This window comes from Pseudoalteromonas sp. J2K-J979, from assembly GCF_058169715.2.
In genome coordinates, this window is record NZ_CM200281.1 from 2,300,685 (window position 1) to 2,416,027 (window position 115,343).

The 115,343-nt window shown below is 41.5% G+C and carries 103 protein-coding genes and 11 tRNA genes (2 of these 114 cut by a window edge); 55 read left to right on the forward strand and 59 right to left on the reverse strand.

Translation table 11 applies throughout. The features are described from left to right. From AC3KVK_RS10620 to AC3KVK_RS10660, 9 genes are all read left to right on the forward strand, one after another. Window positions 1–58: transfer RNA gene (locus AC3KVK_RS10620), tRNA-Leu, on the forward strand; it begins 27 nt to the left of the window's first position. Window positions 59–81: 23 nt separating this feature from the next. Then, a tRNA-Gln gene (locus tag AC3KVK_RS10625) sits at window positions 82–156 on the forward strand. 30 nt (window positions 157–186) lie between these two features. Then, a tRNA-Met gene (locus AC3KVK_RS10630) sits at window positions 187–263 on the forward strand. A 38-nt stretch (window positions 264–301) separates the two neighbouring features. After that, window positions 302–376: transfer RNA gene (locus tag AC3KVK_RS10635), tRNA-Gln, on the forward strand. A 41-nt stretch (window positions 377–417) separates the two neighbouring features. Next, window positions 418–502: transfer RNA gene (locus AC3KVK_RS10640), tRNA-Leu, on the forward strand. A 67-nt stretch (window positions 503–569) separates the two neighbouring features. Next, window positions 570–654, forward strand: a tRNA-Leu gene (locus AC3KVK_RS10645). Between the two features lie 59 nt (window positions 655–713). Continuing rightward, window positions 714–788: transfer RNA gene (locus tag AC3KVK_RS10650), tRNA-Gln, on the forward strand. Window positions 789–829: 41 nt separating this feature from the next. Beyond that, window positions 830–914 (forward strand) — tRNA-Leu (locus tag AC3KVK_RS10655). 42 nt (window positions 915–956) lie between these two features. After that, a tRNA-Gln gene (locus AC3KVK_RS10660) sits at window positions 957–1,031 on the forward strand. Window positions 1,032–1,246: 215 nt separating this feature from the next. On the opposite strand, the gene AC3KVK_RS10665 is transcribed toward AC3KVK_RS10660, so the two are convergent. Beyond that, the gene (locus AC3KVK_RS10665; RefSeq protein WP_490313281.1) at window positions 1,247–2,419 is read right to left on the reverse strand and encodes an FAD-dependent oxidoreductase; all 1,173 of its coding nucleotides are present in this window, start codon (window positions 2,417–2,419) and stop codon (window positions 1,247–1,249) included. A 211-nt stretch (window positions 2,420–2,630) separates the two neighbouring features. Here AC3KVK_RS10665 and miaB point away from each other — a divergent pair, with 211 nt between their 5' ends. From miaB to lnt, 5 genes are all read left to right on the forward strand, one after another. Next, entirely contained in the window at window positions 2,631–4,061 is a 1,431-nt protein-coding gene (miaB, locus tag AC3KVK_RS10670) for a tRNA (N6-isopentenyl adenosine(37)-C2)-methylthiotransferase MiaB (protein WP_490313280.1), read from the forward strand. A 65-nt stretch (window positions 4,062–4,126) separates the two neighbouring features. Beyond that, window positions 4,127–5,155, forward strand: coding sequence for a PhoH family protein (locus AC3KVK_RS10675; RefSeq protein ID WP_490313279.1), 1,029 nt, complete (start codon window positions 4,127–4,129; stop codon window positions 5,153–5,155). Beyond that, complete coding sequence (gene ybeY / locus AC3KVK_RS10680) at window positions 5,152–5,610, forward strand: rRNA maturation RNase YbeY (RefSeq protein WP_490313278.1); 459 nt, start codon at window positions 5,152–5,154, stop codon at window positions 5,608–5,610. Before AC3KVK_RS10675 ends, ybeY begins: the two co-directional genes overlap by 4 nt. A 130-nt stretch (window positions 5,611–5,740) precedes the next feature. Next, the gene (corC, locus tag AC3KVK_RS10685) at window positions 5,741–6,622 is read left to right on the forward strand and encodes a CNNM family magnesium/cobalt transport protein CorC (protein ID WP_490313277.1); all 882 of its coding nucleotides are present in this window, start codon (window positions 5,741–5,743) and stop codon (window positions 6,620–6,622) included. Beyond that, window positions 6,622–8,139, forward strand: coding sequence for an apolipoprotein N-acyltransferase (gene lnt, locus AC3KVK_RS10690; protein ID WP_490313276.1), 1,518 nt, complete (start codon window positions 6,622–6,624; stop codon window positions 8,137–8,139). The genes corC and lnt overlap by 1 nt, the downstream gene beginning before the upstream one ends. A 63-nt stretch (window positions 8,140–8,202) precedes the next feature. Here lnt and AC3KVK_RS10695 read toward each other — a convergent pair whose 3' ends face one another. Both AC3KVK_RS10695 and AC3KVK_RS10700 read right to left on the reverse strand, forming a co-directional pair. Continuing rightward, on the reverse strand, window positions 8,203–10,590 hold the full coding sequence (locus AC3KVK_RS10695; protein WP_490313275.1) for a Lon protease family protein: 2,388 nt from the start codon (window positions 10,588–10,590) through the stop codon (window positions 8,203–8,205). Between the two features lie 146 nt (window positions 10,591–10,736). After that, complete coding sequence (locus tag AC3KVK_RS10700; RefSeq protein ID WP_490313274.1) at window positions 10,737–11,213, reverse strand: zinc ribbon-containing protein; 477 nt, start codon at window positions 11,211–11,213, stop codon at window positions 10,737–10,739. Between the two features lie 276 nt (window positions 11,214–11,489). Here AC3KVK_RS10700 and AC3KVK_RS10705 point away from each other — a divergent pair, with 276 nt between their 5' ends. Then, window positions 11,490–12,137: a DUF1707 SHOCT-like domain-containing protein gene (locus AC3KVK_RS10705; protein WP_490313273.1), complete on the forward strand. Its 648-nt coding sequence runs from the start codon at window positions 11,490–11,492 to the stop codon at window positions 12,135–12,137. A gap of 25 nt (window positions 12,138–12,162) precedes the next feature. Here AC3KVK_RS10705 and AC3KVK_RS10710 read toward each other — a convergent pair whose 3' ends face one another. After that, a complete protein-coding gene (locus AC3KVK_RS10710) occupies window positions 12,163–13,947 on the reverse strand; it encodes a putative bifunctional diguanylate cyclase/phosphodiesterase (protein ID WP_490313272.1) in 1,785 nt (594 codons plus the stop codon). Between the two features lie 411 nt (window positions 13,948–14,358). Here AC3KVK_RS10710 and leuS point away from each other — a divergent pair, with 411 nt between their 5' ends. The 15 genes from leuS to lipA all read left to right on the forward strand — a co-directional run bounded on the left by leuS (window position 14,359) and on the right by lipA (window position 29,792). Beyond that, window positions 14,359–16,947, forward strand: coding sequence for a leucine--tRNA ligase (gene leuS, locus AC3KVK_RS10715; protein ID WP_490313271.1), 2,589 nt, complete (start codon window positions 14,359–14,361; stop codon window positions 16,945–16,947). A 1-nt stretch (window position 16,948) separates the two neighbouring features. Continuing rightward, window positions 16,949–17,443: an LPS-assembly lipoprotein LptE gene (locus AC3KVK_RS10720; RefSeq protein ID WP_490313270.1), complete on the forward strand. Its 495-nt coding sequence runs from the start codon at window positions 16,949–16,951 to the stop codon at window positions 17,441–17,443. Continuing rightward, a complete protein-coding gene (holA, locus tag AC3KVK_RS10725; protein ID WP_490313269.1) occupies window positions 17,443–18,483 on the forward strand; it encodes a DNA polymerase III subunit delta in 1,041 nt (346 codons plus the stop codon). The genes AC3KVK_RS10720 and holA overlap by 1 nt, the downstream gene beginning before the upstream one ends. Continuing rightward, window positions 18,480–19,106 carry a nicotinate-nucleotide adenylyltransferase gene (gene nadD, locus AC3KVK_RS10730; RefSeq protein WP_490313268.1) on the forward strand — a complete coding sequence of 209 codons (627 nt, stop codon included), beginning with the start codon at window positions 18,480–18,482 and terminating at the stop codon, window positions 19,104–19,106. The genes holA and nadD overlap by 4 nt, the downstream gene beginning before the upstream one ends. A gap of 79 nt (window positions 19,107–19,185) precedes the next feature. Further along, entirely contained in the window at window positions 19,186–19,503 is a 318-nt protein-coding gene (rsfS, locus tag AC3KVK_RS10735; protein WP_490313267.1) for a ribosome silencing factor, read from the forward strand. Window positions 19,504–19,509: 6 nt separating this feature from the next. Beyond that, entirely contained in the window at window positions 19,510–19,980 is a 471-nt protein-coding gene (rlmH, locus tag AC3KVK_RS10740; protein ID WP_490313266.1) for a 23S rRNA (pseudouridine(1915)-N(3))-methyltransferase RlmH, read from the forward strand. A gap of 8 nt (window positions 19,981–19,988) precedes the next feature. Then, the gene (gene mrdA, locus AC3KVK_RS10745) at window positions 19,989–21,863 is read left to right on the forward strand and encodes a penicillin-binding protein 2 (RefSeq protein WP_490313265.1); all 1,875 of its coding nucleotides are present in this window, start codon (window positions 19,989–19,991) and stop codon (window positions 21,861–21,863) included. Continuing rightward, the gene (gene rodA / locus AC3KVK_RS10750) at window positions 21,860–22,966 is read left to right on the forward strand and encodes a rod shape-determining protein RodA (RefSeq protein WP_490313264.1); all 1,107 of its coding nucleotides are present in this window, start codon (window positions 21,860–21,862) and stop codon (window positions 22,964–22,966) included. Before mrdA ends, rodA begins: the two co-directional genes overlap by 4 nt. Next, complete coding sequence (locus tag AC3KVK_RS10755; RefSeq protein ID WP_490313263.1) at window positions 22,966–23,727, forward strand: septal ring lytic transglycosylase RlpA family protein; 762 nt, start codon at window positions 22,966–22,968, stop codon at window positions 23,725–23,727. The genes rodA and AC3KVK_RS10755 overlap by 1 nt, the downstream gene beginning before the upstream one ends. A 50-nt stretch (window positions 23,728–23,777) precedes the next feature. Then, window positions 23,778–24,941 carry a serine hydrolase gene (locus tag AC3KVK_RS10760; protein ID WP_490313262.1) on the forward strand — a complete coding sequence of 388 codons (1,164 nt, stop codon included), beginning with the start codon at window positions 23,778–23,780 and terminating at the stop codon, window positions 24,939–24,941. Window positions 24,942–25,069: 128 nt separating this feature from the next. Continuing rightward, window positions 25,070–26,917 (forward strand): IS1/IS1595 family N-terminal zinc-binding domain-containing protein, encoded by a 1,848-nt coding sequence (locus AC3KVK_RS10765; protein ID WP_490313261.1) that lies wholly within the window; start codon window positions 25,070–25,072, stop codon window positions 26,915–26,917. Between the two features lie 12 nt (window positions 26,918–26,929). Next, entirely contained in the window at window positions 26,930–27,550 is a 621-nt protein-coding gene (locus AC3KVK_RS10770; RefSeq protein ID WP_490313260.1) for a hypothetical protein, read from the forward strand. Window positions 27,551–27,861: 311 nt separating this feature from the next. Next, the gene (ybeD, locus tag AC3KVK_RS10775) at window positions 27,862–28,140 is read left to right on the forward strand and encodes a DUF493 family protein YbeD (RefSeq protein WP_490313259.1); all 279 of its coding nucleotides are present in this window, start codon (window positions 27,862–27,864) and stop codon (window positions 28,138–28,140) included. Window positions 28,141–28,176: 36 nt separating this feature from the next. Beyond that, window positions 28,177–28,830, forward strand: a complete 654-nt coding sequence (lipB, locus tag AC3KVK_RS10780) for a lipoyl(octanoyl) transferase LipB (RefSeq protein WP_490313258.1) — start codon at window positions 28,177–28,179, stop codon at window positions 28,828–28,830. Beyond that, on the forward strand, window positions 28,827–29,792 hold the full coding sequence (gene lipA, locus AC3KVK_RS10785; RefSeq protein WP_086742909.1) for a lipoyl synthase: 966 nt from the start codon (window positions 28,827–28,829) through the stop codon (window positions 29,790–29,792). The genes lipB and lipA overlap by 4 nt, the downstream gene beginning before the upstream one ends. 391 nt (window positions 29,793–30,183) lie before the next feature. On the opposite strand, the gene AC3KVK_RS10790 is transcribed toward lipA, so the two are convergent. From AC3KVK_RS10790 to AC3KVK_RS10865, 16 genes are all read right to left on the reverse strand, one after another. After that, complete coding sequence (locus AC3KVK_RS10790) at window positions 30,184–30,519, reverse strand: Na+/H+ antiporter subunit G (protein ID WP_490313257.1); 336 nt, start codon at window positions 30,517–30,519, stop codon at window positions 30,184–30,186. 23 nt (window positions 30,520–30,542) lie between these two features. Then, the gene (locus AC3KVK_RS10795; protein ID WP_086742907.1) at window positions 30,543–30,812 is read right to left on the reverse strand and encodes a K+/H+ antiporter subunit F; all 270 of its coding nucleotides are present in this window, start codon (window positions 30,810–30,812) and stop codon (window positions 30,543–30,545) included. After that, entirely contained in the window at window positions 30,806–31,342 is a 537-nt protein-coding gene (locus AC3KVK_RS10800; protein ID WP_490313256.1) for a Na+/H+ antiporter subunit E, read from the reverse strand. The genes AC3KVK_RS10795 and AC3KVK_RS10800 overlap by 7 nt, the downstream gene beginning before the upstream one ends. After that, window positions 31,339–32,856: a monovalent cation/H+ antiporter subunit D gene (locus AC3KVK_RS10805; protein WP_490313255.1), complete on the reverse strand. Its 1,518-nt coding sequence runs from the start codon at window positions 32,854–32,856 to the stop codon at window positions 31,339–31,341. The genes AC3KVK_RS10800 and AC3KVK_RS10805 overlap by 4 nt, the downstream gene beginning before the upstream one ends. Beyond that, the gene (locus AC3KVK_RS10810; protein WP_490313254.1) at window positions 32,856–33,221 is read right to left on the reverse strand and encodes a Na+/H+ antiporter subunit C; all 366 of its coding nucleotides are present in this window, start codon (window positions 33,219–33,221) and stop codon (window positions 32,856–32,858) included. Before AC3KVK_RS10810 ends, AC3KVK_RS10805 begins: the two co-directional genes overlap by 1 nt. After that, on the reverse strand, window positions 33,221–36,013 hold the full coding sequence (locus tag AC3KVK_RS10815; RefSeq protein WP_490313282.1) for a monovalent cation/H+ antiporter subunit A: 2,793 nt from the start codon (window positions 36,011–36,013) through the stop codon (window positions 33,221–33,223). Before AC3KVK_RS10815 ends, AC3KVK_RS10810 begins: the two co-directional genes overlap by 1 nt. A gap of 223 nt (window positions 36,014–36,236) precedes the next feature. Next, window positions 36,237–37,820 (reverse strand): tetratricopeptide repeat protein, encoded by a 1,584-nt coding sequence (locus AC3KVK_RS10820; protein WP_490313253.1) that lies wholly within the window; start codon window positions 37,818–37,820, stop codon window positions 36,237–36,239. Further along, the gene (gene nlpI, locus AC3KVK_RS10825) at window positions 37,820–38,695 is read right to left on the reverse strand and encodes a lipoprotein NlpI (protein ID WP_490313252.1); all 876 of its coding nucleotides are present in this window, start codon (window positions 38,693–38,695) and stop codon (window positions 37,820–37,822) included. The genes AC3KVK_RS10820 and nlpI overlap by 1 nt, the downstream gene beginning before the upstream one ends. A 157-nt stretch (window positions 38,696–38,852) precedes the next feature. Beyond that, window positions 38,853–40,982 (reverse strand): polyribonucleotide nucleotidyltransferase, encoded by a 2,130-nt coding sequence (gene pnp, locus AC3KVK_RS10830; RefSeq protein WP_490313251.1) that lies wholly within the window; start codon window positions 40,980–40,982, stop codon window positions 38,853–38,855. Between the two features lie 206 nt (window positions 40,983–41,188). Beyond that, entirely contained in the window at window positions 41,189–41,458 is a 270-nt protein-coding gene (gene rpsO / locus AC3KVK_RS10835; protein WP_086742900.1) for a 30S ribosomal protein S15, read from the reverse strand. Between the two features lie 110 nt (window positions 41,459–41,568). Beyond that, window positions 41,569–42,519, reverse strand: coding sequence for a tRNA pseudouridine(55) synthase TruB (gene truB / locus AC3KVK_RS10840; RefSeq protein ID WP_490313250.1), 951 nt, complete (start codon window positions 42,517–42,519; stop codon window positions 41,569–41,571). Beyond that, window positions 42,519–42,935, reverse strand: coding sequence for a 30S ribosome-binding factor RbfA (rbfA, locus tag AC3KVK_RS10845; RefSeq protein ID WP_490313249.1), 417 nt, complete (start codon window positions 42,933–42,935; stop codon window positions 42,519–42,521). Before rbfA ends, truB begins: the two co-directional genes overlap by 1 nt. Before the next feature lie 99 nt (window positions 42,936–43,034). Beyond that, complete coding sequence (infB, locus tag AC3KVK_RS10850; protein WP_490313248.1) at window positions 43,035–45,683, reverse strand: translation initiation factor IF-2; 2,649 nt, start codon at window positions 45,681–45,683, stop codon at window positions 43,035–43,037. 25 nt (window positions 45,684–45,708) lie between these two features. Next, window positions 45,709–47,205 (reverse strand): transcription termination factor NusA, encoded by a 1,497-nt coding sequence (nusA, locus tag AC3KVK_RS10855; protein ID WP_490313247.1) that lies wholly within the window; start codon window positions 47,203–47,205, stop codon window positions 45,709–45,711. A 39-nt stretch (window positions 47,206–47,244) separates the two neighbouring features. Continuing rightward, window positions 47,245–47,700, reverse strand: coding sequence for a ribosome maturation factor RimP (gene rimP, locus AC3KVK_RS10860; protein ID WP_490313246.1), 456 nt, complete (start codon window positions 47,698–47,700; stop codon window positions 47,245–47,247). A 223-nt stretch (window positions 47,701–47,923) separates the two neighbouring features. Further along, a tRNA-Met gene (locus tag AC3KVK_RS10865) sits at window positions 47,924–48,000 on the reverse strand. Window positions 48,001–48,225: 225 nt separating this feature from the next. On the opposite strand from AC3KVK_RS10865, the gene AC3KVK_RS10870 reads away from it, so the two are divergent. Further along, window positions 48,226–49,125, forward strand: a complete 900-nt coding sequence (locus AC3KVK_RS10870; protein WP_490313245.1) for a DMT family transporter — start codon at window positions 48,226–48,228, stop codon at window positions 49,123–49,125. Here AC3KVK_RS10870 and AC3KVK_RS10875 read toward each other — a convergent pair. The 3 genes from AC3KVK_RS10875 to cysS all read right to left on the reverse strand — a co-directional run bounded on the left by AC3KVK_RS10875 (window position 49,122) and on the right by cysS (window position 53,396). After that, the gene (locus AC3KVK_RS10875) at window positions 49,122–51,059 is read right to left on the reverse strand and encodes a RecQ family ATP-dependent DNA helicase (RefSeq protein WP_490313244.1); all 1,938 of its coding nucleotides are present in this window, start codon (window positions 51,057–51,059) and stop codon (window positions 49,122–49,124) included. The two genes, AC3KVK_RS10870 and AC3KVK_RS10875, sit on opposite strands and share 4 nt — an antisense overlap. Before the next feature lie 66 nt (window positions 51,060–51,125). Then, window positions 51,126–51,905, reverse strand: coding sequence for a substrate-binding periplasmic protein (locus AC3KVK_RS10880; RefSeq protein ID WP_490313243.1), 780 nt, complete (start codon window positions 51,903–51,905; stop codon window positions 51,126–51,128). A 111-nt stretch (window positions 51,906–52,016) separates the two neighbouring features. Continuing rightward, window positions 52,017–53,396 carry a cysteine--tRNA ligase gene (gene cysS / locus AC3KVK_RS10885; RefSeq protein ID WP_490313242.1) on the reverse strand — a complete coding sequence of 460 codons (1,380 nt, stop codon included), beginning with the start codon at window positions 53,394–53,396 and terminating at the stop codon, window positions 52,017–52,019. A 136-nt stretch (window positions 53,397–53,532) separates the two neighbouring features. Here cysS and AC3KVK_RS10890 point away from each other — a divergent pair, with 136 nt between their 5' ends. The 3 genes from AC3KVK_RS10890 to AC3KVK_RS10900 all read left to right on the forward strand — a co-directional run bounded on the left by AC3KVK_RS10890 (window position 53,533) and on the right by AC3KVK_RS10900 (window position 55,569). Then, window positions 53,533–54,027, forward strand: coding sequence for a peptidylprolyl isomerase (locus AC3KVK_RS10890; protein WP_490313241.1), 495 nt, complete (start codon window positions 53,533–53,535; stop codon window positions 54,025–54,027). Between the two features lie 53 nt (window positions 54,028–54,080). After that, window positions 54,081–54,812 (forward strand): UDP-2,3-diacylglucosamine diphosphatase, encoded by a 732-nt coding sequence (locus AC3KVK_RS10895; RefSeq protein WP_490313240.1) that lies wholly within the window; start codon window positions 54,081–54,083, stop codon window positions 54,810–54,812. 136 nt (window positions 54,813–54,948) lie between these two features. Next, window positions 54,949–55,569 carry a transporter substrate-binding domain-containing protein gene (locus AC3KVK_RS10900; protein WP_518526907.1) on the forward strand — a complete coding sequence of 207 codons (621 nt, stop codon included), beginning with the start codon at window positions 54,949–54,951 and terminating at the stop codon, window positions 55,567–55,569. Here the strand turns inward: AC3KVK_RS10900 and miaE are convergent. Beyond that, the gene (gene miaE, locus AC3KVK_RS10905; RefSeq protein ID WP_490313238.1) at window positions 55,564–56,349 is read right to left on the reverse strand and encodes a tRNA isopentenyl-2-thiomethyl-A-37 hydroxylase MiaE; all 786 of its coding nucleotides are present in this window, start codon (window positions 56,347–56,349) and stop codon (window positions 55,564–55,566) included. The genes AC3KVK_RS10900 and miaE overlap by 6 nt on opposite strands. A 199-nt stretch (window positions 56,350–56,548) precedes the next feature. On the opposite strand from miaE, the gene AC3KVK_RS10910 reads away from it, so the two are divergent. After that, entirely contained in the window at window positions 56,549–57,145 is a 597-nt protein-coding gene (locus tag AC3KVK_RS10910; RefSeq protein ID WP_490313237.1) for a Yip1 family protein, read from the forward strand. A 43-nt stretch (window positions 57,146–57,188) separates the two neighbouring features. Here the strand turns inward: AC3KVK_RS10910 and AC3KVK_RS10915 are convergent, their stop codons facing one another. The 11 genes from AC3KVK_RS10915 to AC3KVK_RS10965 all read right to left on the reverse strand — a co-directional run bounded on the left by AC3KVK_RS10915 (window position 57,189) and on the right by AC3KVK_RS10965 (window position 73,290). Next, window positions 57,189–58,517 (reverse strand): IS4 family transposase, encoded by a 1,329-nt coding sequence (locus tag AC3KVK_RS10915; protein WP_518526908.1) that lies wholly within the window; start codon window positions 58,515–58,517, stop codon window positions 57,189–57,191. Window positions 58,518–58,649: 132 nt separating this feature from the next. After that, window positions 58,650–60,170, reverse strand: coding sequence for an amidophosphoribosyltransferase (purF, locus tag AC3KVK_RS10920; RefSeq protein ID WP_490312787.1), 1,521 nt, complete (start codon window positions 60,168–60,170; stop codon window positions 58,650–58,652). Between the two features lie 17 nt (window positions 60,171–60,187). Beyond that, window positions 60,188–60,682 carry a CvpA family protein gene (locus AC3KVK_RS10925; protein WP_086742884.1) on the reverse strand — a complete coding sequence of 165 codons (495 nt, stop codon included), beginning with the start codon at window positions 60,680–60,682 and terminating at the stop codon, window positions 60,188–60,190. Window positions 60,683–60,743: 61 nt separating this feature from the next. Continuing rightward, window positions 60,744–61,367 (reverse strand): SPOR domain-containing protein, encoded by a 624-nt coding sequence (locus AC3KVK_RS10930; RefSeq protein WP_490312788.1) that lies wholly within the window; start codon window positions 61,365–61,367, stop codon window positions 60,744–60,746. Beyond that, entirely contained in the window at window positions 61,368–62,639 is a 1,272-nt protein-coding gene (gene folC / locus AC3KVK_RS10935) for a bifunctional tetrahydrofolate synthase/dihydrofolate synthase (protein ID WP_490312789.1), read from the reverse strand. Between the two features lie 23 nt (window positions 62,640–62,662). Next, entirely contained in the window at window positions 62,663–63,535 is an 873-nt protein-coding gene (accD, locus tag AC3KVK_RS10940; RefSeq protein WP_193330958.1) for an acetyl-CoA carboxylase, carboxyltransferase subunit beta, read from the reverse strand. 148 nt (window positions 63,536–63,683) lie between these two features. Beyond that, window positions 63,684–64,472, reverse strand: coding sequence for a tRNA pseudouridine(38-40) synthase TruA (gene truA, locus AC3KVK_RS10945; RefSeq protein WP_490312790.1), 789 nt, complete (start codon window positions 64,470–64,472; stop codon window positions 63,684–63,686). Window positions 64,473–64,681: 209 nt separating this feature from the next. Next, window positions 64,682–67,306 (reverse strand): glycosyl hydrolase family 18 protein, encoded by a 2,625-nt coding sequence (locus AC3KVK_RS10950; RefSeq protein ID WP_490312791.1) that lies wholly within the window; start codon window positions 67,304–67,306, stop codon window positions 64,682–64,684. A 30-nt stretch (window positions 67,307–67,336) separates the two neighbouring features. After that, window positions 67,337–68,914, reverse strand: a complete 1,578-nt coding sequence (locus tag AC3KVK_RS10955; protein WP_490312792.1) for a lytic polysaccharide monooxygenase — start codon at window positions 68,912–68,914, stop codon at window positions 67,337–67,339. Between the two features lie 47 nt (window positions 68,915–68,961). After that, window positions 68,962–72,129, reverse strand: a complete 3,168-nt coding sequence (locus AC3KVK_RS10960; RefSeq protein ID WP_490312793.1) for a glycosyl hydrolase family 18 protein — start codon at window positions 72,127–72,129, stop codon at window positions 68,962–68,964. A gap of 384 nt (window positions 72,130–72,513) precedes the next feature. After that, entirely contained in the window at window positions 72,514–73,290 is a 777-nt protein-coding gene (locus tag AC3KVK_RS10965; protein WP_490312794.1) for a hypothetical protein, read from the reverse strand. Window positions 73,291–73,895: 605 nt separating this feature from the next. Between AC3KVK_RS10965 and AC3KVK_RS10970 the strand changes: the two genes are divergently transcribed. The 3 genes from AC3KVK_RS10970 (at window position 73,896) to AC3KVK_RS10980 (ending at window position 76,004) form a co-directional block, all read left to right on the forward strand. Beyond that, complete coding sequence (locus AC3KVK_RS10970; protein WP_490312795.1) at window positions 73,896–74,222, forward strand: hypothetical protein; 327 nt, start codon at window positions 73,896–73,898, stop codon at window positions 74,220–74,222. A 164-nt stretch (window positions 74,223–74,386) separates the two neighbouring features. Beyond that, on the forward strand, window positions 74,387–75,580 hold the full coding sequence (locus AC3KVK_RS10975) for a porin (protein WP_490312796.1): 1,194 nt from the start codon (window positions 74,387–74,389) through the stop codon (window positions 75,578–75,580). 13 nt (window positions 75,581–75,593) lie between these two features. Continuing rightward, window positions 75,594–76,004: a type 2 periplasmic-binding domain-containing protein gene (locus AC3KVK_RS10980; RefSeq protein ID WP_490312797.1), complete on the forward strand. Its 411-nt coding sequence runs from the start codon at window positions 75,594–75,596 to the stop codon at window positions 76,002–76,004. Between the two features lie 51 nt (window positions 76,005–76,055). Here AC3KVK_RS10980 and AC3KVK_RS10985 read toward each other — a convergent pair. From AC3KVK_RS10985 to rlmE, 7 genes are all read right to left on the reverse strand, one after another. After that, window positions 76,056–76,141, reverse strand: a tRNA-Leu gene (locus AC3KVK_RS10985). Between the two features lie 9 nt (window positions 76,142–76,150). Beyond that, window positions 76,151–76,507 (reverse strand): preprotein translocase subunit SecG, encoded by a 357-nt coding sequence (gene secG, locus AC3KVK_RS10990; RefSeq protein ID WP_490312798.1) that lies wholly within the window; start codon window positions 76,505–76,507, stop codon window positions 76,151–76,153. A 2-nt stretch (window positions 76,508–76,509) separates the two neighbouring features. Next, complete coding sequence (tpiA, locus tag AC3KVK_RS10995) at window positions 76,510–77,259, reverse strand: triose-phosphate isomerase (protein WP_490312799.1); 750 nt, start codon at window positions 77,257–77,259, stop codon at window positions 76,510–76,512. A gap of 71 nt (window positions 77,260–77,330) precedes the next feature. Beyond that, entirely contained in the window at window positions 77,331–78,683 is a 1,353-nt protein-coding gene (glmM, locus tag AC3KVK_RS11000; protein WP_490312800.1) for a phosphoglucosamine mutase, read from the reverse strand. Further along, the gene (gene folP, locus AC3KVK_RS11005) at window positions 78,684–79,523 is read right to left on the reverse strand and encodes a dihydropteroate synthase (protein WP_490312801.1); all 840 of its coding nucleotides are present in this window, start codon (window positions 79,521–79,523) and stop codon (window positions 78,684–78,686) included. A 96-nt stretch (window positions 79,524–79,619) separates the two neighbouring features. After that, on the reverse strand, window positions 79,620–81,575 hold the full coding sequence (gene ftsH / locus AC3KVK_RS11010; RefSeq protein ID WP_490312802.1) for an ATP-dependent zinc metalloprotease FtsH: 1,956 nt from the start codon (window positions 81,573–81,575) through the stop codon (window positions 79,620–79,622). 67 nt (window positions 81,576–81,642) lie between these two features. Next, a complete protein-coding gene (gene rlmE / locus AC3KVK_RS11015) occupies window positions 81,643–82,272 on the reverse strand; it encodes a 23S rRNA (uridine(2552)-2'-O)-methyltransferase RlmE (RefSeq protein WP_490312803.1) in 630 nt (209 codons plus the stop codon). 88 nt (window positions 82,273–82,360) lie between these two features. On the opposite strand from rlmE, the gene yhbY reads away from it, so the two are divergent. Beyond that, the gene (gene yhbY, locus AC3KVK_RS11020) at window positions 82,361–82,657 is read left to right on the forward strand and encodes a ribosome assembly RNA-binding protein YhbY (RefSeq protein ID WP_490312804.1); all 297 of its coding nucleotides are present in this window, start codon (window positions 82,361–82,363) and stop codon (window positions 82,655–82,657) included. Window positions 82,658–82,708: 51 nt separating this feature from the next. On the opposite strand, the gene AC3KVK_RS11025 is transcribed toward yhbY, so the two are convergent. Then, entirely contained in the window at window positions 82,709–83,215 is a 507-nt protein-coding gene (locus AC3KVK_RS11025) for a phosphoglycerate mutase family protein (RefSeq protein WP_490312805.1), read from the reverse strand. Window positions 83,216–83,227: 12 nt separating this feature from the next. Further along, entirely contained in the window at window positions 83,228–84,349 is a 1,122-nt protein-coding gene (locus tag AC3KVK_RS11030) for a serine hydrolase domain-containing protein (RefSeq protein ID WP_490312806.1), read from the reverse strand. A gap of 174 nt (window positions 84,350–84,523) precedes the next feature. Here AC3KVK_RS11030 and AC3KVK_RS11035 point away from each other — a divergent pair, with 174 nt between their 5' ends. From AC3KVK_RS11035 to AC3KVK_RS11060, 6 genes are all read left to right on the forward strand, one after another. Continuing rightward, window positions 84,524–85,336 (forward strand): hypothetical protein, encoded by an 813-nt coding sequence (locus AC3KVK_RS11035; protein WP_490312807.1) that lies wholly within the window; start codon window positions 84,524–84,526, stop codon window positions 85,334–85,336. 89 nt (window positions 85,337–85,425) lie between these two features. Continuing rightward, window positions 85,426–86,271, forward strand: a complete 846-nt coding sequence (locus AC3KVK_RS11040; protein WP_490312808.1) for a MipA/OmpV family protein — start codon at window positions 85,426–85,428, stop codon at window positions 86,269–86,271. Then, window positions 86,261–86,662, forward strand: coding sequence for a DUF3019 domain-containing protein (locus tag AC3KVK_RS11045; protein WP_490312809.1), 402 nt, complete (start codon window positions 86,261–86,263; stop codon window positions 86,660–86,662). The genes AC3KVK_RS11040 and AC3KVK_RS11045 overlap by 11 nt, the downstream gene beginning before the upstream one ends. Continuing rightward, complete coding sequence (locus AC3KVK_RS11050) at window positions 86,662–87,369, forward strand: response regulator (protein ID WP_490312810.1); 708 nt, start codon at window positions 86,662–86,664, stop codon at window positions 87,367–87,369. Before AC3KVK_RS11045 ends, AC3KVK_RS11050 begins: the two co-directional genes overlap by 1 nt. Before the next feature lie 3 nt (window positions 87,370–87,372). Further along, window positions 87,373–88,668 (forward strand): HAMP domain-containing sensor histidine kinase, encoded by a 1,296-nt coding sequence (locus tag AC3KVK_RS11055; RefSeq protein WP_490312811.1) that lies wholly within the window; start codon window positions 87,373–87,375, stop codon window positions 88,666–88,668. A gap of 210 nt (window positions 88,669–88,878) precedes the next feature. Then, on the forward strand, window positions 88,879–90,228 hold the full coding sequence (locus AC3KVK_RS11060; protein WP_490312812.1) for a sodium-dependent transporter: 1,350 nt from the start codon (window positions 88,879–88,881) through the stop codon (window positions 90,226–90,228). Window positions 90,229–90,286: 58 nt separating this feature from the next. Here the strand turns inward: AC3KVK_RS11060 and AC3KVK_RS11065 are convergent, their stop codons facing one another. From AC3KVK_RS11065 to AC3KVK_RS11075, 3 genes are read right to left on the reverse strand one after another with little or no spacing between them, the layout of a single operon-like run. Further along, window positions 90,287–90,742: a GNAT family N-acetyltransferase gene (locus tag AC3KVK_RS11065; RefSeq protein WP_490312813.1), complete on the reverse strand. Its 456-nt coding sequence runs from the start codon at window positions 90,740–90,742 to the stop codon at window positions 90,287–90,289. Further along, window positions 90,742–91,353: a rhomboid family intramembrane serine protease gene (locus AC3KVK_RS11070; protein WP_490312814.1), complete on the reverse strand. Its 612-nt coding sequence runs from the start codon at window positions 91,351–91,353 to the stop codon at window positions 90,742–90,744. The genes AC3KVK_RS11065 and AC3KVK_RS11070 overlap by 1 nt, the downstream gene beginning before the upstream one ends. A 38-nt stretch (window positions 91,354–91,391) precedes the next feature. Continuing rightward, window positions 91,392–92,135: a sporulation protein gene (locus AC3KVK_RS11075; RefSeq protein ID WP_490312815.1), complete on the reverse strand. Its 744-nt coding sequence runs from the start codon at window positions 92,133–92,135 to the stop codon at window positions 91,392–91,394. A gap of 351 nt (window positions 92,136–92,486) precedes the next feature. Here AC3KVK_RS11075 and AC3KVK_RS11080 point away from each other — a divergent pair, with 351 nt between their 5' ends. The 4 genes from AC3KVK_RS11080 to AC3KVK_RS11095 all read left to right on the forward strand — a co-directional run bounded on the left by AC3KVK_RS11080 (window position 92,487) and on the right by AC3KVK_RS11095 (window position 96,486). Further along, window positions 92,487–94,061 carry a cation:proton antiporter domain-containing protein gene (locus AC3KVK_RS11080; protein WP_490312816.1) on the forward strand — a complete coding sequence of 525 codons (1,575 nt, stop codon included), beginning with the start codon at window positions 92,487–92,489 and terminating at the stop codon, window positions 94,059–94,061. Window positions 94,062–94,391: 330 nt separating this feature from the next. After that, window positions 94,392–94,676 carry a hypothetical protein gene (locus tag AC3KVK_RS11085; protein WP_490312817.1) on the forward strand — a complete coding sequence of 95 codons (285 nt, stop codon included), beginning with the start codon at window positions 94,392–94,394 and terminating at the stop codon, window positions 94,674–94,676. A gap of 105 nt (window positions 94,677–94,781) precedes the next feature. Then, window positions 94,782–95,018, forward strand: coding sequence for a DUF3820 family protein (locus tag AC3KVK_RS11090; RefSeq protein ID WP_490312888.1), 237 nt, complete (start codon window positions 94,782–94,784; stop codon window positions 95,016–95,018). Between the two features lie 10 nt (window positions 95,019–95,028). Further along, window positions 95,029–96,486: an aminoacyl-histidine dipeptidase gene (locus tag AC3KVK_RS11095; RefSeq protein WP_490312818.1), complete on the forward strand. Its 1,458-nt coding sequence runs from the start codon at window positions 95,029–95,031 to the stop codon at window positions 96,484–96,486. Window positions 96,487–96,510: 24 nt separating this feature from the next. Here AC3KVK_RS11095 and AC3KVK_RS11100 read toward each other — a convergent pair whose 3' ends face one another. The 9 genes from AC3KVK_RS11100 to ilvY form a co-directional block, all read right to left on the reverse strand. Next, on the reverse strand, window positions 96,511–97,509 hold the full coding sequence (locus AC3KVK_RS11100; protein WP_490312819.1) for a sterol desaturase family protein: 999 nt from the start codon (window positions 97,507–97,509) through the stop codon (window positions 96,511–96,513). A gap of 69 nt (window positions 97,510–97,578) precedes the next feature. After that, entirely contained in the window at window positions 97,579–99,774 is a 2,196-nt protein-coding gene (locus AC3KVK_RS11105) for a TonB-dependent receptor family protein (protein ID WP_490312820.1), read from the reverse strand. A 9-nt stretch (window positions 99,775–99,783) separates the two neighbouring features. Further along, window positions 99,784–101,070, reverse strand: coding sequence for an imelysin family protein (locus tag AC3KVK_RS11110; protein WP_490312821.1), 1,287 nt, complete (start codon window positions 101,068–101,070; stop codon window positions 99,784–99,786). A gap of 87 nt (window positions 101,071–101,157) precedes the next feature. After that, window positions 101,158–102,900 (reverse strand): DUF4856 domain-containing protein, encoded by a 1,743-nt coding sequence (locus tag AC3KVK_RS11115; protein ID WP_490312822.1) that lies wholly within the window; start codon window positions 102,898–102,900, stop codon window positions 101,158–101,160. A gap of 241 nt (window positions 102,901–103,141) precedes the next feature. Then, a complete protein-coding gene (locus AC3KVK_RS11120; protein ID WP_490312823.1) occupies window positions 103,142–104,386 on the reverse strand; it encodes a sensor histidine kinase in 1,245 nt (414 codons plus the stop codon). 3 nt (window positions 104,387–104,389) lie between these two features. After that, on the reverse strand, window positions 104,390–105,076 hold the full coding sequence (locus AC3KVK_RS11125) for a response regulator (protein WP_490312824.1): 687 nt from the start codon (window positions 105,074–105,076) through the stop codon (window positions 104,390–104,392). 17 nt (window positions 105,077–105,093) lie between these two features. Beyond that, entirely contained in the window at window positions 105,094–105,465 is a 372-nt protein-coding gene (locus tag AC3KVK_RS11130; RefSeq protein ID WP_490312825.1) for a DUF3019 domain-containing protein, read from the reverse strand. A gap of 7 nt (window positions 105,466–105,472) precedes the next feature. After that, window positions 105,473–106,276, reverse strand: coding sequence for a MipA/OmpV family protein (locus AC3KVK_RS11135; RefSeq protein WP_490312826.1), 804 nt, complete (start codon window positions 106,274–106,276; stop codon window positions 105,473–105,475). 85 nt (window positions 106,277–106,361) lie between these two features. Further along, window positions 106,362–107,264 (reverse strand): HTH-type transcriptional activator IlvY, encoded by a 903-nt coding sequence (gene ilvY, locus AC3KVK_RS11140; protein ID WP_490312889.1) that lies wholly within the window; start codon window positions 107,262–107,264, stop codon window positions 106,362–106,364. A gap of 145 nt (window positions 107,265–107,409) precedes the next feature. On the opposite strand from ilvY, the gene ilvC reads away from it, so the two are divergent. The 5 genes from ilvC (at window position 107,410) to AC3KVK_RS11165 (ending at window position 114,076) form a co-directional block, all read left to right on the forward strand. Beyond that, on the forward strand, window positions 107,410–108,885 hold the full coding sequence (gene ilvC, locus AC3KVK_RS11145; protein ID WP_490312827.1) for a ketol-acid reductoisomerase: 1,476 nt from the start codon (window positions 107,410–107,412) through the stop codon (window positions 108,883–108,885). Between the two features lie 157 nt (window positions 108,886–109,042). Continuing rightward, window positions 109,043–110,959, forward strand: coding sequence for a methyl-accepting chemotaxis protein (locus AC3KVK_RS11150; RefSeq protein ID WP_490312828.1), 1,917 nt, complete (start codon window positions 109,043–109,045; stop codon window positions 110,957–110,959). Between the two features lie 12 nt (window positions 110,960–110,971). Next, the gene (locus AC3KVK_RS11155; RefSeq protein WP_490312829.1) at window positions 110,972–111,868 is read left to right on the forward strand and encodes a Dyp-type peroxidase; all 897 of its coding nucleotides are present in this window, start codon (window positions 110,972–110,974) and stop codon (window positions 111,866–111,868) included. A 115-nt stretch (window positions 111,869–111,983) separates the two neighbouring features. Then, the gene (locus AC3KVK_RS11160) at window positions 111,984–113,156 is read left to right on the forward strand and encodes a tetratricopeptide repeat protein (protein WP_490312830.1); all 1,173 of its coding nucleotides are present in this window, start codon (window positions 111,984–111,986) and stop codon (window positions 113,154–113,156) included. A 59-nt stretch (window positions 113,157–113,215) separates the two neighbouring features. Next, entirely contained in the window at window positions 113,216–114,076 is an 861-nt protein-coding gene (locus AC3KVK_RS11165) for a M20/M25/M40 family metallo-hydrolase (protein ID WP_490312831.1), read from the forward strand. On the opposite strand, the gene AC3KVK_RS11170 is transcribed toward AC3KVK_RS11165, so the two are convergent. After that, window positions 114,018–114,377, reverse strand: coding sequence for a GIY-YIG nuclease family protein (locus tag AC3KVK_RS11170; protein WP_490312832.1), 360 nt, complete (start codon window positions 114,375–114,377; stop codon window positions 114,018–114,020). The genes AC3KVK_RS11165 and AC3KVK_RS11170 overlap by 59 nt on opposite strands. An 80-nt stretch (window positions 114,378–114,457) precedes the next feature. Between AC3KVK_RS11170 and AC3KVK_RS11175 the strand changes: the two genes are divergently transcribed. Next, window positions 114,458–114,805, forward strand: a complete 348-nt coding sequence (locus tag AC3KVK_RS11175) for an outer membrane protein assembly factor BamE (RefSeq protein ID WP_490312833.1) — start codon at window positions 114,458–114,460, stop codon at window positions 114,803–114,805. 48 nt (window positions 114,806–114,853) lie between these two features. Here AC3KVK_RS11175 and AC3KVK_RS11180 read toward each other — a convergent pair whose 3' ends face one another. Both AC3KVK_RS11180 and AC3KVK_RS11185 read right to left on the reverse strand, forming a co-directional pair. Next, on the reverse strand, window positions 114,854–115,171 hold the full coding sequence (locus AC3KVK_RS11180) for an RnfH family protein (protein ID WP_490312834.1): 318 nt from the start codon (window positions 115,169–115,171) through the stop codon (window positions 114,854–114,856). Then, window positions 115,171–115,343, reverse strand: partial view of a type II toxin-antitoxin system RatA family toxin gene (locus tag AC3KVK_RS11185; protein ID WP_490312835.1) — the 3' portion only. The gene runs 265 nt beyond the window's last position; only the last 173 of its 438 coding nucleotides appear in the window; its start codon lies beyond the right edge, outside the window; it ends in the stop codon at window positions 115,171–115,173. The genes AC3KVK_RS11180 and AC3KVK_RS11185 overlap by 1 nt, the downstream gene beginning before the upstream one ends.

Sequence of the window (115,343 nt, forward strand, 5' to 3'; positions counted from 1 at the left end):
CTGGATTTAGGTTCCAGTATCGCAAGGTGTGAGAGTTCGAGTCTCTCCCTCCGCACCAAAACTTTACAATAGGTTAGTTGTTGGGATATCGCCAAGCGGTAAGGCAGCGGGTTTTGATCTCGCCATTCCCAGGTTCAAATCCTGGTATCCCAGCCAATTCCTTGTGAATTAAAACTATCCGAAAATGGCTAAGTAGCTCAGTTGGTTAGAGCACATCACTCATAATGATGGGGTCACAGGTTCGAATCCCGTCTTAGCCACCATTTTCACGCTTGCATCGTAAACTGCATACTCTTTTTGTTGGGATATCGCCAAGCGGTAAGGCAGCGGGTTTTGATCTCGCCATTCCCAGGTTCAAATCCTGGTATCCCAGCCACTTCTCTTTTCACTCGTTAAGCGAAGTAAAAAAGTCCATCTGCGGGGGTGGCGGAATTGGTAGACGCGCTGGATTTAGGTTCCAGTATCGCAAGGTGTGAGAGTTCGAGTCTCTCCCTCCGCACCATATTCTTTAGCTAGAATAAAAATAGCTAGGTTTGCATAACCTTAAAAGCACTGTACACATTCATGCTGCGGGGGTGGCGGAATTGGTAGACGCGCTGGATTTAGGTTCCAGTATCGCAAGGTGTGAGAGTTCGAGTCTCTCCCTCCGCACCAACATGAATGTTCAAGCTTTGATTGTTGTAAATGCAAGTACATTATTTACATGCTTTTGTTGGGATATCGCCAAGCGGTAAGGCAGCGGGTTTTGATCTCGCCATTCCCAGGTTCAAATCCTGGTATCCCAGCCACTTCTCTTTTCACTCGTTAAGCGAAGTAAAAAAGTCCATCTGCGGGGGTGGCGGAATTGGTAGACGCGCTGGATTTAGGTTCCAGTATCGCAAGGTGTGAGAGTTCGAGTCTCTCCCTCCGCACCAAATTGGCTAACTAGCTTAGTTAATTTAACATGACATTGTTGTTGGGATATCGCCAAGCGGTAAGGCAGCGGGTTTTGATCTCGCCATTCCCAGGTTCAAATCCTGGTATCCCAGCCAATTCATACCTCTATTTATTACCTTACTCTTTTCCATCCATTTTTTGTAAATTAAATTAATTTAATTTTTTAATACGCTATTTATCTTTTTATCTCTTTTCTGTACTGAATTCCTAGCTGATGATTTTGTGTCTTTCTCATTGATAGCCAAATTCTAGCGTTAAAAAATGCTGCTCATTGGCAACATTTTTAGGGTGGTTATATAGGATGACTGTCTTAGCTTATGGTCTCGGTTTCACCCATTGCATATTTTAAGACTTGCTTTTTTATCGGCCCACTGCGATTAGCTAGACCTAACATGCGCTGTCTTATCCATGCCAACCCTGTTACTTGATTTGAAAAACCTAAATAACAGGCATCCATCGCACTCATCATCAGTAAGTTGGCTGACTTTCGCTGTCGTTGATACTCAGATAAACAAGCCCTCGCCCCTACATCAGCTTGGTTATTTAAACATTTAGCCAATTCAACCACATCTTTAAAGCCAAGATTCACACCTTGACCAGCTAACGGGTTAATGGCATGGGCACTGTCACCAATTAATACAACGCGATCAGAAAAGTAGTGATTGGCATGTTGACGTGTCAAAGGAAAAACAGCCTGACGAACAACCTCAAAGTCACCTGCAAGGGCTGGGTAAGTTGCTAAAATTTCTTGCTTTAATTGCTCTGGGGTCAGTTGTTTGAGCTTGTCGAGGGTTTCACCTTGGTGATACCAGATCAAATTAGCGTAAGGTGCTTGCAGCGGCAAAAATGCCACCGGTCCGGTTGATTGAAATTGTTGCCAAGTAATGTCTTGTTGCTCAGCATCGAGCTTGATCAAAATGCCCATACAATACTGTTGATACTGCCAACCTGTGACGCCGATCCCTGCTAAAGCACGGGTTTTTGATTGCGCTCCGTCGGCTCCAATCACTAAATCAGCACTAAGTGACATATTTGCAAACGTTAATGTCACACATTGCTCTGAAGAATCTAAACTTATCAGCTCACCCAAATTGCTGTGCACGGTAATATCGTACTTGGGAAACTGAGTCCAAAGGGCTGCTTGAATCACTTTATTTTCTATGATGTGACCCAAATGCGATTGATTAATCTCACCCGCCGAAAAAGTTAAGGTGTGTGCCTGTGACTCAAAAGCAGCGAGACGGCGATAAACCGCATGACGATGAGATTCAATAACCTGCCACGCCCCTAATTGAGAAAATAACTGTTCAGAAAAACGATTAATGGCCGAAACGCGAATGTCAATTTCAGGATCAGATAATACCTGTTCGGCATCGATGGGTCGTTGCTCAACAATCGTAACGCGAGCACCCTGCTGAGCTAATTTAATTGCCATTGCGGCGCCAACCATGCCACCACCGACAATGATCACTTCATTTTTCATAATCACTCTCTTTTTCTAAAGTCGGATTATTGTATCTTAATTCAATTAAAAATAACCTTCTCCGCTGAAACTTGGGTGGTTTTTTCATAATTTACCGCGATTAATCTTTGTGCAAACCTGATTAGTGTAAATCTATACTTGGCGAGCGGCTGGGATAGTTATAAAATACGCGTCCTTTAAGCGGTCGGTTTATAAACGAGGCAATAGTTAGATGAGTAAAAAGCTGCATATTAAAACCTGGGGTTGTCAGATGAATGAATATGACTCTCAGAAAATGGCTGATTTATTAGATGCCACTAATGGCTATCAATTAACAGAAGAAGCTGAAAATGCGGATGTTATTCTTTTAAATACCTGTTCTATTCGTGAAAAGGCGCAAGAAAAGGTGTTTCACCAACTTGGCCGCTGGAAATTATTGAAAGACGACAATCCAGACTTAGTGATTGGCGTAGGTGGCTGCGTAGCATCTCAAGAAGGTGAAGTCATTCGCCAACGGGCGCCATTTGTTGATATCGTGTTTGGCCCGCAAACATTGCATCGCTTACCTGAGATGATCAAACAAGTACAAGAAAAACAAGGCTCAGTTGTCGATATTTCCTTTCCTGAAATTGAAAAGTTTGATCGCCTGCCAGAACCCAAAGCAGAAGGCCCTACCGCCTTTGTATCGATTATGGAAGGCTGTTCTAAATACTGTACTTTCTGCGTTGTCCCTTATACACGTGGTGAAGAAGTCAGTCGACCGCTCGATGATGTTATTTTAGAAGTGGCGCAACTGGCAGAGCAAGGTGTTCGTGAAGTGAACTTGCTTGGTCAAAATGTGAATGCTTATCGCGGTACTATGCATGACGGTGAAATTTGTTATTTCTCTGATTTATTGCGCTATGTTGCTGCGATTGACGGCATAGACCGTATTCGTTACACCACGTCTCACCCAGTTGAGTTCACCCCAGACATCATTGAAGCCTATGCAGATATTCCTGAGTTAGTCGACCATTTACACTTGCCGGTACAAAGTGGTTCTGATCGTATTTTAGCCTTAATGAAACGGGCTCATACTGCGCTCGAATATAAATCAACCATTCGTAAGTTGAAAAAAATTCGCCCTAATCTGAGCATGTCTTCTGACTTCATTATTGGCTTCCCTGGTGAAACCACAGCTGACTTTGAAGCGACGATGAATTTAATTAATGACATCGGCTTCGACATGAGCTTTAGCTTTATTTACAGTGCGCGCCCTGGTACGCCTGCTGCAGATTTACCTGATGATGTCTCTGAGCAAGAGAAAAAAGAACGTTTGTATATTTTACAAAACCGGATCACGCAGTTTGCGCAACAAATCAGTCGCCAAATGTTTGGTACCGAGCAACGTATTTTAGTTGAAGGCCCGTCTAAAAAGAATCCAATGGAGCTTCGTGGTCGTACAGAAAACAACCGAGTTGTTAATTTTGTCGGTGACCACAAATTAATTGGTCAATTTGTTGATGTGAAAATCACTGAAGCTTTACCAAACTCACTGCGAGGCGATCTTGTGCGTACTGAAGCGCAAATGAACTTGCGTAAAGATGTCGCCCCATCGGCTATTTTGAGTAAAAATACGCCTGCACAAGCCAATGAGATTGGTGTGGCAACATTCACGCCGTAGTTTTACATCTTTAGCCCTATTGTTCACGCCAGCAACTTGCTGGCGTGTTTTTAAAGGAATTAATTTTGAGCAATACCAAAAGCTTAGAAGTCTATTTAGAACCCTCTGATAATAAACGTCTTGCCTCTCTTTGTGGCCCTTTTGATGACAATATCAAACAAGTTGAACGCCGTTTAGGTGTTGAAATAAGCCACCGTGTCAATTGCTTTCGCGTGACCGGCCATATTGTGGCTGCACAAGCCGCACTCGAAGTGTTGAAGAATTTGTACATCGAAACTCAGCCGGTAGCTGGCAAAACCAAGGAAATTGATCCAGATGTGGTTCACATGGCACTAGCCGAGGTAAGCTACCTTGATCAAGACGAAGCAAACAGAGACTTTGCACAAGACGTTAATATCAAAACTCGTCGTGGAGTCGTTAAACCTCGTAACCCAAATCAGGCTCAGTATGTCGCGAACATTCTAAATCATGACATTTGTTTTGGTATTGGCCCTGCTGGTACCGGTAAAACCTATTTAGCGGTTGCAGCCGCAGTAGATGCACTTGAACGTCAAGAGATACGACGTATCTTGCTAACTCGTCCTGCCGTTGAAGCGGGTGAAAAGCTTGGATTCTTGCCGGGTGATTTAACCCAAAAAATTGACCCGTATCTACGCCCTCTTTACGATGCTTTATTTGAGATGCTGGGCTTTGAAAAAGTTGAACGTTTGATTGAAAAAAACGTGATAGAAGTTGCCCCTCTTGCGTATATGCGTGGCCGTACACTCAATGACGCATTTATTATTTTAGATGAAAGCCAAAATACGACGGTTGAGCAAATGAAAATGTTTCTTACCCGGATTGGCTTTAACTCAAAAGCTGTCATTACTGGCGATATTACCCAAGTAGATTTACCTCGTGGCGCACGTTCAGGGCTGCGTCATTCGATTGAGGTGCTCGGTAATGTCGAAGAAATTAGTTTTAACTTTTTTCAAGCGCAAGATGTGGTCCGCCACCCTGTCGTCGCGCGTATTGTTGAAGCTTACGAAAGCTTTGAAGAAGTCGAACGTAAAAAACGCGCAGAAAAACAAGCGGCAATGGAAAACAAACAATGACCGAGCTTGATTTACAGCTGGCGACTGAATTCGATAATCTGCCAAGCGAAGAACAGTTTCATTTATGGGCTGATAGCACCTTAACGTTATTTCGCGATGACAGTGAGTTAACCATACGTTTAGCGGATGAAGCTGAGAGTCAACAGCTTAACTTTGAGTATCGGGGTAAAGACAAACCAACCAATGTGCTTTCTTTTGAATTTGAAGCCCCTCCTGGTATGGACTTACCACTCGTAGGTGATTTATTGATCTGTCCTCAAATCGTATTTCAAGAAGCTATTGAGCAAGAGAAAACATTTCATGACCACTTTGCACATATGGTCGTACACGGATGCTTGCATTTACTTGGGTTTGATCACATTGAGCCTGCTGATGCCAATGAAATGGAAAGTCACGAAAAAGAAATCCTCGCTAAGCTTGGGATCAGTGACCCCTATCGTGATGATGTAGAATAACTTTAAACTTGAGTAAATACACAGTATATTGATCCCGGTTTTCTTAACAAACAATTTCGCCGCTAGTTTTGTCGTAAAATAACCACATAAACTAGATAAGTTAAAGCAATATGGAGCTAAAAAGTAGCGTATGAGCGACGATAACTCGCAGAGTAGCCAGGGTTCGTCTGGTAAAACATGGATAGGGCGTATTGCCCAAATGTTTCAGGGTGAACCCCAAAACAGAGCTGAACTAGTTGAAGTGATATCTGATGCACAAGAGCGTGCTCTGATTGACCCAGAAACAAAAGAAATGATGAAAGGTGTGTTAGGTGTGTCGCAGTTAAAAGTGCGCGACATCATGATCCCTCGGTCACAAATGACCACCCTTGACATCGAGCAATCACTCACTGAGTTACTGCCTATCATGGTGGAATCAACTCACTCACGTTTTCCGGTTGTCTGTGAAGATAAAGATCATATAGAAGGGATTTTACTCGCTAAAGATTTATTGCCGCTAATCTTAACGAATCAGGATGACATGCCAAGCTTAGCGTCGTATTTACGCCCAGCGATGGTTGTCCCTGAAAGTAAACGCGTCGATACGTTACTCAATGAGTTTCGTCAACAACGCTACCACATGGCTATCGTGGTCGATGAATATGGCGGAGTATCAGGCTTAGTTACAATTGAAGACATTCTCGAACTCATCGTCGGTGAAATTGAAGATGAGCATGATAATGAAGAAGAAATCCAAGATATTCGCCAAGTTGCCACGCATGTTTTTTCAGTACAAGCGTTGACACCTTTGGATGAATTTAACGTCTATTTTTCAACTCAATTTGACACTCAAGAAGCCGATACTATTGGTGGAATTTTACTGCATGCTTTCGGTCATATGCCATCTCGTGGCGAGACCATTGAAGTCGGAGGCCTGCAAATTAAAATTACCAATGCGGATAGTCGACGTATTCAGCAGGTTCAAGTCACGATCCCTAAAAATGGCCAAATTGATTCTGAAGACACTGTCTAATGCGTTGGTTTCGCCCTGAAAAAAAAAGCATGCTTGCGCTCGTCGCTGGCATGCTTTTAACATTTAGCTTTTCCCCTTTTTCTATCTGGCCGCTTAGCTTTATTGCATTAGGGATCCTCTGTTATTGCCTCCACCAGCAACCTTGGCGTCAAGCTGCAAAAATTGGCTTTTTATTTGGATTCAGTTGGTTTGCTGTTGGTATAAGCTGGGTTCATGTATCCATTGCGCAATTCGGCGGCTTACCCCTGATTGTATCTTTAGCTTTAATGGCTTTACTGGCCGCATACCTCGCTCTATTCCCAACGCTTGCGTGTGCACTGGCAGCCCAGTTTGCAAAGCGCTACTGGTTAGGCGTATTTACTCCTATCTGGTTAATTAGCGAACACCTAAGAGGTACTTTACTCACCGGCTTTCCTTGGTTATCGTTTGGCTACAGTTTAACGGATAGTCCACTCAGTACATTGGCTCCGGTGATCGGAGAGTTTGGCCTAACTGCACTGGTCATTCTCGGCGGGTTTTGCTTATTTAATCTCTACATCAAACAATGGCGTTCTGCGATACCTTGCCTCATGTTAATTGTGCTTAGTGCAATACTTGCCCCCTTTGTGAGTCATATCCATTACCAAGGTGAGCCAATTAACGTCGCGTTAGTGCAAGGAAATATCAAACAAGAACTTAGGTTTGATCCGGACGAATTTGCACGCACGATGCTCAAATACCAAGACTTAACCCGTCCTAATTGGAATGTTGATTTAGTGGTATGGCCTGAAGCTGCTGTGCCTGAAATTGAAGTGATGGCGCAGGATTATTTACAACGTGTCGACAGTGCCGCTGCGTTAAACGATACAGCAGTCATTACAGGGATTGTTGATTATCAACCCAGTACAAAAGCGATTTTCAATACCTTGATTGTACTGGGTAAACAACACAGTGACGATCTGAAGGGCCAATATCAGTATTTACATGACAATCGCTATCAGAAATATAAACTTTTGCCCGTTGGGGAATTTGTGCCTTTCGAAGAAGTTCTTCGCCCGCTAGCCCCCTTATTTAACTTGGCTTGGTCATCATTTACGCGAGGTGAAAAAGTTCAGCCTAATCTCGTCGCAAATGACTTACGGATTTTACCTGCTATTTGCTTCGAAATCGTCTTTGCCGATTTAGTGAGAAATAATTATAGCGTTGAATCAGATATCTTATTTACTGTGAGTAATGATGCATGGTTTGGTGACTCTCATGGCCCACATCAACATATGCAAATTGCCCGCATGCGCGCATTGGAGCTTGGCCGGCCATTGCTCAGGGTGACCAATAATGGCATCACAGCCACGTTTGATCCAATCAGTGGGGAACAACAAAGCTTAGCGCAATTTGAAGCGGCAGTGCTTAATACCAGCATTCATAAAATCAAAGGGGAAACCTTTTACGCAGAGCATGGTAAAACCCCGTGGTGGTCTCTCGCCTTACTAGTATTGCTCATCAGCGTATGGTTGAACTTTCGCCTTAAAGGCCAATAAAAAAAGGTCGCTCATTGCGACCTTTTTTTAACCTAATATTCAGGCTAACTGATTAAATCGTGTTTATTCCGAGTCACTGCCATTTACAATATCAGCAATCCCGCTTAAGCGTTGTAATGCCACGTCGTTGATGGTGCCTTTAGCATAAGTGCCTTTTTTAGATAAGTCACCCGCCTCTTTGCCCATTAGGATTTCTAACGCTTCATCAACAGTCGCAACAGCATAAACATGGAATTTTTCTTGCTCAACCGCACGGCATACTTCGTCATTGAGTACTAAATTAACTCGGTTTGACTTAGGTATAATCACACCTTGATCGCCCGTTAGTCCTCGCATTTTACATAATTTGAAAAAACCTTCGATTTTTTCATTCACACCACCAATCGCTTGAACTTCACCGTGTTGATTGATTGACCCGGTTAACGCAATACTCTGGTTAATTGGCAAGCGCGTGATTGCCGAAAGCAATGCGCATAACTCTGCCAATGAAGCACTATCCCCGTCGATATACCCATAGCTTTGTTCAATAGCGATATTCGCGCTCAGTGTCAATGCAAACTCTTGTGCGTATTTATTACCTAAATAACCCGTTAATAACATCACGCCTTTGGAATGAATTGCTTTACCCAATTCAGCCTCTCGTTCGATATCCAGTACCCCATCACTGCCAGCGTAAACCGTCGCAGTGATCCGTGCAGGACTACCAAAACTGGTGTCACCAATGTGTAGCACCGTTAAACCATTCACTTTGCCAACGGCTTTGCCTTCGGTATCAATTAAAGTGTGGCCCTCTTTGATTTCATCCAGCATGTTTTCACTGATTTGTCCTGTGCGGTATTCTTTACCTTGTAGGGCTTCATCAATGTGGAATGCTTCAATGAAGTTGCTGGTATCTTGACGGGCGTAATAATGCGCTTCGTTGACCAACTCTAAAATATCAGCAAATCGCGCGGAGAGCTTCGATTGATGTTCAGCTTGGCGATAACTAAAATACATTAGTCTTGCCATTGCCTCAGTACTAAGATCACTCCCAAGATTGCCACTCACGTGCTGTTGAACTCGAGTAATAAATTGATAACGATATTTATCAGAATCTGGAATGAAATACTCAAAGTCAGCCAAAACTCTGAAGAATTCATTAAACTCATCGTCATAATCTTGCATTAAATAATACAAGTCACGTGAGCCTAACAAAATGATTTTCACATCTAATGGTATGAGCTGTGGTCGCAGGGTAAAACTCCCACCTAAACTGCTCTCTTGGGCAGGTAAATCATTTTTGATATGGTGCGCTTTAAGTGATAATTTCAGCCCGTCCCACACTTGTGGATTCGCCATCACTTTTTCCGCGTCCATGATTAAATACCCACCATTGGCTTTATGCAAGGCTCCCGCTTGAATTGAGCGATAGCTCGTGACTACAGAGCCTTGCTGAGACGAATATTCGACTTTGCCAAACACATTACCAAAGGTTGGGTTGGGCTCATATACAACGGGCGCTGGGTCATCTTCTTTATAATCAACAATCAGATTGGGCGCAAAGTAATCTGCCAGCATTGCCTTTTTATCGAGGTCTTCGTTTTTCTCTTCTGATTCATCAGCTAGCCACTCAAGTACAGCATCAATCAGCTCTTTTCTAAGTTCTTTGAAGTATTTTAGAATCCCAATTTGCGTGGCATATTTATGTTCAAGTTCTTTTAAAAGCGGCTTGATTGCTTGCTCTGCTGTTGCACGTTTTAGTTCGCGTAATTTTTCAGATGACTCTCGTTTCCATCTCGGTAATTCTATCAACGCTTCGTTAAGGTCGTCTTCTAATGCAGAAATTCGGGCAAAGATTTCTATTCTCAGCTCTTCTGGTAAAGCCGCAAACTGCGTTTCATCAAGCTGCTTACCATCAACCACAGGAGCAAAACTGATTACGCCATTGTCTTCAAATAAAACGATGCCCTGGGTGATTGCTTTTGCCTCAACCAAATCAATAGCTTGATCGTATTTGGTATTAAAAGCAGCATCGATAGATTTTTTCTTTCGTTGGTAACCTGGATTATCAAACGCAGCAGGAAACGTATCAATGATTTCATCAATTAAAGAATCAATATCCGCGCAAAATAGTTTACTTTCTCCAGCTGCTAAACATATAGCGATGGGCTCGCGATGATCTTCAAAATTATTAACATATAACCATTCTAGAGGTGTCTTACGCGTTTTACTGTGAGCCGTTAGCTTGTCTTTAACTAAAGTAAAGCGGCCTAATGCAGCCTCGCCCATCACATATAAGTTATAGCCTTGTAGCTCCATTCCTAACGAAAAATCAATTGCACTACGAGCACGCTGCTGGCCAATAAAGCTTAAATCATCGGGATAAGGCGCAGCCATACAACTTGAAATTTGCTGAAGATCTATCGAAGGAGTCAGTGTTTGCACTGATAATTGAGTGGTTTTTATCGTCATTGCCTATTCTTATATTGATTTACGACAAACGGAGTCAGCATCACTCATCACAGTGATAAAGAAACGTTTAATATTAATGCTATAAGCTTACCTAAGCACACGGTAAGTTAAAACTAGCAATTGAGGTTTTTAGTAAATAAATCACTTTATGGACTCAAGGCTTGGCGAGTAAAGTAAATCCCCTCGCATTGCGAACACGTATCTATTTTCATTGGATGATAATTATGAGTAGATTGGCCACAATTTTTACAGGTAAGTATCCCAATTCCCACCCATTCACCTTGATGGTAAATGCCATTATGCTGAAAATCCTCGAGTAAAGCATACCACTCAATTTGGGAGCGATCGGCTACTTCTGTCAATTCGTACCAACATGACTCTTTGAGTTCTTCTAACGCTAATTGATGATATTGTTTTTGATGTGCTTGCCAATGAGACAAATCACGGAGGAAGTACTCTTTATACCGGCTTAATTGCTCTGCGCTATAGTGTCCAATGGCTTTCGCTTCATCTTCGCTTTTTTGAATGTACGCTACAAGCTGGCTTAATTCATGCTTTTTAACATCATTGAACCACTGATGAAGGTCTGCTAACCATTGTTGATAGTTATGTTTGTGACTCATACTGTGCTCTCCATGTTAGGCCTCACAGTAAGTATAGACAATAGGGCCTATTTTTCTGTAAAGGCTATCAACAGCTCGTTTTATAATCTGTATTGAACTTTATTAATCTCACGATTAAATTAACTACTTTTTAACAATACTAACTAAAATTTAGTTAGTATTAACTTCTGAGCCGGTGTATAAAAATTAAGTCATTGTTTTATTTAATAAAAATTAATGGTGCAAAACTTGCTTTGTTTGGCTAAATGAATACAAAAAATCAAAAAGGATGAATAAATGACTGTTAAAATCGAAGATCGACCTCTTGAGACATTGCGTCAAGAAACCATTGATCAGCTTATTTTAAACTATAGCCATGGTATTCTTTCAAATGAAGCCTTCGAACGTCGCCTTGACCAAGCGATGGCAACTCAAATTCATCAAGAGCTAGAAGCACTGGTCAGTGATTTAACGCTAAAAACCGACCCTGCTTTCGCCGAACGTAAAGAGCAGCGATTCAACACCCAATACTCTGATCATCCAGCAGCAGAAGAAACAGAAAATATCATTAATGTTTTTGGCGGGACTAAACGCAGTGGATTATGGCAAGTTCCTAAAAATATTAACGTATTTAGCTTGTGTGGTGGCTCAGAAATAGATTTCTCAGATGCGATATTCACCAGTCCAAATGTCACTATTAAAGCAAAAAGCATCTTTGGCGGTGAAGCTATTTATGTGCCAGAAAACGTCAATGTCGTCACTAAAACCTTTTGTATTTTTGGTGGAATAAGTAACAAGGCTCCATCTATTTATAATCGGCAAGCACCCACCATTATCATTGAAGGGTTTGTTTTGTGTGGGGGAATTGATATCAGTATTAAACGGACTGTAAAAGAAAAGTTTGTTGCCTTTGCTAATGAATTAAAAAGTATGTTCCATTCATAAATCGACTAGAAAGAGTAAGTTCCACTTACTCTTTATTATCATTTTGCTGTTTCATTAAATGCTCGAACTGCAATGCATCAACTGGCTTTGAAAACAAATAACCCTGAAACATATCACAGCCTTCTTGTTGCAGTAGCAATTGTTGTTCTCTTGTTTCAACCCCTTCCGCAACCACTTTCATCCCTAGGTTATGCCCCAATTGAATGACCGTGCGCACAACCATATGATCTCGTTTGTTTTCTACACACTTATCAATAAAGCTTTTATCAATTTTTAGTACATCCATCGGTAAATAACTGACTTGGCTTAAAGAAGAGTAGGCCGTGCCAAAATCATCCAATGCCAATTTCACACCTAAAGCCTGTAATGCAAGGAGCACCGCGATATTTTCTTCAGGGTTATCCATAATCCAGCTTTCTGTCTGTTCAAGTTCAAGCTTGTGCGCGGGACAACCCGAAGCAGCTAACACAGCCCTAACATCATTGACAAACTCGGCTTCATTCAACTGCACCGAAGAGACATTCACGGCAATACTGTCTAGCTGATAATGCTGCCAGTTCACCATTTGCCTACAAGCAGTTTCTAGCACCCAATGACCAATTTCAATAATACTATTCGTTTGTTCGGCAAGTGCAATAAACTCAGCGGGGTTGACTAAACCGTATTGTGGGTGCGCCCATCGAATAAGGGCTTCGGCAGATGTTATCCGCCCAGTTTTAAGGTCGACTTTCGGTTGATAAAGTAAATACAGCTGATCTTTTTGAATGGCCTGTTTAAGATCATTTTCTAATTCATATTTTTTTACCATTGAAGCCATCAACTGCGCATCACAAAAAGAAAAGGTATTTTTACCACTTTTCTTTGCACGATACATCGCCATATCAGCATTTGTACAAAGAGGTTCTATTTCACTGGCCTCATCTGGAAACCTGGCTATCCCAATACTGGCCGAAATTAAAAACTTTTTCCCCGATAATTGATACGGCTGGTTACATAACGAGATGATATTCTGCGCAAATACAGATATATCTTGCTCTGGCGCAGCCTGATCACAGACGACAAAAGCAAACTCATCGCCACCGATACGAAAGCCTTGATGTGAAGGAGTAACCAAACTTTGCAATCGATCTGCAACCGTTTTTAGCACTAAATCCCCCATTAAATGCCCGAGCTGATCATTAATTTTTTTAAACCCATCCAGGTCAATGATCAATAATGAAAATTGCTGATGTGATTGCTCAACGAGTACCTTATCTCGTAGCTTATTCAAATGCAGCATAAAAGCCTTACGATTAGGTAAACGGGTTAAATAATCAGTGTAACTTTCTTGGCGAAAATGCTGCATTTGCCGTTGTGATTTTTGCTGGAAATACGTCATCACAGAAGCAAACGCACTGATTACTATAATTTCTAGCGAGTCCTCAATTACATCAACCCAAACATTGTCTCCATAAAAAGACACATAAGCCGTTGTTAAGGAGCCCCCAACGACTACAGGCCAAAATGAGCCTGGGTAGAGAATTAAATACAAAAATGGGATCAATAAGTAAATTTCTTCTATCAACTCAAGATCCAACCGAAACACTAAGCCCACCAATACAATGACTATGCAAGAAGCGATAGTTAAGCAATGTTTGACTCGTTGATTAGTGACAATATAGGCAGTAAAAATGAAACTCAAAAAACACGCATAACCAATTTTAGCGATAAAGGGTTGCGGCAAACCCAATAAAAAGAAACTTAATAAACTTAATAAAGTGAGAAAGAGGATGGTTATAAAGTGAGATTTAATAAGCTGTTTAAATACCATATAGCTTCCTTATAATTAAAGTAAGGCAATAAGATTTTATTTTTTCAAAAATACTGCGACAACAAAGTAAATATAAGCGCACTACAAATAAACTATAGTATTAGAATTAAAAAACAAAGCAATAACAATGTCTATATTTTAGTAGTTAATCAGCGCGACACGGTCTGTATGAACCAGGGACTCTAGAAAGCACCACGCATATTTCAGTTTCAACAACATTTGTTTCACTCTGCGGTATCGAAGTCATCGCCTCTAATATCAATTTTTAGCGGGTAAATAATTGCTGGTTAAATCAGGACCAAAACTGTTTCTAACCATCTCTGATGGCGGTAATCTTCGCTAGCGACCCGCTTGAATTTAAGTTATCCTATCGGCAATTTTTATTAGTTTGCAAGAAGTTTGGAATTGTAAATGCAAGAGCAATATAACCCACAGGGTATAGAATCAGAAGTACAAGCATACTGGGATAAAAACCAAGTATTTAAAGTAACAGAAGACGAAAGCAAAGAGAAATTCTACTGTCTTTCGATGTTTCCTTACCCAAGTGGCCGATTACACATGGGTCACGTACGTAACTATACTATTGGTGATGTTGTCTCTCGCTTCCAACGACTGCAAGGCAAAAATGTCATGCAACCTATGGGTTGGGATGCATTTGGTTTACCCGCTGAAAATGCAGCGATCAAAAATAATACTGCGCCTGCTAAATGGACCTATGAAAATATCGACTACATGCGTACTCAGCTCAAGCAACTTGGCTTTGGCTATGATTGGGACCGCGAAATCGCTACGTGTCACCCAGAGTATTACAAGTGGGAACAATGGTTCTTCACTAAACTGTACGAAAAGGGCCTAGTCTACAAAAAAATGTCAACTGTCAACTGGGATCCCGTTGACCAAACTGTTTTGGCAAACGAACAAGTGATTGACGGCCGCGGTTGGCGCTCTGGCGCATTAGTTGAGCAAAAAGAAATCCCACAATGGTTTATCAAAATTACTGATTACGCTCAAGAATTATTAGATGATTTAGACAAGCTTGAGCATTGGCCTGAGCAAGTTAAAACCATGCAACGTAATTGGATTGGCCGCTCAGAAGGCCTAGAGGTTGAGTTTAAACGCGTTGATAACGACGAAAGTTTCCGTGTGTACACCACCCGCCCTGATACGATTATGGGGGTCACTTATGTCGCTGTCGCAGCCGGTCATCCTATTGCACTTGAAGCCGCGAAAAATAGCCCTGGTGTCGCAACGTTTGTTGAAGAATGTAAAAACAACAAAGTTGCAGAAGCCGATATGGCTACGATGGACAAAAAAGGCATTGCAACCGGCTTCTTCGCCACTCATCCATTAACAGGTCAACAAGTGCCTATCTGGGTCGCCAATTTTGTATTGATGCATTATGGTTCAGGTGCGGTGATGGCGGTGCCTGCGCACGATCAACGTGACTTCGAATTTGCAACAGCATACGGTTTAGATATCAAACAAGTTATCGTTCCTTCAGCAGGGTCTGAGCTAGTTGCTGATATCGATAGCCAAGCATTCACCGAAAAAGGCACGCTTATCAACTCTGAGCAATTTGACGGCTTAGATTTTGACGGCGCCTTCAACGCAATTGCTGATGCGCTTACAGAACAAGGGCTCGGAGAGCGAAAAGTAAACTTCCGTTTACGTGATTGGGGAGTCAGTCGTCAGCGTTATTGGGGTTCTCCGATTCCAATGCTCAATAAAGAAGACGGTTCTGAACTCGCCGCACCTGAAGAAATGCTGCCAGTGCGTTTACCAGAAGATGTGGTTATGAATGGTGTGACTTCACCAATCAAAGCTGATCCACAATGGGCCCAAGCTCAGCTCAATGGTGAAACGGTTTTCCATGAAACGGATACGTTTGATACATTTATGGAATCATCATGGTACTACGCGCGCTACTGTAGTCCACGTTTTGCTGAAGGCATGTTAGAACCAGGGGCAGCAAATTACTGGCTACCGGTCAATCAATACATTGGTGGCATCGAACACGCTATCTTGCATTTATTATACTCTCGTTTTTTCCACAAATTGTTACGTGATTTTGGCCTAGTTAACTCTGATGAGCCTTTTGAACGTTTACTGTGTCAAGGCATGGTATTAGCAGAAACCTATTACCGTAAAGATGAAAAAGGCGGGGATGTATGGATCTCCCCTTCTGATGTTGAAACAGAAAAAGACGATAAGGGCCGCATCACTAAAGCATGGCATAAGACTGATGGCGAGCCAGTATTCTCATCTGGTATGAGCAAAATGTCTAAGTCAAAAAATAACGGGATCGATCCACAGTCGGTGATTGAGCAATATGGTGCTGATACAGTTCGTTTATTTATGATGTTTACTGCCCCACCAGAACAAACCCTTGAGTGGTCTGATTCTGGTGTAGAAGGCGCGCACCGTTTTGTTCGCCGTGTATGGAAATATGCCTTTGATGTCAAAAACGCCGGTTCTGGGACATTAGATGTCAATACGTTATCAAATGATCAAAAAGCATTACGCCGTGAATTACACAAAGCCATTGCAAAAGTGACCGATGATCTTGAGCGTCGTCAAACATTCAACACCGCTATTGCCGCTGTGATGGAACTATTAAACAAACTCACCAAAGCGCCGCTTGATTCTGACCAAGATAAAGCACTTGCACATGAAGCACTCGATGCGTTAATCGTTATGCTTTCTCCAATAATTCCGCATGTGTGTCATCAATTGTGGCAAGAGCTCGGTAAAGAAGGTGATGTGATCAATGCACAATGGCCTTCTTTCGACCCTGCAGCCATGGTCGAAGATGAAAAACTAATCGTGGTGCAAGTCAACGGTAAAGTACGCGCTAAAGTGACCGTAGCAGCCAATGCAGAGCAAGCCCAAGTGGAAGAGATTGCCTATGCTGAAGCAAATGTGAGCCGATTCTTAGATGGTGTCACGATTCGTAAAGTCATTTATGTTCCGGGTAAACTACTAAATGTGGTTGCCAACTAAGATGTTGCGACCGACCACTCTTTTAGGATACATAGCGCTTGCGCTCTGTATCCTAGTTAGCAGCGGCTGTGGGTTTACACTCAAGCAAGCCTCTAATTTACCAGCCGATTTACAACAGTTAACATTTAATGCTATCGATCCTCAATCTGATTTATATCGCTTAATGAAAAAACAATTCTCATTAGCTAAAATCGACTTCAAAGATGAAGTAAGAGCCGATCGCGCTGAATTACTACTTTTAAACGACAAGCTTGATCGTCGTACCTTATCTCTTTTTCCAAATGGGCAAGTCGCCGAATACGAGTTAACTTATAGTGTGCGATATCAAGTCACTCGCCCAGGGGCTGAACCGACAGAACAATATTTTGAAATTTATCGCAATTACCAAGATGATCCCGATAGCGCGCTAGCAAAAGCGAAAGAGCTTGAGCTGATTTTATCTGAAATGCGCTTGCAAGCGAGTCGACGTATAATCCGAGAACTGGCGCAACTTTAATGCGGTGTTATGCCAACCAATTAGCCAGCAAACTTCAGCAACGCCTTGAACTGGTGTATATGGTGCTAGGGGATGAGCCTTTTCAAGTGCAACAATGCTGTCAGGCTATTAAAACAACAGCTAAACAGCACGGGCACGACGAACTGATCCGCTTAACCGTCACGCCACAATTTGACTGGCAAGAAATTGAGCAACACCTTAATAGCTTATCGTTATTCAGCGACAAAAAAATCATTGAATTAGATTTTGGCGATGCAAAAGCCGGACAACAAGGCGCAAAAGTACTAAAAAATATCGTTGAGCGACCCAACCCTGATTGCCTTATTTTAATTAAAGGGAATAAAAATGGCCCGGAGATTCAAAAGACAGCTTGGTTTAAAGCGCTCGATGCGATTGGATTATTCGTACCCTGTTACGAAATAACAGGCCATCACTTACAGACCTGGTTGAATAGCCAATGCCAACAATTACAACTCAATCTTGAGGCGGATGCCAAAGCACTACTATTAGAGTCAACTCAAGGTAACCTTCTAGCTACGTATCAAGAACTCGAAAAGCTGTCGTTATTGTATGGACAAACTCTTGTGAGCTACCAATTACTCGCACCTGTACTATTAAACCAAGCAAAATTCGATATTTTTGATCTCTGCGATGCACTTTTACAAGGTAACAGCAAGCAAACTGTTGCTATCCTTGTTCGCTTACAAAAAGACAACACAGAAATTACCTCGATCGCTTGGGCGATTGCACGTGAAGCCCAGCTACTATTTACAATACAATCCCGTCTTCACCAAGGGCAAAACAAAACACAGATATTCAAGCAATGTAATATTTGGAAGAACCGACAAAGTTACACTGAAAGTGCCCTAAGCCGCTTATCTATTGAACAATTAAAACTGTTGATTAGCCAATTAGCCTTATTTGACCGCCACTTTAAGCAAGGGACTCTCGTTTGCCCTTTTCCAACAATCACCCAAATTGCTCTGGGGTTTTGTCAACCCGTTCACATGGCGTTTCCCGCCTACCACGACCCTGTATGATTGGTATTTTTGGCGGCACGTTTGATCCGATACATCAAGGGCACCTTAATATTGCCACACAGTGCCTCGAGCAATTACCACTGACAACGCTTGCATTTATGCCCTGTGCACAACCCGCACATAAAACGCATTCAGGCGTCAGTGCAGAACATCGGTTAGCCATGGTAAAATTAGCCATTGCGCAACAACCCGCTTTTTCAATTGATGATCGGGAGCTAAAGCGCACAGGCCCTTCCTACTCTTTATTAAGTCTACAAGAGCTAAAACACGAACACCCCAACGACACACTTGCATTTTTGATAGGTATGGATTCGCTTAATAGCTTACATAAGTGGCACAAATGGCAAGAAATCGTCACTTTATGTCATTTGATAGTGTGTCAGCGGCCAGGAGAAACTTTACACCCTGCACCTGAAATTCGTAAATATATAGATCGCAGCAGTACTTCTGACATCCATACCTTAACAACGACTCATGCAGGCCTGTGCTACTTTTTGCCCACAACGCCCACCGCTATTTCTTCCAGTGAGCTGCGCACGCAATTACAAACCTCTTCTGCCCAGCTTGAATACTTACCCGAGGCTGTCGCTAACTACATTAAAAATCAGCATATCTACTGTTAATTTTCATTCGCAGCTTAATAATTACTAACAGCCGTGATAAAATCACCAATTAGCTTTAACTTATTTGTGAGAACACATTTTGGAATCAACCGAACTATTAGAGTTTGCTGTAGATAAAGTCGACGATATGAAAGCCCGCGACATCATCAAATTAGACGTCAGAGAAAAATCAAACATCACTGATTACTTAGTGATCTGCTCTGGAAACTCAAAACGTCACGTACAATCGATTGCTGAAAACGTCAATAAAGAAGCCAAAGCGGTTGGTCTAGAGCCTTTAGGCATCGAAGGTCAAACGGGTGGTGAGTGGGTCTTAGTAGACTTAGGTGATGTGGTTGTTCATGTGATGCAAGATCAATCTCGAGATTTCTATCAGTTAGAGAAACTTTGGGGCTAATCCACGATGAAAATACAACTAATTGCGGTTGGCACTAAGATGCCAAGTTGGGTCGAAACAGGGTATCAAGAATACCAACGTCGCTTCCCAAAAGACATGCCGCTGGAATTAGTTGAAATCAACGCCGGAAAACGTGGCAAAAATGCCGATATTAAGCGCATTTTGCAATTAGAAGGTGAAAAAACCTTAGCCGCCATCCCAAAAGGGAACCGCATAGTTACGCTAGAAGTCACAGGTAAACCTTGGGATACCCATGATTTAGCCAAACAAATGGAAAAATGGCAACATGATGGCCGTGATATCAGTTTACTGATTGGTGGACCTGAAGGTTTAGCACCTGAATGTATCGCGGCTTCTGCACAAAAATGGTCGCTGTCAAATTTGACGCTTCCCCATCCTCTGGTCAGAATTGTGGTTGCAGAAAGCCTCTATCGCGCTTGGAGTTTAAACAATAACCACCCCTATCATCGCGAATAACCTGAATTATGTTCAAGCGACGAAGCCCTATCAGAGATCATTCCGCCGAGGCCAATTTATTTGCTCGGCGTGCCTTTATCGCTTTTGTGTTTGTCCTTATTCTTATCGCGATTCTCTTTGTTAATATTTACCGCCTTCAAGTAACTGCGCACCAAAGTTATCAAACTCGCTCGAATGACAACCGAATTAAACTTGTGCCGATCGCACCTAATCGTGGGCTAATTTACGACAGAAACGGTGTCATCCTTGCTGAAAATCGGCCGATTTTTAATTTAGAAGCGATCCCTGAAGATGTCGGTGATATGGCCGACTCACTGGCTCGACTGAGTGTTATTTTAGATATCAGCGAAGCCGAAAAAAACGACTTTTTAGACGATATCAAACAACAGCGTCGCTTTAAGAGCCAAGTGTTAAAATCTCGCCTGAACGAAGAACAAGTGGCTAAATTTTCAGCACACCAACATAAATTCCCCGGATTTAACATCGAAGCCCGTCTTGCTCGACACTATCCATTTGGTGATACACTCACCCACGCATTAGGCTATGTTGCCAAATTAAATAAAAAAGAACTCACTCAATTGCAACAAGAAGGACTTGAGACCAATTATCGCGCAACCCGCTATTACGGAAAGCTAGGACTTGAGAAATATTATGAACATACACTGCATGGAACGGTGGGTTCTCAAGAAGTCGAAATAAATAACCGTGGGCGAATTCTACGCACGTTAAGCTCTACCCCCCCAATCCCAGGGCAAGATCTTGTTTTAACACTGGATGTCGGATTACAACAAATAGCCCAATATGCGCTAAAAGACAGCCGAGGTGCTGTGGTCGTACTCGATGCAAAAAATGGCGGCGTACTCGCACTCTATTCAAATCCAAGCTATGACCCTAATTTATTTGTTCACGGGATCAGCCGCGCCGATTATCGAGCATTACTTAACGCTGATCGGCCGCTCATTAACCGCGCAACCCAAGGTAGCTATGCACCGGCTTCGACAATAAAACCTTTAATGGCAATATTTGGCCTTGAAGAAGGGTTAATTACTGAAACCACTACCATGTTTGACCCTGGTTTTTTCGAAATTCCTAATGTCGAACACCGATGGCGTGACTGGAAGCGCTGGGGTCACGGTAAGGCGGTCGATGTGTATCAAGCCATCGAGGAGTCATGTGATACATTTTTTTACGATATCGCCTTTCGAGCTGGGGTCGATAAAATCAGTAATTTTATGGCCCAATTTGGCTTTGGTGAGCTATCAGGTGTGGATATTTATGAAGAAACATCTGCAATTTTGCCTTCCAAAGAATGGAAAAAAGAACGATTTAAAGAGTCTTGGTGGCGAGGTGATACGATTTCTGTGGGCATCGGTCAAGGTTACTGGACTGCGACCCCCATGCAAATTGCCAATGCCACCAATATTATGGTCAATAAGGGCGTGAACAACCCTCCTCACTTAGTCTCATTAACTAAGTTGGGCGAGGAGGTAACACTTATCAATAATGAAGAGAAACCACCGATTGCACTGAAAGATCCTCATAATTGGCAAATTGCCATTGATGCGATGCATAACACTGTTTACAAGAAAACAGGCACCGCACATGCTGCTTTTGTCGGCGCTGATTACGACCCATCAGGAAAAACAGGCACCGCACAAGTTGTTAGCATCGCACAAGGTGAGCGATATGACGCCGATAACTTAAAAGAAAAACACCGCGATAACGCCTTATATATTGGCTTTGCTCCCTACAGCGACCCCGAAATAATCGTGATGGTGACCGTTGAGAATACCGGTGGCGGCAGTAGTGTAGGAGCGCCTATTGCGCGTCAGTTAATGGATTACTATTTCTCCTCACAACAATCTCGAGCAGACACACCATGACCTCGTTGCACAGTCAAAAATCGTTTTGGGATAGGATTCATTTAGATTGGCCGCTCTTTTTAGCGTTAATCACTATGCTCAGTGCTAGCACATTTATTATTTACAGTGCCAGCGGCCAAGATATCGGCATGTTGATCCGCCAAAGTAAGCGGATCGGCTTAGCATTAGTGGCCATGATTGTATTAGCGCAGTTTTCGCCTCGTACCTATAAACAATGGGTCTTTTTATTTTATGGGATTGGACTTGCTTTACTCATTGCTGTGTTAGTCATGGGCGTAAGTAGCAAAGGTGCCCAGCGCTGGCTTGATTTAGGTTTTACACGGTTTCAGCCTTCAGAGATTATGAAACTCGCCGTACCGATGATGGTGGCTTGGTATATCGGTAAATACCATCTACCACCACGCTTAATTCATTTAGTCGTAGGTTTTGCGTTAGTCATGGTTCCGACTATTTTGATCAAAGAGCAGCCGGATCTAGGCACATCTATTCTTATTGCCAGTTCAGGGATCTTCGTATTATTTTTAGCCGGAATTAGTTGGCGTTTGATACTTTTTCTGGGCGCCGCTGCGGGCTTAGCTGCACCGGTCTTTTGGACCTATGGTATGCACGCCTATCAAAAACAACGTGTCCTCACCTTTTTAAATCCAGAAAGTGACCCACTTGGTTCGGGTTATCACATTATCCAATCAAAAATTGCGATTGGTTCTGGAGGATTAGAAGGCAAAGGCTGGTTACAAGGTACACAATCTCAATTAGAGTTTTTACCTGAACGCCACACTGATTTTATTTTTTCAGTATTGTCAGAAGAGTTTGGTCTGGTTGGTGTCACCGTGCTCCTCGCTGCATATTTGTTTATTATTGGGCGTGGACTTTATATTTCAGTCAATGCACAAGATGCATTCGGTAAGTTACTGGCTGGTAGCCTCACTCTCACCTTTTTTGTTTATGTATTTGTCAATATTGGTATGGTTTCGGGGCTCTTACCTGTGGTCGGCGTCCCTCTGCCACTCATCAGTTATGGCGGAACATCAATGGTGACCTTGATGGCCGGGTTTGGCATTATAATGTCTATTGCAACTCATAAAAAGGTGGTAATCAATTGATGAAAAATTGGCTTTTCTTTCTGGGTTTATTAGGACTGAGCTTTCTCAGTGGCTGTAGTAGCAGCCGATATGATATGCGCCATGATGCAGCACCCCTTCGTAAACCCACGCAGTTAGAACAACAAGATGCCATCGTGGTTGCGACAAAAAAAAGCATTGCTGCAAGTCGCCCCTACAGCATTGCAGGCAAACGTTATAAGCCGATGTTAGATGAAACCGGATACAAAAAGGAGGGGATTGCCTCTTGGTATGGGCGAAAATTTCATGGTCATAAAACCTCAAATGGTGAAGTTTATAATATGTTTGCCATGACGGCCGCCCATAAAACATTGCCATTACCAAGCTTTGTTAAAGTCACCAATATAGATAATGGTAAATCGGCAATTGTTCGTGTTAATGACCGCGGCCCTTTTCATGATGACCGAATTATCGACTTATCTTACGCTGCGGCTTATAAACTGGATTATTATCGCTCTGGTACAGCGAGGGTTAAGTTAGAGGCCATTACACTCGATGACCAGCCTCATCCCTATATTTATATTCAAGTTGCCGCAGCAAGCAAAACAGACACCATGACGGTGTTAGCTGAACAACTGCGTAACAAATACCAAGTAGAGAATATTATTAATCATAGAGATGGAATTTTTCGCCTGAAGATCGGTCCTATGAAAGACTTAACGCAAGCGAAGACAACGCTAGCAACCATTCAGCGAGATGGCCACAAAGAAGCCTTCTTGCTTTACAGTGAACAGTTGCTTTAGGATAATACCTTAGCAACACACATATTCTATTAACCAATTAAATTATTATAATGAAACGATTAAAAAACACTTTGCTCAAAAACGTTTGCACGATTGTTTGTACTGTTGGCATTTTCAGCGCCAATGCGCAAATTCTTCCTGCACCTCCTCAAATTAATGCTAAAGGGTATTTTTTAGTTGATTACACAACTGGAAAGGTGATTGCCGAAGGCGCGCCAGATGAGCGATTAGCCCCAGCATCACTGACCAAAATGATGACAAGTTATGTGATTGGTCTAGAAATAAAGAATAAAAATATCCTCCCTAGTGATGTTGTCACGATCAGCGAAAAAGCATGGAGTAAGAATTTTCCCGATTCTTCAAAAATGTTTATCGAAGTGGGTAAAAAAGTAACTGTAGAAGACTTAAATCGCGGAATCATTATTCAATCAGGCAATGATGCCTGCGTAGCGATGGCCGAGCATATTGCAGGCAGTGAAAGTGCCTTTGCAGATCTCATGAATGCACATGGGCAGCGCCTCGGCTTAACCAATTCTCACTTTATCAATAGCCATGGCTTAGATACGGATGAGCATTACACTACTCCCCGCGACATGGCTAATTTAGGAATTGCACTCATTCGCGATGTGCCTGAAGAATATGCAATTTATGCCGAAAAATCATTTACATTTAACGGTATCAAACAATATAACCGCAACTCATTGCTTTGGGATGAGAGCCTCGATGTTGATGGTATCAAAACAGGCCATACCTCTGAAGCTGGTTATAGTTTAGTCACCTCGGCTACAAAAGGTGACATGCGCTTGGTGGCTGTTGTAATGGGCACCGATAGTGAACGTGCTCGTAAAGTCGAAAGTAAAAAGTTATTAAATTACGGCTTTCGCTTTTATGAAACAATCACGCCTTATAAAGCGGGCGATACCTTTGCCAGCCAACGCATATGGATGGGCAATAAAGAAGAGGTTTCTTTGGGAATTGTTGAAGATACCCCAATTACCATTCCTCGAGGCCAAGCTAAAAATTTAAAGGCTAACTTTAAATTAGACAAAACCCTTGAAGCTCCTATCGCTAAAGGAACTAACGTAGGCACGTTATTCTTACAACTTGACGGTGAAGACATCGCTCAGTACCCATTAGTAACATTAGAAGAGGTCGAAGAAGGCAGCTTCTTTAGCCAAATTTACGACTACCTTCGTTTACAATTAGCCAACTAATCTGTTAAGCGTTCTTTTAAAATGCAGGCTCTTTAGCCAAGCCGTTTACCTAAAGTGGTGCTAACGGCTTAACTATGCACATAAATGCACTATAATTGAGGTAGTTACCTTAGTTATGGTGTATTTTTTTGAGAAAGAAATCTTGCCAGAAAGATTGGCCTACCTTCCCAGAATCGTTTAATGGAATACAGGTAAATTGTTGTAAATTTACTAGATGTGATAACTTTGGGATCTCGCCTGAGGACAGTACACAACGAGCATCATCAGGGCAAAAATCTAACGCCAATCCTCAGCATCGTCAAGTAGCCAAACACCATCCACTCTATAAAACTTCTGGAAGTGCAAAGTTTGAAGCTTCAATCGTTTGTAAGGCTTGTGAAAAGAAGAAAAAAGCAGGTGATAATGTAACTGTCTCTTCCGATTTAAAAAGTAACTATGCCATTTATCAGGAATACGAGCGCCTATCACATTATTTGATGGAGCCAGCAGTAAAATGCCCTAACACACAATGTCCAACCTACACCGTTGAATTTTTTGAACCTTCTATTAAAAAAAGAGGATATACGAGGGCTGGTACGCCCCGATACGAGTGCAAACACTGCAAAAAGACATTCACTGTAGGAAGGCAATCAAGGCAGCAGAAACGACCTGAAATCAATATAAGGCTATTTGATTTATTGGTGATGCACGCACCGCTTAGAAGAATTGCAAAGCATCTCAATATCTCACCTAAAACACTTTACGATAAAATCGACTTTATCCATCGTCAGTGCTTAAGTTTCGTGAAAGAACGTGAGCTTAGACTTATTGAAGGAAAGTTAAAGCTTGATCGCTTGTATTTATCAACTGATAGACAGGTACAGACTACAAACTGGACTAAAAGAGAAGATAAGCGCACCACTGAAATGTACGGTATTAGCACAGCCTGTTTAAGAACAGGGTATGTCTTCGCGTTCAATTTCAACTTTGATGAAACCATTAATCAGTTTGAAGTTGAAAGTCTTGCGGAAGAATATGGTGACAACGACAAACCTAAACACCATAGAGTCACTGCAAGAATTTGGCTAGAAAGCGAATTATCTAAAGCTATAACAGCGAGTGCTAGCTCAAGCACTGACTCTTTAATATTGCTAGTAGAAGAAATCGAAAACAAAATAGAGCATGAACTATCGTCTTCAAATCCTGAAAGCTCAGAAAACATTGATGGGGATATAAAGTTACCCGCTAAAGGCGTTTTAGTTCACAACGAATACACGATGCTAGCCCATTTTTTATTGCTTAATAAGCTGACGCAACATGTTGGTAAGACTCTATTTTACATGGATCAAGATACTGGTATGAAGACAGCCTACTTAGGTATCTTTAAGGACAAAATTAAACTGGGAAAGAGTGATGGATTTTTAGTTAGAGCATTGAAAAACAACAGTGTCGATGACAAACGTAGAGCTGTAGCAGCCACGAATAAACTCATAAAAAAGATCACTGGTATCGAGCGCAATGAATTATCGAACAAGCAGTTTAGAGATGTCGTAAATCAGCTAATTATTGAGAGACTTGATAAACTAATTACGATCAAAAAATCAACCGAGCAATGGCTAGATTATCCTGTTGCAACTATGCCAGAATCTGAAAAGCTAGTCGCTGCTGTTACAGATATTTCAAAGTATGATATTGAGCATCAAGCCAACTTGTATCGCAAAGCTAGCCTTCATGCTGTAGATAGATTCTTTATGAATGCTAGACGAGCTGTAGGCTTATTAGAGCGTTCATTTTCGTCAGGTTCGAATGCTTCACGAAACTGGAATGGGTACTCAGCGTACAATCCTGCTATGTTGACAAAGATGGCTGACATTTACCGTGTGTATTACAACTACGCAAATAAAAACGATAAAGGCGAAACTCCAGCGATGCGCTTAGGACTCGCTAAAGGGCCTGTTGCTATAGAGAAAATTTTATATTTTGGAAAATACGAATAATTAAGGGAAAAAATGAAATTAAAGGACGTTAAAGTATCAATCACAATTGTTTCTATCGCCTGTCTAATCTTGATATTTTCTAGGGTTTACTACACAAGATACGATTGGGTGCCATTGAATCTAGGCATACATCAAGCTGAGACTTCATATGAAGATACATTCAAAGCCGAATATACAGGACACCATTTCTTGTATTTGGAAATAGACAGGCTTAATGGTGAATCTAAAATTCTTAGCTGCATATTCGGAGTCTCACTACAGAAATCAGAGTGTAATGGTAATCAGGAGCCAGCGAATCTTCTATGGGAGATTACGGAAGGTGGAAACTCTATCGCTTCAGGAGAGGTTGAAAACAACTGGGAAGCTGCATACTGGAGTGCTAGAGGGGATGGAGCATCAATACACAGGTTTAGCGCTACAGAAGGCTCTATTTATCAGCTAAAAGTAAAACTAAATGTCTCTCAAAATATAATAGAGAAAGTAAACCCAAGAATGAAAATTAAGTTACCAGCTCTTTTGCATAAAGATGACGCGATCATTTCTGGGTTATTAGATTTGCTTGCATATCTAATTCTAGGTTTAAGCATCATTGCACTAATGATTGAGGTTTATCGCGCTAAAAAGCGGTCTTAAAACTTTCATATGTAATAAAGCAACTACAAAGAGAGAGGCGTTATCAAACTCTATAGTTGCTTTAATTTAATCTATCTCAAGCTAGATCCACTTTAAGTAAACGGCTTGCTCTTTAGCCTGCATTTTTAATTTATAAAGCTAGTATTTAGATTAGGATTATTAATAAGCGTTTTATTAAAAACGATGTTAAAATGCCTGCCTTTAAAATTTATCTATCCTGTAGTGCTATGAAAGCTGACTTAAACACCACTTTTTAGTATTAAGTGATGGATATCTATCTACCAAACAACCGATTTTGAGGCTCACGCACCGTGGTAAAACTTGTCCAAAACACTAAATTTGACGAATATCTTGAATTTCCTTGTACGTTTAGTTTTCGCGTTATGGGGTTAGCCAACAAGCAACTAACTGAGCAAGTCTTAGTTGTAATGCAACAAGTAGCACCTGGCGATTATGCTCCAACCGTTAAACCCAGTGCAAAAGGCAACTATGAATCTGTGCATTTAGTGGCGCGTGTAGAAAGTAAAGAACACATCGAAAAGATTTATAACGAATTGGGTAAATTAGAAGACGTTCGTCACGTTTTATAGTTACGTTCGCTGAAATAGAGCTGTAAGGATCCCATTTTGAGTAACCCAACTATAATCATCCGCCAACTAGGCCAACAAGCCTATGAGCCAATTTGGCAGGCCATGCAGGATTACACTGATCATCGCGATGAATTCAGTGCAGATGAAATTTGGTTAGTCGAGCACGATCCTGTCTTTACTCAAGGTCAAGCTGGTAAAGAAGAGCACCTTTTAATGCCAGGTGATATTCCTGTTGTTAAAGTCGATCGGGGTGGGCAAGTCACGTATCACGGTCCAGGGCAACAAGTCATGTACGTATTGTTTAATTTACGCCGTTTAAAAATTGGCGTAAGAGAGCTCGTCACATGGTTGGAAGATTGTGTCGTGGCTACTTTAGCCGATTATGGCGTAAACGCCTATGCTAAGCCTGATGCTCCCGGTGTATATGTCGATGATAAAAAAATTGCTTCATTAGGTCTTCGAGTGAGACGTGGCTGCTCTTTTCATGGCTTAGCTTTAAACGTCAACATGGATCTTGCGCCGTTTTTAAGAATAAACCCCTGTGGTTACGCTGGAATGGCCATGGTGCAGTCATCCGATTTAGCAGGTCCAAAAACCATCGAACAAGCACAAGCAGGCTTGATAAAACATATCGTTGAGAAATTAAACGTCACCGACGTCAAACAAAAACTAGGGTTTGATAACGAATGAATAAACCAGTAAAGATCCAACCAGGGGTTAAACTGCGCGATGCCGAAAAAATGGCATTGATCCCAGTAAAAGTGTTACCAACAGAAAAAACTGAAATGTTACGTAAGCCTGAGTGGCTCAAAATCCGTCTTCCAAAATCAACTGAGCGCATTGATGGCATAAAAAGCGCTATGCGCAAACACGGACTGCATTCTGTCTGTGAAGAAGCTTCATGTCCAAACCTTTCAGAATGTTTCAACCACGGCACTGCGACCTTTATGATTTTAGGTGCTATTTGTACCCGTCGTTGCCCATTTTGTGATGTCGCACACGGTCGTCCATTAGCACCCGATGCTGCAGAACCCGAAAAACTGGCGTTAACGATTCGTGATATGAAACTTAGTTATGTTGTAATTACGTCAGTGGATCGCGATGACCTTCGTGATGGCGGTGCACAACATTTTGCTGACTGTATTCGAGAAATCAGAAAATATAACCCAAAGATCACTATTGAAATCTTAGTCCCTGACTTCAGAGGCCGAATGGATCGCGCACTCGAAATCTTAATCGAAACACCACCTGATGTTTTTAACCATAACTTAGAGACTGCACCGCGTTTGTATAAGTTGGCGCGTCCAGGGGCTGACTATAAGTGGTCACTAGAACTACTACGCCGATTCAAAGAAGCCCACCCTAATGTGAAAACTAAATCAGGCTTAATGGTTGGTTTAGGTGAAGAAATCAGCGAAATTGAACAAGTATTACGTGACCTTCGTGAGCACAACGTTGACATGCTAACTGTTGGCCAATATTTACAGCCGTCAAAACACCACCTTCCAGTTAAACGTTACGTACCACCTGTCGAGTTTGATGGCTTAAAAGAATATGCCGATGAGATTGGCTTTGTCCACTCTGCGTGTGGGCCTTTTGTCCGCTCAAGCTACCATGCCGATCAACAAGCTGCAGGTAAAGAAGTGAAATAATGCAAAAAAGGCTTAGTGAGAACTAAGCCTTTTTTATATCAGTTTCGAAATAACTGTCAAACTCCAGTCGCGACCAGATATCCCCTGCTCGCACTTCATCAGAGCAGCTAGTTCACATAATACCTCTTCATATAACTCTATCTAAACTTATTGTTTCTCGATCAAATGATGCAAGTTTACGTGGGAAAAATCAGTGAGCTTAAGCTAGCTGGCGGACTTGTTCATATTCGCACCAAATTCAAAAGTGAGCCCAGAGTAAACAAGATAGACAAAACTCATTTTAGTCTGTTTTATGAGGTTGATTCCTTGTTACAGCAAGTTTAACTAGTTGAAGTAATGAGGAATCACACTCAGAGTCTATCAAAAACATACCTGCGGATTACTAGAGCTCTTAATCTTTTTCGATATTATCTAAGCCTTTAGTTTCTTTTTTAGCTGGCAGCTTATGGTGAATAGCCGCTTTAATTAGCATATAACCGCTGATAGGCGCGGTGATTAATAGAAAAATCGAGATTAAGATTTCTTTGGCGCTAATCCCATTTTTAGTCAAGCTAAAATAGACCATCGCGGCAGTCAACACTCCAGCCATCCCAAGAGTTGTGGCTTTCGTGGGCCCATGTAACCGCATAAAAAAATCAGGCATTTTAAGCAAGCCAATCGAGCCTATCAGAATAAATACTCCACCAACCAAAAGTAAAATAGACACAACCCATTCATAAATTAACATAATAAAACCTTCTAAATCGTTGGCTATTCAATGATATCGCCGCGCAGTAGAAACTTACATACCGCAACTGTACTGACAAACCCTAACATTGCAATTAACAAAGCTGCTTCGAAGTACAAGTTCGTGTCAACACGAATACCGTATAAAATAATTAAAGCTATCGTATTAATATACATTGTATCGAGCGCCAAAATACGGTCAGGGAGCGTAGGACCAAGAATTAAGCGCCATAAATTCATTAACAACGCGATCCCAACCATAGTCAATACAATCAGAATTACCGTGTCTAGCATTGGAAAATCTCCTTCAAAGGGGCCTCATAGCGCTGTTTAATTGTATCGATTAATTGCTGCTCATCATCCAAATCAAGTACATGAATTAATAAATAACGTTGAGCCGGTAATTCGCCTTTGTCCAACTTTTCAGGGATTGGGTAGACTTCTGCACTGACCGTACCTGGAGTGAGCGATACCGTGCTAGCTAAAATAGTAATCGGCATCTCATGGGATAAATCCAGCGGGATCTTTACAAACGCTGGGCGTAAGCGCTTAGTTGGCCCAAGAATCAGAAAAGCCACTTGAACATTTGCTGTGACAATATCGTACAGTACCAGCATAAAATGTTTCAATGCTAATCCCGGCTTCAAGATAAGTGGTTGAGGAGCGCGAAACCGCAAGGTTAATAGCGGGATCACAATCGCAAGAAAAGTCGCTAATATTAAGTGACCCACTGATACGCTATTATTCAGTAGTAACCACACACAAAATAGCATCAAACTTCTAAATGGGGTTGGCAACCAGGTAAATTTTGCTTCTAATCTCATAACGGTACTTGCTCCATTGGCTGCCCTAAAACACTCTGTACATGACCACTAACATCATGTAACTGCGCTGCGGCTGCTAAAGTAAATTCACTAATCGCACCGGCAAAAACCACCATCAATGGCGAGCACACGAGTAAAACAATGATTACTCCAATTTGGATAGGATGGCTGCGCTCGTCACTTGGCTCTGAATTACTTTGTTTCCAAAATAAGTTTGAACCAGCTCGGCTTAATGCAATCATGACCATTAAACTCACGACTAAATAAACGGGCCAAAAAGAAAGGTGAACATCACCTTCAAGTGCAGCATTAAGGAACCATATTTTACCAATAAACCCTGAAAATGGTGGCATGCCTATCACTGCAAGTACCGCGGCAATAAAGCAACAACCAAGTAAAAATGGTTGAGCGACTGCACGCGCAGGCACTAAACGATCTCCCGCTTTTCCACGCTGCTCAGCGATTAATTCGGCTAATAAAAATAGCGCCGCAACCATTAAAGTAGAGTGAATCACATAATATAAAGCGGCTGCGGTTGCAGTGACAGATTGCATTGCCACTGCTGCAACTAACGTCCCCACAGAAACAACCACGAGATGGGCCACCAAGCGACGAAGATCTTGACTTGCAAGTACACCAAAAGCGCCTACGGCGATTGTAATAATTGCGAGCGGCCAAAGCCATTTAGACGCCATAAACGCCAGCTCCCCAGCTTCACGACCAAAAATTGTTGTATAAACACGGAACATTGCATACACACCCACTTTTGTCATAATCGCGAACATAGCGGCCACCACTGGAATGGCAACTGAATAAGTCGCTGGTAACCACATATGTAAAGGCAAAATCGCCGCTTTTAAAGCGAAAACAATCAATAGTAGTAATCCGCCAACCTTCGCTAAAGCTAAGTCATCCCCACTCAGCATTGACACTTTATAGGCCATGTCTGCAATGTTTAATGTCCCTAGCACCCCGTAAAGCACGCCGAGCGCAATCAAAAAGACACTTGAGCCGACCAAGTTGAGGATAACGTAATGCAATGCAGCCTTTGTTTTTTGTTTATCAGCCCCATGCATCAACAATGAATATGATGCAATCAGCAACACTTCAAAAAAAACAAACAAGTTAAACAGATCACCGGTCAAAAATGCACCATTAACACCTAATGTAAGGAAATGAACGAGTGGATGAAAGAAACTTCCCTTTTTGTCATCTCCAGCTAAAGAGTACACAACACAGCACAAAGATAAGAACGAGGTCAAAGTCACTAACAAGGCTGATGTCATATCACCGACTAATACAATTCCAAAAGGCGCAGACCAATCACCTATCGCATACACAAGTGTTTGACCATCTTGGCTTTTAAGTAATAATGCCATACTGGCAATAAAAGTCAGAACAGCAAAAATAACTGATGCAATACGTCGCATCTTTGTATTTTTGCCACATGGAGGCAATAAGAGCACAACTGCCGCAAGCATCGGCAGTAAAATACTTAAACTCACTAAGTGCATTACTTGCTCTCCTTGATTTCTTGCATCACCGAAGTTGTTACTTCTGTTTCTTTACCATCGACATGATCAGTCCCTAAATCAGCCCGCCCTCGAATCGCCAAAATAACCACAAAAGCCGTCATCGCAAACCCAATAACAATCGCGGTGAGTACCAAGGCTTGCGGTAATGGATCGGCATAATCAGTCGAAAAACCAAGCACAGCGGCTTTATTTAAGCTCAAGCGGCCCGATGAAAATAAAAATAAATTAACAGCATAAGAGAGCATAGTCAGCCCTAATACCACAGGAAACGTCCGTGCGCGTAACAATAAAAACACACCGCAAGCCACTAAAATTCCCACGCATGTTGCATATAAGGCTTCCATTACTTGCCCTCCGCTTCAGGCTGTTGGTTTAGTGTGAGTTTTCCTAAACTTGCTAAGATCATTAAGACAGAACCTACCACAGTTAAATACACCCCTAAATCAAATACTAAGGCACTCGCTAGTTCAATTTTTCCAACTAATGGAATATCAAAATACTCAAACCAGCTTGTTAAGAAAGGACGGCCAAATAACCAACTACCAATACCCGTCATAAAAGCAATCGCAATACCAAACGCAATCACCTTACGATAATTGACATCAAAGCGATCATAAATCCACTGAGAGCCATGTGCCATATATTGTAAGATAAAAGCAATAGCCGTGATTAAACCCGCGATAAATCCACCACCTGGCAGGTTGTGGCCACGTAAAAAGATATAAACGGTTACTAATAATGCCAATGGCAATAAACTTTGAGAAATTGACGCCAATAAAATTGGATGGCGCTCACGTGCCCAAGGTCGACCCTCTCCATCTCTTGAAGGCATAAATAAAGGTAAATTCAGCAACATCTTATAAATACCCAGTGCAGCTATTCCTAGCACTGTAATTTCACCTAACGTATCAAAACCTCTAAAATCAACCAAAATTACGTTAACAACATTGGTCCCTCCTCCACCGGTTTTCGCGTTGGCAAGGAAAAAATCAGAAATAGAAGACAAGGGACGAGTCAAAATTGCATAACATAAACTTCCCACTATTACCCCAAGACTTGAAGCAATTGCAAGATCACGCAAAATGCGCAATGAGCTTGATTCTTTTGGTGTTTTTTGTGGCAAGAAGAATAATGCCAACATTAATAAAATGATAGTTACTACTTCAACAGTTAATTGAGTCAGGGCTAGATCAGGAGCAGAGTAACGGGTAAACGCAACGGAGACCATTAAGCCAACAACCGAAATAGTCAGCAATGCAACCATTCTATTTTGGTGCCAAATCAACGTCGCTAGCGCACCCGCAATCAATAAACCCGCACCCACTGCAGCATTCGGTGTCACGGCAGAAAGAGGCTTAGTCCCTGCTAATTGCACCATATCAAATAACGGCATACCAGCTAAAATGATCACACTCATAAGCAAAAATAAAACATAGCGCTGCAACGAGCCATTCTCAAGGCGGTCAATAAACTCGCGACTCCACCTCACTAACTGCTGAACGCGTTGCTCGAAAAACTCTTTTGCATCAAAACTCGGCAAAGAGGCTTGAAAATGAAATAAGTGCTTACGTTGGCTATAAATCAGCAAACCACCGAGTACAGCTAATCCACTCATTAATAAAGGTAAATTAAACCCGTGCCAAATAGCTAAACTGTATTCAGGTAATACAGGACCCAATACAGCTCTCGAAGCGGCACTGAGAATATCATTCACCACAAAATTAGGGAAAATACCGACAACAATACAGAGTGCAACTAATATTTCGACAGGGATTCTCATATATCGCGGCGGCTCATGGGGCGTTTTAGTCAATCCCACAGGCTCACCATTAAAGAAAACATCATGAATAAAACGAATTGAATACGCGACTGAAAACACAGCAGCTATTGTCGCAACAACCGGAATTAGCCATGACATTGAACCTAAAACTTGCTGATGCAAAGTTTCAGCAAAAAACATTTCTTTTGATAAGAAACCATTTAATAAAGGCACTCCCGCCATAGACGCTGCAGCAACCATCGCCAAAGTTGCGGTATATGGCAAAAACTTGAGCATACCATTCAGTTTACGCATGTCTCGAGTTCCACTTTCATGGTCAATAATTCCTGCAGCCATAAATAACGATGCCTTGAAAGTAGCATGGTTAATTATATGAAAAATTGCTGCAACCACTGCAAGCTGTGTATCTAAACCAAGTAATAATGTGATTAAGCCTAAATGACTTACTGTTGAATACGCCAGCAACCCTTTTAAATCATGTTTAAACAGCGCCATATAGGCACCGAATGACAAGGTTGCTAAGCCGGTTAAGCCTACGAACATAAACCAAAACTCAGTGCCAGCTAATGCAGGATGAAAGCGCGCTAACAAGAAAATACCGGCTTTAACCATGGTTGCTGAATGTAAGTAAGCACTTACAGGTGTCGGTGCTGCCATCGCATGCGGCAACCAAAAATGAAATGGAAACTGTGCAGACTTAGTAAAGGCGCCCAATAAAATAAGCCCAAGAGTAACAACATACAAGTCATGCTGTTTAATCAAATCGCCACTTTCTAAAATAACACCTAAATCATAACTACCCACTATATTACCTAGCAGTAGTAAACCAGCCAACAATGCTAATCCACCTGCCCCGGTCACCGTGAGCGCCATTCGGGCACCACGCCGCGCTTCTGATTTTTGCCACCAAAAACTAATCAGTAAGAATGAACTAACACTGGTTAATTCCCAAAAAACCCAAAGCTGAATCACATTATTAGATAGGACAATGCCCAGCATTGCAGTCATAAACAGCATTAAAAAGGCAAAAAACTTTGCCATTGAATCATTTTCACTCAGATAATAGCGGGCATAGAGAATAACGAGTAAACCGATACCTAAGATCATATACACAAATAATAAAGATAAACCATCTAAACGAAATGACAGTTCAATCCCAAGGGCTGGGATCCAATCGAGATGATAAAGTAACGTCTCACCGGCAAAAACAGCAGACGAATAATTGAAGGCAATCATTAAGGCAATAAAAGGGGTTAATGCCGTGAGCCAAGTGCATGTCGTACGACCAAAGCGGCCGCTCAGACCTGCTAGGATACTTCCGAACAATGAAAGTAAGGGGATCCATAATAAAGCTATCACGTTATTTTATTTCCTTAATTCAATGTTTAACATATTAGGTATAGCAATAAATAACAAAACTATTCCTTTTTATAAAGAGTCGATACTCACTTAGAAGCTAAAAAAGCTTCAAGCAGTCTCAAATTTTATCGCTTTGAAATCATATCACTTTTAATATTAATGCCGATAGATATATAGATGAAAATCAATTTTTGTAAGATAAAAGTCGCGATTTGTTTACTTATAACGCGATTTGTACTGACTTTTTAGCTAATGGGTTCCCATTTGATAGTGCCTTTTGAAATAATTGTTTCGCCAAAGTTGCATCCCTCAGCCCCCCTTCCCCCTCAGCGAGCATCTTGGCATAAAAATACTCCCCATAACTGTCTCCTTGCTCAGCAGCCTGCGCATACAAAATTCGTGCTTGAACTTTATCGCCTTGTTGGTAAAGCAATCTTGCTAGAGTTGATTTTGCAAGTGGCCAATCCAAAGCCTGTTTTAAATAGGCGATTGCTTGAGTAATTTTCCCTTTTTCCTCTAATGCCAATGCATACTGCAAGTAACTCCCTTGAAAGCCGAGCTCAAGGCCATAATCGAGCCAGTAAAGTTCATTGGTTCGTTTGAACATAGCACGGCTAAATACCTCTAATTGGCTTCGATGGTGGGTGATATTCAACTGTGCTTTATCTAAATATGATTGTGGTAATGGTTTATCTAAAAACTCCATGATGGTCGCAGATGCAATCGATTTATAAGCAGAAATATGCGTCTGGTCACAGGTCGCAACAGGAAATAAACCATTCTGAGTGATAGTGTTTGCCCGATAGTGTAATTGACTCAGTGAATTACCTAGCCAACAGCGTTTTTTACTACTTTGTTTAGATAAGCGGTATTCATCTTCAAGACCAAGCAAATGCATCCACTCGTGTTTATAAACGGAGAAACTACTTTTTTTACTTAAATATAGGATCCCTTGGTTTACATTTGCTTTACCACTATCACTTATAACTATTAGGTTGCGAATTCTGCGTGGCCAATTTCGGTCATGGCTCAATCCGCTTAATTGGCACTGTATAGCTTGCTGAGGCGTATTAATCGAGCAACCAAGCTGATCTTTACTTCGATATAAAATCTCAGTAAAACACACCGGCAACTGGCTTAATTGGGGATCTTTTCTAAATGCATCATGCAATCGAGCCCAATGTTGCCCGGATGCTAAATCTGACACAACTGGAACGACGGTGATTGGGCAATCTGGTGATGCTTTTAACTCTGAGGTTGAATGAACAATGGGATGCGCAAGCAGCTTTTTCAAACTTGTTTGCACGTCGTTAGGGGCATGGTGCCAATCTTGTCCTAATTCAAACGCACTTCGAAAAGACCAGAGTAAAGGGTCATCGGCTGCGATAAAGTCGGCCAATGCAGACCAAAGACCCTGCCGATGGTAGAATTGTGCCATAGCATGGCGAGCTTCACGATGTTCTCTCGCAGATAAGCGTAATTTAATCAACTGTTTATAATAAGTCTCACTGAACTCTGGTTGCTCGTTTCGTTCATAAAATTCGGCTAAATGATATAAAGCTTCCTGATCATGATGACGCGCCAATACCTGCATTAAAGCAATATCTTGATAAGCTTGTTCTGGGACTTGATGCTGGCTGATTAGCCAAGGCGCATAATCAATCTCACCCTGTAAAAAATGATATTGAGCTAAACTAAAGTCACAATCACTGGCTCGTATCTGGCTTAACACACTGAGAATAAAACACAAAAACCAGACTCTCAAGGCTGGTTTTTGTGACACATAACTAGAAATGTTAATCATTACTCACTGTGTGAATATAAGAGCTCTAGTTCCAATCGGGCATACTTATATTCGACAAATTCGTGGACATTTGTTGATAATGACAGCTTGAAATAGTCTTCTGCATTACGAAGGTTTCCTACTGACAAATGTTTTTTTGCTAAATAAAAATAGGCTTCACATAAACGCTCTGCGAATTCTTGTTGTGAAGAAACCCCGATATCCAAACCAGCTAAAAAAGCGCGCTCAGATAATTCGCCAGAATAAAGCTGAATCAATTGATACGCCCAATTGCTCTGTTCTAGTTGGCTACCCGCACTGATTAATTGCTGTTTAGCAATGACAGGATCCAGCTCTTTTTGAGCTAAATAACGCCAAACAACCCGATAAGGATCACTTGGTGCTAAGGCTAAAAAAGCATTGAAATCTTGTTCTGCGAGCTGCGGTCGTTGCCCATAATATAATGCAATACCACGATTCAGATACGCATATTCATGCTCCGCTTTGAGGTCTAGAACCGCATCAAACATCTCATACGCTTTATCGTATTGCTGCATCAAAGTGTAATGAATCCCTAAAAAATTATACACCTCGGGCAAGTCTGGTTTTAAATTTAACGTGCGATTAAAGTCAATTCGGGCCAATGTAGATAAGCCAAGGCTGTCGTACAAGACACCACGATCATATAAAAGCTGCGCTTTTTGCTCATCTGTTAAATTGGTACGGTAAAGCAATTCTGAATAACGCGCTATTGCTATTTCACTACGAAAATCAGTCGATAATGGTGTGGCAAAAGCGACATCTACCACCCCTGTATCTTGAGAATCTGAAGTCAGACTACAACCCATCATTAAGCCACTAAGTAGTGACAAAACAGCAATTTTTTTTAAGCGCATTGAATTCCTTAACGTATTTAACTTCTATTATTATTGGCAGTTAAAAGTAAAAACTGACCTAAGCCTTAGAATAGATCACAGTAAAATAGTTCTCCATTAGAGCATAAAAAAAGGGGCCTTACAGCCCCTTAATTATTTCTGATGTGAGAATCAGTAATTAAGCCTCTGGTTCACTTGCTGGAGCTGCTTCTTTTGCAGGCGCCATCGCTTCTTTAATGCTTAAGCGAACACGGCCTTGGCGGTCAACTTCAACAACTTTAACTTTCACTTCTTGACCAACAGACAAATGGTCAGCAACGTTATTAACACGCTCTTCACTGATTTGTGAAATGTGCACTAAGCCATCTTTACCTGGAAGTACGTTAACAAATGCACCAAAATCAACAAGACGTACAACTTTACCTTCATAAATTGCACCTACTTCAAGTTCAGCAGTTAATTGCTCAATGCGAGAGATTGCATTTTGAGCGCTGATCCCATCAGTAGCAGCGATTTTAATAGTACCATCATCTTCGATTTCAATCGTAGTGCCTGTTTCTTCAGTTAACTGGCGGATTGTCGCGCCACCTTTACCAATTACTTCAGCAATCTTCTTCGGAGGAATAGACATTGTATAAATGCGCGGAGCGAATTGTGACAATTCTTCAGAAGGTGCAGCAATAGCTTCATCCATAACACCTAAGATGTGGATACGTGCAGCTTTTGCTTGCTTAAGCGCAATTTGCATGATCTCTTGCGTGATGCCTTCGATCTTAATGTCCATTTGAAGTGCAGTAATACCGTTTTGAGTACCCGCTACTTTAAAGTCCATATCACCTAAGTGATCTTCATCACCTAAGATATCTGATAAAACAACAAAGTTTTCATCTTCTTTAACAAGACCCATCGCAATACCTGCAACAGATGCTTTGATTGGTACACCAGCATTCATTAATGCAAGTGAAGTACCACAAACAGAAGCCATTGAAGATGAACCATTTGACTCGGTAATTTCAGATACAACGCGAATTGAATATGGGAATTCAGTTAATGTTGGAAGAACCGCTTGGATACCGCGCTTTGCTAAGTTACCGTGACCAATCTCACGACGCTTAGGTGAACCTACAAAACCAGTTTCACCCACACAGAATGGTGGGAAATTGTAGTTAAGCATAAAGTGGTTTTTGTGAGTACCTGTTAAATCATCGATTAACTGAGAGTCACGTTCAGTACCTAATGTTGCAGTTACCAGTGCTTGAGTCTCACCACGTGTAAAAATAGCAGAACCATGAGTACGAGGTAATACACCAGTCATTACGTCAAGTGCACGGATCATATCTGGTTCACGGCCATCGATACGTTTTTCACCTGCAGTGATGCGACCACGCACAATTTTCTTTTCTAATGAACCGAATACTTTCGACACTTCTTGCGTATCTAATGATTCGTCTTCAGCAAGTTCTGCACTCAATGAGGCGATAACCGCATCTTTTGCAGCTGTTAATGCTTCTTTACGCGCTACTTTATCAGTAATACGGTACGCTTCACCTACTTTATCAGAAGCCAATGCCGCTACTTTCTCTTCTAGCGCAACATTTTTCTCTGGTGCTGACCAATCCCAAGCCGGTTTGCCCGCTTCAGCTTTAAATTCATTAATTGCGTTAATGATTGCTTGTGATTGCTCATGGCCATATACAACCGCACCTAGCATAATTTCTTCAGCTAGTACGTCTGCTTCTGATTCAACCATTAATACTGCATTATCAGTACCCGCAACAACTAAATCTAACTTACTCTCGGTTAATTCAGTAAGGGTTGGGTTAAGCACATACTGGTCATTAATGTAGCCAACACGTGCTGCGCCAATTGGCCCTGAGAACGGGATACCTGAAATAGCAAGTGCAGCAGAAGTACCAATCATCGCCACCATATCTGGTTGTACTTCAGGATCGACTGAAACAACAGTAGCAATCACTTGTACTTCATTCACAAAACCATTTGGGAAAAGTGGACGAATTGGGCGGTCGATAAGACGTGCAATTAACGTTTCGCCATCATTTGGACGACCTTCACGTTTTAAGAAACCACCAGGGATACGACCTGCAGCGTACATGCGCTCTTGATAGTTAACTGTTAATGGAAAAAAGTCTTGACCTGGTTGTGCATCACGCTTACCAACAACAGTGACTAACACAGATGTATCACCAATACTGGCTAATACAGCACCATCTGCTTGACGTGCAATAGCACCTGTTTCGAGTGTAACTTCGTGTTGTCCTAATTGGAATTTTTTAATAATTGCTTGCAATGGAGATTCCTTTACATTTTTCTTAAATTAATCGAAATACCAATTACAGTAGTAAATTGTACTTTTCCTTTATATTTCAAGGTAATGACCGATTTACTACTACAATTGGTACTATTTCGACTGTGAGTATACTTGAACATCGACATTATGGTCGATGCTTAGAATAAAAAAAAGGGGCTAAAAGCCCCTTTTTTTAAATCTTTCTCTTAGCGACGAAGGCCAAGCTCAGCGATTAACGCAGCATAACGTGCTAAATCTTTACCTTTAAGGTAATCAAGCAATTTACGACGTTGGCTAACTTTACGTAATAGACCACGACGAGAGTGGAAATCGTGTTTGTGATCTGCAAAGTGACCTTGTAGCTTGTTGATATCGAAAGTTAAAAGTGCAACTTGAACTTCAGGTGAACCTGTGTCGCCTTCAGCGCGTGCGAATTTTGCTACGATATCTGCTTTATCTTGAGTACTTAGTGACATAATAACTCCAAAAATAATATTTAATAGGTGTCTTAGCCGATCACTAATTCAGCCAAAACGATTAAGCTGGCGAATTCTACCAGAAATATAATAATCTACAACTAAAAACCTTAGTTCGGCTCTTGGTGTGTTGAGAGTCCGCGCTTTGATTTAAGTTGCCCTAACTCATTACGTTCACCTAAACCGATAAATCGCTGCTCAGGCAACACTTCAACACGAAAAATCCCATCCGGTAAACCGTCGATTTCACTGCATTGACCATTCTTAAATGCTTTTTCTTGCTCTTCATTAATAGTCACAATCGGCAAATTCGATAATGCGGTGTCCATCGGCAATAATAAACTGTCCAATAAGGGATGGGCTTCCGGGCCAGACACTTGTGCTTCTTCAAGCAGCGCCTCTAAGGCCGATAATGACATCATTTGCGAAGCAGGATAATGTCCGACTCCACTGCGATGTAACATAATCACATGTGCACCACAGCCTAGCACTTCACCTAAGTCATCAACGATTGTACGAATATAAGTGCCTTTACTAACGTGGGCTGTCATTTGTATTTCGTTATTTTCTTGATCAAATTCGTCTAGAGTCAAACTAAAAACGGTGATCTTTCGGCACTTTCTTGGCACTTCAATGCCTTCACGGGCATATTTATACAAAGGTTGCCCTTGGTATTTCAATGCTGAATACATCGACGGGTATTGATCGGTTGTGCCCAAAAAGCTTTCAATCGCCTGCAGTAATTGGTCACGCACAACCGCAACTGGTTTTTCTGAGACAACTTCGCCATCAGAATCCGATGTCGTCGTTCGAACGCCTAACTTTGCTCGAACCACATAGGTTTTATCTGTATCAAGCAAAAACTGTGAGAATTTGGTCGCTTCACCTAAACAAATAGGTAGCATGCCTGTCGCAAGTGGATCGAGTGCGCCTGTGTGCCCTGCTTTTTGCGCACCATATAAATGCTTCAGTTGCTGTAATGCACGATTCGATGACAGACCAATTGATTTATCTAATAAAAAAATGCCGTCCACAGGACGGCCTTTTAATTTTCTAGCCATTATTTATCGTCTTCTTGGCTTGGCGTATCTTCAATATTCAGATCATCACCACGCTTTTTCTTATCTTCACGGATCACTTGATCAACCAAGTTGGACATTCTCATCCCATCTAGCAATGAACTATCAAGTACAAACTTGAGATCAGGCATAATACGAGCGCGAATTCGTTTTCCTAACAAAGAACGGATATAACCGGTTGCTTCGTTAAGAATTGCAATGCTTTCTTTAGTTTTGTCTTCATCTGCCGTATTCAGAATCGTGACAAACACTTTGGCGTACGCCAAATCTCTTGACACCTCAACAGCCGAAACCGTTGTCATACCTAAACGCGGATCTTTAATTTCTCTTTGTAGGATGACCGCAATTTCTTTTTGAATTTGCTGACCTACGCGATCAGTACGAGAAAAATCTCTCATTTTCACCACTTATATAATCAGGAGTCAAAATGACTCGCTAGTTAAAGCACTAATGGGGGCTAACGCCCCCATTAAATTTACTTGTATTTATTCAGTTACTTAAAGAGTACGCTGAATTTCTACAGTTTCAAATACTTCAATTTGGTCACCCACGCGAACATCATTATAGTTCTTCACGCCGATACCACATTCCATTCCGTTACGGACTTCTTGTACATCGTCTTTGAAGCGACGTAGTGACTCAAGTTCACCTTCGTAGATAACAACGTTATCACGAAGAACGCGAATTGGATTGTTACGTTTGATGTTACCTTCAGTCACCATACAACCAGCAATAGCACCGATCTTCGGCGACTTAAATACATCACGTACTTCAGCAAGACCAATGATTTCTTGTTTGAACTCTGGTGCTAACATACCTGACATCGCTGATTTAACTTCATCGATTAGATGATAGATAACGCTGTAATAGCGTAAATCTAAGTTTTCAGTGTCAATCACTCGACGTGCAGATGCATCGGCACGAACGTTAAAACCAACTACGATTGCATTTGATGCTGCCGCAAGTGTTGCATCAGTTTCAGTGATACCACCAACACCGCTACCAACAATTTTCACTTTCACTTCATCGGTTGATAACTTAAGCAGTGCATCAGCAATCGCTTCAACAGAGCCTTGTACGTCCGCTTTAAGCACCACATTCACTTCAGATACATCACCTTCAGTCATGTTAGTAAACATGTTTTCCAGTTTTGATTTCTGTTGACGGGCTAACTTAACATCACGGAATTTACCTTGACGGTACAAGGCAACTTCACGCGCTTTGCGTTCATCTTTAACTACTGTCGCTTCATCACCTGCTGCAGGCACACCTGATAAACCAAGCACTTCAACTGGGATAGATGGTCCAGCACTTTCAATTGGCTTACCGTTTTCATCGCGCATCGCTCGTACACGACCATATTCTAAGCCACACAAGACGATATCACCTTGCTTAAGTGTACCAGCTTGAACCAAGATCGATGCAACTGGACCACGGCCTTTATCAAGACGAGACTCAATCACAACACCCGATGCCATACCATCGTGATCAGCCGTTAATTCAAGCAATTCTGCTTGCATTAAAATTGCTTCTAGTAAGTCATCAATGTTCTCACCTGTTTTCGCAGAGATATGAACAAACTGCACATCACCACCCCATTCTTCTGGGATAACATCATGCTGTGATAGTTCATTTTTAACGCGGTCTGGATCAGAACCTTCTTTATCGATTTTATTTACCGCAACAATTAAGGGTACTTCAGCTGCTTTAGCATGCTGAACTGCTTCGATTGTTTGTGGCATTACCCCATCGTCTGCTGCAACAACTAGTACAACGATATCAGTTGCTTTTGCACCACGAGCACGCATTGACGTAAACGCCGCGTGTCCTGGAGTGTCAAGGAACGTAATCATTCCTTTACCAATTTCAACATGGTACGCACCAATGTGCTGGGTGATCCCCCCCGCTTCACCTGACGCTACTTTCGCTTTACGAATGTAATCAAGCGTTGATGTTTTACCATGGTCAACGTGACCCATAACTGTGACAACTGGTGCACGAGATTGTTGTTTACCTTCATCACCACGATCAGCAAGTACGTTGAACTCTAATTCGTTTTCTTTGACTAAAACAACTTTATGGCCCATTTCTTCAGCAACAAGTTGTGCTGTTTCCTGGTCAATAACTTGGTTGATAGTAACCATGTCACCCATTTTCATCATTGTTTTAACAACTTCAGCACCTTTCACAGCCATACGTGAAGCCAGTTCGGATACTGTGATTGTCTCACTAATACGAACTTCGCGTGTCACTTCAGCTGTTGGTTTTTGGAAACCATGTTGTAATGACGCCGGTGCTTTTAACTTACCTTTACGCCCTTTACCACGATGGTCAACTGCTGCAGGTGCTGGCTTTTTCTTTTTGCGACGACGTGCAGACTTTTCTTCTTTCATGTCTGACTCATCTTCAGCGGCACGGGCTGTTGATGAGGTCGTTAAATGGAAGTCAGCAGATTCTTCACGCTTTTTGCGCTCTTCTTCTTCTTGCTTCCAACGCGCTGAATTTTGTTCAGCTAAAATGCGCGCTTCTTCAGCAACACGTTTAGCTTCTTCTTCAAGCTTTTTACGGGTGGCTTCTTCTGCTTCACGCTGTAAACGCTCCGCCTCGAGTTTATCTTGGGCCGAACGGCCTTTATCAACTTTTTGGTTTGTCACGTTATTCTTTGCTTTCTCTTGGGCAATACGCTTTGCTTCAGCTGCTTTACGATCCGCTTCTTCTTTTGCTTTTCGTTCTGCTTCGGCTTTAGCTTTACGCTCTGCTTCTTCTTGCTTCAATTTAAGTTCAGCTTCTTTGGCTAAACGCTCCGCTTCTAGCTGTGCTTGCTCTTGTTGCTGCTGCTCTTCAATGGAGCTTTTCTTCACATACGTGCGCTTTTTGCGCACTTCAACTTGCACAGACTTTCCTTTACCCGCACCACCAACACTGAGAGTGCTTTTGCTTTTGCGTTGTAAAGTCATGCGAGCCGGTTCGTTAGAACCTGCTCCACCATGTTGCTTGCTTAGGTGATCCAGTAATTCGGTTTTTTCCGCATCAGTCACTTGCGAAGTGGCTGTTTTACTAATCCCTGCTTCTGAAAACTGTTGGACTAATTTATCAACCGTTGTACCTATGTCACTGGCTAGCTTATCAATGCTTACATCTGCCATCGTATTTGTTACCTCCGTCAATAAATTATTCGTCACCAAACCAGCAAATATTACGTGCAGCCATAATAAGCTCACCGGCTTTCTCTTCTGAAAGCTCTGTAATATCAACTAATTCGTCTACGCCTTGCTCAGCTAAGTCTTCAAGAGTGATAACACCTTTACTCGCTAATACAAATGCTAAATGTCTTTCTAAGCCTTCAAGGCTGAGTAAATCTTCAGCAGGTTCAGCACCTTCTAAAGACTCTTCATTTGCTAAAGCTTGTGTCGTTAACGACGCTTTAGCACGAGCACGAAGCTCTTCAACCGTCTCTTCATCTAGACCATCGATTTCTAAAAACTCAGATGTAGGCACATAAGCGACTTCTTCAAGAGTTGAAAAGCCTTCGTCAATTAATAATTGAGCGAAATCTTCATCAATATCTAAGCCTTCAGTGAATACTTTAAGAACCTTACAGGATTCTTCTTCGTTCTTTTTGTTCATCTCATCAACGGTCATTACGTTGAGTTCCCAGCCAGTTAATTGGCTAGCTAGACGAACATTTTGACCATTACGACCAATGGCTTGTGCAAGGTTATCTGATTCAACAGCAATATCCATTGAACGAGAATCTTCATCCATTACAATCGATGCAACTTCCGCAGGCGCCATTGCATTAATAACAAACTGTGCAGGGTTATCATCATAAAGAACGATATCAATGCGCTCACCACCTAATTCAGTCGAAACAGCTTGAACACGTGCACCACGCATCCCGACACACGCACCTACAGGGTCGATACGTTTGTCGTTTGATTTAACCGCTATTTTAGCGCGAGAACCCGGATCACGAGCTGCACCACGAATTTCAATCATCTCTTCACCAATTTCTGGTACTTCGATTCGAAACAATTCAATGAGCATTTCTGGTTTAGAACGGGTAACAAACAGTTGTGCCCCACGTGCTTCTGGTTTAACCGCATACAATAAACCACGGATACGATCGCCTGGACGGAAATTCTCACGAGGTAACATATCATCACGATAAATCACAGCTTCTGCATTATTACCTAAATCAAGGACAATTGCTTCACGGCTGGCTTTTTTCACCACGCCAGTGACCATTTCACCTTCTTGATCTTGATACGCTTCAACAATAAGTGCACGCTCAGCTTCACGTACTTTTTGTACAATGACTTGTTTTGCTGTTTGCGTTGTGATTCGGTCAAATTTAATTGATTCGATTTGCTCTTCAATAAAATCACCAAGATTAATTTCTGGGTCATCGTATTTAGCTGCTTCAATCGTAATTTCACGATATGGGTTTTCTAAACCACCTTCGCGGTCATCAACCACTTCCCAACGACGGAAAGTATCGTATGCACCAGTTTTACGGTCGATGCACACACGAACGTCGATGTCACCATCGTGTTTTTTCTTTGTCGCTGTTGCTAATGCAAACTCTAATGCTTCAAATATTTTTTCTTTTGGGACTGCTTTCTCATTGGAGACAGCTTCTGCTACCAATAATATCTCTTTTGCCATGTGTAATGCCTCGCTTGCCCTATTCCTTTCGCACTCGAATTAAAATTTAGCGATAATGTTTGCTTTTTCTACATTGCTTAACATGACGAGCACGTCTTTGTTATCAATTTTTAGCGTTAACATATCACCTTCAACTGAAACTAGATCGCCTTTAAAATTACGACGACCATCTTGCGGAAGTTTTGTTCTTAAGCGAATTTCTTCGCCTTGCGCTTTAGTAAAGTGTTCTGGTTTGAATAGTGGACGATCAACACCAGGAGAAGAAACTTCCAAATTATATTCATTTGTAATTGGATCTTCGACATCGAGAATCGCACTCACTTGGCGACTCACCTCTGCACAGTTATCAACATTGATACCATCCGCATGGTCAATATAGATGCGCAATGTCGAGTGACGACCCGCTTGGGCGAGTTCAAGCCCTAGTAATTCAAAGCCTATTGCTTCGATTGTAGGCTCTAACATTGCAATAATATCTTGCTCGAGCTTAGTCACAGAAATCCTCCATACAAACAAAAAAAGGGCTTATAGCCCTAGAATCTTAGTCAGGTTTAGAAACAACAACGCCCCGTACCAAGCGGGGCGTCACACCTAAAACTATAACTGTGTGGCCAATGGCCTACCTGGTAAAAGGTATTATTCTAACTGAACCAAGTCATAAAATGACTTAAGGCTTAAGGCTGAAAATGGAAATTAGCTGTAAACCTTTGAAAATAGCTGGTTGCGGGAGCCGGATTTGAACCGACGACCTTCGGGTTATGAGCCCGACGAGCTACCAGGCTGCTCCATCCCGCGTCAGAATTGCAACGATTATAATTTCACAGCAATTAATAAGCAACCTTTGCGTGTAATTAATTGGTTTAAGCTTTGTACCTTAAAGCGTATACGCTTCTGATAAATAAACCGAGATGATGAACACAAGTGGTTTATCTTACATTTAAAATTGACAAACCAGCGACCAGCCCTTCATTATTGCCAGCAATTTTAAACGCTCTGACTATTCACTTCAATGGAGAATCCATGCCTGTCCCATTGGCTTACCTTGCTGTCGTCCTTATTTGGTCAACAACCCCGCTGGGAATTGTATGGAGTAGCACATCAGTCAGTCCTACCTTAGCCGTTTTTTTACGCATGTTAATTGCACTTGTTTTAGGCTTAAGCATTTTGCTACTCAGTAATATTCGCTTTCCTTGGCATAAAGAAGCTGTGAAGCTTTATACTTACTCCAGCATTGGTATCGTTGGTGGCATGTTGTTGAGTTATTACGCAGCCAGTTTCATTTCTTCAGGAATGATGTCATTGATGTTTGGTTTAGCCCCTATTTTTTCAGGATTATTAGCCCAATACGTGCTCAATGACCCCCCATTTAGCTTTATCCGAAAAATTGCTTTATCCCTTTGTTTCATTGGCCTAGGCATCGTCTGCATCGATAACATTGCTGTACATAGCGATAGCATAATTGGCTTAGTACTGATTTTAATTGCAGTGATTTTTTTTAGCCTCAGTGGCGTATTGGTTAAAAGTGTACAAATAACAATTCACCCTATGGCCACGACAATTGGAGCATTGAGCCTTTCGACACCCGCGTTTTTCTTGATTTGGTGGGGGATTGATGGAGAGCTAAACATAGAGCAATGGCAGGCAAAGTCAATTTGGGCTATCGCATATCTCGGCATTTTTGGTTCATTGCTCGGTTTTTTAGCTTATTTTCATATTTTGCAAAAGCTATCTGCTAGCACTGTGGCTTTAATTACGTTGTTAACACCGATCATTGCTATGTCATTAGGCGCATGGCTTAACGATGAAACGATTAGTATAAAACTAATCGTCGGCGCGTCTTTAATAATGGCTGGATTAGGCACTTATCAGTTTGGTGAGAAGTGGCGTTTGAAAAAATTCAGCACACAAAAGAGTAATTAATGGCAAAGAGTCAACAATTTAACTTCAACTTCTGCAAATCTATGCCGTTCACAGCACCCAAAACCAGCTAATTGCTTCACTTTTAATCGACTAAATAATGGCGTACTCATGCCAATTAAGAACCGCGCTTGAGCTTTAACACTGAGCGAAAGCGATGCCTTGGTTTGACAGTGACGATCTAATTCAAATAGTACAGTGCGTAAATAATCATCTTCAGGCAAAGGCTGCCGATTTGAATAAGTTAGATGGGCGACAAAACCACGACATACTGAACAATGACCACATCGCTCAGGATTCGCAAAATCATCAAAGTAACATGCGAGGTTATGACTCAAGCAGCGATCCAATTCGAAATAACGCACAAGTGCAGCAATTCGATTAATTTCCGACCGCTCTTTATTTTCAAAATAAGTGTGTAATTGTACCGCTAGCGACGCGTCTTGTAACATGGCTAAATCGACTTGGTAAACTTGTGTGATCCGCTTAGTTTCTAGCTCAATCGATCCTTGTTGGTGTAAATACTCAAGCGCAGCCACTACTCGTGCTCTTTCAACGCCTGTTTCTTGTAATAAGCGCTTAAAATCTAGCGTTCCCCATACTTTTTTAAAGTCTGTATAGGCAAAGACTTGGCTGAGAAAGTCTTGTCGAACGTTATCAAACTGCGCCAAAACATCCTCTTTAGGTTGTAAGAATTTTAATCTGAAGTCAGCATAGTAAGCATACTGAGCAGTGAGCGCGCCTTTTAGTTCCAATTGCACTAAAAGCGTTTTTAATGCTAATAAGCGAATATTGCTCGCATTTGAGAGCGTTAGTTCTTGTAGTTCCCAACAACCCTCCTCTTGCTGCGTTTTAATGGTCTCGATCACAAACTCGATATTTTGACGTTCTGGCGTATCTCCATAGACAAAGTTTTCAACGGTGTTAATCCCATCTAAATTTGCCAGTGTAATACAGTTAGACGGCAAACCATCGCGCCCTGCTCGACCGATTTCTTGGCTATAGTTTTCAATTGATTTTGGTAAATCATAATGAATCACAAAGCGGATATTTCCTTTATCGACTCCCATCCCAAACGCAATGGTTGCGATGACAATTTCAACCCGATCGGCCATAAAATCATGTTGAACCTGTTGTCTAATTTCATCTGGCAGGCCCGCGTGGTAGGCGGCAGATTTTAAACCTCGTTGCTTTAAATAATCAGCCACTTCTTGTGCTGTTTGTTGCAAGGTGACATACACAATTCCACAGCCCGTTTGCTTATCAATTAAGTCAGACAGCGCCGATTTCTTTTCTTGCTCTGTCACAGCTTGAACGGCTAAATCCAAGTTTGCACGATAAAACCCAGTCTGAATGATATCTGACTCAGCTATTGTAAAACGGGCGGCCATATCTTTTTTTACTTTTTTTGTCGCCGTAGCTGTTAATAACAGTACTTGAGGAATACCGAGTGATTCACGATAAAAGGGTAACTTTAAATAATCAGGGCGAAAATTATGCCCCCACTCTGATATACAGTGTGCTTCATCGACCACAAGCAATGACAACGTCACTTCGGCCAAAAATTGTCTGAAACGCTCATTCTTAAATCGTTCAACCGAAACCATTAAAATTTTAATTTTTCCCGATTTAACATCATGCATAACCTGCTTGCTTTGTTCAGGGGCTAAAGTTGAGTCTAAGCTTGCAGCGGCGATCCCTTTTAGCCTCAAAAAATCGAGTTGATCTCTCATTAATGCCAGTAAAGGTGATACAACCAGCGTTAGATGGGGCAATTGTGTCGCTGTAAACTGATAACACAATGACTTCCCCGATCCTGTAGGAAATATTGCCAAAGCTGAGCGACCTTGCAATAGGCGCTCGACCGTTTCTTGTTGACCCGTTCTGAATTGGTCAAATCCAAAAAGTCGCTGTAGTGTGGTTGTTAAATCTGTCACTGTCTCACTCCTCGATTAAACCTTATGATAGCGCTTTCACGCCCTTAGAGTGAATAACTTCTATTATTAATACAGGTAGTGATCAACAACAGCTTCTATATCGGCATGATACTGTAAGATAGCTTGATTAAAGAGCGTCACTTGCTCAGGTGAGACCGTTTTACGGCTAAAGAGAAAATATATTGGGTTATCGTGAACAACGTAGGCCGCCATTTCAAGCATGGTTTTGTGGTGATTGCGCAAATAATATCGGCCTGGCACAATATCATCGATAACAAAATCAACATGACCTAGTTCGAGCATTTTCATCCTTTGTTCAACACTGGGTACACTGGCAATTTTGTTATTAAAGCTCGTTTCCCGCATTAAACCCGAAAACTCTTCGCCGTAATACGCACCGAGATTAACGACTCCTACTAGGTCTTTTTTCTGTAAATCATATAGGCTGGTTATTTGAAATTTAGTGCGATTTTTTTCATGGTAAAAAATACGCATTGCTTCACTTCTGTATGCCGAGGAAAACAACCCTATTTTAGCTCTATCTTCATTGAAACTTGCTGCATTTAGCAAGTCTATTTCACCTCGTTTAAGCTGTAATAGACCCCTTGCTGATGAAGGTAGTTTTATGATTTCAATGCAATAATTGAGCTTTTTAAAAATAAGGCGAGTAATGTCGATATCGATACCAAAATATTGATCATTTTCATACATGACAAACGGTGGCCAAGGCTCTCCAACCCCTAGCTTTAAATGGCCTGCACACGATGAAGTCTTTTGAGGATCACTCAGTACTTGCTGAGAAAGGCATAACAGCATAAAACAGCACAAGTAATTCAAAAGTCTCATCTGTTGCACTCTCTACATTTTCAATTGATTACTGTTACCAATAAGCCTAGTTGAATATAAAAAAAAGCAGCTAGAGAAAGCTGCTTTTTTAGGTTTTATTTTTGGTTTTACTTAAGCTTTTCGCCAAGTTGTTTTACCGGCACTATCTTCTAAAACAACATTGAGCGCATTTAACTTATCTCTGGCTTCATCAGCTAACGGCCAATTTTTATCCGCTCGGGCTTGGTTACGCTGTGCGATAAGTGCTTCAATGGTCGCGACTTCATCATCATCTTGCTCACCTTGTAAAAAGCTTTCTGGATCTTGTTGCGCGATTCCAAGTACCTCTGCAATCGCTTTTAAAACAAATGCAAGTTGCCCTGCTTTTTGCACTTCATCATCTTTTATACGATTGATTTCTTTTGCTAACTCGAAAATAACCGGCAGCGCTTCAGGTGTATTAAAATCATCATTCATCGCTTGGCGGAATTTTGCCACATATTCATTACTGTCTAAATCCACCTCTATCGGAGTCACTCCTCGTAATGAGGTATAGATACGCTCCAAAGATGAGCGCGCTTGATCAAGGTTTTCTTGTGAATAATTCAATTGGCTGCGGTAATGACCATTTATCAAGAAAAAACGCACCGTTTCACGGTCATATTGTTTCAGCACTTCACGAACGGTGAAAAAATTATTCAGTGACTTGGACATTTTCTCTTTATTCACTTGCACCATACCTGTATGGATCCAAGTATTCACATATTGTTTGCCTGATGCACAGCATGATTGAGCAATCTCATTTTCATGATGAGGGAACTGTAAATCGGAGCCGCCACCATGAATATCAAAGTGATCACCTAAATGCTTTGAGCTCATTGCTGAACATTCGATATGCCAACCTGGTCGACCTGCTCCCCATGGGGATTCCCAGCTCGGCTCTTCCGGTTTGGCTGTTTTCCACAAAACAAAATCGAGCGGATCATCTTTTCCGCTATCGACTTCAACACGGGTACCAGCTTGCAACATTGATAAATCTTGTTGCGATAACGCACCATATTGCGAAAACGTTGATACATCGAACAATACATCACCATTACCAGCAATGTAAGCATGACCTTTTTCAACTAAGCGTTCAATCATCGCTATAATTTCTGGCATATGACCTGTCACTGTTGGTTCTATTTCGACAGGTAAAATATTCAGAGCTGCAAAATCTTCATGCATTGCTTTTGTCATGCGAACAGTTAAATCATTTATAGCTTCATTATTTTCGTTAGCACGTTTAATTATTTTATCATCAACATCAGTAATATTTCGTACATAGGTCACATCGTAACCTAAATGACGAAAGTAACGGTTCATCACATCAAATGAAACATAGGTACGGCCATGACCAACATGGCAATAGTCATAAATTGTAATACCGCACACATACATGCTGACCTTGCCATCAACCATGGGTTTAAATTGTTCTTTTTGACGTGTAAGTGTGTTGTATATCTGTAGCATTTAATAACTATCCTTTACTCTTTTAGGTAAGCGCGCATATTAACACCTCATGCCGCGTTGCTCTATATCTTTGTGAATCACAGTTAACTAAGTTAAAATACACCTCGACTTTTTATTTATCAAATTAGGAATAAGCATGGTTGTTTTACATACAAACTTTGGTGATATCAAATTAGAAATGCATCAATCTGAAGCACCTAAGACTGTTGAAAACTTTTTAAACTACGCTAACTCAGGCTTTTATGATGGGACAATTTTTCACCGTGTCATCGATGGTTTTATGGTCCAAGGTGGTGGTTTCACATCGGGTATGGATCAAAAAGAGGTCAACGATCCGATTGAAAACGAAGCGGACAACGGCCTTTCCAATAAAGTTGGCACTGTGGCCATGGCTCGTACTCCAGATCCACATTCAGCGACCGCACAGTTTTTCATCAATGTGAATAATAACGATTTCTTGAACTTTAGCAGTGCGACATCACAAGGCTATGGCTATTGTGTGTTTGCATCTGTTGTTGAAGGTATGGATGTGGTTGAAAAAATTAAAGCCGTCAATACTGGCAGCAATGGTTTTCACCAAGATGTACCACTCGAAGATGTAACGATTGAACGCGTGTCAGTCGAAGCTTAGTTTCTGTGCGCACCGTAACGGTGCGTCTTCCCCCACCGATAAGACCTTAAGCAATGCGCAACACTCTTTTTATTTCGGACCTGCACTTAAGCGAAGAACGTCCTGATATCACTGCAGCCTTTTTTTCATTTTTAGAAATGCGCATCACAAATCAGACCGATGCACTGTATATTTTAGGCGACTTCTTCGAAGTGTGGGTCGGAGATGATTATCACACACCGTTAACTGAAAGAGTTGCAGCTAAGCTAAACACGATCAGCCTAGCGGGAATACCAATATTTTTTGTTCACGGTAATCGCGACTTTTTAATCGGTAAACGCTACGCTGAGCAATGCGGAATGACATTACTGCCAGAACAAAGTGTAATTGATCTCTACGGCGAGAAAATCATTATTCTACATGGTGATGAAATGTGCACCGATGACTTAGAATACCAAAAATTTCGCAAGAAAAGTCGGGGTTGGTGGTGGCCAAAACTCATGCTGTCTTTGCCGCTATGGTACCGCCAATCAGTCGCTAAGAAAGCACGAGCCAAAAGTAAATTAAGCCAGCAAGGCAAAAAAATGGCGATTCTAGATGTGACTCAGCGAGCCGTCAATGAGATGTTTTCAAAGTTTAACTCTCGGATCATGATCCACGGCCACACCCATCGTCCCCACGTTCACAAGTGGACAAAAAACAACGAACCATTCACTCGAATTGTGTTAGGTGATTGGTATGAACAAGGCTCCTATTTGATCGTAACAAAAGAATCTAAACAGCTTGAATTTACTCCCTTTGCTTAATCTGTTAATAAATTGACAGTTCAAACCACATTCGTGCACTCATTAGTCTAATATAGGTGCACTCATCATTTACTTAGCCAACTAAATAATGCCTTTGTTTATCGCATGCTTCATGCTGCTTTTTAGTTTTAGTGTCTTGAGTAAACATCTTGAGGTTATTGCAATTGAGTACCCGCCTTATACCTCAGCCAATGAACCTAATAACGGTATCTCCTTTGAGGCATTACAAACACATTTTAAAAAGCAAGGTTTTCGCTTTGCGCCTGTATTTTTGCCTCCCGCTCGTGCAGCTTTAAATTTAAAAAATGGTAACTGGTGTTTATCTTTTTTTCCGCCATTAGAACACTCAACATACCCGGTAATCGAGCTTAATGACAATGCAATAAAGTTAGGGTTGTATCGTAAAAGTCAGTTAGCCCCCTTTAAGTGGCAATCTTTATCTGAGCTCAGTGGTCGCACAGTCGCCATGTTACGCAGTAACGAAAAACGAAGTGAATTAATCACACAATTTATTAATGCTCAAGTTGAGTTAATAAACGTTGAAAGTGTCTCTCAGGGATTACAGTTACTCGAAAAAAACCGAGTAGATTATGTTTTTTCTGATTTAGCCGGTGGCCAATACATCATGAGGCAACTTGGACTTCATTTACCTGACTATCAGTTTTCACAAACTCTGTTGCTCAAAACCAATATTAAAGTCTGGTACAACCCAAGCTGCCAAATTCCGGATCTTCATGCTGCAGTTGAAGAATTATAAAATTGGTTTCCCCGAATGGAATTTAAAGTCATTATCGTCAGTGGTAATAAGCTCTGCTTCAACCTCAGCAAAAAAAGCAATACGATCATCCACATTAAATCTAACCGGATCTGTTTGATTGGCAATATCTTGAGCCAATGATATGTAATCTTGATAGTGACGGGCTTCAGAGCGAAGCAGTGAGATATAAAAACGGCCCAACTCTTCATCTAAGTGAGGAGCAAGCTTCGCAAACCGCTCACACGAACGGGCTTCGATGAAGGCACCTATTATGAGCTTGTCAATTAACGCTGCAGGCTCATACGTACGAACGTGCTTTATTAGTGCGCCTGCATAACGTGATGCCGAAGAAGGATTGATAGCTATATTTCGCTGCTTAATAATATCTAACACTTGTTCGAAATGGTGTAACTCTTCTTTTATTAGGCGCACCATTTTATCTAAAATATCTTGATAAACTGGATTATCGGCTTGAACTACCAACTCCCCTACTAAAGTGTTTTTCCCATCTGAGAAAAAACCCTCTCCAATATTACGGTAAGTAAAATCTTCATATGGTTTTAACCAATTTAGTAATTGCTGAGCACTTTGCTTATCAATGACATAACGTCTAATTAAAAATGCCGCAGATTGCGCAGCTTTTAGTTCACAATGAAGATGATCTAGAAGAATAACATCTAAATTTTCAGCTTTTTTCGCTTCATCCACCCATTCCTGTGGCGTTTCGTCTCGCAAAAACTGATAAATCGGTGCCAAAAGTTCTGTGTATTTTTCTAACATATCATCTACTGCTTAAATAAAATCGCGCATAGTGTATCACAGCAAAAACACGATCAAAGCGTAAAAATAATGGGACTTGATTTGAGTCAAGAGAATGATTTTTGCAATCTTGACAAAAGTTAACACTTGGTTAATACCTAAAAGGATTAGTATAAAAAAACAACACCTTTATTTAATTAGGGATAATAGGAATACACATATGATCTTAAACCATTTATGGGGCATTTATGCCCACCCAAAAGAAGAGTGGCACTCAATTGATGATCGCCATGAAAGCTTCAAATATAGCCTGTCTCACATTTTACTCATTGCCTTGATACCATCAGTCATGGGGTATTTTTCTGCTGTTCATTTAGGTTGGAGTATTGGTACAGGTAAAGATATTTTCTTAACACAATCTAGCGCTGCATTTATTGCTGTTGCTATGTACTTCGCACTCATTGCAGGCGTGTTTGCGCTTGCTTATTTAGCGTTTTGGATGGCCCAAACGTTTGGCGCAACCCCAACTTATACACAGACACTTGAGCTATCTGCCTATACTGCAACACCAATATTTATGGCAGGGCTTGCTGCCGTCTACCCTGAACTTTGGTTTATTGTATGTGTTGGGCTTGTGGCTCTCGCATATTCTGTGTATCTACTTTATACAGGTGTGCCAATTTTAATGCACATCCCTGAAGAACGCGGTTTTATATACGCAAGCTCTGTGGTCACTAGTGGGTTGATCTTGTTGGTGATTATCTTAGCCCTAACAGCTATGATGTGGACATCTGGTTATGCACCTATTTTCACCTGAACCTTATACGCGAATAAAAAAGGAGCCTTAGGCTTAATGCCAGTCAGTTAAGCTGACTGGCATTTTTCTTTTTATTAGGATACTTCGATGGCTTCGGTTTTATGCACCGTGGGTATCGCCTATCTTCCCTCCTTGCGGGCAATCTGAATAGGGCGAGAGTTTTAAGTAAATGTTCCCAATGCATGGGAATATTCCCAGGGCTCATAATTGATATTGAGGAGAAGTATTGGATTACTGCCATAGAGCAGCTCGAAAAACTCAGCTGGTTAGGCCATAACCCTTGAGGCGTTACAGCCATCGTCATCAGCCGTCGAATTAAATTGTACGCTAAAAGTACGCCCCATATTTCTTGTCTAACCATGTCAGGGCGTTTACTTCTCAAGTGGTATGAACTATCTAGCATCGTTTGTTTTATTTCTCGATAACCAAGTTCGATTTCCCATCTATGGCAATATAAATCTACGATTTCATTATTTGGGAAACGCAACCTATCTGTCATAGAGGTTAATATTCGATAGGTCTTACCCTTGATAGTTTTACTCACTAGTCTCGCTTCAATAACCTCTGGCACATCCGAGAAATTCTTTTGGGCATGCTTAGTGGTTTGAAGCGAAATAAGTTGGTCGTTTTTACCAACAGTTGAGATAACCTCATATTGTAAATCTGACCGTGCGGGAATCAACCAGTGTCTTTCTTCACCAGCCTGGTGCCATCGGTTTAACAGGCCAAGCGAATAATACCCCTTATCGAACATCGTTACTGAGTGGTTTGGCGTTCTATCGATTAGGCGCTCTGCAAGCTTCATTTCATTGGTTTTATAATTATCAAATTCACTCGTAATAAGCTGGTGGCTGGTAAGTTCCATATGACAAACCATTCGAATTTGTGGAAAGCCCGTGTCACCATATTGATTGTTGGCTGATGAAAAAGCCTCTCGGTTTTCTGGTGAGTCATGTGTTCGCCAAACAACGCCATCAACAGCCAATAAATTCAAGCCACACCACGTTTCAAACTCTTCCTCATGGTACATAGCTTTGGCAGCTTTATTAAATACTTGTTTAACCGATTCTTCACCTAACCGCTGACGCGCCTGAACCATCGCGCTAGGTGCAACTAACTGATTTTTTCCTGGTAGCATAATGTCTAATTTAGTTGCTATATTCCAGACAGATTCTTTACGAAACAATGCCATACCAATGACTGACCACAGCACAGCTTCTAATGGCAACCGACGCTTTCTAAGTGTAGCTATGCCTGCTTGTTGGAAGCCTTGCTCGATTATTTCTGGCGATAGTATTTCATTTAGTTTTTCAAATGTATGGTAGCGAGTGCTTTCTTCAAAAGTTGTATGCAGAGCTTGTTCTATATTCACAAAAAAATCCGTAATCAGTTACCTGATTACGGATTTTGCATGATCATTTTGATCGGTCAACCGATCTGTTACTTAACTGATCGGCATTAGCCTTAGGCTCCTTTTTTATTACTTGATGAAAATCTGAATTGTTTATTCAGACACATCTTCATTGTGCAACTCTAAACCAGAAGACATGGCATCTTCACGATCTGATTTAGCCGCATCATTACGTAATTCTTCGATACGATTTAAATAATCTTGATTAATATCACCAGTGACATAATGGCCATCAAAAACAGACGTCTCAAATTCTTTGATTTCAGGATTCTCTTTTGAAACAGCCGCAATCAAATCTGACAATGATTGATAAATTAATCCATCAGAACCAATGCTTGCATTGATGTCTTCAACTTCACGGCCATGTGCAATCAACTCGCTCGCTGATGGCATATCGATACCATAAACATTTGGGAAACGCACTTCTGGAGCTGCGGATGCAAAATACACATTTTTCGCACCGGCTTCTCTGGCCATTTCAACAATTTGCGCAGAAGTGGTACCACGCACAATCGAGTCATCTACTAGCAATACGTTTTTACCTTTGAATTCGCGATCGATGGCATTAAGTTTACGGCGCACTGACTTCTTGCGTTCTTCTTGGCCCGGCATGATAAACGTGCGACCAATATAGCGGTTTTTTACAAAGCCTTGACGATAAGGTAAATTCAAGACCGATGCGATTTCTAACGCAATATCACATGATGTTTCTGGAATAGGAATAACCACATCAATATCTTTGTCTGACCATTCGCGCGCTATCTTCTCACCCAACTTAGTTCCCATATTAACGCGAGTTGCATATACAGACATTTTATCAATTGTTGAGTCAGGGCGGGCAAAATAGACAAATTCGAAAATACAAGGCGAATACGTCGCATGCTCAGAGCATTGCTGCGAAAATAATTTACCATCCGTGGTGACAAAGATAGCCTCGCCTGGGGCAACATCGCGAATAAATTCAAACCCATCGGCATCCAATGCGACACTCTCAGATGCAAACATATATTCAACACCGCGGCTAGTTTCGCGCTTCCCAAACACTAATGGACGGATACCATTAGCATCTCGAAACGCGAGCATTCCGTGGCCAATAATCATCGCGATGGCTGCATAACCACCAACAACTTTATCATTCACTGTCGTGACTGCAGTAAAAATGTCTTCTGGTGATAAGTGTAGCGTATCTGGTTTCGCCAGCTCATGCGCTAACACATTCAATAACACTTCAGAATCTGATGTCGTATTTACATGGCGCTTCGCAACTGAGAAAAGCTCTTCTTTTAATGACTCAGCATTAGTTAAATTGCCATTATGAGCTAACGAAATACCAAATGGAGAGTTGACATAAAACGGCTGCGCTTCTGCAGAACTTGACGAGCCAGCCGTTGGATAACGGACATGACCAATCCCCATATTGCCTTGTAAACGCTTCATATGACGAGTATGGAACACGTCTTTTACTAATCCATTATCTTTACGTAAATTAAACGTATTACGATCTATGGTGATGATGCCCGCTGCATCTTGGCCTCTATGTTGTAACACAGTTAAGCCATCATAAATCGCCTGATTAACAGGAGAAGTTCCGACTATACCAACAATACCACACATGTAATTATCCTCGCCGATTAACGGTTTACAGAAGTTAGAAAGCTTGAGTTATTTTCGAGATAGGCGAAAAACCATTCGATAACAAATCCAAATTCAGGAATTAAAATTGAATCTCCCCACCACTGCGTTTTTGGCGCAGATGTGAAAGCATCTAGAAAAAATAAAATTGCGCTCACCACCAGCACACCACGCAAACCTCCAAATACTAAACCGAATATTCTGTCAGTACCGGATAAGCCTGTGCGTTGAACCAATTGGCCTAAAATATAGTTTAAAATGCCACCAACAATCAGGGTGGAAAAAAATAAAATGGCGACAGCCGCTGCATTTCTTAAAAGCGGCTCGCTTATTTGCGTTAAAAACGCTGCAAGGTGTTCGTAGAAAAAACTAGAGATGAAAAAAGCACTTGCCCAAACGGCAAGTGACATGGCTTCCTTTACAAAGCCGCGAAGCAAACTAACACATGTCGAAATCGCAATAATACCTAAAATGGTATAATCAACCCAGATCATAAAAAACCAGCCATAGTTAATTTCGGGCGCATTCTATAAGAGTAGGGCTGAAATAGCCAGATCATTTTGCAATTTCAAAGGCTGTGACTTTGCCATTTAGTTTCGTAAGGGCTTTCAATTTAGCCAACTGAGTTTCCAATATTTCTTTTTCAAGCTCAGGCCCAACATACACTTTCGTCAATGTGCCCGACGGAGTTTCAACTGGGCGAGTAAAAGCGGTAAACCCTGCTTCTTTTAACTTGGCTAATAAGTTATCAACATTCCCTCGATCAGAAAAGCTACCGAGTTGAATTACATAGGCAAATTCAGTCAAATTTGACTCTGTAGGACGCTCAAACGACTGTTCAGGTTTGACGACTGACACTGCTACATTTTTTTGTTCATTCGCCGTTAACGGCTGCTGAATTAAGCCATCTTCGGCAACTGGTTGTTCTAGGCTGAGTAATTCATCTTGTGCCACAAGCTCTTCAACTTGGGTCGACTCAACCGGCAAAGAGGCTTCAATTTCAGCCTCACTCGGCGGTGCTTGCAAATCGAACTTTTTAAATTCAGGTCGATCAGGAATCGTTTTAAATCCTTCTTTAAGCTGAACTTTTTCACCATCTAAGATATTAGGGATAAATACAATGGCGGCCACTAAAACAATCACGGTGCCAACAAGTCGATTAACAAACACAGAGTTCACCTACGCTTCCTTTTTCTCTCGCCAGTATGTCACTGCATCAGCTACAGTAAAAAAAGAGCCGAATACAATCAATAGCTGTTTATTATTGTTTATTAAATGATTATCTAACGCGTTGGCAATAGAAGCAAACTTTTGCACCTCACTAACACCGAGTTCAGCCAATACATCTGCTAGACGCTGGTTATCTGCCCCTCTAGCACACTGTAACGATGCCACATTCCAACAATCAATACTGTGGGTCAAAGCCGATAATGCCGCTTTTTGGTCTTTGTCTTTAAGCATACCGACCAAAGCATGAACTTCATACCCTTGCTGTTTGTATTGCTTCAATTGGGTCGCTAAATACGTGGCTGATTCTGGATTATGTGCCACATCGACGATAATTAAAGGTGTCTTGCTAATCGTCTCAAATCGTCCTTCAACTTGTAACGATGCTAATACCTCGTTGACGATATGCTGGCTTGGTAAAATTGATAGCTGAGCAAGTGTTGTTAAGGCCGTTGCCACGTTTTGCACCGGAATTGCTGGTTTGGCAAATTCACGCTTTAATGTGCCAAATTGCCAAACATAATCATAATTTGAGACACTGAGTTGATAATCTCGTTGTGCTAAACATAATAAAGCATCGATTAATTCGCCCTGCTTAAGCACCGACTGAGGAATAGCCAAATCACCCACAATGGCGGGTGTGTTAGTCCGAAATATTCCTGCTTTTTCAAACCCAACTAACTCACGAGTATCACCTAGATATTCTTTGTGATCTAAATCTATGGTCGTAATCACGCTGGCGACTGGGGTCACAATATTGGTGGCATCTAAGCGTCCACCTAAACCGACCTCTAATAGAATATAATCTGGGGCTATACGGCGAAATATTTCAAGTGCCCCCAAAGTACCATACTCAAAATAGGTTAATGAGGTCTCACCCCGACCTTTTTCTAGACAATCAAAGGCACTGATATGATAGTCATCACTTAGTTGGTCACCATTTAAACGTACCCGCTCGTTGTATTTTATCAGGTGTGGTGACGCATAAGTGCCAACCGTAAAGTTTTGCGCCAATAACAATGCCTCTAAACAACGTGCTGTTGTGCCTTTACCATTGGTGCCAGCTATTAAGATTATTTTGCTTGGAAGAGAGAGTAAACCGAGTTTTTGTGCGACTTCTGTCACACGAGACAGTCCCATGTCGATATTAACAGGATGGATGCTTTCTAAATAACAAAGCCAATCATCAAGACTTGATGATTGGCTAGGAATATGTTGTGACATTAAATTACTCAACAATAAAAATGTTATGCAATTCTATGTTCTTGCTCCGGAGACGGCAAGTTCATAAACTTAGCGACTAATCGTGCTAGTTTATCACGCATTTCACGACGATCCACAATCATATCAATCGCACCATGCTCCAGTAAAAATTCACTGCGTTGGAATCCTTCAGGAAGTGTTTCGCGTACAGTTTGTTCAATCACGCGCGGCCCGGCAAAACCAATCAAAGCTTTAGGCTCGGCAACATTAATGTCACCCAACATCGCTAGTGACGCTGACACGCCTCCCATAGTTGGATCGGTTAGTACAGACACAAAAGGTAAGCCTTTTTCGCTCATTTTTGCTAAGGCTGCGCTTGTTTTAGCCATTTGCATCAATGACATCAATGCTTCTTGCATCCGTGCACCACCGGAAGCAGAAAAACAAATCAATGGCATATTATGTTCTAAACATAAGTTAACGGCATCGACAAAGCGAGCCCCCACCACTGATGCCATTGAGCCACCCATAAAAGAAAACTCAAAAGCGACGGCTGCAACTGGAACACCTTTTAAACGTCCCGTCATAGCAACAAGTGCATCTTTTTCACCACTGACTTTTTGCGCGGCGGTAATGCGATCGCTGTATTTTTTAGAGTCTTTAAATTTTAAGACATCTTTAGGCTCATGCTCTGTGCCTATTTCTACGCGATCTGCGTCATCGAGAAAATACTCTAAACGCTTGCGAGCACTGACACGCATATGATGATTACACTTAGGGCAAACACCTAATTCTTTCTCAAGTTCTGCTTTATATAAAATCGCATCACAATCGGTGCATTTGGCCCAAACGCCTTCTGGAATTTCTTTTCGGCCCGATGATTTTGTTTTAGGTAAGATCTTTTCTAACCAGCTCATTCGCAATTCTCTTAATGCTAAATATTTGTTCGCGTGATGACTGCCAAGGTGAGCAGACAAATTTTTTCAATTAAAACATTATTTCTGAGACTAAGGTATAAAAAACTGGTCTTAGTTGTCAGGATTTCACTTTAATTTATCGGTAAAATTAATAATCAGGTAAAAACAAAGGGCCAGGATGGGTCTTTGGGATGCCCCATTGCTCAGGGTAATCCACATCAACTAAATACAATCCAGCAGCTTTCGCTGTTGCACTGGCAAGGGTACGATCTTTAGCATCGAGGATTTCTTTCATCCACTTTGGAGGGTATTTACCCGTACCAATATCGATTAGACATCCTGTGATATTACGTACCATATGATGTAAAAAGGCATTGGCTTTAATATCAATTACGACAAAATCACCAAATCGGTCCACACGTAAGTGGCTAATGTTTCGAAACGGTGTATTAGATTGACAGTGCACTGCTCTAAAGGAGGTAAAATCATTTTCGCCTAATAAACAATCTGTGGCTTGCTGCATCAAATTGACATTTAACGGTAGATGATAATGACTGATGCCATTTTTCAAAATGCCAGGGCGGTTATTATGATTGAGGATCACGTATCGATAACGACGTGCTGTCGCGCTAAAGCGCGCATGAAACTCACTGTCGACTTCTTGTGCCCATCTCACCGCGATTGCATCCGGTAATAAAGAGTTCATACCGAGGTAAAATGCACTCATATCACGCTTTGCATCTGTGTCAAAATGCACGACCTGACCGGTACCATGGACGCCAGAATCAGTCCGACCTGCACACACCACTTCAACGGGATGATTACAAATACTTGAGAGCGCTTTTTCTACTTCTTCTTGTACGCTTATCACATTACTTTGACGTTGCCAGCCAAAGTACTGAGAACCATCGTATTCGACACCTAAAGCTATTCGCATATTTTCCCACTGAATATTATCAATAATAACGTGCAATTATATAAAACTATCCTGTAAACAAAAAGTGCTCATTTTATCAAATCGGCGATCCTCATCATCTTGATTTAGCGAATCAAGATACAACTAGGTGCTTAACCATGCTATTCACTCACAAAATAGCGCAAAAAAAAGCAGCTAAAATAGCTGCTTTGGTTTCATCTAGGGATTAATTATTGTTTAGTCCACACTCCTGACTTACCAGGCTCTTCACCTTTCGTCCACCAGCCAGCTTTGTACGATGCGTTATTATGTGCCACTACATCGCCACCGTTGTAGACTAAATCGGCACGCCAAGCGCGGACTTGACCATCATCAGGAATCACTTCTTCCCATGGACCGCCTTGATCAGGTTGATTGCCTTGCGTCCACCATTTGGCACGATACTCTTTACCATTAAACAGGACTGTATCACCCGCTAAATATATTTTACTAGCTTGCCAAGTCGTATCGCCACCACCTGTCGTCGAATTCGTTACGGTAACGACAAAGCTTGTTGATACTGAGGCTTTGCCATCAGATACAGAAACAGAGACCGTGTAACTTGTATCTGCTACAACACTTCCTGCTGTTAATGTAATGTTGGCACCAGACCCTGATTGCGTCAGCCCTGCTGGTACCGTCCAGTCATAAGTTAAAACATCATTGTCAGCATCAGAGGCAGCCGCTGCCACAGCCACAGATTTGCCTTCTTCAACCGATAGGTCTGAAATAGCGTCAAGCACAGGCGCTGTATTTGGCACATCTGCAGCCAAAACACGGACCGTTGCCGATTTAGTTACCGTCGCTTTTCCATCAGACACCGCTACCGACACAGTATATTCTGTATCAACGGTGACCGCAGGAGCCGTCACTACCAAGTCAGCGCTGTCATTCCCAGTACTAGTCAATGCAGCAGGCACAGTCCAAATGTAAGTCAAAGGATCATTATCGCGATCAGACGCCGTGGCAGAAACGGTGACTTGTTCACCAGTCTTAACTATCGATACAGCAGGAAGATTTACAACAGGCTTCGCATTAACAGGACCACCTGTCCCACCTAAACCTTGATGCATTGCATTGAGAATATCGCCATTATCAGCATCAATTTCCCATGCAAATAACCCCGCCAGACCTAACGTATTGGCATATTGTCCTTTTGCTAAAACTGAGCGCGGGCTATCGTAAGTAACCAACTTACCCGTGGCACGATTCCAAACATACGCACCTTCTGCTTGCTCATCATATCCAACTTCAAAGCCATTCACTCCCGTACCTGATGCACCAATCATTGACGATTTTATGCCTTTATAATCAATGACGCCCGCTTCCCAGACACCTTGCTCTTTAGTCCCTGTCAGCTTGCCATTACCCGGCGCTGTGAATGGGTTATCCGAGTTGGTTGCATTGGCAGGGTAAACACCTTCCCAGCCACGACCATACATCGCAGTCCCAAGTACGATTTTCTCTGGTGCAACACCTTGCTGCAATAACAACTGAATACCATTGTCTGTGGTGTATGCCGGTCCTTTGCGCGGCTTGCCTTCGGCATCAAGACCTGTGCCTGCGCATTCATCAGGACTCATGTGTTCGCCACAATACAAGGCTGTTTGATGACCTGTTACATTATTCCAACCGCCATAAAAGTCATAGGTCATGGCGAAAATATAATCCATATATTGCGCAGCTTGCAGGTAGTTGACGTCTTCAATCTTATCGTAACCCATACCGATAGCTGATGTAAGCTGGTACTCTTTGCCCGTTTGTGCGCTCAGCTCTGTGAGCATGGCTCTAAGTTCTTGCATTAACGCAATATATGCAGGACCATCTTTGACAGGATCACCTAAATTAGCGTTAGGACCACCTCCACCAGGGAATTCCCAGTCAATATCCACTCCATCATAAAACTTCCAGGTCAGTAAAAACTCACGAACAGAAGCAACAAACACATCACGGTTCTTTTTATCGGTAAAACCATGGAATGGATCAGATAATGTCCAACCACCCACTGAAGGTAGGATTTTAAGATCTGGATAGCGCTGTTTTAAAGCCATCATTTGCGAATAGGTACCACGGATTGGATCTTTGGCATCAACACCCGGTAGAGATTTTTGGATAGCTGCCCATGGATCATGAATCACCACTTCATAATCTTGTGAGTCTCCACATGCCTTTTGCAAAGCACGCCAGCTATTGCCATTTTCAATTTCTTTAAGCGATTCATTCGCCCCACAAATTGGCACAAAGCCATATAAAATATGAGTTAAGTTCTTACCCGGAACTTTGGTGACATCAAAATTTCGTCCGTAAATTCCCCACTCAACAAAATATGCACCGACGACTTTGTTTGGATCAGTGTTGAAATCGCCATTATTTGGATCGTAATTCATAGGTAATGGCGCTAAATGTCCACCATCGGTATCAGCGATAACAATTGGCTTGGCTGCACTAGTTGCACATTCAGCCCCTTGGCACAATTGCATTGTCATTTGATGACGACCCGACTGGGTATAAGGGAATGTCACAGTGCCTGTTTTTGTGCCTGGGGCTAATTGGCCTTCATTGACAACAACACCATCAAATAAGATTTTATAGCTGTCGCCACCTTCTCCGCTCCACGCGCTCCATTTTACTGCGATATCAACCACATTTTTGCGTGTCACAAGCGATTTATAAGAGCCTTGGCCATCAATATTCACATCAACAAATGAATACAGCTGATCTTCCCAGCTTAAACTTGGAGTCGAAGGAGCTGCGTTTGCATGCATACTTGCTAGCGCTGCTGCGACTGCGAGTACTGAAGTTAATTTTTTATACATAATGTTCTCTCAGTTATTTAAAATTGTACTTTAAAGGGATTGCCAAGCTGCTGCTTTACCCGGCTCTTCACCTTGGGTCCACCATTTAGCTTGATACTTTGTGCCTAAGTGAATTACTGTGCTGCCGCCGGGATAGGATGTCGATGCGTTCCACTGATCATTACCGTTTTGCGATACCACTTCCCACGCAGAACTTTGTTCTGGTTTCTCACCTTTTACCCACCACTTTGCACGGTATTTAAGCGTGTTATACACGACAATATCACCTGCCGAATACGCTTTGTCGGCTTGCCAAGGAGGTGTGGTTGGATCAACAACGGTTGTATCATTGACGGTGACATTAAACCGTTTGCTAGTCGTGAGTTGACCATCGCTCACCGTAACCCCGACACTGACTGTCGTTGTTGCATTCACTTCGCCTGCAATCAAGGTTAAATTCATGCCGTCAGCGCTGTAAGTCAGCGGTGTAGGAACGTCATATTCAAAAGTGAGTGGATTATTCTCATCATCAAAAGCATGAACGTGAACATTACTCGAATGTGATTCATCAATTGAGATATCTGCCAGATCATTGACTATCGGCGCGGTATTATCAGGAGCCGTTTGGACTGATAAAGCAAAGCTATACTCTTTATTTGCAGCAAACACCTGATTAGACGCTAAATTAGCGGCATCAAATGCAATGCCATCGACACCTTGAACACCAACTTGTAAGTACTGGCTAAAGTTTAGATTCAGTGAATCGGCAAACTCAGCTTGCCAATTAACTTGATTACTTGCAGTAATCGCTAACTGTTCATTGATAAGCTCTTGCCCAGTTTCATCAAATAAACGCAACCAAACGGTGTCACCCACATTAGCTTGCTGTCCTTGGCGAACAAAATAGCCCAGTGCAAACCAATCAACTGGCGTCACTGTCTCTGGCTCAATGATAATGTCACTACAGTTATAAAACCCTTCGCCAACCACGTCATCCCGTTGCCAACGTGTATATAACAGCGCTTCGCCTCGCCTGTCGGCCGGGATCGTGACCATCATTTCATAGAAACGTTTATCATCAGGGTCTTTGACAAAATCGACATTTCCGTAGCTTTGCACCAGCTCTAAGTCTTGCCACTTCAACTCATCTGTCGCGGAGTTAAAACTTGGCTTCGATAAATAAAATTGCCAGAAACTTGGATTATGGGGCGTTGTAGCACGAAAACGCACTTTGATTTGCCCATTGGCATTGGGTGTCACCACCGTTTTTTGCCAATCTGCTGAGGGTAAATTCATCCCGCGCTTTTGACTACTCCCCGCACTACACAAAGTACCATCTGGCACATTTGCTTCAACCGCAGCTTGATTTAGAAAATCAGCGGTATTGACTGAAAATTCATGTTCTTGAATAAACTGCACATGACCTGACTCTAAAAAAGCGGCGCGACAAGCAAGATTTGGAATATTCGATCCATCTTTTGGCCACCAATAGCCACCTTGTGCCTGGCAAAACGCTTGGCGTGCTTTTGGGCTATCCATATAGCCATGGGCGTGCACAGAGGTAGACATCACAGCGCCCGCTAGGCCGATCGCTGCACTCAGCACAGAAGTTTTGAAAATATGATTCATTCTTTTATCCTCAAGAACTGAGGGCCTAAACCCTCAGCATCGCTTAATTACAGGCTACACGCCTTAGTCCAATCTGATGTGCCAGGTTCACTAGCAGTCCACCACTTGGCCTTAAATACAGCGTTGTTGTGTACCATCATGTCACCTGCGTTAGCATGAGAAGGATTTCCAGCCCAATCTTTGCGAGGGAAATTTGGATACACCGGGATGTCTGAGATTTTAACCCCTTCACAGGTGCCATCAGGGTTTCCACCGCCATCTCCGCCTCCATTGCCTGGTTTAGTTGCGGCTGGTAACGCTGGGTATTCAAAAGCTACCGCATAGACGTTGCCATCTTTTTCAACCGTAAAATTCACGGGCCCCGTAATTGGCATGTAATACATGACTTGCGCATTAATGGTTTCACCTGGGAGGAAGGATTTCACAACACTGCCAAACTCATTGACTAAGGTAATCGAAAAACGATGGAATTCATTTTCATAACCACCAATGTTATTGCCTGCAGCATTCGAAGCATTTTTCTCAACGACCATGCCAAGCTTTTCTTGCGCGTTCCAGTTAGACCTGAAAATCGCCGAAGTTGACACTGGTACATCAAATGAGATTTTTGCTCCACTTAAATCAAGAGCGGAGTTGTTGGTAAAGGCAAAAGTAGGCGCAATCGGATAATTTTCATCACCAATCGGGAAATCTTTCGCTTCAAATGTGATATCAACCGACTCTTTCGGCAGCACAAACTCAGCGGCACCTTTGTTTATATCGTACGCAGACGCTTGGCTAAACTTGTTATAGGCAATCGAAGTCATGGTTGAGCCCATGAAGTATTCTTTTTTCACTGCATCATAATCAAAGTCGCCAGCCAGCTCCCAGAACATGATACCGCCAAGGCCTTTATTGATAATGTAATCAACTTTTGTGGTCATTGACTCTTCATCTTCAATTGATAAGAAGACTTTTTTCTCTGCATTCCATAACCAAGGTGCCACTGCAACACTATCGTATTTACGGCTGTAGGTACCGACTAATTGATCATCTGCGACATTGACAGGATCTAAACCATAGGTTGCAAGATAAGAAGGCAAAATCCCGTTTTGAAGGTTTTTCACATGCCAAAGTGGGTTACTACCGGCAGGGATTTCTTCATTGTTTTTACCTAAATCATGCCAAAGGTTATCGATACCTACCGCGCCATTACCACATTTATTTTTCTCACCTTTTCCGGTGCCTGTAGGACAATCCGCTTGATTTGGTAGTGGCGCTCTGCCCCACAACCCATCAGTCCCACCGGCAACATCTTTAAATCCGCGGGTATAATAAGGCACACCAATATTGATGCGGCCAGCACTAAGTGCCCCACGGAAATATGTCACCGCCCAATCGGTATTCAAATAACCAATACCCTCGAACTCTTTGGTGGTGTAAACGTCCCATGCTGCTAGCTCTGAGTCTTTACCTGTGTCATACAGGGCTGCGTTATGGCCAACATGATCATTCCACGCACCGTGTAAGTCGTATGACATGATGTTGACATAATCGAGGTATTTTGTTGCTTGGAATGTTTCCATGCCACGTAATAAATAACCCGAAGAGGGTGAGGCAATAGTGAGCATGTAATGTTTGCCTGCTTTTTCACCTGCTACATCAAGCTCTTCACGTAAGCGTTTCATTAAAACATTATACGAAGCGTTCAAACCTGCACGGCGAGCATTAGAAATTGGGAAATCATCTGGATGACCCGCATCATTCATCGAAGAAGGATATTCATAATCTATATCGACACCATCGAAGCCGTATTTTTGGATAAACTCTACGGAGCTCTTAGCAAACGCATCAATACCGGCGTGATTGATTGAGCCATCAGCATTCGTCGTCATGGTATAAAATCCGCCGCTGGCCACACGATTACCATCCGAACCGAAATATCCACCCGTTTCAGCCCAACCGCCAACTGAAATTAATGTTTTCACATCAGGGTAAAGTTTTTTATATTTATTCAGTAAGTTAAAATGACCCGTATAGCTGAAGCTCGGATCCATTTCTGCGCCTTCAACACCTGGCCACTCCATATTTGTGGCTGCGTTATTCACCGCATTTGGATCCCCTATCGATACCTTGTTCTGGCCATCAACGTGGGCAAACGCATAATTGATGTGCGTAATTTTGTCCCATGGAATGTCTTTCGCTAAATAGCTTGGTTGATCATTTTTGCCCGTGCGCCAGCTGGTAAAGTAACCAATAACACGACGAGGATGATCCGCGCCCATATCTTCCCGACCATTAACATCGTAAACGGTACAATATGGTGTATTGACACCTGGAGTTTGATAAAGTCCCTCAGGTTTACAATTATCTCTATCACCATCAGGTGGAGTCGTCGTTCCCTCTTTCACTGTGATAACAACTGCAGTACTCGTTGTTGTTGCACCTAAATCATCTGTGGCGACCAAGGTAAATTCAAACCGTCCCGCCGTTGCCGCAGTGAAAGTAAATTTACCTGAGGCACCATTCACTTGACTAATTGATTGGCCATTTTCGAATAACTCTAGTGAGACCACTTGCCCATCCGAGTCTTGGCCCGCAAGATCAAAGACAACGCTGTCATTTATTTCAATACTCGTAGAACCCGTGGTGATATTAAGTGAAGATACAGGTGGCGTGTTGCCAATCGTCCCAGCCTCAACTTTGATCGTCACACCACTAGAAGTAACACGTGCGCCTTTATCGTCTTCGGCAATTGCGGTCACGACTGCATCGCCTACGCTGGCAACCCACTGAGCTGAATACGGCGCGCTAGTGTCGGTACTGATCAATTGACCATTGACTAAAAACTCGACCTGCTTGACTGTCCCATCAGCATCAGCAGCATCGGCGCTGATGACAACGCTGTCTTTATCAATAAAAACAGAGTTTTGCCCAGGTGCAGTGACCATGACCGTAGGCGCTTGATTAGGATTATCGACCCCATTACATGCCCCGAGCCTTTCCCACTCTTTCCATTGACCAAAATGTGTCAAGGGATCTGCTCGAGTCCACCAATTCGCTTTAAAAGCTTGTTGATCCTTTTGAGCGGTTTGACCTGCCGTATAGGCTTGACCACTTTGCCATTCATCGATATTTGTACAATCAACAGTCTGTGCTTGTACACTTGCTGCACCAATTAGTACAGAGAAAGTGCTGAGCTTAAACGCTCGCTGCATCATTTTCGTGTTATTCACAATGCCTCCAGTTAACTTCAACTTAACAATATTACCCATTTAAATTACAAGCTAACACAATAATTCACAAAGTGGCAAATCTATTAATGGGTTCAGTTTACGTTCAGGTAAAAACCAAAAACAACTAATAAACAATTAGTTATGGTTTTATTCTGCCTTTTTTAAATTCACAGAAAAGCAGGGGGGACGCGATTAAAAGCAACTTTCGAACAAAGGCAAACAATTGCAACATTTGATTAACGTCAGTAATTTAGGGCTTTGGAGTGAGTTTTTAGAGACATGAACGTCCCTAAAAGAAGTAAATTTAAAGTTATTAATTAGAATTAAAAAATATATGAAAAAATGTTTTTTGTCATAAAAATACCATCAGCGTATGACTATCGGTTATTTATTTAGCCTTTGTGCAAATAATTTATCAAGCGCTTGTTGAATCGTCATGTCTTCATCCTCTTGTAAGAAGAGCTCAACAGTGCGGATGACAAATTTTGAATTCTGTTTATGCTTTTTTGCGAAATCCCAACATTGCTTTTTTAGCGCTTTATCATGCTCTTTTTCTAGCTGCATCTGCCCAAACCGATAAATGGCTTGATTGTAATCATCATTATAAATTTCGAGTAAATCAATCAAGGTCGCCTTTGGAATGCGATAGGTCTTATTTGTATAATTAATCGCATCTTTAGTGGTATAAAAAACTTGTTCATCTATATTGATCGCCACTTTTGCTTCAGGTAATAAATGATGTTTCTGGCCATCAACTTCATAACTAAAACCCGCAAATTCGACCCTTTCTAGTGATTCTTTACCAAGGATTAACCCAGCTTCGATACTTTTGGCTAAATGGTAATCAAGCTCATTAATTTCATCTTCTTGCCAAACTTGGTAGACATGAATAGCCCGCTTATATTTCTGAGCAAGTAATTGTTTTAATTTATCTCGACGTAACGTCACATAAGCAGCATGGTTTTTTTTCAAAAGAGTGACGCATTCTAAGCAGCTTGGTACTGCAAAAAAATCACCATCTTCTTGATCTAATTCGTACATTTTTGCGTAATGCTTCGGTGGAACATGATCGAGCTCTGTGGCCAAACAGCCACAATAAAAACATTGGTGGTAATGCTCTGAACTCAATGCATTCATTTTAAAGTAATTAACAACTGGCATAGGTTTTTTCTTGATGAATTTATTGTCTTAGCACTAATTTTACAGCCAAAACAGCCTCACCTCGACTGTTTTCATTGATTAAGCCATATTCACGTTTCACTATTAGTCCAAGTTATCATCTTAAGCTAGTTAAAAGAGGTCTGCTGAAGTTTTTTAACCCGCCATAAAGAAGAATAGCGGGTGGCAATATTAAATTACTCTACACCTTGATACTGACATAACGTTAAAATTTACCGGTACTTGACTTAACAATAACAACAGACACCTCAATACCCTCAGCTGGGACTCTACTTAGTGAATATTGGAGGGTATCAAAAAGTTAAAACAGCCTAATAACATAAGTTTAGTGACTTGTGGGAACATGCGAACCAGACACTATTTAAAAAACAAAACATCCACTACAATGAGCAGCTTCACACTCGTGATAGCAATATAAAGCCGATTAAAGTCTCGCATCTTGATCTTCAATACCAAGTTAATCTGACTCCAACTACGAATTTTCAAGTATTTATACCTGATTGCTCCGAGTGTCATGTGTCATGTTTTATAATTATAAACTTTCTACTACCTTTGATTATGAATCAATTCCCATCAGAGACGCTCAAATGAATGCTTTACCATCAGAAAAACAACTTGCAGTACTTTTTCGTCTTGAGCCTGGCTGCCTCGGTCCGCAGGGAGTCGATTATGTGGAAGAGTTTTGCTCATTTATTAATGGTCAGCCTCCGCAGTTACACTACGCACGTTTCCGCTTTGTAGCTAGGTACGACAAAAAATTGCCAGAATGGGAGTATTCAATTAACAACCGTAACTTAAGTGAGGAGAAAGTGTCATTGTATTTAAAAGTATTTCAAACTAATAAGGATGCTTTCGAAGAAGAAATTGAAGAGCTGCTCGCGCAACGGATCGAACTATTTTTTTCTCGCATCTAAATAACACACATCAAAATGAACCTTTACACACCAGCTTCAAACATACCTCTTTAGTTCCTCTTCGATACATCCAAGACAGCGCTTTATATTTTTGGCTTTTAATCAATGCATTACTACACTGTAAAAGTGACAACACACATAAAAGCAACATTAGGGTGAAAAACATGAAAAAACAGTTACTCGTGTACGCCATTGGTCTTGCCTGTTGCGCTAGTACCGTGCAAGCAGAAGTTAGAGTCAATGGATTCGCGTCCATTATTGGCGGCATGACGTTAGATAAAGACAGTAATTTATTTGGTTATACTGATGAACTCTCTTTCGAAAATGAAAGCTTATTTGCGCTGCAAGTCTCTGCGGATTTGCAAGAAAACCTCAGTGCCACAGCACAAATTATGGCTAAAGGCAGTAATGACTTTAATGCCGAGTTTGAATGGGCTTATTTAACCTACCAGATCAATGATCAAGCCCAAATCAGCGCAGGTAGAATGCGTGTACCTTTTTACCGTTATTCTGACTTTCTAGATGTTGGTTATGCGTACCGCTGGATCAGACCGCCACAGTCAGTCTACAATCTGCCCTTTTCAACTTATGAAGGTTTGAGCCTAGTCTACAACACTCAGCTGGGTGATTGGGATTCAACGCTTCAAATAATTGGTGGCGCGACGAGTGGTGATGTCACGACGTTCACAGATAACGATCCTTCAAAGCTCGACGGTATAGTCGGTGTTAATTGGACGATGATGTATGAATGGCTTAGCTTACGCGCAGCTTACTTTGTCGCAGAAACCACTGTAAGTGGAGAAAATTCACCTCAGTTTACAGGGTTAATTGGTGGGTTAAACAATTACGGATTAACTGCTCAAGTTGATGATCTACTCATAGAAAAAGATGATGGTAGTTTTTTAGGATTGGGTTTTTCTGTTGATTATGAGAACTTTTTACTCGATGGTGAATATACCGAACTCAATGTCGACAATAGCTTCATTGCGCCTCAAGAACAGTTTTACCTAGCTGCAGGATATCGAATTGATGAATGGCTTATTCATATGACCTATGAAAAACGCGATGTTGAACACGAGGCAAATAAGTATAATACAGTTCCTGTTACGATCGAACACCCCGTATTTGGTACTATTCCTGTTTCCACCGACCCGACTAACCCAAATGCACCACTTCTTCGTGATTTAACTAATGCAGCACTAGCAGGCACTATGGTTGATTCGAGCTCGATGTCGTTTGGTATTCGTTATGACTTCCACCCGTCTGCTGCACTCAAAGTAGACTACACTGTTGTCGATAACGCCTTAACCAACACCGATACTGATGTCCTCGCCTTTGGCGTTGATTTAGTCTTTTAAGGAGCGCAAATACATGAAAAAATTATCTTCATTTTTAATTTTGAGTTGCTGCTCATGGTTTGCCAATGCTGAAGTGGCCATAGTCGTGAATACTGCGAATACCAATAGTTTAGATCAAAGTGATATCGCCAAAATTTATTTAGGGAAAGCTAAATCATTTCCTAGCGGTGATAAAATAGAATTCGCAAGTCTCGATGATGGACACACGGCGACTGAAGAGTTCAATGATAAAGTATTGAAAAAGTCGAGCAGTCAGGTCAACGCTTACTGGTCAAAATTAGTTTTTACCGGTAAAGGTACTCCGCCTAAAAAACTCGATAATGATGCTGCAATGCTGCAATTTGTTGCATCTAATCCTAATGCAATTGGCTTCGTAGATGCGAGTAAAGTTGACGATAGCGTTAAAGTGATCGCTCGATTCTAGCCATATATAAAACAGAAAAAGCCAACTGATTTCTCTGTTGGCTTTTTAATTTGGTGCCGTGAGCGGGACTTGAACCCGCACGAGCATAGCTCACCACCCCCTCAAGATGGCGTGTCTACCAATTCCACCACCACGGCAAATTCTTTTTAGTTTGGTACTTCAGATGTTTTATTTTCTGATACTGGTACATCTTCAACAGCAGGAACTATCTTCTCAACCACTTCTGCAGCAGGTGCAGTCGATAAGTCAGACCATTCATCTGTTTTCTTAATTTGGCCAGCTGTTAAGTTACCAAGAACGATACTCAGAACAAAGAATACTGACGCTAATGTTGTTGTAGTTTTAGTCATGAAGTTACCTGCACCACTAGAACCAAACACAGTAGCTGAAGCACCTGCGCCAAACGAAGAGCCCATATCTGCGCCCTTACCTTGTTGAATAAGCACCATTCCGATCAGCGCTAAAGCAACAATTAAATAGATTACCAATAAAATTTCGTACATCTTTATACGTTCCCTTGTGCACTATGGCAAATACCAACGAAGCTGTCTGGTTTTAAGCTTGCGCCGCCAACTAATCCACCGTCAATATCTGGTTGTGCAAACAATAATTCGCTACTAGTCTCATTGACACTTCCACCATAAAGAATGGTAAGTGACTGAGCTACATCTGCATCGAGTGCAGCAATTTTCGTTCTTATGAACTGATGCACTTGTTGTGCTTGTTCTGGCGTCGCAGTTTTACCTGTGCCTATCGCCCAAACGGGTTCGTATGCTATCACAGATTTATCTAAAGACACCACACCTAATTCGTCGATTACAGCATCTATTTGCTTTGCAATCACCGACTCGGTCAAATTTTGTTCTCGCTCTTGCTCTGTTTCACCTACACACAATATAGGAATAAGCTGAGAAGATTGCGCTTTTGCAAATTTTTTCGCAATTAGACTATCAGACTCACCATACAAGTTGCGTCGTTCTGAATGACCTACCAAAGTGTATTTACATCCAAGATTAGACACTAAACGAGCATCAACTTCACCAGTAAACGCGCCGGGCTCTTCATGAGAAACCGTCTGTGAACCGACATTAAGTCCAACTTCAATCGCAAAAGATAACAAAGGAAAAGGTGGGAAAACCACGACATCTATGTCATCTAATTTTGCTGCTTTTACAGCGTTGGCTATTTGGTTAACTAGCTCAACTGAACCATTCATTTTCCAGTTGCCTGCAACCATTTTTTTGCGTAATTTCATTAATTACTCCAACTTGTTAAGCGGGCGAGATACTAGCGCGACTCACCCAAAGATTCAAGAAAATAGTTAAGTTAAACTGACTGTTTGCTCACACTTTCAACAACTTCGGCTATTTTTGTTGCAAAATCGATAACTTGCTTCTCTTGTTCAGCCTCAACCATGACTCGCACAACCGGTTCTGTTCCCGATTTACGTAATAGAACCCGCCCTTTTCCTGCCAGAAGAGCTTCAACTTCTTTTACTGATTCCACAACTCGAACATCGCTGACGGGATCTGTCCCTTGTGGGTAGCGCACATTAATCATTTTCATTGGGTATTTAACGAAGCCTTTACCCAAATCTTCTAAGGTCTTATTTTGCGCAATCATGGCTGCTAATACTTGTAAACTAGAGATGATGCCATCCCCTGTTGATGTCAAATCAAGATTTAAAATATGACCAGAGCTTTCGCCGCCTATTTTCCAACCTTTTTGCTTTAACAACTCCATTACATAGCGATCGCCCACTTTGCTGCGAGCAAACGGGATACCACGCTCAACCAAAGCATTTTCTAACCCCATATTAGACATGACAGTCCCAGCAACGCCTGTTTCTCCGAGACTGCCATCTTGTTGTGCCTGACATGCTAAAATATACACTATGTCGTCACCATCAAATACTCGGCCTTTCCGATCAACCATCATCACACGGTCACCATCACCATCGTAAGCAATCCCTACATCAGCTTTCTCTTCTAGCACTTTACGTACTAACGCATCAACATGCGTTGCTCCACATTCGAGGTTAATATTCAGACCATTGGGCTGGCAGGCAAAACTCACAACGTCAGCGCCAAGTTCTGATAGTACCGCTGGGGCAATGTGATAAGTTGCACCATTTGCGCAGTCAACGACCACTTTTAGGCCCTCTAATGACATCCCAGCCGGAAATTGGCTTTTACAAAACTCGATGTAACGACCATCCGCATTATCAAGACGCCGTGCTTTACCAAGCAGCTCAGATGCTACACAAGTCATTTCTTCATCTAACATGGCCTCGATTTGCATTTCTACATCATCAGGCAGTTTCAAACCTTGACTGGAGAAAAATTTAATCCCGTTATCATGAAAAGGGTTATGGGACGCACTGATCACTATGCCAGCTTCAGCCCGAAATGTTTGGGTGAGATACGCCACCGCAGGCGTCGGCATGGGGCCTAGTAACACAACATTGATTCCAGCCGAAATTAAGCCCGCTTCTAATGAGGTCTCTAATAAATAACCTGAGATACGCGTATCTTTCCCTATAATTACTTTTTTTGTGCCTTTTTGAGATAAAACTTTACCCGCAGCCCAACCTAATTTAAGTGCAAATTCAGGGGTAATAGGATATTGCCCAACTAACCCGCGCACGCCATCCGTGCCAAAATGTTTTTTATTACTCATTTAAATTCCATATTCTGTTGCTTGCCAAACTTTTAATACATCGACGGTTTGCGCTACGTCGTGTACACGAATTATTTTCGCCCCTTTTTGCGCAGCTATCAGCGCGCCGGCGAGAGATCCTGCTAAGCGATGTTCAGTCTCTCGAGACAACAAATTGCCGATCATTGATTTGCGTGATAACCCAGCTAACACTTCACATCCACGTAACTTGAACTGCCCGATCTCTTTTAATAAAAGGTAATTGTGTTCAAGGGTTTTACCAAAACCAAAACCCGGGTCAAGAATGATATTCTCAACAGCAATCCCTTTTTCTAAACACGCATCAATTCGTTGTTCAAAAAAAATTTTAATTTCTGAGATTAAATCGGTGTAAGTTGGATTCGTTTGCATTGTGCGTGGCGCCCCTTGCATGTGCATTAAACATACTGGCACCTGTAATTGAGCCGCAACATCGATAGCTTCAGGCTCTTGCAGTGCTCTTACATCATTAATGATATCGGCACCCGCAGCCACCGCCTGCCGCATTACTTCCGCTTTACTTGTGTCGATAGAAATAATGCAATTAGACTGCATTCTGAGTGCTTTAATGATTGGGATTGTGCGTGCCAATTCCTCTTCCAAAGCCACTTCGGGGGCATTTGGCCGTGTTGATTCGCCTCCAATATCAATTATTGAGGCTCCTTCAGCCAGCATTTGCAAGGCCCTAATGACAGCGCTGTCGAAGGTATTATGGCATCCACCATCTGAAAATGAATCAGGCGTAGTATTTAAGATCCCCATGACATGAGGCGTCTTATTGAGGTCTAACGAGCGACCTTGGCGTAAAGTTAAAATAGACATGCATTACCTATCAATACGAGCGTATTGTTGTGCAACGAAGATTCAAATATTAAAAAACCCCGAAGGTTCGGGGTTTTATGGTTAAGATTTTACCGCTTATTGCTCTTGATCATCAAGCTTTGTTGTCGGTTTTTTCTCTGCCTCAGTAGGCTCTACCGTTTGCTCTTCTACTTTTTCAGCAACAGCTTCTTCTTTGCTTTCTTTGCTTTCTTTGCTTTTAAAGTGGTTATCATGAGCGTCAGACGGTGGACGAACTTCTCTACGTGCCATTAAATCATCAATTTGTTTGGCGTCAATCGTTTCATACTTCATCAATGCATCTTTCATAGTATGAAGAATATCGATGTTGTCTTTGAGTATTTGTTCAGCACGTAAGTAGTTACGATCTGATAATTCACGAACTTCTGCATCAATAATTTTAGCCGTTTCATTCGACATGCTCTTCGCACGTGCTGAACTACGACCCATGAACACCTCACCTTCTTCTTCAGCGTATAGAAGCGGACCTAATTTTTCACTTAAGCCCCATTGAGTCACCATTTTTCGCGAGATTTCAGTTGCACGCTCAATATCGTTACTTGCACCGGTTGTTACTTTTTCAAAGCCATAGATAAGCGCTTCAGCGATTCGCCCACCGTATAAGCTTGAAATCATTGACTCTAAATGTTGTTTAGAGTGGCTAACACGGTCTTGTTCAGGCAAATACATTGTCACACCTAACGCTCTTCCGCGAGGAATGATTGACACTTTATAAACCGGGTCATGCTCTGGAACCATACGACCAACAATTGCGTGACCAGCTTCGTGGTAAGCAGTCATTTCTTTTTCTTGCTCACTCATCACCATAGATTTGCGCTCTGCACCCATCATGATTTTATCTTTCGCAGCATCAAACTCAGCCATGCTCACTACTCGTTTGTTACCACGAGCTGCATATAACGCGGCTTCATTCACTAAATTTGCTAAATCTGCGCCAGAAAAACCAGGGGTACCACGTGCAATGACCGATGCTTTGACATCATCAGCTAATGGGACTTTGCGCATATGTACTTTTAAAATTTGTTCACGACCACGGATATCAGGAAGACCGACGACAACCTGACGGTCAAAACGACCTGGACGAAGTAGCGCAGGATCGAGTACATCTGGACGGTTAGTTGCCGCAATGACGATAATTCCTTCGTTTCCTTCAAAACCATCCATCTCAACGAGCATTTGGTTAAGTGTTTGTTCACGTTCATCATGACCACCACCCATACCTGCGCCACGTTGACGGCCTACAGCATCGATTTCATCGATAAAAATGATACAAGGTGCGGCTTTTTTAGCTTGCTCAAACATATCACGAACACGCGAGGCACCCACACCAACAAACATTTCAACAAAGTCAGAGCCAGATATCGTGAAAAATGGCACTTTCGCTTCTCCGGCCACAGCCTTAGCGAGTAACGTTTTACCAGTACCAGGAGGACCCACCATCAACACCCCTTTCGGAATGCTACCGCCTAACTTTTGGAATTTAGATGGATCGCGTAGAAAGTCCACAAGCTCCGTAACGTCTTCTTTAGCTTCGTCACAGCCAGCTACGTCAGCAAAAGTCGTTTTCACTTGGTCTTCGCTCATTAAACGGGCTTTACTTTTACCAAATGACATGGCTCCTTTACCACCGCCACCTTGCATTTGACGCATGAAAAATATCCATACACCAATAAGCAGTAACATTGGGAACCAAGAAATAAAAATAGTGGCTAAAATTGATTGTTCTTCAGGTGGTTTACCCACCACATTAACACCATTTTTAAGGAGATCATTCATCAAATCGCCATCATACATCGGCATTATAGTAGTAAAACGCTCACCACTGTTTTTAATACCACTGACTTGGCCAGTACCTTGATCCATTCTTACTTCACGGATCGCACCACTACGTACATCATTGATGAATTGCGAATAACTTGTATTCCGGTCGCTTGCATCGCCCGGATTAAAGCTCTGAAAAACCGACATTAAAACGACGGCGATTACTAACCAGAGTATGAGATTTTTAGCCATATCACTCAAGGGGTTAACCTCTTGTTTTCAATTAATTAAAAGTTTCAGGAATTCCTGACCTAATGTACTACAGTTTGTACCCTGTAGCTACTAAATACACTTCTCTTGAACGCGCACGTGAAGAATCTGGTTTGCGTATCTTGACCGTATTGAAACACGATCGCACGTCCTTAACATATTGATCAAACCCTTCTCCTTGGAACACTTTAACTGCAAAACTGCCATTTTTCTTAAGAACCTGATGACACATGTCTAATGCTAATTCAACAAGATACATACTGCCAGCTTGATCTACTGATAAATGCCCACTCATGTTCGGCGCCATATCAGAAAGCACCACATCCACATTTTTACCACCAATACGTTCAAGAAGTGCGTTGAGCACACTTTCTTCACGAAAGTCGCCTTGTAAAAATTCCACACCGGCCAGGGGATCCATTGGCAGAATATCACACGCGATAACTTTACCGTTAAAACCGATCAGTTCAGCAACGTATTGCGACCAACTACCGGGAGCTGCGCCTAAATCAACCACAGTCATACCGTCTTTGATCAATTTATCTTTATTTTGCAACTCTTCTAATTTAAACATTGCGCGTGAGCGTAGCCCTCTCTTTTGGGCTTCTTGTACATAATGATCGTCAAAATGCTCCATCAACCAGCGCTTCGAGCTGGATGTGTGCTTTTTTTTTGTCATGAATTTACACTCAACTAATTAGTATTATTCTCTAGATGGCGTTAGAATACCGATAATTCAAGCTTTATCCAACGAAATTTGTAACAACATGACATTATCAAATAAGCAAAAACAGTTTTTAAAAGGTCTAGCACATAGCCGCAAGCCAGTGGTTTTACTAGGAAATAATGGATTAACAGAAGGTGTAGTGGTCGAAATTTCCAACGCCCTTGATATCCATGAATTAATCAAAGTTAAAGTACCGACGGAAGATCGCGAAACAAAAAATTTAATTTTTGAAGCGATTGTACGTGAAACCGGCGCAATTAAATTGCAAACAATAGGGCACATTATTGTCTTATTCCGCCAGTCAGATGATAAAAAAATCGAGCTGCCACGCAGATAAACATTTGCCGATTTCGAGCGTTTTAAAATATAGAGCCAGCTGATGCTGGCTTTACTTTTTCTGTGTTTGCCCAAACCCCATCTGTTTTTCTGTTGCCTTAAACCCACCCTTAACACTTGCCAACTCAATAAAGGTGTTAAACTCAGTTTCTGGCCAATTTTTTAAGGGGTAATTAGCTAAATGATTAGCTAATTGAGGGGTAGTATTACTGTGCCCTACCACAATAATGTCTCCGTTGAGCGATAATAACTGCTCAGCAAACGCTTCCAGCTCTTTTGGATCATACCTCTGAATAGGCAGCTCTCTAGCCCGAGCGATTGGTGCCGCGGTTTGCTCTGTACGCTGATAGGGTGTAGTAAAAATATGGGTAATCGCTAGTGCTGAAAACTCGTTTACTAAGCTCTGCGCTCTTTGCTGACCAATATCACTTAATGATGGGTCTCTTCCAGCCATTTTTTCACTGTGGCGCAACAACGTGATAGTTTCCGGTTTAGCTAACGCGTTGTGACTGAGAATTGTAACGATAAATAGGCTGATATTAAGCACATTTTTTTTCATGATTACTCCTTCTTACACTTTGCTATCAACCACTCGATTGATGAAATCGGTGGTTAATTCATTGATGACACCAGCCTCAGCATTGATCATCAAACTAAATCCAATTGAACGTTCAGGAAAAATTACTATGTCAGCGCGATATCCTTGTACCCAGCCACTATGGTAGTACAAAGGTTCGCCTTCATAATTATATATCCGCCAACCAAGCCCATAACTTGCTTCTTTGAGCCGCTTACGCCACACACGGCGTTTAAGTTCTTTTTTGGTTTTGGTGTACGGTTTAACTTGTTTACCTAGCGCACTTTCATTGAGTACATCAGGGTACTGCCCAAGTTGAGCTTTTAACCACTGTACCATATCGGAAGCACTGGCATTGATACCAGCAGCTGGGGCTACTTTATAGTAATCTTTTTTCAATTTAGCGGTATACCAACGTTTTCTTGCGCGAACATGGGGCAGCGCATAATCCTCGTCTTTAACCATCTCGTCATAGCCAACACTGGCGCTGTGCATATTAAGAGGTTTAAAAAAGAACTCTCTAAGCCATGTTTCATAACTTAATCCCGTACTTTCCTTTGTAATATCACCTATCAGGCTAAACATGACATTTTGATAGCCATAACACACTCCAGGCGAACACATAGGCTTAACTTCGGCTAATTTTTCAACAATGGTCTCATACTGCATCCGAGATTCAATTAAGTTATCGTATGCATTAGGAACTAAGCCTCCAGAATGACTGAGTAAATGGTACACGCGCAGTTTTTTATCATAACCCTCATAATGAAACTGAGGTAAGTATTTTGCTACAGGATCATTCAGGGCAAAGGCTCCTTCACTGGCCAATTTTGCAGCTAACGAACCTGCAAACGTTTTCGATACCGAGGCTAACCGAAAACGAGTATTCGCCGTGACAACCTGTCCTTTTTTAGCTTTTGTAACGCCAAAGCCCATTGCAACTGAGCTGTGATCGGTTCTTACTATAGATACAGCTGCGCCAGGGATTTTTTTTGATTTTAATTTTACGTCTAACTCTTTTACATAGGAATCAACTAGTTGGTTCCACTCTTGCGGCTTTGCATTGAGATTAAAACTCAGCAATAGCAACACCACACACCCAATATAACGTGGCATTCTCACTCCAAACTTTACGCCACTGAATATCACCGGCAGACACAGTATTTTATCACGAGTTAAGCAAGGCGTTAATCTCTTGTAACGGATTAAAGCGCGACAATTTTATGGTTTTAGATCTATTTATGGTAGGATTCGCGCAAAATTTTGCTGATTACGATTTGGGTTCACTGTATGCAACATGGCTATAAATTCATAACTTTCTCACTTCTAATTGCATTGCAAGGATGCCAATTATTAACAGAACCAGCGCCTTTATTGGCGCTACCTAAAAAGCCATTACTAAAAACTCATACAAGCATACTGCACTATGAAGCGCCTATGGCCCCACTGCAAATTAAATCAGTGCAACTCCCTGCCCACCCACTTAGACATGGGCAAACGGTTATCCTCGCTGATAAAAATGTGCAATCAGACAGTGATCTTACCCAATTACTGGCAAGAAAGTTAAATGAAATCGGTTTAAGTCTGATCAACACTGGCCAAGCTGATTACAAGCTAACTCTGACTAAAGTTGAACTGTTACCAGGTAACACAACCGACTTTAAACTTAAAGTTCAACGTACTAAGCAAGCCTTAATCCAGCAAGAAATGGATAATAACCCAATCAAACACTGTGCGACGCTCAAAGGGAATATTGGCTTGCGCCTCACTCATTTAGAAAGTGGGGATATTGTATGGTTCGCTAAAGCCCGTGCAGACACAACGACGTTGGGTGAGCACCAACTAACCCAAAAGATCACCCTAAAAGATACCATCACCAATCAACAAAGCATTCAGACATTTATTCAAGAACAAAATACCGATGAAGCACGACTGAAACGAGCAAACCAGCCTATCGCTATTCCCAGCTATCAGGTGGAGAAAAAAACCATCTTAAATAGTAAAGTCTCAGGACATTGCTCAGAAGAAGAAGTACAGTCACTCAATATTCCATTACAACATTTTTTAATCAGTGAGTTAATTGACAAATTGAATGTGATTTAAGCTTTGTACACTTTTTTACAGCTTTGGTACATCTAATGACAATATACTAACACTTTCACCAAACATCGAGCTAAGCAATAAGGATCTCAATGCTAACTAAAAACCTGTTGAAAATTCTGCTTTTTTTGAGTCTTGTGTACTTACCAGCAGCGGATGCAAGTAACCGTTATTATGCAGATAACGCACTTGAACCTACAGAAGGGTTTGCTTGGGATTGGAGTCTGGGCTTGGGGTATTATGTTGCTGATACTTATCTGGCAGGCGTCGATCCATACAATGATGGAATTGAGTTTAATGTGAACCTCGCTATGTCGTACGATAAATTTTATTTTGATGCCGATAACAGCCAGCTAAGTGGCAATTTCACCATAGGCTATAGCGTAATAAATAAATACGAGTGGGATCTCGATATTATTGGTACGAATGTCCAAGATGGTTTCGATCAATATGGCACCTACTACAACGAAGACAGTATCGTAGAAGAGTTAGCCGGAATTAAATCTCGCGAATATGATTTTGATGTCGGGCTTCGACTCACTCGTCGTTTAAACGATTCACAACTCTCATTTGAAATCCTAAAAGATATATCAGGCAGCCATAGCGGTATTATTGTGAATAGCTTTGTCAGCCATATTCAAACCTACCGCAACTGGGAGTTTCGAGCAGGTGTGGGATTTAACTATTACTCATCTGATTTTATTGATTATTATTTTGGAATTTCTGAAGGTGAAGCCATTAATGGCCGACCAATCTATGTTGGTAATGCAGGTGTAAATATTCTGACTGAACTACATGCAGAATACCCTATCAACGAAAATTGGGTCTTTTTAGCAGGTTGGTTATCAACTTGGTTTTCAAAATCAATCAGCGATAGCCCAATCGTTTCACAGGATTATCAGCATAAAGCCAAGGTAGGCGTGCGCTATGTATTTTAAATTACTTCTGGTCATACTTGTGCTTGGAGGCGCTCCCATTGTGCAAGCAAAAGAAAAGCGCCTAGCCAAACCCGCAGATTTAACGCTGCAAGCCTCGCCAAATAAATGTGTCGCCTTACGTGAAGGCAGTGCTTGCTACGCTGTGGTTACTTTAGATTGGGCCCAAAACCAGGTTGGTGATTATTGTTTGCGCAACCACGCGACAAAAAAAATAATCCAATGTTGGCTAGCAACACAAACTGGTAAATATACCTATGAGTTCAACTCTGATCAAACCTTGCAGTTTGAACTCATCAACACACATACAGGGCAAGTACTTGGTCAAACACAAGTGTTAGTCAATTGGGTTTATACCAATAAACAAAAAAAGAGACGTTGGAGGCTTTTTTAATGGAAAATTACGGTAAGATTTTACTCGTTGAAGACGACCTTTCTTTAGCTCAATGGGTCAGTGAATATTTAACAGAACAGGGCTTTCACGTCATTCTTTGCCACCGCGGTGACTATGTGCAAAGACTTGTTAAACAACATGATCCTGCCTTAATTTTACTTGACATTATGCTACCTGGAATGGACGGGATCAGTGTTTGTCGTGAGCTGCGTAGTTTCTATCAACAACCAATTATTTTACTAACCGCCAAAGGTGAGGAAGTCGATGAAGTCATCGGCCTTGAAGTCGGCGCGACCGATTACATCATCAAACCGGTGCGCCCTCGCGCCTTACTCGCCAGAATTAAATCAGCACTTCGTGCTGCTCAGCCAAGCTCTGACGCTACCCCAGAACCAGTTAGTGAGTTAAATGTTGGTCAGTTAACGATTGATGCCCGCTCAAGAAACGTCCGCTTAGGGTCTGATAACATTACGTTATCAAATGCAGAATATTCATTACTGCATTTTTTAGCCAAAAATGCAGATAAAATAGTCGACCGCGATGCTGTATTTATGGCGACTAAGGGCCGTGAGTACGATGGGCTAGATCGCAGTGTCGATGTCTTAATCTCAGCTTTACGAAAAAAATTCGCGGACGATCCGCAAAACCCACAAAAAATCAAAACGATTTGGGGCCAAGGTTATTTACTTGTATCAGCGGCCTGGTAAACCATGAAAAAGCTGTATATTTCGCTGTTATTAAGTGCGCTGATTTCATTATTCGCGCTTGGTTGGTTAATTGATACGTTCAGCCAGATCGAAGTCAACCAAATCGATGAATTTATTGCTGAAAAGCAACTAATTGATGGCTTTGCAGAGCAAGTTGCCCTTAGTCACGATAAACCTGCTGCAACAGTCTTACTTGCACAACATTTTAGCCAAAACCTAATTTATAACCAAAACAGCGATTTAGCTTTGCATCAAAGTTTACTTAACGAGTTAACCACCCCTGGGGGCTTAATGCTCGAGGATGAAATAGGTTTTTACTTATTAAAATCTCACCCTACATTCGCAGATGCCCATTTAGAACTGCGTTTAACTAAACCTGATGCAAAAACCCGCCGTCTTGATTTACTGCTCACTCTATCTTTTTATTTTGGTGTGTGTGTACTGATGTGGCTCTGGCTATCACCGTTGACTAAACGTTTGAGCCTGCTCTATAAAACTTCCCAACAGTTTGCCAGCGGCGATTTATCCGCACGCATTAAATTGAGTAAATTTACTTATATCACAGATGTAGAAGTTGCATTTAACCGAATGGCGGCGCAAATACAAAAACTAATGGAAGAAAACAAGCTACTCGCATCAAGCCTGTCACACGATATTAGAACCCCAGTAGCTTGCCTACGTTTTGGACTTGATGCCGCAATAGATTGCTCTGATATCACTAAAAAGAATGAATACCTCCTTCGTATGGAAACCGATTTAGATCATATGGAATGTATGCTAAAAACCTACCTTGAGTTTGCAAGCTTAGAAAAAAATTCTTATCAAATTAACTTTCACGACATTGAGTTAAGTAAATATTTTGTCACGTTGAAACAACAAATCACCCCGCAACTACAACATAAAAATATTCAACTAACGATTGATTGCGATGCCATCACTATTCAAGCTGATCTCCATTGGCTCGGTCGTGCTATTGTTAACTTACTTTCAAATGGTTGCGACTTTGCTCACAGTCAACTCAGGTTAACAGCTAAACAAACGGAACGTTTTACCTATATTTATATTGAAGATGATGGCCCAGGAATCGCTAAAAATAACTGGCAACATGTCTTCGAGCCATTTTTTAAAGAACAAAACCATCGAAATAGAAGCGATAAGAGCTATGGTTTAGGCTTGGCCATCGCCGCTAAAGTCATCGACTGGCATTTTGGCTCTATCAGTGTGGATCAATCCAATTTGTTATCCGGCGCCCGCTTTACCATCACTTTACCATTAAAAAGCCCACGTACACCTGTATGAAAATACTTACAGATGAATTGATGAAAAGGCAACAAAGCCGCCTTGTTATCAATATGTTAGACAAGTGTGTGTATTTGCTTACATGGTGTATGCGACCTACCCTAATTTCTTACAGATATAATTGAGCTGAATCAAACAAATAGCCCTTTTTATTTAAAGTTAATTCAAGTAGATTGTGACCGCCGTTATAAAAATGAGAATGTAAAAATTATGAGCGCGATCCGAGGGGAATTCAGTTCCCGATTTGGTTTTATTATGGCCGCAGCAGGCTCTGCTGTGGGCCTTGGAAATATTTGGGGTTTTCCCACACAAACAGCCTCAAATGGGGGAGCTGCATTTGTTCTAGCTTATTTAGTGTTAGCTTTTTGTCTTGCTTACCCTGCTCTGATGGCTGAGCTTGTTGTTGGTCGACACGGACAAGCCAATGCCGTCAGCGCGCTACGAAAAATATCTAAACCAGGCTTTGGCCATAAAGCAGCCTTTACAGTTGGCTTTGGCGGCATCGTGTGTGCAGCGTTGATTTTAAGTTTTTATGCCATAGTCGCGGGTTGGATGATGAGTGCCACAATTGAACCGCTTGCTACATTTGCAGGACAGACTGAAACTGCCAGTTGGCTGACCAACCAATCTTTAAGCCGTGATTTACTCTTTACTGCTGGGTTTATTATTCTAACAGTGGCAATTATCAGCCGCGGCGTAGAAAATGGGATCGAAAAATGGTCAAAGCGCTTAATGCCTGCTTTATTAATTATTTTATTCTCATTAATTGCCTATGTACTAACGCAAGATGGCGCAATGACAGGCCTACAAGCCTACTTAGTTCCTGATTTCTCACGTATTTTTGAAGCTGAACTACTGGTTAGTGCACTCGGGCAAGCGTTTTTTTCGTTATCTCTGGGCACCAGTGTCATGATTATTTACGGCTCATACATCAGTAAAAAAGAAAACTTAGTTTCACTGGGTGCGTATGTGACATTGATTGATGTGTTTATCGCTTTTGTCGCAGGATTATTAATTATTCCTGCGATGTATGTTGCACAAGCTCAAGGTGTGCAAATATTCTCTGACAGCGGGGCACTATTGTCTGAAGACACTCTGGTATTCCAAGTTCTCCCAGCTCTTTTTGACAGTATGGGAAGTATTGGATTGTTAATTAGTTTTGCGTTTTTTGCTTTAATGAGTATCGCTGCGTTGACTTCTTCCATTTCAATGCTCGAAGCGCCAGTCTCATATACAGTTGAAAAATTTGGCATGAACCGATTACAAGCGACGTGGACAATAGGCGGCATCATCGCACTTATCAGTTTTACGATTGTCTTTAATTTTGCTGCATTATTTGGTTTCGTGATCACCTTAACCACGCAATACGGACAACCTTTGCTTGGCTTAATGTGCTGTATCTTTGCTGGTTGGTTTTGGAACCGCGGTGGCCTATTAAATGAAATCAAACAAGGTAATGAAAATACAGAGAGCACCTTGTTTTGGAAAATTTGGCCTTGGTATATTCGCTATGTCTGCCCGTTATGCATTGGATTAGTGTTTATCAATTCTATCATCTAATCGACCTAAAATTAGAGCAATGAAAAAGGTACATTTTTCATTGCTTTATCAACGCGCTTTACTTTATTAATTTCATGTCTTGGTGAGGCAAGCCATCTTCTAAATAAGGCACCGAGCACACCTCAAAACCCAATCGACCGTAAAATCCCAGCAAATATGTTTGCGCCGAAATTTTTAAAACATTCATGGGCCAATTACCGCGACAACACTCAATTGCGTGTGTCATTAAAACTTCTGCGAGACCTTTACCTCTTGCTTGCTCTGAAACAACAACTCTTCCTATTGAACTCGCATCGGTAAAACTGGCGTCTGGCGCTAAGCAGCGCGCATAAGCCACGAGCTGATCTTGCTCATAGATCAAAATATGCAGGGTTTCAGTTGTCGTGTCTTTGTCATCGAGCTCAGGGTAGGCACATGCTTGTTCTACAACAAACACATCAACGCGCAGTTTAAGTAACTGATAGAGCTCTGTTGTCGTTAATTCTTGAAACGCTTTTGTTTGTATTTCATACATTAAGATTTGCCTTTTAATGCTTGCTCTGCCTGGTAGCGTAAATCATTCTTCAATAACGCTTGTTTATCTTTTTTTGCAAAGTAGCGGGCAAGGCCGCCTCCCATCAATGCACCAAAAAGATGTGTTTCAAAACTCATTCCAGGGATCATCGGTAACAGTCCCCAGATAAACGAGGCATACAAAAACATCACAACGATAGCTATTAGCAGGGCTTTAAAGCTGCGCAATGAGACAGCAAAGATCAGAATATAAGCCCATAAGCCATAGACGACACCGCTCAAACCAATATGAAATGACTCTCTTGCAAACAGCCACACCAATACACCTTCACCTAACGTCGTTAACACTATCACCCACGGGATCCGAGAAGATTTCAAAGGCCAAGCTAGGCCGACCAAAATACTAAACGAGATGAGGTTTTGTATTAAATGTTGCCAGTTTGCGTGCAAGAAGGGGTGAGCAATGATACCCACAAGCCCATCAATATGACGAGGTAAGATACCAAATTGATTCAACTGCATGCCAAATAAAATATTCGTGATGTGAATACTAATCAGGCTAACGCAGACAAAAGCGATAAAAGGAATAAATGTAAATTGCGGTTTTTTCATAAAAACCTTACCAAAACAGGGTGCCAAAGCACCCTATTTTATTTAAGTAAACGTTCGAGCTGATCACATAACTTGGATAAATTGACTTGATCATGTTCAATTGTAAGGTCAACATACCCATCACTTCTAAAGGCTCTATCTAGCTCTATCAAGACATGTGTTTTGTGCATTTCTGGAACAAATGACAATTCAACTTCACGGATACCAAACACGCTCATACCCGTTGGGCGATACTCGATTTCTTGATAACAGCCTGATGTAGAGTGAAAGCTCGGTGCAGTTAAGAATCCTTTTTCAACATCCGATTTAACTAAATTAAAACCTAAACGCTCCATAGCTTGCATAAAAGTGCGTACAGCTTCATTTGGGTAGACATAAATTGGGTCTTTATCAGTCGGATCAAGCGCCATATCAATATTTAAGCCCGTCGCTAGCCAAACTTGGCATTGATTCAAACCCGAATTAATTTCTGTTATCGGTGTCTCTGAGTGTAAACGAGCTTCAAAAGGAATACGCTTTTCTTCTCCTGGTGCCACCGTGCATCTATCCACAATTTTCCACTTGTCAATCACATGATTTGCAAAGTAATCTCCTTCCTCACTTTCGACTTTCACTTTAGTCATTAAAGAGAGTTCTAAGCCTGTAATTTCTTGCTCTACATCACCACCAAAGATAATGATTTCTGCACTAAATTTTTGCCCTGGATGTAAATGTTCGGTTTGTAATACGGTATCAACTTTGGCAGCACCTACCCCTATAGATGCGAGGATCTTTTTAAACATAGTGTACTCCTGTTATGTCATCCTTTGATTTGCATAATAACCATATTTTTTCCAGCTTGTCAGTGAAAATTATGTAAATTAAGGTTTATTTTCAGTCAATAGGCGACTAAATAAGCGAATGGAAGCTATTTTAAAGAGGCTTACAGGAACCCCCCTCTAATAATCGCTTAAAGTAAACACAGCTAAAGATAATCTATTCGACTAGCTCTGAAGTCACTTTATCGGCTATTTCGGCTGATAACTGTTTGAATTGAGCCTATAACGCCTGGCAATAGTGACTATTTTCAATCTTCACTAACAAACTCGAACATTGTTAGGTAAACTAAAAAAAAGTAATCAAAAAACAGAGATATGGAACTAATCTTCTTTGCAACCGCGTTTGTATGCGGATTCATCATTTTACAGCTTAAACTTCCACCATTAATTGGCTTTCTCGCAGCGGGTTTTATCCTCAATTTAGCTGGATACAAAAGCACGCCAATACTCGAAACCATTGCCGCCCTCGGCGTCACCCTGTTGCTATTTAGCATTGGTTTGAAGCTTAAAGTAGAAAACCTCACAAAATTACAAGTTTGGGCACCCGCTTCGTTTCACATCGTCATCAGCAGTGCTCTTTTTTCTGGTTTTCTATTAGCATTAGGTTATTTTGGCTTGCCATTATTTATTGACCTTTCAGCCGAATCAGCGCTTATTCTGGGTTTCGCATTTAGTTTCTCTAGCACTGTGTTTGCCGTAAAAGTTCTGGAAGAACGCGGTGAAATGGGCAGCTTACATGGTAAAATTGCGATTGGTATCTTGGTTATGCAAGATATTTTTGCCGTACTATTTTTAGCCGTAAGTACAGGTAAAACGCCTAATATATGGGCTATTGCGCTAATAGTCGCACTTTTGTTTGTTCGTCCGGTGTTCTTTTGGATCTTAGCGCGCTCTAAGCACGGTGAAGTTCTGCCGCTTTTTGGCTTTTTCTTCGCTCTGGTCGTTGGCTATCACGCATTTGAATTTGCAGGCCTTAAAGGGGATTTAGGCGCACTTATTATTGGTATGCTGCTTGCCTCACACAAAAAGGCGGGGGAACTTGCTAAATCATTAATGAGTTTTAAAGATTTACTGCTGGTCGGCTTTTTCTTAAGTATTGGACTAAACGCTCAACTCACCGCCCAAGCATTGATCGTTGCCTTATTAATTGTGTTAGTGCTGCCACTTAAAGTTGCCCTTTATTATGTACTTACAAATATTTTTCATCTACGCGCGCGCACTTCCCTACTCGGTGCATTTACCCTTGCAAACTACAGTGAGTTCGGGCTTATCGTTTGTGCCGTTGCTGCGACGAATCAATGGTTGACCCCAGAATGGCTTGCTGTTGTTGCGATTTCCGTCTCACTGACCTTCATTATCGCCTCGCCTTTGAATAACCGCGCGAATGACATTTATGTCAAATTAGAAAACTGGCTCTTCAAATTCGAGTCCGATAAACGCTTAGCCGAAGAAATGCCCGTCAATTTAAATAAAACTAAAATCCTGATTTTTGGCATGGGTAGAATCGGTACTGGCGCTTATGAAACAATCGCGCAAACATACCCAGATAATGTCGCCGGGGTAGATATTAATCCAGAATGTGTTGAGCGACAGCTTAAACGCGGGCGCTTTGCTATTTTAGCTGACGCAACCGATCCGGACTTTTGGCAAAGAATCAACCATTCAGAAGTTGAAATGGTCATGCTCGCTATGCCTAAACATGTGCAAAATTTGTTTGCGTTAGAGCAAATTAAAGCATCGGGTTTTAATGGGCAAATTACAGCTATCGCCAATTATCCGGATCAACAAAAAGAACTCGAAGACTTAGGAGTAAACTCAACCTATAACTTTTACCTCGAAGCCGGTACGGGTTTTGCGGAGCATGTTAAGGAACATTTTTCACCTAAATAGTCAGGCTTTCCCCTCTCACAAAGAGTGAACGCCACGTATATAAAAATAATTATCAGCCCCTATTTATGGTACTGATAATTATTTTTATTTCATCTCAATCAGTTAGCCTTTCATTTGTAAATAAAACCGAAACAACAGAGCAATTCTATTTACAAACATTTACATGCAAATTGGCATTACCTTGCACAAACATCGTACACTTACTCCCACTGAACGCAGCTAAGTATCTATTTTTTACACAAAAATACGAAAAAGGTACGATTTGAAGCGCAAACTAAATTACTCACTATTTTGTTACACTTTGTAACATTAAAATAACTGGGAGCACCTATGGCAAAGCAAGACAATAATATAGAGCATCAGGCTGTCGCTGCGGATGCTAATGCAGAATTACTTGTTCGCTTGCAGCAAGAGCTCGATACGATTCAAAATAGAGGCATAAGCCCAATGCAATTGCGTGAAGTGTTATTCCAAAAGATGCTCGATTTATATCACGTCCCCATGCAACACAGTTTACGCGCCGAGCCAATCCCTATGAATTTAGATGACCCAGCGATCAAAACAAAACTTAATCAGCATGGCTTTTATCGACACGGTCGGCCTATCTTACACTAAATATCGAGACCCTACTGTCTCGTAAATAGACCAACTATGCCCCGTTGGTCTATTTTCTCTTTCAAAAGCCCATTATAATGGGCTTTTTTCTTTTGGGGTTTAATGATGGATAATGCCGCACTAAATGAAGCAATAAACACTTTGATGCCCTTTGGTAAACATGCTGGCCGTCCACTATTATTATTGCCTGAACCCTATTTAGTTTGGTTTAAGCAACAAGGCTTTCCAGATTCAAAACTCGGGCAACAGCTGGCACTGATCTACGAAGTAAAACTCAACGGTCTTGAAGGGATGTTGATGCCCTTACTCAAACAGACTTCTCGTTCAAAAAAACATTCATAAAGGTATCCCTGTGACGACACTTAGCGAGCTTTCACCCCAACCACTTTGGACAATTTTCGAAAAAATTTGCTCTATTCCACATCCAAGTAAACATGAACAGCAAATTTCAGCGTGGATCCAACGTTTTGCAACAGACTTAGGTTTATCCGTAAAAGAAGATAAAGTCGGGAACTTAATCATTAAAAAACCGGCCACTGCCGGTATGGAAAATAGAAAAGGGGTGGTACTACAAGCACATATGGATATGGTGCCGCAAAAAAATGCAGATAAAATCCATAACTTTGTTACCGATCCGATTGACGCTTATGTCGATGGTGAATGGGTCACAGCTAACGGTACTACCCTTGGCGCTGATAATGGCATTGGTCTGAGTGCATGTTTAGCCGTGCTACAAAGTACAGATATAGTCCACGGCCCGATTGAAGTCCTTGTAACAATTGATGAAGAAGCAGGAATGACAGGCGCATTTGGGCTAGAGGCCGGCTGGCTTGAGGGGGAAATTCTTTTAAACACTGATTCGGAAGATGAAGGCGAAGTCTATATGGGCTGCGCTGGAGGCATAGACGTGAATGTGACTTTGCCAATCACACGACAACCGAGCAACCCCAGTCAACAGGCTTTTTTGCTCAGCATTAAAGGCTTAAAAGGTGGTCACTCTGGAGTTGATATCCATACTGGTCGTGCCAATGCCAATAAGCTACTCGCCCGTTTTTTTAAGCTGTTTTCTGGGCTGAATTTAGCTATCCATAATTTTGCAGGAGGAACACTTCGTAACGCCATTCCACGCGAAAGCCAAGCAATAATTTTATGTGACACACTCTCTATTTCTGCGTTAGAGGCTGCAGTGGCAGACTATAATCAACTACTCAAGGCTGAGCTTAGTGCCATTGAAACAAATATTGTCGTTTCTATTTCGCCTTGTGAACACCCAGTCGATCAATTAAGCACGCAAAGTCAGCACGCTTTAATAAACTCTGTGAATGCCTGTGTCAATGGTGTGATCCGCATGAGTGATGAAGTTGAAGGAGTGGTTGAAACCTCCACAAACTTAGGGGTTATTACAACTGATGCCGAGCAAATTAATATCATGTGTTTAGTGCGCTCACTCATCGACTCTGCTCGCACCAATACACAATTGATGATCACCTCGAATTTTGAGTTAGCGGGTGCAGATGTCATTTGCACAGGCGCTTATCCAGGCTGGGAACCCAAAGCAGAGTCCCCGATTAAAGATTTGTTGCGAGAGACGTACCAAGGCATGTTTGGTGAATTGCCTAAAATCATGGTCATTCATGCAGGGTTAGAATGTGGATTATTTAAAGATGCCTACCCCGATTGGGACATGGTGTCATTTGGCCCGACTATTCGTTTTCCGCATTCCCCCGACGAAAAAGTGAAAATCGATACAGTTGCGCCATTTTTTGCCTTATTGGTCAATGTATTAAAAGCAATTCCTGAAAAAGCGTAATCTTTTTAGCATAAAAAAACGCCTCTACGGCGTTTTTTTATGCTTCGGATCACGTAAACCCGTTGTGTGTTTTGGTTTAAAAGAACCGAATGCATTAACGATTGGTCGCCAATAGATTTCTGCAATTGAGTTATGTTTAACATCATACTGACCAATCCCAATTTCTATCTCCTTAACTTCAGAAGCTTTAATGAGCGTGCCACAAATACGATCCCAAATAGCCAGCGCAGAACCTAAATTTGTATCAAAGTGAAGAGGATTGTTGCTGTGGTGAATTTGATGCTGTGCTGGACTAATCAACAGCCCCTCGATTTTATTCCCAAAACTGAGCCAAATATGCGAATGTCGTAAATTTGCGCCAAATACATTAAATAAAAACACAAACACATTAGCGCCTAACACATCAAACATGCTTAAAGTACCGCCAAATAAATAATAACCAGCACCAACCACACTGCCTTGTACGATAGCCATTCGACACGCATAAAGATAACTTTCAACCGGGTGAGTCCGATAAATAGTAAACGGCGTAAGCACTTTTGCTGAGTGGTGAACTGCATGAAAGTGCCAAAGAAAATCGATTTTATGGAGCGCAAGATGGAGTAAAAAACGCGTGAGATCATCAACAATAAATAAAGCAAAAGTAAAAATCGCGATGATAGAAGTTTTCGACCAAGCAAAAGGGGTCAATGTACCAAATAACACTTCAAGTCCATCAGAGATGAAGAGCGCCACTGGCACCATAGTCAAAACAATGGGTCCGAACAATAACGTTTTCAGGAATTTATTCAGCAACCAAAGTACATAGTCTTGCTTTGCACTGTCGTGTAACCAAATGCGTTTAGGAAACACAAACTTCATAAAGTGGGTAAATGTTCGTTCAGCTTGACGAGAGGTGGCAGCTAAAAAAACCGGAATGGCCATCAACCAAGCCGAAACCAAATAGCCAATAAAAATGCGCTTATTTGCATCAGTGAAATAACTCGGCAAGGCTAAAATACTATTATTTAAAACTTCAAGCACAGAGTCTCCTCTTTAATTTAGTCAGGCCATAAATTAAACAAGGTGCCGAAGCACCTTGTTTAAAGACAATTAAAATTGGTATTTATAGCCAATTGAAAATTGTCTTGGTTTACTCGGTCTCGCTCCATAAGGACGACGACTGATGATATCAGCTTCATCGGTAATGTTGTCGATTTTTGCGTAAATCCGACCATATTGCCCAATATCATAACTCGCGGAGACGTCAATCACTGTTGAAGCATCCGTTTTAATCCCTGATAACGCGACACCACGACCAGCAGCTTCATTCATGGCACTTATGTATTTTAACGCCATATTGATGCGCCATACATCACTATCGATTCCTAAGTTAAAGGTCGCTTGATGAGTGGGTAAATAAGGGAGCTCATCCCCTTTACGGACTTCTCCCCACTGTGCGAAATCTGAGTTAAAAGCTTCTTGAAATTCACTTTTGGTATAGGTGTAAACAAAACTATAAGGGATTTCAATTTGCATATTTAATGGATAGCGTTGACCAAATTGTGTCTCGACACCATATACATTGACCGCACCGCCGTTAAACTCGGTATCAAGCTGAGTGTCATCACCACAGTTAGACTGTGAGCAGCTCTCTTTAAGGTTACTGTAATCGTTAAAGAAACTTACGACTTCAAACTGAGTTATCCCATCGTTGAAACGTCCACCAAACTCGTAGTTGACGCTTTTCTCTAACTCAATGTCATCCCCTTGTTGTGGGCTTGATGGCACGAAGCCTTGATGAACTCCAAATAACATCCCTGCCGAATCGGAAAATTGATAAAAACCACTGACTCCCGGTAACCAAATACGTGTTTTTTTATCTTGCCATTCATCAAGGTTGGCTTTGTTATGATAATGCATGTCCATAAACTCACCACGAACACCCGCTGTCACCGTCAGTTTCTCAATCGTGACAGCATCTTCAATATATACAGCCAATGCATCAGTTCGCTCAATATTTTGCGTCGTATCATAACGGCTATCTGCAATTTCTTGTGTAAAGCCCGACTCCATTAAAAATACTTGCTCAAAATGCTTACGATCAATCTCGTCTTCATGGTAACGCGCACCAAACGATAATTTATGCTCGAAGTTAAAAGCATTAAAACGCCAAGTACCATCAAGTTGAATACCTTGGGAATAATATTCGCGATCATTTGTGCCCATAATCAGGTTATGGCTTGTTTCGCCGCTAACAACTGAATCTCGGGCACCAGTAATTACACCAAACTCAGTTTGATAAGTTGACGGCTCAGCCAAGATTTCAGATAACGTAGCACTGGTATTAGTTAACTTATTAAGTTTTAACCAAGCGCGCTCGTAATCGTTACGGTATATACGGCTGGTTAAGCTAAACTGCTCATTGCTCATGTTGTGGCTGAACATCAACTGCTGGTGCTCAGTTTCCATCAAAGCAGGTTGAGTAGCCGCATAGCGACGATAAGGCGTTGCTGCAAAGTCATCATCACTTAAACCCAAATAGGTCTCATGAGATGTTTCATCAGCAAACGACAGTTTAAGTTGAACGTTTTGATCAAACCCTGCTGCATTAAATTGATAACGGACTTTCGCTAATAAATCATTTTTATCAAAGCCCGTATTACCGCCACCATCTAGTTCTTTAAAGCCATCAGCACCAAGATGAACTCCTTCAACTAAAAAACTGAGGTCGTCCATCGCATTGCCATAGTAGCCATGTACTTTTTGATAACCATCTTGCCCTGCGGCAATATCTAGTCCACCTTCTTGCATATCAGGCACCTGACGCGTCACCATATTTAAGGTGCCAGCTACAGTCTGGGGACCAAATTTAATTGCCGCTGGGCCTTTAAATACTTCAACCGCTGTCATGCGCGTCGTGACTGGAAAATAATAGGCTGCTGGTGCTGAATACGGTGCAGGACCTATTAACACTCCATCTTCTAAAATCGTTATCTTTTTACTGCGTTCTGGTGTGACACCGCGAAAACCGATATTTGGACGCAGACCATAACCATCTTCTTCACGAATATTCACACCTGGTACTGAGGATAAAATACGATGGATATCATCATACTCAAACTTCTCAAGTTCAACTTCTGTCAATAAAGTGGCAGAGCCAGACTCAGTGCGCAAGCGATCATGGTGACTAATTATTTGAATGTGTTCTAAATCTGAAGCCGCTGCTTTACCAGCTTCAGCTTGAGCATAAACAAGTGGTGTCGAGAATAAAGCCGCCATACTGGCCGCGAGTACTGTTTTTTTCATTGTGGGCCCTTAATCGTTATCACCGGCAGATGTTTTTGGTAATTCCAGCGCTAATTTATTGATGAAATCATTTTTCAATTGGTCCGTGATCCCTTTTACCTGATCATGGGTATTAACCACTTTTTCATTCTCATCGATTAAGGCTAGTTGCAGGTTACCATTAATATCCGTAATCGCCGCCTTCGCGTTGGCAATGCCTGACATCATAGCTTCTTTAACTTGCGTGCCATTTTCTTGGTCAAGAAAATCATCAAAACCAGTGGTATTTTCGGCATTTGAGCCTTGACCTAAAAATAATTGCTCAAAAGCAGCAATATTGGCAGTAATATACGCCAATGACGCATTTGCAATGCCTGACTCAACATCTTGAGGACACGCTACTTTTCCGCATGAATTTGTGAATTGCCCTAATCCTAGAGGCACTGCCAACTTGTTGTCTTTCACTTCTTCGGTTAAATAAAACAACGCGTCTGAAATGACATTCACCGCTTGATGAGCTGATTCAAATTGACTTCCTGGTTGACCCGCTGACTTTAATGCATCGGCATAACCATTGTCTGCCGACCAGTTATCAACTAATACCGTGGCGTTATCGTGTAAATCTTTAGCCACTTCTACAGCAAATTGGCAGCGGGCTACTTTACGAGATTGCTCCGGGCGCATATCCCAATCAGCCAACGCATCATTCGCAATCGAGCAGCTATGAGCTAAGTTTTGATTAAATAGTAAGTGCTCTAAGCTAATCAAACCGCGACGATTAGCGGTTCGATCTTTAATATCAAATGGTTTATTTGGATCTAGGTTAATCATGCCATCTTCGAAATACGCCACATCTTGGTCAATACCACAGAGGCTCTTCGACGGCCATGAATAAATAACATTACGCAGCTGTTTGTCGTTTTCGACTAAAGGACCTAACTGCATCAGCTCAGCGTGTTGCCATATTTGTGCTAAATCTTGCCACGATTGCGTTGCCAATCCATAAGCTTCGTCTCTTTGTGCTTCCACTTCATTGCCAACGCTGATCTGCTGCTCAAGCTCACAATAAGCAGAAACCGCAGCTATGTTTTGTTCGCTTTTAGTTTGAAAGGCAACAAAAGTTGGGGTGATGACGTTATCGACGAGGTTTGTTAATAAGGCACGTTCGTCAAACGTGGTGCCACCTTGCCCTGGATCAGGTTGATTACTACCAAAATCTGGGCCACTGGTGCTAGAGGTACTTTCACCACATCCCGTTAAAATAACGCTTAACGCACAAGCGATTGCGAGTGGTTTCATTTTTCGAGAAAATAGCATCGTCATTCCTAAATTTTTGAATCGTAAATTACAACAAAAGGTTAGCACCCTAGAGTACTAACCTTTTTCTTATTAATAAAATTTCAATTACCAATCAGCAGTAGTTTGCGCATCAAAGCTATACGCTGATTGTAAAATATCACGCGCTTGAATCAATTGTGCTACATACGCATCCACTGCTGATGCTTCAAGTACTGGCGCATCTTTAAAGAACGTATGCAAGCTCAAAAATTCAGCATTTGCAGCGGTTTCTGTATGAGCAAATGGTGAATACGGGCTAAATTGTAAGTTCAATGCAAATCCTTTCATTTCACCCCAATGTTTAGCATATGCTGAGAACTGATCTGCAGTGAATTCACCCGTTTTGATAACCGCTAAATCTGCAATCGTGTCATTTATATAATGTACAACGGTTGCTGCGATGGCTTTTTCCCAACCTAATGAAGCCGCTTCTGCATGTACTTTTAATTGGGCCATCTGCTCATCAGATAATGGCGTACCCACTACATCTGCTAAAATTTTACGACCAGCAATAAAGTGTGTCATTGCTTCAGCTGTGATATCGATTGGATTGGTTGCACCTAAATCACGTTTTGCGGCATTTGATGAATTACCCCATACAAATTCTGCGCCTAAGTCAATGGTACCATTGCTATTGATATCGTTTTGACCTTGGAATTCATCACGACCGCCTTTAATAGCAATTTCTTTATCAGAATACTCTAAGTAATTGCGAGATGCGCCAAAATAACCAAAACCTTCATCAAATTGATGAGCCAATTTAGTATATGCTTTTGTGCCATCTTGAACGTTATCTGAATTTAGACCTTCTTGAAGGTAGTCATCCGTTCCTTGCGAAAACATCACGGCGCCTAAAGTATGCTTTTGAACCAGTTGAACTAAATCTAAGCCTTCAGGTGTGATGTGTACAGGGATAATCACATCTGTACCGGCTACTTTATTCGCTTCACCACTGTTTACTTTAGCTACTTGCGCAACAAATAAGTCAAAGAAATGTTTAACTAAGCCTTCAGGTGTTTTAGCTTGTGTACCGAAGTCATTCCATCCGATAAAGTTACCTTCGACTAACCAATCTTTATACATTTTAGCGCCATCATTGCCAGCAACTTTGCCGCTTAACTCTTTTCCAGAACCTGAAATATCTGCAAATGTTTTTTGTTCAAAGTTAGTTAAGTCTCCGAGGAAAGTCATATTTGACTCTGATACTGCAGCGTAATCACCCCATAGTGCATTCAACTGAGCGCTTACTTGCTCTGCTGTGTAGCTAGCAACATCTGAAGAAACCGTACTCATATACTTTTTAATTTCTGCAGATAATGCATGACGAGCGATTTGACCTGTGTAAGAAACAGACGAGCCGTCTGTAAAGGTTGATGCAAACTCATACACATTAACACCGTTTTGCGCATATAAATCAACAACATTAATTGTTAAGGTATCAGTAAAGGTTAAACCACCAGCATCAGTCACTGTCACTTCAACATCGACTGTTGCTGCGTCTTCAAAATTAAGCGCTAAATTATCTTTAAGGGTCAACTGACCATCAGTGATGTTAAAACGAGCGTCAGTAGTCGCAAAAGTCAATCCAGAAGTCGCATCATCTGTTGCAGATAACTGACCAACAACCACACCTAACATATCTTCAGAAAAGTCTGAAGATACAGATAAAGCAATTGCTGTTGGTGCTTGATTTACCGGAGTAACTGGTGGAGTGACAGGGTCTTTTTTATCGCTTGAACCACCACAACCGGTTAAACCTAACGTTGCTGCAAGAACTGCTGAGGCCAATAAGCTTTTACGTAACATCATCTGACTATCCTTTTACAAAATAATTGGTTAGAACTTTTTATTGAGCCAGATTATATAGATATACCAATGAGAATCAATATCATTTACCTTGCTTTTTAGAGTTAAAACCATTGAAATCTGGTGCTGTTTAGCTAAGCATTTGATTTATAGTGACAATAAAAATAGAAATAAAATTTACAAACGTCAAGAAAAGTGAGGATATTTCAACAAACCTAAAAAATATATAAAATTCAGGTAAATACTAGTTATTATTCAGTGGTAATTCGACCACAAAGGACGCCCCCTTGAGTGATCCACGTTGAAGGTACAGTGCTCCATGATGCCATTCAATAATCTTACTCACGATTGCAAGCCCTAATCCGAACCCTCCTTTCTGTTTATCTCGACTTTTATCAAGTCGAATAAAGGGTTTAAATACTTGTTCCCAGTCTTGCTGGTTAATGCCTACCCCATCATCACTCACGATTAATTTTATATGATCTGCTTGCTGGATTACGTCGACTTGTACACAGGTATCAGCGTATTTAATTGCATTCCCAATCAAATTTTGTAGCACCCGAGAAATAAAATGCGCATCGCAGCGATAGTACACAGGCTCTGAGCGCATTAGCTGCAAAGATAAGCCGTGATTAAGCTGTAATTTCTCTATCGTTTTAGCAACAAGTTCGGTTAAATTTACATGACTTAAGCAAAGCTTTGGGGTTTCACGATCCATCTTGGCAAAATTAAGCATTTCCGTGACTAATGATTCTAATTCGCTAATATCGCGCGTCATGCCATCAATGTATTTGTATTGCTCTTCATTGAGCGGGTGCTCTTCTAGCATTGCTATGGCAAATTTTAGGCGTGCCAAAGGGGTACGAAATTCATGGGAAACAGCTGATGTAAGTTCTTTCTGAGAGCTCAACAACTGCTTTATCCGCCTTTGCAATGCCCGTAAAATATCGGTGATAGGTAACAAAGCCGAGTTATATCCTGAAGTCAGCTCAGCATTTTCAGGCGCAACCATATTATCACAGGCATGTTGTAACTTATTAAAATCTCGCAATAACCAAAGACTCCATAATCCAATCGGTAAGCCAATAAGCAGTAACATAATTAAATATGGCCAACTCGAGTCAAAATTAGGTGCCACAACATTAATTGGCCCGAGTTGTAATACTTGTTGTTGAGGAAGTAGAAAATACCAGCTCGCTTGCTGTTGCTGGTTAAACAGCACAACGGCTTCACCATTAGCTAATTGCGCTTGCTGTGCTGGTAAAAAGGTGATCTCATTGGCTTGAAAGATTGCACTGGGATAATGTCGTTGAATTTGTTGCAGACCATCAGGGTGAGTCAGTAATAAAGTCATGCTTTGAGAGAATTCGGGGTGCAGCATAAGCGCTTGCTCCCCTTCTTTGTGGGGCCAAAATTTTTCGACCACCCCACTGAGTAATAATAATGACACGATTATGTATAAATATAAGCTGCCAAACAGTTTACCCATGTATTAATCCCATGCGTCTGAGACAAACAAATATCCTTGTCCCCATACTGTTTTAATGCGATATGGCCGATCGGTATTATCGATTAATTTTTTCCTTAATCGAGAGATACGAACATCTACAGTCCGATCTAGGCCATCGTATTCACGTCCAATCATTTTTTGATGAACATAATCTCGATTCAGTACGTCACCTGCACTTGAAGCCAATAACCAGAGCAGTTCAAACTCATGGGAGGTAAGTACCACTTCTTTCTGTTGTAAGAATACTTGCCTACTCGTTTTATCAATGCGCAATTGACCAAACGCTAATTCTTCAGTGGCCTTTATTGGCTGTTTGCGCCTCAAAATAGCATTGATCCGAGCGAGCAGCACTCTTGGCTCAACCGGCTTGATGACGTAGTCGTCTGCACCAAACTCTAAACCCACCACCTGATCAAAGTCTTCTCCTTTAGCTGTTAACATTAAAATGGGCACGTTAAATTTATCCCGAACTTCACGACACACCGTGAATCCATCTTTTCCTGGTAACATCACGTCTAGAATCATTAAATCAGGCATTTTCTCATGTAACTCCGCCATAACTTCGTCGCCATTGGCGGTTGTCGCGACAGAAAAGCCATTATGAATTAAATACTCTTTGGTCAACTGCTGAAGCGATAAGTCATCCTCAACTAATAATATATGCGCCATCAAGATCCCCTTATCCATTAAAAAAAGCTCCAAGGAGAGCGCAGTCTTCGCCTTTGTGGCTTTATTTGACTGTTTTGTACTTGTACTTTTACTTTATCAAGCACTTCACCTTGCATCGTTTGTGATAACAAATATACGGTGTCAAACTGAATGCTCGCTTTATAGTGGTAATTAATTTCTCGATTTTGCCAACATTGAACAACGTTATTATTTTCAAACAGACACACTTCATCCTTGCTCTGTTTTGACCACTGAACAACGACATTGACATCGCAGTGGGAAGTGATGCTATCCACAGCACAAATTTTGGGTGTCACTACTAATATTGCAGATTCAGTCTTGGCCTCTAATGCTGAACTTACTAAGCTTAGTGCCACCAAAATCGCCATCAGCGCTCTAAAAAATATATTTCAATCCTACAAATATGCTCAATGCATGATCTTCTTTAAACAAAGGACTCTCGCTTACTCGGCTGTAATCATCAAAGGTGGCACGAACAAATACAGCTTTATCTTGTGCAAACGGCCAAGTGAGCTGCAGCTTCGCATATGGCGAAAGACTATGAGAAGCCAAATAAAATTGCCCCAGTTCAAGTTGAGGATCAATACCATAATAATATTGATTTAACGGTTGACTTCGGTACTGAAAACCAAGCATTGGGTTAATCAATAGCTCACCCACTAAAAACTCAGTTTCGAACTCGACGCTTGCTCGGTCACTGTTATACACACCCGTAATATCATGCAGCCAATCAATTCGCACGACAAAATCATTTGCGAAATATTGATATTCAAAGCCCGCATCCAATGCCCAACGTTTTTTTTCTAACGCTTCAATGGATATCGAGTCTTCAAGTAAAAGCTCTGAACTCCTATAGGTATTGAGGAAAATATTAGCCGGATGCCAAAATACAAAAAAACGATTTTCTGGGTTGAGTTCAGTTATGGCACTGATCACAAACCGTTCGTTATGCATAAAGGAATAGCCAAGGACACCGTTATCAAAAAACCACTGCTCATCGTAGTAAGCTAAATCAGGTAAAATCACTAACGGTATATCGTCACCACCATGCAATGGATTAGTTGCAGAGCCAAGGCCAACCCCGACTGCAACATGCCATGTAGCTATTTCAAGATCATTGTTGTCGCTTTGCACAGACAAACTTAATACACAAAGCAAAGCAAAAAGAGAATTACGCATCTTCAAACCGGTGAATATCAATCACGCTACTTTAGCAAATCCCTCTCAACGAAGCATTAGCCCGTTACAAACAATAACAAAAAGCTTAAACACTCATCGATTGCGCGGTTTGATACATGGCGGTGATCAGTGGGTCTTGTAAACGATTTCGTAAAACACAAATACCTATTTCAAATGCTGGGGGCTGAAACGGCGCAGAAATAATTTGCACCTTATCTTGTAAGGGACTGTTATCTAGTACAATTTGTGGAACCAAAGCAATCCCAAACCCTAAACTCACCATCGAAACAATCGCTTCATTTCCCGCTACTTGCGCATAAATTGATGGTTTGATATTCATTTTTTTCCACCAACCTTCTAAACGCTTACGGTTTAAACCCAACTCAGGCACGATATAAGGTAAAGATTGCCAAGGGATCTCCTTTTTATCGCGATAACAACTTGCCAACTGCTGCGCTATCTCACCATGGCCTATTGGGGCTATAAATTGCAAACTTGAGTAACCCGTAGAACAAAATGCTAAATTAGCTGGTAGATGGTCCGGGCGAGCTGCAATGGCCATATCTTCATGCCCAGCCAGCACTCGATCGAGCGCTAACGCGGGATCACCTGTGTGTAACTTAATTTCTACTTGCTGGTAGTTAAGTCTAAATTGCTCAAGTAACTTATATAAAAAAGAGTAAGAAGCCGTCACCGAACAAAACAGACTCAACTCACCGACAAGCTGCTCAGTGTGTTGCTCAAATGACTGTTTAAGCTGTTGCCATTGCTGTAAGGACAGTTTTGCATATTCAATAAATGCCTTCCCATGCGCAGTTAAACGCACAGTGCGGTTGTCGCGTAAAAATAAATCAACGCCTAATGACTCTTCAAGTTGTTTTATATTGCGACTTAAAGTTGGGGCGCTAACATGGCAGCGCTCACTTGCTCGGGCGAAATGGAGTGATTCAGCTAATGCTAAAAATAACTGTAATGTTCGTTGGTCAATCATAAGGAAAAATGCAAAGTCTATATTTCATATTATGGAACACTCTAGTGCAAATATATCATTTTACGCAAGGCTATTTATTCTTTACATTGAACTTAAGCGCAACCTGAAAGCAGCGTTGCCAAGATTTCAAGGATTTTAACAAATGTCGAAAAATTATTTTAATAGCTTAAGCCTACGTGAACAATTGGCGCAATTAGCCCAATGTGAATTTATGGATGCCTCAGAATTTTCTGATGGTGTTGACGTATTAATTGGTAAAAAGCTCGTGATTGTAGGCTGTGGAGCACAAGGTTTAAACCAAGGGTTAAACCTACGTGACTCTGGCTTAGATGTGAGTTACGCATTACGTGAATCAGCCATCACTGAAAAACGTCAATCTTTTCTGAATGCTTCTGATAATGGCTTTGTAGTGGGTACATACGAGCAACTCATCCCAACCGCTGACTTAGTATTAAATCTTACCCCTGACAAACAGCACACTTCAGTGGTTAATGCGGTCATGCCATTAATGAAACAAGGCTCAACACTTGCCTATTCGCATGGTTTTAATATTGTTGAAGAAGGCATGCAAGTTCGCCCAGATATCACCGTTATTATGGTGGCACCAAAATGTCCTGGCACTGAGGTACGCGAAGAGTATAAACGTGGTTTTGGTGTGCCGACTTTAATTGCCGTTCACCCTGAAAACGATCCTGAAGGTAAAGGTTTAGCGCAAGCCAAAGCTTACGCAGCTGGCACTGGGGGCCATCGTGCAGGTGTGTTACTGTCTTCATTTATTGCAGAAGTAAAATCAGACCTCATGGGCGAGCAAACCATTTTATGTGGCATGCTGCAAACTGGCTCTATCTTGTGTTTCAACAAAATGGTCGAAAAAGGCATCGATGCTGCTTATGCATCAAAGCTTATCCAGTATGGCTGGGAAGTCATCACTGAAGCATTAAAATATGGTGGTGTCACCAATATGCTGGATCGCTTAACAAACCCAGCAAAAATAAAGGCCTTTGAGTTAAGTGAAGAACTAAAACAAATCATGCGCCCTTTATATAACAAACATATGGATGACATTATCAGCGGTGAGTTTTCATCAGGCATGATGGCTGATTGGGCTGAAGATGATGCTAAATTACTTGGCTGGCGTGCTGAAACCGGTGAAACGGCATTCGAAAAACAAGCAAACACCGAAGAGGCGATTAATGAGCAAGCCTTCTTTGATAAAGGCATTTTAATGATTGCCATGGTCAAAGCTGGAGTTGAACTTGCTTATGAGACCATGACTGCCGCGGGTATCAAAGCAGAATCAGCTTATTATGAATCGTTACACGAAACACCGTTAATCGCCAATACGATTGCACGTAAAAAGTTGTTTGAAATGAATCGTACCATTTCAGACACGGCTGAGTACGGCTGTTATCTATATAACCACGCATGCTTGCCGCTGTTAACTGACTTCATGAAAAATATCGAAACAGATGTGATTGGTGAAGGCTTGCAGTTAAGTTCGACTGGTGTCGACAATGCCAAACTCATAGCAGTAAATAAAGCCTTACGTGAGCACCCTGTTGAAGTGATTGGTACTACATTGCGTGGCTATATGTCTGCAATGAAACCCATTGTTTAACATTTAAACTTTTCGTTTGTTAAGTCCCAAGCCTAATAACTCCCTGATATTAGGCTTTTTTCTTTTTTAGAGACTGATTCCCCCCTTCTTGCAGTAAACACAACAAAATAACCGTGTTAAAGTAACCAACATTGCTATTCATATTAGGTATAAAAAGTTGTCGTTTACCCTTTCAATCAAACAAAAAGTGGCTCTAGTCGCAACCCTTGTGGCGATAGTAGTTGCATTGTTAATTGGCACCAGTGCCATTTACTCGGCCAAAAACATCATCGAAACAAGAATGATTGAATCTGAGTTACCCAGTAAAGTCGAAGAAATAAATAATTATTTAGCAAAAGAAATTAATCTGTTACTTATGGCGAGTGAGCAACTCGCCAGTAATGAATTTGTATTAGAGTGGGCTTCTCAACCTTCTCAACAAGACGACTCCCTGTTGCTTAAAGAGCTCAACCGTATAGTCCGCCAGTATGACCTTGTGACCGCGTCATGGGCCAATCGCCAGACCAACCAATACTGGAATCAAGATGGGTTTTTACGGGTACTCAATTCTGAACAAGATGGTTGGTTTTTTTCGTTCCTGAAAACCCCTCAAAACTCTCTGATCAGTATTTATCAAGAAAGTCGGGGCGATGTAAAAATGTTTGTTAACCACCAACAAACTAATGGCATCGGCTTGGCTGGATTAGCGAAAAGCATTGACGATATGCAATCAATTTTGCAGCAATTTAAAATTGAACAAACAGGCTTTGTTTATTTAGTAAATAAAGAGGGCTTGGTTCAACTCCACAAAGACGACCAATTAGTCGCAAAAAAAACCATCGATCAGATTTATCAGCAGCCACTGAGTCGTGAATTACTCAAACGCCAACATTTTGCTTATCGCGAATTGCTCATCGAGGATAAGCCTCACTTAATTGCCACGAGTCCAGTTAAAAACACCGATCTCTATATTGTTGCACAAGTACCTAAAAATGAGGTTTTCGCAGCTCTGGACAGCTTAACGTGGAAAATCATGTCTATTTCAATTGTGGTGGCCATTATAGCGAGTATTTTTGGGCTGTTATTAGCGTCAACAATCAGTGCCCCACTGAAAAAAATTACTCAACTGTTTACTGAACTGGGTGCCGGTGAGGCCCGCCTTAATTATCGTTTACCAGATAGTAACCAACCTGAGTTGAACCAATTGAGCCGAGGATTTAATTTATTTCTTAATAAAATTGAAGATGCGATGCAGCGTGTATCCACAGAAAGCCATGAAATAAAAGAAGCTTCAGCAGCTGTCTATAGTCAATCTCAGGTTAATGCGGATCAAATTGAACTACAAAAAGATCAAACAATGTCTGTCGCAGCAGCGATTAATGAGATGGGCGCGACGGTACAAGAAATTGCCGCCAGTGCTAGCCATGCAGCCAAACTAACTGAACAAAGTGCCCAGCATGTCCTTTCAACTCAGCAACGTGTCAGTCAAAGCCAACACGATATCACCAAGTTGGCTGCAAATATTGAACTTGCCAGTACTAAGATCCATGCTTTGGCTGAAAAAACATCGCAAATAGGCTCTGTTGTTGATGTGATCCGCAGTATTTCTGAACAAACTAATTTACTCGCTCTCAACGCCGCGATTGAATCTGCGCGCGCTGGTGAGCATGGCCGTGGTTTTGCTGTTGTGGCAGATGAAGTCCGAGAGCTTGCAAAACGAACATCCATCTCGACGGATGAAATTCAAAAAACCATTATTGAACTAAATAACACATCAAATGACGTCGTCAACGATATTGCGCAATCACAACAAACGGCCAATATTAGTGTTGCATCAATGGACGAAGCCGTAAACGAGCTCAAAGACATTGTTGATATGGTCAGTCAAATCAACGATATGGCAACAGTCATAGCTACAGCCACTGAAGAACAAAGTAAAGTTGTGAGCGAAGTTGGACAGAATGTCGAACAAATAAGCAGTATCAACGAAGAAGCCGTACACAATCAACAAGGGGTGACCGGCGCAATTGCTTCTTTAAAAGATTCAGCCCAATCACTCGATGGCCTCGTCGACTCTTTTAAACTTGATCAATAATAAGGATAAAAAATGGCCCATCCACAATCCGGTATTTTTGCCGAACAAAGCACATCCTTTGAAGTAATCGAATATAAAAGAAAAGCAGGAGTCACACTTAAACAGCTAAAACTGGCGCTTGCGACACTCAAGCAACAATTGAGTGAGATTGAACTCGTCATTGGGTTTGGTCCCGATTTATGGCTCGCTTTAACCGATGCTGATAAAACGGTCTTTGGTGCTTATGCATCTCGTCAAAGTCCCGTTGGACATCAAGCGCCAGCAACACAAACAGACTTATTTTTATGGTTGCATAGCAACGACAAAAACCTCTTAGCTGAATCACTGATCTACTTACAGCCGATCATGGTGAGCGCTCTGGACATCGTTCATCAGTGCAGTGGTTTTAAGTATCGAGATAACCGTGACTTAACAGGTTTTGTGGATGGCTCAGCTAATCCCAAAGACTTCATTGCTAAGCAGCAAGCTGCGCTGGTTGATAAAAATCACCCACTGGCAGGAGGGAGTTTTATTCTCGGACAAATCTGGCACCACCAGCTGAATAAGTTCCACCACCAGCCGGTAAGTGAACAAGAGCAAATCATAGGTCGTACAAAAGTTGATTCAATTGAATTATCTGGTGAAGCCATGCCAAGCAACTCACATGTTAGCCGCACCGACCTAACGGTAAATGATGTCGCGCAAAAAATGTATCGACGCAGTATGCCATTCGCAAATGCCACCAACCAAGGATTATATTTCCTAGGGTTTGCTTGCCAGTTGTCCCGATTTAATGTCTTGCTCGACAGTATGTACGGATTAACGCCTGATGGCATTACTGACCGATTATTAGACTTTTCACAGCCTGTTTCTGGTTCTTTTTGGTTTGCCCCGAGTGAAAAGATGCTTACAACAATCATTCAAAGCTAAACGAAACCTTATGTAACAATCTATCACTGCAAAAATATGAATTTAACTATATAGTTAACATAGATGAGTAAAAATTAAACTCACTCATACAACGTCATACTTGGTGAGGTGTCTGATGAATATCAAATTATTGTTCTGTTTTTGTAGTGTTTTATCGTTAACTGGTTGTCAAAGTTCGCCTCCACCAACTCCATTAACACCACCTAATATTTTCAGCCATGTCTTGTTTGAGCAACATGAAGTTGAGTCAATCGAGGAAATTTTTACCCTTTCTCCAGAAATCATCGAGCAGTTTCATCAGTCTATCCATCACTCTCCCGATGCAAAAATTATGACCAGAGAATTACTGGCGTTTATCTTTGAATCTTCAACAAATAAGCTCAATTATGTTTCAGGCTCAACACTTACTGCTACTCAGACGTTTAGCCAACAAAATGCAAACTGTTTATCTTTATCAATTTTAGCGCATGCGCTCGCTGAAGAGCTTAAGTTAGACTCACGCTTTCAGCGCGTCTATATCCCTGAATATTGGTCACTCGATCAAGGCTACAATATGCTGACCGGTCATGTAAATTTAAAAATTAATCGCCACGCTTTTGAATCTCAAGATGGCGTGACACGTTTCTATAATTATGCTGATAGCCTCACGGTTGATTTTGATCCAACCTCGCGCGAAGAAGGGTTTCCAACACAATTTATTGATAAATCAATCATCACTGCGATGTTTTATAACAACAAAGGTGCGCAAGCTCTCGTAAACCAACAATACAATACTGCGTTTAGCTATTTTAAAGCGGGCATTGATATCGCGCCACATTACTCAGGCTCTTGGGGAAATATCGGTATTTTATTCAAACTACACAATCAATTTAATGCTGCCGAGCAAGCATATCAATTTGCAATAGAACTCGACGAAAACAATAACACCGCTAAAGGTAACTTAGCCATTTTACTTTCACAAACTGGCCGTGAGAAACAGGCTCAAGTGATACAGCGTGATCTTGAGTTAAAACGACAATCTAACCCCTATTATCATGTTGCTAAAGGCAATGAGGCTTACATCCATAATGAATATCAAGTGGCAATGCGCCATTATCGTAAAGCCCTGTCTTTGGATAATAAAAGTCATGAGTCATATTTCGGCCTAGCAAGAAGTTACTTCCAGCTTGGTGATACTGCACTCGCTGAGCGCTATTTAAAACAAGCCCATAGAAGTGCAAAGTTTAGTTTTGATATTGAGCGCTATCAAAGTAAGCTTTCTCATTTAAGCGCAGCGATAAACTATTGAAATTAGCTTTATTTATTTGCCTGATTACTTGGCCATGTTTGGGGTCAACAAGCACATTGATGGCCAATTTAACCGCTTTAGCAAGCGATGAGATGCAGGGCAGAAAAACAGGAACTACCAGTAGTCACTTTGCAGCTAGGTATATTGAACAGCAATTTAAAGCCGATAAGCTCAAGCACTACCAAGGGCGTTATTTACACCCATTTAAGTATCAAAGTGGGTTCAGTGATAAACAAGGGGTAAATGTGATGGCCCAATTAGGTGCCTTAGATAATCAGCAACCCGTTATCGTGTTTACTGCGCATTACGATCATCTTGGTCAGCGTGGTAGTAAAATCTACAATGGGGCTGATGATAATGCCTCAGGTGTTGCTGCACTACTTTACCTTGCCAGACAATTCAAACATAAGCCAATTAATCACACGATGTTATTTGTGGCGACCGATGCGGAAGAAAACGGCCTCAATGGCGCAAAAGCTCTGGTAACAATGCTCGTAGCTGCAGGTCATAAAGTGGTATTAAATATAAATTTAGATATGCTCGCGATCAAGCCTAAACGTGGCCATGTGTTAGCTTTTGCCGATAAACGTTTAGCACCTTTTGAAAACATTATTGAACAATATAATGAGGCGCTTAACAGTAAGATTACCTTTAGTAGTAGTAACAATCGAATTAATCGGCTGAATAAAACAGATAAAATAGATTGGCGACGAGCCAGCGATCACAGTGCGTTTAGGGAACAGAACATCCCCTTTTTATATTTCGGGGTCGGAACGCATAAATACTACCATACAGATAAGGATGATCTTTCTAATATCGATGTCGAGTTTTATCAGACCACAGTCCAAGCTATTAAGCTCATTAGTTTGGCATTAGATCGGCAAAATTTAGCGAATGTGTTGCTTGATACTGATGATTAATTTCACTGTTGCGCTCGCACCAAGCACGCTTTTGTTTTTTTGTAAGTTTCTTTAGTGCTATTTCTAGTTTCGAGGCTTCACTTCTACATCCCACAGGGGTAGCAAATACTAAAGTGAGCGGTTGTTTACCGCGTAAGTTTTTAGCACCACGCCCTTGCTGATGCTGGTTAAAGCGCCTTGTCACGTCTGTGCTAATTCCAATGTACCAATGCCCTAAACGAGTTTGTACTATATAAATAGACCACACAGCCTGCTTATTATCTAACGGGTTATTTTCCTCTTTGGAACTATTAATCGTCATAAGGGTCAAATTTAAACTTTTCCACATTGCCTGCAACAGGTATCATGCTATCAGTAAGCCAATAAGGATTAAAATAAAGAATGCAGTGGTTAAAATATTTATTAGTTTCATTAATGATTTTGTCTACCTCAGGATGTGCAAACTGGGTTTATCGGATGAATATCCCTCAAGGGAATTTTTTAGAACAAAAAGACATCGATAAACTCCGCATTGAAATGACCCGAGAGCAAGTACTTTATGTGTTAGGTAAGCCGGTGGCTGAAGACGCATTCGACAATTCAGTTTGGCATTATATGTACTTACTGAATCACGGTCGTAGCTCAGAAATGCGTAAATCACTCCAAGTTCATTTTGACGGTGACAAATTAAAAAGTATCAGCGGTGATTACGAAGTCCCTACAGAGTTTCATATCCCGTTAGAAGGCTAAATAATCAACATAGTACGGAATCAATAAAAAAGAGGCAAAGCCTCTTTTTTATTTTAAGGGTTTGCCTCCGGTTATTTTATTGGCGCGCCCTTCCTCTTTCGCTTTCTCAGCCCGCCTTCGACGCGCATCTTTAGGATCGGCGATCAAAGGCCGGTATATTTCAATGCGATCACCCTCTTTTAGAATTTGGGTCAATTTACAAGTTCGATTCCATATCCCCACGCTGAGGGAGTCCTTATCAATTAGCGGGCACTTTTCTAAGATACCCGAAGCAAGAATAGCCTCTTCAACCTGTGCCCCTTCAGGCACCTCGACGCTTAAACAAGTTGCTGAGTCAGGTAATGCATACACCACTTCTATTTTCATTAACGCACTCCATAAACGTGCTTAGCTCGTTGAATAAAGGCACTAATCATGTTGGTCGCAACGTCATTGAAAACCTTACCAAAGGCCATCTCGACCAATCGGTTGGTAAATTCAAACTCAAGTTCAAGTGAAACCTTACATGCTTGTTCATCGAGTTCTTTAAATGTCCATC

What these genes read in the sequence shown, in the direction of transcription:
- AC3KVK_RS10665 (WP_490313281.1), bottom strand. Translation starts at nt 2,419, where the DNA reads ATGAAAAATGAAGTGATCATTGTCGGTGGTGGCATGGTTGGCGCCGCA.
- miaB (WP_490313280.1), top strand. Translation starts at nt 2,631, where the DNA reads ATGAGTAAAAAGCTGCATATTAAAACCTGGGGTTGTCAGATGAATGAA.
- ybeY (WP_490313278.1), top strand. Translation starts at nt 5,152, where the DNA reads ATGACCGAGCTTGATTTACAGCTGGCGACTGAATTCGATAATCTGCCA.
- corC (WP_490313277.1), top strand. Translation starts at nt 5,741, where the DNA reads ATGAGCGACGATAACTCGCAGAGTAGCCAGGGTTCGTCTGGTAAAACA.
- lnt (WP_490313276.1), top strand. Translation starts at nt 6,622, where the DNA reads ATGCGTTGGTTTCGCCCTGAAAAAAAAAGCATGCTTGCGCTCGTCGCT.
- AC3KVK_RS10695 (WP_490313275.1), bottom strand. Translation starts at nt 10,590, where the DNA reads ATGACGATAAAAACCACTCAATTATCAGTGCAAACACTGACTCCTTCG.
- AC3KVK_RS10700 (WP_490313274.1), bottom strand. Translation starts at nt 11,213, where the DNA reads ATGAGTCACAAACATAACTATCAACAATGGTTAGCAGACCTTCATCAG.
- AC3KVK_RS10705 (WP_490313273.1), top strand. Translation starts at nt 11,490, where the DNA reads ATGACTGTTAAAATCGAAGATCGACCTCTTGAGACATTGCGTCAAGAA.
- AC3KVK_RS10710 (WP_490313272.1), bottom strand. Translation starts at nt 13,947, where the DNA reads ATGGTATTTAAACAGCTTATTAAATCTCACTTTATAACCATCCTCTTT.
- leuS (WP_490313271.1), top strand. Translation starts at nt 14,359, where the DNA reads ATGCAAGAGCAATATAACCCACAGGGTATAGAATCAGAAGTACAAGCA.
- AC3KVK_RS10720 (WP_490313270.1), top strand. Translation starts at nt 16,949, where the DNA reads ATGTTGCGACCGACCACTCTTTTAGGATACATAGCGCTTGCGCTCTGT.
- holA (WP_490313269.1), top strand. Translation starts at nt 17,443, where the DNA reads ATGCGGTGTTATGCCAACCAATTAGCCAGCAAACTTCAGCAACGCCTT.
- nadD (WP_490313268.1), top strand. Translation starts at nt 18,480, where the DNA reads ATGATTGGTATTTTTGGCGGCACGTTTGATCCGATACATCAAGGGCAC.
- rlmH (WP_490313266.1), top strand. Translation starts at nt 19,510, where the DNA reads ATGAAAATACAACTAATTGCGGTTGGCACTAAGATGCCAAGTTGGGTC.
- mrdA (WP_490313265.1), top strand. Translation starts at nt 19,989, where the DNA reads ATGTTCAAGCGACGAAGCCCTATCAGAGATCATTCCGCCGAGGCCAAT.
- rodA (WP_490313264.1), top strand. Translation starts at nt 21,860, where the DNA reads ATGACCTCGTTGCACAGTCAAAAATCGTTTTGGGATAGGATTCATTTA.
- AC3KVK_RS10755 (WP_490313263.1), top strand. Translation starts at nt 22,966, where the DNA reads ATGAAAAATTGGCTTTTCTTTCTGGGTTTATTAGGACTGAGCTTTCTC.
- AC3KVK_RS10760 (WP_490313262.1), top strand. Translation starts at nt 23,778, where the DNA reads ATGAAACGATTAAAAAACACTTTGCTCAAAAACGTTTGCACGATTGTT.
- AC3KVK_RS10770 (WP_490313260.1), top strand. Translation starts at nt 26,930, where the DNA reads ATGAAATTAAAGGACGTTAAAGTATCAATCACAATTGTTTCTATCGCC.
- lipA (WP_086742909.1), top strand. Translation starts at nt 28,827, where the DNA reads ATGAATAAACCAGTAAAGATCCAACCAGGGGTTAAACTGCGCGATGCC.
- AC3KVK_RS10790 (WP_490313257.1), bottom strand. Translation starts at nt 30,519, where the DNA reads ATGTTAATTTATGAATGGGTTGTGTCTATTTTACTTTTGGTTGGTGGA.
- AC3KVK_RS10795 (WP_086742907.1), bottom strand. Translation starts at nt 30,812, where the DNA reads ATGCTAGACACGGTAATTCTGATTGTATTGACTATGGTTGGGATCGCG.
- AC3KVK_RS10800 (WP_490313256.1), bottom strand. Translation starts at nt 31,342, where the DNA reads ATGAGATTAGAAGCAAAATTTACCTGGTTGCCAACCCCATTTAGAAGT.
- AC3KVK_RS10805 (WP_490313255.1), bottom strand. Translation starts at nt 32,856, where the DNA reads ATGCACTTAGTGAGTTTAAGTATTTTACTGCCGATGCTTGCGGCAGTT.
- AC3KVK_RS10810 (WP_490313254.1), bottom strand. Translation starts at nt 33,221, where the DNA reads ATGGAAGCCTTATATGCAACATGCGTGGGAATTTTAGTGGCTTGCGGT.
- AC3KVK_RS10820 (WP_490313253.1), bottom strand. Translation starts at nt 37,820, where the DNA reads ATGATTAACATTTCTAGTTATGTGTCACAAAAACCAGCCTTGAGAGTC.
- nlpI (WP_490313252.1), bottom strand. Translation starts at nt 38,695, where the DNA reads ATGCGCTTAAAAAAAATTGCTGTTTTGTCACTACTTAGTGGCTTAATG.
- rpsO (WP_086742900.1), bottom strand. Translation starts at nt 41,458, where the DNA reads ATGTCACTAAGTACTCAAGATAAAGCAGATATCGTAGCAAAATTCGCA.
- truB (WP_490313250.1), bottom strand. Translation starts at nt 42,519, where the DNA reads ATGGCTAGAAAATTAAAAGGCCGTCCTGTGGACGGCATTTTTTTATTA.
- rbfA (WP_490313249.1), bottom strand. Translation starts at nt 42,935, where the DNA reads ATGAGAGATTTTTCTCGTACTGATCGCGTAGGTCAGCAAATTCAAAAA.
- infB (WP_490313248.1), bottom strand. Translation starts at nt 45,683, where the DNA reads ATGGCAGATGTAAGCATTGATAAGCTAGCCAGTGACATAGGTACAACG.
- nusA (WP_490313247.1), bottom strand. Translation starts at nt 47,205, where the DNA reads ATGGCAAAAGAGATATTATTGGTAGCAGAAGCTGTCTCCAATGAGAAA.
- AC3KVK_RS10870 (WP_490313245.1), top strand. Translation starts at nt 48,226, where the DNA reads ATGCCTGTCCCATTGGCTTACCTTGCTGTCGTCCTTATTTGGTCAACA.
- AC3KVK_RS10880 (WP_490313243.1), bottom strand. Translation starts at nt 51,905, where the DNA reads ATGAGACTTTTGAATTACTTGTGCTGTTTTATGCTGTTATGCCTTTCT.
- cysS (WP_490313242.1), bottom strand. Translation starts at nt 53,396, where the DNA reads ATGCTACAGATATACAACACACTTACACGTCAAAAAGAACAATTTAAA.
- AC3KVK_RS10890 (WP_490313241.1), top strand. Translation starts at nt 53,533, where the DNA reads ATGGTTGTTTTACATACAAACTTTGGTGATATCAAATTAGAAATGCAT.
- AC3KVK_RS10895 (WP_490313240.1), top strand. Translation starts at nt 54,081, where the DNA reads ATGCGCAACACTCTTTTTATTTCGGACCTGCACTTAAGCGAAGAACGT.
- miaE (WP_490313238.1), bottom strand. Translation starts at nt 56,349, where the DNA reads ATGTTAGAAAAATACACAGAACTTTTGGCACCGATTTATCAGTTTTTG.
- AC3KVK_RS10910 (WP_490313237.1), top strand. Translation starts at nt 56,549, where the DNA reads ATGATCTTAAACCATTTATGGGGCATTTATGCCCACCCAAAAGAAGAG.
- purF (WP_490312787.1), bottom strand. Translation starts at nt 60,170, where the DNA reads ATGTGTGGTATTGTTGGTATAGTCGGAACTTCTCCTGTTAATCAGGCG.
- AC3KVK_RS10925 (WP_086742884.1), bottom strand. Translation starts at nt 60,682, where the DNA reads ATGATCTGGGTTGATTATACCATTTTAGGTATTATTGCGATTTCGACA.
- folC (WP_490312789.1), bottom strand. Translation starts at nt 62,639, where the DNA reads ATGTCACAACATATTCCTAGCCAATCATCAAGTCTTGATGATTGGCTT.
- accD (WP_193330958.1), bottom strand. Translation starts at nt 63,535, where the DNA reads ATGAGCTGGTTAGAAAAGATCTTACCTAAAACAAAATCATCGGGCCGA.
- truA (WP_490312790.1), bottom strand. Translation starts at nt 64,472, where the DNA reads ATGCGAATAGCTTTAGGTGTCGAATACGATGGTTCTCAGTACTTTGGC.
- AC3KVK_RS10950 (WP_490312791.1), bottom strand. Translation starts at nt 67,306, where the DNA reads ATGTATAAAAAATTAACTTCAGTACTCGCAGTCGCAGCAGCGCTAGCA.
- AC3KVK_RS10955 (WP_490312792.1), bottom strand. Translation starts at nt 68,914, where the DNA reads ATGAATCATATTTTCAAAACTTCTGTGCTGAGTGCAGCGATCGGCCTA.
- AC3KVK_RS10965 (WP_490312794.1), bottom strand. Translation starts at nt 73,290, where the DNA reads ATGCCAGTTGTTAATTACTTTAAAATGAATGCATTGAGTTCAGAGCAT.
- AC3KVK_RS10970 (WP_490312795.1), top strand. Translation starts at nt 73,896, where the DNA reads ATGAATGCTTTACCATCAGAAAAACAACTTGCAGTACTTTTTCGTCTT.
- AC3KVK_RS10975 (WP_490312796.1), top strand. Translation starts at nt 74,387, where the DNA reads ATGAAAAAACAGTTACTCGTGTACGCCATTGGTCTTGCCTGTTGCGCT.
- AC3KVK_RS10980 (WP_490312797.1), top strand. Translation starts at nt 75,594, where the DNA reads ATGAAAAAATTATCTTCATTTTTAATTTTGAGTTGCTGCTCATGGTTT.
- secG (WP_490312798.1), bottom strand. Translation starts at nt 76,507, where the DNA reads ATGTACGAAATTTTATTGGTAATCTATTTAATTGTTGCTTTAGCGCTG.
- tpiA (WP_490312799.1), bottom strand. Translation starts at nt 77,259, where the DNA reads ATGAAATTACGCAAAAAAATGGTTGCAGGCAACTGGAAAATGAATGGT.
- glmM (WP_490312800.1), bottom strand. Translation starts at nt 78,683, where the DNA reads ATGAGTAATAAAAAACATTTTGGCACGGATGGCGTGCGCGGGTTAGTT.
- folP (WP_490312801.1), bottom strand. Translation starts at nt 79,523, where the DNA reads ATGTCTATTTTAACTTTACGCCAAGGTCGCTCGTTAGACCTCAATAAG.
- ftsH (WP_490312802.1), bottom strand. Translation starts at nt 81,575, where the DNA reads ATGGCTAAAAATCTCATACTCTGGTTAGTAATCGCCGTCGTTTTAATG.
- rlmE (WP_490312803.1), bottom strand. Translation starts at nt 82,272, where the DNA reads ATGACAAAAAAAAAGCACACATCCAGCTCGAAGCGCTGGTTGATGGAG.
- yhbY (WP_490312804.1), top strand. Translation starts at nt 82,361, where the DNA reads ATGACATTATCAAATAAGCAAAAACAGTTTTTAAAAGGTCTAGCACAT.
- AC3KVK_RS11025 (WP_490312805.1), bottom strand. Translation starts at nt 83,215, where the DNA reads ATGAAAAAAAATGTGCTTAATATCAGCCTATTTATCGTTACAATTCTC.
- AC3KVK_RS11030 (WP_490312806.1), bottom strand. Translation starts at nt 84,349, where the DNA reads ATGCCACGTTATATTGGGTGTGTGGTGTTGCTATTGCTGAGTTTTAAT.
- AC3KVK_RS11035 (WP_490312807.1), top strand. Translation starts at nt 84,524, where the DNA reads ATGCAACATGGCTATAAATTCATAACTTTCTCACTTCTAATTGCATTG.
- AC3KVK_RS11040 (WP_490312808.1), top strand. Translation starts at nt 85,426, where the DNA reads ATGCTAACTAAAAACCTGTTGAAAATTCTGCTTTTTTTGAGTCTTGTG.
- AC3KVK_RS11045 (WP_490312809.1), top strand. Translation starts at nt 86,261, where the DNA reads ATGTATTTTAAATTACTTCTGGTCATACTTGTGCTTGGAGGCGCTCCC.
- AC3KVK_RS11050 (WP_490312810.1), top strand. Translation starts at nt 86,662, where the DNA reads ATGGAAAATTACGGTAAGATTTTACTCGTTGAAGACGACCTTTCTTTA.
- AC3KVK_RS11055 (WP_490312811.1), top strand. Translation starts at nt 87,373, where the DNA reads ATGAAAAAGCTGTATATTTCGCTGTTATTAAGTGCGCTGATTTCATTA.
- AC3KVK_RS11060 (WP_490312812.1), top strand. Translation starts at nt 88,879, where the DNA reads ATGAGCGCGATCCGAGGGGAATTCAGTTCCCGATTTGGTTTTATTATG.
- AC3KVK_RS11065 (WP_490312813.1), bottom strand. Translation starts at nt 90,742, where the DNA reads ATGTATGAAATACAAACAAAAGCGTTTCAAGAATTAACGACAACAGAG.
- AC3KVK_RS11070 (WP_490312814.1), bottom strand. Translation starts at nt 91,353, where the DNA reads ATGAAAAAACCGCAATTTACATTTATTCCTTTTATCGCTTTTGTCTGC.
- AC3KVK_RS11075 (WP_490312815.1), bottom strand. Translation starts at nt 92,135, where the DNA reads ATGTTTAAAAAGATCCTCGCATCTATAGGGGTAGGTGCTGCCAAAGTT.
- AC3KVK_RS11080 (WP_490312816.1), top strand. Translation starts at nt 92,487, where the DNA reads ATGGAACTAATCTTCTTTGCAACCGCGTTTGTATGCGGATTCATCATT.
- AC3KVK_RS11085 (WP_490312817.1), top strand. Translation starts at nt 94,392, where the DNA reads ATGGCAAAGCAAGACAATAATATAGAGCATCAGGCTGTCGCTGCGGAT.
- AC3KVK_RS11090 (WP_490312888.1), top strand. Translation starts at nt 94,782, where the DNA reads ATGGATAATGCCGCACTAAATGAAGCAATAAACACTTTGATGCCCTTT.
- AC3KVK_RS11105 (WP_490312820.1), bottom strand. Translation starts at nt 99,774, where the DNA reads ATGAAAAAAACAGTACTCGCGGCCAGTATGGCGGCTTTATTCTCGACA.
- AC3KVK_RS11110 (WP_490312821.1), bottom strand. Translation starts at nt 101,070, where the DNA reads ATGCTATTTTCTCGAAAAATGAAACCACTCGCAATCGCTTGTGCGTTA.
- AC3KVK_RS11115 (WP_490312822.1), bottom strand. Translation starts at nt 102,900, where the DNA reads ATGATGTTACGTAAAAGCTTATTGGCCTCAGCAGTTCTTGCAGCAACG.
- AC3KVK_RS11120 (WP_490312823.1), bottom strand. Translation starts at nt 104,386, where the DNA reads ATGGGTAAACTGTTTGGCAGCTTATATTTATACATAATCGTGTCATTA.
- AC3KVK_RS11125 (WP_490312824.1), bottom strand. Translation starts at nt 105,076, where the DNA reads ATGGCGCATATATTATTAGTTGAGGATGACTTATCGCTTCAGCAGTTG.
- AC3KVK_RS11130 (WP_490312825.1), bottom strand. Translation starts at nt 105,465, where the DNA reads ATGGCGATTTTGGTGGCACTAAGCTTAGTAAGTTCAGCATTAGAGGCC.
- AC3KVK_RS11135 (WP_490312826.1), bottom strand. Translation starts at nt 106,276, where the DNA reads ATGCGTAATTCTCTTTTTGCTTTGCTTTGTGTATTAAGTTTGTCTGTG.
- ilvC (WP_490312827.1), top strand. Translation starts at nt 107,410, where the DNA reads ATGTCGAAAAATTATTTTAATAGCTTAAGCCTACGTGAACAATTGGCG.
- AC3KVK_RS11155 (WP_490312829.1), top strand. Translation starts at nt 110,972, where the DNA reads ATGGCCCATCCACAATCCGGTATTTTTGCCGAACAAAGCACATCCTTT.
- AC3KVK_RS11160 (WP_490312830.1), top strand. Translation starts at nt 111,984, where the DNA reads ATGAATATCAAATTATTGTTCTGTTTTTGTAGTGTTTTATCGTTAACT.
- AC3KVK_RS11165 (WP_490312831.1), top strand. Translation starts at nt 113,216, where the DNA reads ATGGCCAATTTAACCGCTTTAGCAAGCGATGAGATGCAGGGCAGAAAA.
- AC3KVK_RS11170 (WP_490312832.1), bottom strand. Translation starts at nt 114,377, where the DNA reads ATGACGATTAATAGTTCCAAAGAGGAAAATAACCCGTTAGATAATAAG.
- AC3KVK_RS11175 (WP_490312833.1), top strand. Translation starts at nt 114,458, where the DNA reads ATGCAGTGGTTAAAATATTTATTAGTTTCATTAATGATTTTGTCTACC.
- AC3KVK_RS11180 (WP_490312834.1), bottom strand. Translation starts at nt 115,171, where the DNA reads ATGAAAATAGAAGTGGTGTATGCATTACCTGACTCAGCAACTTGTTTA.